The sequence below is a fragment of the Rugosimonospora africana genome (genome assembly GCF_016862975.1).
Classification (GTDB): Bacteria; Actinomycetota; Actinomycetes; order Mycobacteriales; family Micromonosporaceae; genus Rugosimonospora; species Rugosimonospora africana.
Genome location: NZ_BONZ01000057.1, coordinates 1 through 115,343, shown reverse-complemented (window position 1 = coordinate 115,343; position 115,343 = coordinate 1). Strand labels below are relative to the sequence as shown.

The 115,343-nt window shown below is 70.2% G+C and carries 101 protein-coding genes (1 of these 101 running past the window's edge); 31 read left to right on the top strand and 70 right to left on the bottom strand.

Going from position 1 to position 115,343, the window contains the following annotated elements; translation table 11 throughout:
* The 3 genes from Raf01_RS29740 to Raf01_RS29730 form a co-directional block, all read right to left on the bottom strand.
* Window positions 1-239: the 5' portion of a VOC family protein gene (locus Raf01_RS29740; protein WP_203921362.1), read on the bottom strand. Its footprint begins 172 nt before the window's first position; only the first 239 of its 411 coding nucleotides appear in the window; the start codon lies at window positions 237-239; its stop codon lies beyond the left edge, outside the window.
* Window positions 240-248: 9 nt separating this feature from the next.
* Window positions 249-692 carry a helix-turn-helix transcriptional regulator gene (locus Raf01_RS29735; protein ID WP_203921361.1) on the bottom strand — a complete coding sequence of 148 codons (444 nt, stop codon included), beginning with the start codon at window positions 690-692 and terminating at the stop codon, window positions 249-251.
* Window positions 693-765: 73 nt separating this feature from the next.
* Window positions 766-1,332, bottom strand: a complete 567-nt coding sequence (locus Raf01_RS29730) for a TetR/AcrR family transcriptional regulator (RefSeq protein WP_203921360.1) — start codon at window positions 1,330-1,332, stop codon at window positions 766-768.
* Between the two features lie 92 nt (window positions 1,333-1,424).
* Between Raf01_RS29730 and Raf01_RS29725 the strand changes: the two genes are divergently transcribed.
* Complete coding sequence (locus tag Raf01_RS29725) at window positions 1,425-2,339, top strand: NADP-dependent oxidoreductase (RefSeq protein ID WP_203921359.1); 915 nt, start codon at window positions 1,425-1,427, stop codon at window positions 2,337-2,339.
* Window positions 2,340-2,381: 42 nt separating this feature from the next.
* On the opposite strand, the gene Raf01_RS29720 is transcribed toward Raf01_RS29725, so the two are convergent.
* The gene (locus Raf01_RS29720) at window positions 2,382-2,798 is read right to left on the bottom strand and encodes a ferritin-like domain-containing protein (RefSeq protein ID WP_203921358.1); all 417 of its coding nucleotides are present in this window, start codon (window positions 2,796-2,798) and stop codon (window positions 2,382-2,384) included.
* 71 nt (window positions 2,799-2,869) lie between these two features.
* Between Raf01_RS29720 and Raf01_RS29715 the strand changes: the two genes are divergently transcribed.
* The 3 genes from Raf01_RS29715 to Raf01_RS29705 all read left to right on the top strand — a co-directional run bounded on the left by Raf01_RS29715 (window position 2,870) and on the right by Raf01_RS29705 (window position 5,098).
* Window positions 2,870-3,448: a DUF6328 family protein gene (locus tag Raf01_RS29715; RefSeq protein WP_239134025.1), complete on the top strand. Its 579-nt coding sequence runs from the start codon at window positions 2,870-2,872 to the stop codon at window positions 3,446-3,448.
* 146 nt (window positions 3,449-3,594) lie between these two features.
* A complete protein-coding gene (locus tag Raf01_RS29710; protein WP_203921357.1) occupies window positions 3,595-4,686 on the top strand; it encodes an enolase C-terminal domain-like protein in 1,092 nt (363 codons plus the stop codon).
* On the top strand, window positions 4,679-5,098 hold the full coding sequence (locus Raf01_RS29705; protein ID WP_239134024.1) for a DJ-1/PfpI family protein: 420 nt from the start codon (window positions 4,679-4,681) through the stop codon (window positions 5,096-5,098). Before Raf01_RS29710 ends, Raf01_RS29705 begins: the two co-directional genes overlap by 8 nt.
* Here the strand turns inward: Raf01_RS29705 and Raf01_RS29700 are convergent.
* The 10 genes from Raf01_RS29700 to Raf01_RS29655 all read right to left on the bottom strand — a co-directional run bounded on the left by Raf01_RS29700 (window position 5,082) and on the right by Raf01_RS29655 (window position 17,618).
* Entirely contained in the window at window positions 5,082-6,695 is a 1,614-nt protein-coding gene (locus Raf01_RS29700; protein WP_239134023.1) for a (Fe-S)-binding protein, read from the bottom strand. The two genes, Raf01_RS29705 and Raf01_RS29700, sit on opposite strands and share 17 nt — an antisense overlap.
* Window positions 6,696-6,715: 20 nt before the next feature.
* A complete protein-coding gene (locus Raf01_RS29695) occupies window positions 6,716-7,921 on the bottom strand; it encodes an FAD-binding oxidoreductase (protein ID WP_203921356.1) in 1,206 nt (401 codons plus the stop codon).
* Entirely contained in the window at window positions 7,921-9,453 is a 1,533-nt protein-coding gene (locus tag Raf01_RS29690) for an FAD-linked oxidase C-terminal domain-containing protein (RefSeq protein WP_239134022.1), read from the bottom strand. The genes Raf01_RS29695 and Raf01_RS29690 overlap by 1 nt, the downstream gene beginning before the upstream one ends.
* Before the next feature lie 308 nt (window positions 9,454-9,761).
* Window positions 9,762-10,415 (bottom strand): RraA family protein, encoded by a 654-nt coding sequence (locus Raf01_RS29685; RefSeq protein ID WP_203921355.1) that lies wholly within the window; start codon window positions 10,413-10,415, stop codon window positions 9,762-9,764.
* A gap of 84 nt (window positions 10,416-10,499) precedes the next feature.
* Window positions 10,500-11,135 (bottom strand): GntR family transcriptional regulator, encoded by a 636-nt coding sequence (locus Raf01_RS29680; protein ID WP_203921354.1) that lies wholly within the window; start codon window positions 11,133-11,135, stop codon window positions 10,500-10,502.
* A gap of 1,310 nt (window positions 11,136-12,445) precedes the next feature.
* The gene (locus Raf01_RS29675) at window positions 12,446-13,570 is read right to left on the bottom strand and encodes a mandelate racemase/muconate lactonizing enzyme family protein (protein ID WP_203921353.1); all 1,125 of its coding nucleotides are present in this window, start codon (window positions 13,568-13,570) and stop codon (window positions 12,446-12,448) included.
* Window positions 13,571-13,681: 111 nt separating this feature from the next.
* Window positions 13,682-14,650 (bottom strand): ABC transporter substrate-binding protein, encoded by a 969-nt coding sequence (locus Raf01_RS29670; RefSeq protein ID WP_203921352.1) that lies wholly within the window; start codon window positions 14,648-14,650, stop codon window positions 13,682-13,684.
* Window positions 14,651-14,751: 101 nt separating this feature from the next.
* The gene (locus Raf01_RS29665) at window positions 14,752-15,723 is read right to left on the bottom strand and encodes an ABC transporter substrate-binding protein (RefSeq protein ID WP_203921351.1); all 972 of its coding nucleotides are present in this window, start codon (window positions 15,721-15,723) and stop codon (window positions 14,752-14,754) included.
* Between the two features lie 96 nt (window positions 15,724-15,819).
* Window positions 15,820-16,674, bottom strand: a complete 855-nt coding sequence (locus Raf01_RS29660) for an ABC transporter ATP-binding protein (protein WP_203921350.1) — start codon at window positions 16,672-16,674, stop codon at window positions 15,820-15,822.
* Between the two features lie 86 nt (window positions 16,675-16,760).
* Window positions 16,761-17,618 carry an ABC transporter permease gene (locus tag Raf01_RS29655; protein ID WP_203921349.1) on the bottom strand — a complete coding sequence of 286 codons (858 nt, stop codon included), beginning with the start codon at window positions 17,616-17,618 and terminating at the stop codon, window positions 16,761-16,763.
* A gap of 473 nt (window positions 17,619-18,091) precedes the next feature.
* Between Raf01_RS29655 and Raf01_RS29650 the strand changes: the two genes are divergently transcribed.
* Complete coding sequence (locus tag Raf01_RS29650; RefSeq protein WP_203921348.1) at window positions 18,092-19,183, top strand: RidA family protein; 1,092 nt, start codon at window positions 18,092-18,094, stop codon at window positions 19,181-19,183.
* Complete coding sequence (locus tag Raf01_RS29645) at window positions 19,180-19,581, top strand: GlcG/HbpS family heme-binding protein (protein ID WP_203921347.1); 402 nt, start codon at window positions 19,180-19,182, stop codon at window positions 19,579-19,581. The genes Raf01_RS29650 and Raf01_RS29645 overlap by 4 nt, the downstream gene beginning before the upstream one ends.
* Before the next feature lie 96 nt (window positions 19,582-19,677).
* Here Raf01_RS29645 and Raf01_RS29640 read toward each other — a convergent pair whose 3' ends face one another.
* The 4 genes from Raf01_RS29640 to Raf01_RS29625 all read right to left on the bottom strand — a co-directional run bounded on the left by Raf01_RS29640 (window position 19,678) and on the right by Raf01_RS29625 (window position 24,253).
* Window positions 19,678-20,568, bottom strand: coding sequence for an AAA family ATPase (locus Raf01_RS29640; protein WP_203921346.1), 891 nt, complete (start codon window positions 20,566-20,568; stop codon window positions 19,678-19,680).
* Between the two features lie 3 nt (window positions 20,569-20,571).
* Window positions 20,572-21,639, bottom strand: a complete 1,068-nt coding sequence (locus Raf01_RS29635; protein ID WP_203921345.1) for a cupin domain-containing protein — start codon at window positions 21,637-21,639, stop codon at window positions 20,572-20,574.
* A 144-nt stretch (window positions 21,640-21,783) separates the two neighbouring features.
* Complete coding sequence (locus Raf01_RS29630) at window positions 21,784-22,566, bottom strand: SDR family NAD(P)-dependent oxidoreductase (RefSeq protein WP_203921344.1); 783 nt, start codon at window positions 22,564-22,566, stop codon at window positions 21,784-21,786.
* Between the two features lie 412 nt (window positions 22,567-22,978).
* Window positions 22,979-24,253: a Rieske 2Fe-2S domain-containing protein gene (locus Raf01_RS29625; RefSeq protein ID WP_203921343.1), complete on the bottom strand. Its 1,275-nt coding sequence runs from the start codon at window positions 24,251-24,253 to the stop codon at window positions 22,979-22,981.
* Window positions 24,254-24,727: 474 nt separating this feature from the next.
* Here Raf01_RS29625 and Raf01_RS29620 point away from each other — a divergent pair, with 474 nt between their 5' ends.
* The 4 genes from Raf01_RS29620 to Raf01_RS29605 all read left to right on the top strand — a co-directional run bounded on the left by Raf01_RS29620 (window position 24,728) and on the right by Raf01_RS29605 (window position 29,073).
* Window positions 24,728-25,732, top strand: a complete 1,005-nt coding sequence (locus tag Raf01_RS29620) for an amidohydrolase family protein (RefSeq protein WP_203921342.1) — start codon at window positions 24,728-24,730, stop codon at window positions 25,730-25,732.
* A 101-nt stretch (window positions 25,733-25,833) separates the two neighbouring features.
* The gene (locus tag Raf01_RS29615; protein WP_203921341.1) at window positions 25,834-27,324 is read left to right on the top strand and encodes a four-carbon acid sugar kinase family protein; all 1,491 of its coding nucleotides are present in this window, start codon (window positions 25,834-25,836) and stop codon (window positions 27,322-27,324) included.
* A 103-nt stretch (window positions 27,325-27,427) separates the two neighbouring features.
* A complete protein-coding gene (denD, locus tag Raf01_RS29610; protein ID WP_203921340.1) occupies window positions 27,428-28,489 on the top strand; it encodes a D-erythronate dehydrogenase in 1,062 nt (353 codons plus the stop codon).
* Window positions 28,490-28,647: 158 nt separating this feature from the next.
* Window positions 28,648-29,073 carry a hypothetical protein gene (locus Raf01_RS29605; RefSeq protein ID WP_203921339.1) on the top strand — a complete coding sequence of 142 codons (426 nt, stop codon included), beginning with the start codon at window positions 28,648-28,650 and terminating at the stop codon, window positions 29,071-29,073.
* Window positions 29,074-29,150: 77 nt separating this feature from the next.
* Here Raf01_RS29605 and Raf01_RS29600 read toward each other — a convergent pair whose 3' ends face one another.
* From Raf01_RS29600 to Raf01_RS29540, 13 genes are all read right to left on the bottom strand, one after another.
* A complete protein-coding gene (locus Raf01_RS29600) occupies window positions 29,151-30,302 on the bottom strand; it encodes a cupin domain-containing protein (RefSeq protein WP_203921338.1) in 1,152 nt (383 codons plus the stop codon).
* A gap of 4 nt (window positions 30,303-30,306) precedes the next feature.
* Window positions 30,307-31,890 carry an ethanolamine ammonia-lyase reactivating factor EutA gene (locus Raf01_RS29595; protein WP_203921337.1) on the bottom strand — a complete coding sequence of 528 codons (1,584 nt, stop codon included), beginning with the start codon at window positions 31,888-31,890 and terminating at the stop codon, window positions 30,307-30,309.
* A gap of 11 nt (window positions 31,891-31,901) precedes the next feature.
* The gene (locus tag Raf01_RS29590) at window positions 31,902-33,350 is read right to left on the bottom strand and encodes an ethanolamine ammonia-lyase reactivating factor EutA (RefSeq protein ID WP_203921336.1); all 1,449 of its coding nucleotides are present in this window, start codon (window positions 33,348-33,350) and stop codon (window positions 31,902-31,904) included.
* Between the two features lie 49 nt (window positions 33,351-33,399).
* A complete protein-coding gene (locus tag Raf01_RS29585) occupies window positions 33,400-34,584 on the bottom strand; it encodes a cupin domain-containing protein (RefSeq protein ID WP_203921335.1) in 1,185 nt (394 codons plus the stop codon).
* Window positions 34,585-34,646: 62 nt separating this feature from the next.
* Window positions 34,647-35,825 carry a zinc-dependent alcohol dehydrogenase gene (locus tag Raf01_RS29580; protein ID WP_203921334.1) on the bottom strand — a complete coding sequence of 393 codons (1,179 nt, stop codon included), beginning with the start codon at window positions 35,823-35,825 and terminating at the stop codon, window positions 34,647-34,649.
* The gene (locus Raf01_RS29575) at window positions 35,822-37,552 is read right to left on the bottom strand and encodes a hydantoinase B/oxoprolinase family protein (protein WP_203921333.1); all 1,731 of its coding nucleotides are present in this window, start codon (window positions 37,550-37,552) and stop codon (window positions 35,822-35,824) included. The genes Raf01_RS29580 and Raf01_RS29575 overlap by 4 nt, the downstream gene beginning before the upstream one ends.
* Window positions 37,552-39,630: a hydantoinase/oxoprolinase family protein gene (locus tag Raf01_RS29570; RefSeq protein WP_203921332.1), complete on the bottom strand. Its 2,079-nt coding sequence runs from the start codon at window positions 39,628-39,630 to the stop codon at window positions 37,552-37,554. Before Raf01_RS29570 ends, Raf01_RS29575 begins: the two co-directional genes overlap by 1 nt.
* Before the next feature lie 110 nt (window positions 39,631-39,740).
* Window positions 39,741-40,736 carry a DODA-type extradiol aromatic ring-opening family dioxygenase gene (locus Raf01_RS29565; RefSeq protein ID WP_203921331.1) on the bottom strand — a complete coding sequence of 332 codons (996 nt, stop codon included), beginning with the start codon at window positions 40,734-40,736 and terminating at the stop codon, window positions 39,741-39,743.
* Window positions 40,737-40,938: 202 nt separating this feature from the next.
* A complete protein-coding gene (locus Raf01_RS29560) occupies window positions 40,939-41,325 on the bottom strand; it encodes a RidA family protein (RefSeq protein ID WP_203921330.1) in 387 nt (128 codons plus the stop codon).
* 43 nt (window positions 41,326-41,368) lie between these two features.
* Complete coding sequence (locus Raf01_RS29555; protein ID WP_203921329.1) at window positions 41,369-41,560, bottom strand: ferredoxin; 192 nt, start codon at window positions 41,558-41,560, stop codon at window positions 41,369-41,371.
* Window positions 41,561-41,636: 76 nt separating this feature from the next.
* A complete protein-coding gene (locus Raf01_RS29550; RefSeq protein ID WP_203921328.1) occupies window positions 41,637-42,290 on the bottom strand; it encodes an RraA family protein in 654 nt (217 codons plus the stop codon).
* A complete protein-coding gene (locus tag Raf01_RS29545; protein WP_203921327.1) occupies window positions 42,283-42,975 on the bottom strand; it encodes an RraA family protein in 693 nt (230 codons plus the stop codon). Before Raf01_RS29545 ends, Raf01_RS29550 begins: the two co-directional genes overlap by 8 nt.
* On the bottom strand, window positions 42,968-43,162 hold the full coding sequence (locus Raf01_RS29540) for a hypothetical protein (RefSeq protein WP_203921326.1): 195 nt from the start codon (window positions 43,160-43,162) through the stop codon (window positions 42,968-42,970). The genes Raf01_RS29545 and Raf01_RS29540 overlap by 8 nt, the downstream gene beginning before the upstream one ends.
* 440 nt (window positions 43,163-43,602) lie before the next feature.
* On the opposite strand from Raf01_RS29540, the gene Raf01_RS29535 reads away from it, so the two are divergent.
* Both Raf01_RS29535 and Raf01_RS29530 read left to right on the top strand, forming a co-directional pair.
* Entirely contained in the window at window positions 43,603-44,550 is a 948-nt protein-coding gene (locus tag Raf01_RS29535; protein ID WP_203921325.1) for an NAD-dependent epimerase/dehydratase family protein, read from the top strand.
* A gap of 27 nt (window positions 44,551-44,577) precedes the next feature.
* Window positions 44,578-45,753 carry an NAD(P)/FAD-dependent oxidoreductase gene (locus Raf01_RS29530; RefSeq protein ID WP_203921324.1) on the top strand — a complete coding sequence of 392 codons (1,176 nt, stop codon included), beginning with the start codon at window positions 44,578-44,580 and terminating at the stop codon, window positions 45,751-45,753.
* 247 nt (window positions 45,754-46,000) lie between these two features.
* On the opposite strand, the gene Raf01_RS29525 is transcribed toward Raf01_RS29530, so the two are convergent.
* Complete coding sequence (locus Raf01_RS29525; protein WP_203921323.1) at window positions 46,001-46,999, bottom strand: ABC transporter substrate-binding protein; 999 nt, start codon at window positions 46,997-46,999, stop codon at window positions 46,001-46,003.
* A 193-nt stretch (window positions 47,000-47,192) separates the two neighbouring features.
* On the opposite strand from Raf01_RS29525, the gene Raf01_RS29520 reads away from it, so the two are divergent.
* On the top strand, window positions 47,193-48,014 hold the full coding sequence (locus Raf01_RS29520; RefSeq protein WP_203921322.1) for an SDR family NAD(P)-dependent oxidoreductase: 822 nt from the start codon (window positions 47,193-47,195) through the stop codon (window positions 48,012-48,014).
* Window positions 48,015-48,059: 45 nt separating this feature from the next.
* Here the strand turns inward: Raf01_RS29520 and Raf01_RS29515 are convergent, their stop codons facing one another.
* Entirely contained in the window at window positions 48,060-49,403 is a 1,344-nt protein-coding gene (locus Raf01_RS29515) for a nickel pincer cofactor-dependent isomerase, group 22 (RefSeq protein WP_203921321.1), read from the bottom strand.
* 469 nt (window positions 49,404-49,872) lie between these two features.
* Here Raf01_RS29515 and Raf01_RS29510 point away from each other — a divergent pair, with 469 nt between their 5' ends.
* Window positions 49,873-50,493, top strand: a complete 621-nt coding sequence (locus Raf01_RS29510) for a GntR family transcriptional regulator (protein ID WP_203921320.1) — start codon at window positions 49,873-49,875, stop codon at window positions 50,491-50,493.
* 111 nt (window positions 50,494-50,604) lie between these two features.
* Here Raf01_RS29510 and Raf01_RS29505 read toward each other — a convergent pair whose 3' ends face one another.
* From Raf01_RS29505 to Raf01_RS29415, 19 genes are all read right to left on the bottom strand, one after another.
* Complete coding sequence (locus Raf01_RS29505) at window positions 50,605-51,453, bottom strand: ABC transporter permease (protein ID WP_203921319.1); 849 nt, start codon at window positions 51,451-51,453, stop codon at window positions 50,605-50,607.
* Window positions 51,454-51,632: 179 nt separating this feature from the next.
* Window positions 51,633-52,391, bottom strand: coding sequence for a maleate cis-trans isomerase family protein (locus tag Raf01_RS29500; protein ID WP_203921318.1), 759 nt, complete (start codon window positions 52,389-52,391; stop codon window positions 51,633-51,635).
* Window positions 52,392-52,437: 46 nt separating this feature from the next.
* Window positions 52,438-53,469, bottom strand: coding sequence for an ABC transporter substrate-binding protein (locus tag Raf01_RS29495; protein WP_203921317.1), 1,032 nt, complete (start codon window positions 53,467-53,469; stop codon window positions 52,438-52,440).
* A gap of 224 nt (window positions 53,470-53,693) precedes the next feature.
* Window positions 53,694-54,491, bottom strand: coding sequence for an ABC transporter ATP-binding protein (locus Raf01_RS29490; protein WP_239134021.1), 798 nt, complete (start codon window positions 54,489-54,491; stop codon window positions 53,694-53,696).
* 271 nt (window positions 54,492-54,762) lie between these two features.
* Window positions 54,763-56,013: an MFS transporter gene (locus Raf01_RS29485; protein ID WP_203921315.1), complete on the bottom strand. Its 1,251-nt coding sequence runs from the start codon at window positions 56,011-56,013 to the stop codon at window positions 54,763-54,765.
* A 59-nt stretch (window positions 56,014-56,072) separates the two neighbouring features.
* Entirely contained in the window at window positions 56,073-58,412 is a 2,340-nt protein-coding gene (locus Raf01_RS29480) for a CoA transferase (protein ID WP_203921314.1), read from the bottom strand.
* A gap of 59 nt (window positions 58,413-58,471) precedes the next feature.
* Entirely contained in the window at window positions 58,472-60,751 is a 2,280-nt protein-coding gene (locus Raf01_RS29475; RefSeq protein ID WP_203921313.1) for an acetate--CoA ligase family protein, read from the bottom strand.
* Window positions 60,748-61,167: a Zn-ribbon domain-containing OB-fold protein gene (locus Raf01_RS29470; protein ID WP_203921312.1), complete on the bottom strand. Its 420-nt coding sequence runs from the start codon at window positions 61,165-61,167 to the stop codon at window positions 60,748-60,750. The genes Raf01_RS29475 and Raf01_RS29470 overlap by 4 nt, the downstream gene beginning before the upstream one ends.
* 59 nt (window positions 61,168-61,226) lie before the next feature.
* The gene (locus tag Raf01_RS29465) at window positions 61,227-62,408 is read right to left on the bottom strand and encodes a thiolase family protein (RefSeq protein WP_203921311.1); all 1,182 of its coding nucleotides are present in this window, start codon (window positions 62,406-62,408) and stop codon (window positions 61,227-61,229) included.
* Window positions 62,409-62,430: 22 nt separating this feature from the next.
* Window positions 62,431-63,261 carry an enoyl-CoA hydratase/isomerase family protein gene (locus Raf01_RS29460; RefSeq protein WP_203921310.1) on the bottom strand — a complete coding sequence of 277 codons (831 nt, stop codon included), beginning with the start codon at window positions 63,259-63,261 and terminating at the stop codon, window positions 62,431-62,433.
* 17 nt (window positions 63,262-63,278) lie between these two features.
* A complete protein-coding gene (locus tag Raf01_RS29455; RefSeq protein WP_203921309.1) occupies window positions 63,279-65,471 on the bottom strand; it encodes a tripartite tricarboxylate transporter permease in 2,193 nt (730 codons plus the stop codon).
* Between the two features lie 103 nt (window positions 65,472-65,574).
* A complete protein-coding gene (locus Raf01_RS29450) occupies window positions 65,575-66,723 on the bottom strand; it encodes a cupin domain-containing protein (RefSeq protein ID WP_203921308.1) in 1,149 nt (382 codons plus the stop codon).
* Window positions 66,724-66,740: 17 nt separating this feature from the next.
* Window positions 66,741-67,859: a type 2 periplasmic-binding domain-containing protein gene (locus tag Raf01_RS29445; RefSeq protein WP_203921307.1), complete on the bottom strand. Its 1,119-nt coding sequence runs from the start codon at window positions 67,857-67,859 to the stop codon at window positions 66,741-66,743.
* 471 nt (window positions 67,860-68,330) lie between these two features.
* On the bottom strand, window positions 68,331-69,509 hold the full coding sequence (locus tag Raf01_RS29440; RefSeq protein ID WP_203921306.1) for a cupin domain-containing protein: 1,179 nt from the start codon (window positions 69,507-69,509) through the stop codon (window positions 68,331-68,333).
* 89 nt (window positions 69,510-69,598) lie between these two features.
* Window positions 69,599-70,738, bottom strand: coding sequence for a cupin domain-containing protein (locus tag Raf01_RS29435; protein WP_203921305.1), 1,140 nt, complete (start codon window positions 70,736-70,738; stop codon window positions 69,599-69,601).
* A 10-nt stretch (window positions 70,739-70,748) separates the two neighbouring features.
* Window positions 70,749-72,296, bottom strand: a complete 1,548-nt coding sequence (locus tag Raf01_RS29430) for an ethanolamine ammonia-lyase reactivating factor EutA (RefSeq protein ID WP_203921304.1) — start codon at window positions 72,294-72,296, stop codon at window positions 70,749-70,751.
* A gap of 61 nt (window positions 72,297-72,357) precedes the next feature.
* The gene (locus Raf01_RS29425; protein ID WP_203921303.1) at window positions 72,358-74,472 is read right to left on the bottom strand and encodes a tripartite tricarboxylate transporter permease; all 2,115 of its coding nucleotides are present in this window, start codon (window positions 74,470-74,472) and stop codon (window positions 72,358-72,360) included.
* A gap of 88 nt (window positions 74,473-74,560) precedes the next feature.
* A complete protein-coding gene (locus Raf01_RS29420) occupies window positions 74,561-75,640 on the bottom strand; it encodes a type 2 periplasmic-binding domain-containing protein (RefSeq protein ID WP_203921302.1) in 1,080 nt (359 codons plus the stop codon).
* Window positions 75,641-76,287: 647 nt separating this feature from the next.
* Window positions 76,288-77,058 carry a maleate cis-trans isomerase family protein gene (locus Raf01_RS29415; protein WP_203921301.1) on the bottom strand — a complete coding sequence of 257 codons (771 nt, stop codon included), beginning with the start codon at window positions 77,056-77,058 and terminating at the stop codon, window positions 76,288-76,290.
* 374 nt (window positions 77,059-77,432) lie between these two features.
* On the opposite strand from Raf01_RS29415, the gene katG reads away from it, so the two are divergent.
* From katG to Raf01_RS29400, 3 genes are all read left to right on the top strand, one after another.
* Complete coding sequence (gene katG, locus Raf01_RS29410) at window positions 77,433-79,649, top strand: catalase/peroxidase HPI (RefSeq protein WP_203921300.1); 2,217 nt, start codon at window positions 77,433-77,435, stop codon at window positions 79,647-79,649.
* Between the two features lie 326 nt (window positions 79,650-79,975).
* Entirely contained in the window at window positions 79,976-80,578 is a 603-nt protein-coding gene (locus Raf01_RS29405) for an RNA polymerase sigma factor (protein ID WP_239134020.1), read from the top strand.
* A complete protein-coding gene (locus Raf01_RS29400) occupies window positions 80,575-81,594 on the top strand; it encodes a CU044_5270 family protein (protein WP_203921299.1) in 1,020 nt (339 codons plus the stop codon). The genes Raf01_RS29405 and Raf01_RS29400 overlap by 4 nt, the downstream gene beginning before the upstream one ends.
* 95 nt (window positions 81,595-81,689) lie before the next feature.
* Here the strand turns inward: Raf01_RS29400 and Raf01_RS29395 are convergent, their stop codons facing one another.
* The gene (locus Raf01_RS29395) at window positions 81,690-82,772 is read right to left on the bottom strand and encodes an aldo/keto reductase (RefSeq protein ID WP_203921374.1); all 1,083 of its coding nucleotides are present in this window, start codon (window positions 82,770-82,772) and stop codon (window positions 81,690-81,692) included.
* Between the two features lie 127 nt (window positions 82,773-82,899).
* On the opposite strand from Raf01_RS29395, the gene Raf01_RS29390 reads away from it, so the two are divergent.
* Window positions 82,900-83,793: an AraC family transcriptional regulator gene (locus Raf01_RS29390; protein ID WP_203921298.1), complete on the top strand. Its 894-nt coding sequence runs from the start codon at window positions 82,900-82,902 to the stop codon at window positions 83,791-83,793.
* 153 nt (window positions 83,794-83,946) lie between these two features.
* Here Raf01_RS29390 and Raf01_RS29385 read toward each other — a convergent pair whose 3' ends face one another.
* The 5 genes from Raf01_RS29385 to Raf01_RS29365 all read right to left on the bottom strand — a co-directional run bounded on the left by Raf01_RS29385 (window position 83,947) and on the right by Raf01_RS29365 (window position 88,053).
* A complete protein-coding gene (locus tag Raf01_RS29385) occupies window positions 83,947-84,759 on the bottom strand; it encodes an SAM-dependent methyltransferase (protein WP_203921297.1) in 813 nt (270 codons plus the stop codon).
* A 340-nt stretch (window positions 84,760-85,099) separates the two neighbouring features.
* Window positions 85,100-85,624 carry a hypothetical protein gene (locus tag Raf01_RS29380; protein WP_203921296.1) on the bottom strand — a complete coding sequence of 175 codons (525 nt, stop codon included), beginning with the start codon at window positions 85,622-85,624 and terminating at the stop codon, window positions 85,100-85,102.
* Window positions 85,625-85,762: 138 nt separating this feature from the next.
* On the bottom strand, window positions 85,763-86,683 hold the full coding sequence (locus Raf01_RS29375) for a helix-turn-helix domain-containing protein (RefSeq protein WP_275413075.1): 921 nt from the start codon (window positions 86,681-86,683) through the stop codon (window positions 85,763-85,765).
* 298 nt (window positions 86,684-86,981) lie between these two features.
* Window positions 86,982-87,485, bottom strand: coding sequence for an ABC transporter C-terminal domain-containing protein (locus Raf01_RS29370; protein WP_203921294.1), 504 nt, complete (start codon window positions 87,483-87,485; stop codon window positions 86,982-86,984).
* 94 nt (window positions 87,486-87,579) lie between these two features.
* A complete protein-coding gene (locus Raf01_RS29365) occupies window positions 87,580-88,053 on the bottom strand; it encodes an SRPBCC family protein (RefSeq protein WP_203921293.1) in 474 nt (157 codons plus the stop codon).
* A gap of 307 nt (window positions 88,054-88,360) precedes the next feature.
* Between Raf01_RS29365 and Raf01_RS29360 the strand changes: the two genes are divergently transcribed.
* A complete protein-coding gene (locus Raf01_RS29360) occupies window positions 88,361-89,311 on the top strand; it encodes a hypothetical protein (protein ID WP_203921292.1) in 951 nt (316 codons plus the stop codon).
* A 66-nt stretch (window positions 89,312-89,377) separates the two neighbouring features.
* On the top strand, window positions 89,378-90,100 hold the full coding sequence (locus tag Raf01_RS29355) for a hypothetical protein (RefSeq protein ID WP_203921291.1): 723 nt from the start codon (window positions 89,378-89,380) through the stop codon (window positions 90,098-90,100).
* 138 nt (window positions 90,101-90,238) lie between these two features.
* Here the strand turns inward: Raf01_RS29355 and Raf01_RS29350 are convergent, their stop codons facing one another.
* The 3 genes from Raf01_RS29350 to Raf01_RS29340 all read right to left on the bottom strand — a co-directional run bounded on the left by Raf01_RS29350 (window position 90,239) and on the right by Raf01_RS29340 (window position 95,037).
* Complete coding sequence (locus tag Raf01_RS29350) at window positions 90,239-91,717, bottom strand: sulfite exporter TauE/SafE family protein (RefSeq protein ID WP_203921290.1); 1,479 nt, start codon at window positions 91,715-91,717, stop codon at window positions 90,239-90,241.
* The gene (locus Raf01_RS29345) at window positions 91,714-93,126 is read right to left on the bottom strand and encodes a tetratricopeptide repeat protein (RefSeq protein WP_203921289.1); all 1,413 of its coding nucleotides are present in this window, start codon (window positions 93,124-93,126) and stop codon (window positions 91,714-91,716) included. The genes Raf01_RS29350 and Raf01_RS29345 overlap by 4 nt, the downstream gene beginning before the upstream one ends.
* Window positions 93,127-93,300: 174 nt before the next feature.
* Window positions 93,301-95,037, bottom strand: coding sequence for a DUF4331 domain-containing protein (locus Raf01_RS29340; protein ID WP_203921288.1), 1,737 nt, complete (start codon window positions 95,035-95,037; stop codon window positions 93,301-93,303).
* 224 nt (window positions 95,038-95,261) lie between these two features.
* Between Raf01_RS29340 and sigK the strand changes: the two genes are divergently transcribed.
* Entirely contained in the window at window positions 95,262-95,843 is a 582-nt protein-coding gene (gene sigK, locus Raf01_RS29335) for an ECF RNA polymerase sigma factor SigK (RefSeq protein WP_203921287.1), read from the top strand.
* Between the two features lie 52 nt (window positions 95,844-95,895).
* Window positions 95,896-96,639 carry an anti-sigma factor gene (locus tag Raf01_RS29330; protein ID WP_203921286.1) on the top strand — a complete coding sequence of 248 codons (744 nt, stop codon included), beginning with the start codon at window positions 95,896-95,898 and terminating at the stop codon, window positions 96,637-96,639.
* 123 nt (window positions 96,640-96,762) lie between these two features.
* Here the strand turns inward: Raf01_RS29330 and Raf01_RS29325 are convergent, their stop codons facing one another.
* A complete protein-coding gene (locus Raf01_RS29325; protein WP_239134018.1) occupies window positions 96,763-97,593 on the bottom strand; it encodes an NAD(P)H-binding protein in 831 nt (276 codons plus the stop codon).
* Between the two features lie 81 nt (window positions 97,594-97,674).
* Between Raf01_RS29325 and Raf01_RS29320 the strand changes: the two genes are divergently transcribed.
* From Raf01_RS29320 to Raf01_RS29310, 3 genes are all read left to right on the top strand, one after another.
* Window positions 97,675-98,700 (top strand): AraC family transcriptional regulator, encoded by a 1,026-nt coding sequence (locus Raf01_RS29320; RefSeq protein WP_239134017.1) that lies wholly within the window; start codon window positions 97,675-97,677, stop codon window positions 98,698-98,700.
* A gap of 13 nt (window positions 98,701-98,713) precedes the next feature.
* Window positions 98,714-99,367: a DinB family protein gene (locus Raf01_RS29315; protein ID WP_203921285.1), complete on the top strand. Its 654-nt coding sequence runs from the start codon at window positions 98,714-98,716 to the stop codon at window positions 99,365-99,367.
* A gap of 64 nt (window positions 99,368-99,431) precedes the next feature.
* Window positions 99,432-99,572: a hypothetical protein gene (locus tag Raf01_RS29310; RefSeq protein ID WP_203921284.1), complete on the top strand. Its 141-nt coding sequence runs from the start codon at window positions 99,432-99,434 to the stop codon at window positions 99,570-99,572.
* A 25-nt stretch (window positions 99,573-99,597) separates the two neighbouring features.
* Here Raf01_RS29310 and Raf01_RS29305 read toward each other — a convergent pair whose 3' ends face one another.
* Complete coding sequence (locus Raf01_RS29305; RefSeq protein ID WP_203921283.1) at window positions 99,598-100,200, bottom strand: TetR/AcrR family transcriptional regulator; 603 nt, start codon at window positions 100,198-100,200, stop codon at window positions 99,598-99,600.
* A gap of 184 nt (window positions 100,201-100,384) precedes the next feature.
* Between Raf01_RS29305 and Raf01_RS29300 the strand changes: the two genes are divergently transcribed.
* The 4 genes from Raf01_RS29300 to Raf01_RS29285 all read left to right on the top strand — a co-directional run bounded on the left by Raf01_RS29300 (window position 100,385) and on the right by Raf01_RS29285 (window position 104,272).
* On the top strand, window positions 100,385-101,149 hold the full coding sequence (locus Raf01_RS29300) for a class I SAM-dependent methyltransferase (RefSeq protein ID WP_239134016.1): 765 nt from the start codon (window positions 100,385-100,387) through the stop codon (window positions 101,147-101,149).
* A 119-nt stretch (window positions 101,150-101,268) separates the two neighbouring features.
* Window positions 101,269-102,207 carry an alpha/beta fold hydrolase gene (locus Raf01_RS29295; RefSeq protein WP_203921281.1) on the top strand — a complete coding sequence of 313 codons (939 nt, stop codon included), beginning with the start codon at window positions 101,269-101,271 and terminating at the stop codon, window positions 102,205-102,207.
* Window positions 102,208-102,278: 71 nt separating this feature from the next.
* Window positions 102,279-102,911, top strand: a complete 633-nt coding sequence (locus Raf01_RS29290; protein WP_203921280.1) for a TetR/AcrR family transcriptional regulator C-terminal domain-containing protein — start codon at window positions 102,279-102,281, stop codon at window positions 102,909-102,911.
* Between the two features lie 110 nt (window positions 102,912-103,021).
* Window positions 103,022-104,272 carry a hypothetical protein gene (locus tag Raf01_RS29285; RefSeq protein ID WP_203921279.1) on the top strand — a complete coding sequence of 417 codons (1,251 nt, stop codon included), beginning with the start codon at window positions 103,022-103,024 and terminating at the stop codon, window positions 104,270-104,272.
* 103 nt (window positions 104,273-104,375) lie between these two features.
* Here Raf01_RS29285 and Raf01_RS29280 read toward each other — a convergent pair whose 3' ends face one another.
* From Raf01_RS29280 to Raf01_RS29255, 6 genes are all read right to left on the bottom strand, one after another.
* Complete coding sequence (locus Raf01_RS29280) at window positions 104,376-104,957, bottom strand: dihydrofolate reductase family protein (protein WP_203921278.1); 582 nt, start codon at window positions 104,955-104,957, stop codon at window positions 104,376-104,378.
* Window positions 104,958-105,022: 65 nt separating this feature from the next.
* Complete coding sequence (locus tag Raf01_RS29275) at window positions 105,023-105,862, bottom strand: helix-turn-helix domain-containing protein (protein WP_239134015.1); 840 nt, start codon at window positions 105,860-105,862, stop codon at window positions 105,023-105,025.
* 145 nt (window positions 105,863-106,007) lie between these two features.
* Window positions 106,008-106,793, bottom strand: a complete 786-nt coding sequence (locus Raf01_RS29270; protein WP_203921276.1) for an FkbM family methyltransferase — start codon at window positions 106,791-106,793, stop codon at window positions 106,008-106,010.
* A gap of 294 nt (window positions 106,794-107,087) precedes the next feature.
* A complete protein-coding gene (locus Raf01_RS29265; protein ID WP_203921275.1) occupies window positions 107,088-108,242 on the bottom strand; it encodes a cellulose binding domain-containing protein in 1,155 nt (384 codons plus the stop codon).
* Between the two features lie 142 nt (window positions 108,243-108,384).
* Complete coding sequence (locus tag Raf01_RS29260) at window positions 108,385-108,984, bottom strand: GNAT family N-acetyltransferase (RefSeq protein WP_203921274.1); 600 nt, start codon at window positions 108,982-108,984, stop codon at window positions 108,385-108,387.
* Between the two features lie 146 nt (window positions 108,985-109,130).
* Window positions 109,131-109,706: a hypothetical protein gene (locus Raf01_RS29255; RefSeq protein WP_203921273.1), complete on the bottom strand. Its 576-nt coding sequence runs from the start codon at window positions 109,704-109,706 to the stop codon at window positions 109,131-109,133.
* Window positions 109,707-109,851: 145 nt separating this feature from the next.
* Here Raf01_RS29255 and Raf01_RS29250 point away from each other — a divergent pair, with 145 nt between their 5' ends.
* Together Raf01_RS29250 and Raf01_RS29245 are read left to right on the top strand one after the other, a co-directional pair.
* Entirely contained in the window at window positions 109,852-113,034 is a 3,183-nt protein-coding gene (locus Raf01_RS29250; protein ID WP_203921272.1) for an AfsR/SARP family transcriptional regulator, read from the top strand.
* 35 nt (window positions 113,035-113,069) lie between these two features.
* A complete protein-coding gene (locus tag Raf01_RS29245; RefSeq protein WP_203921271.1) occupies window positions 113,070-113,981 on the top strand; it encodes a LysR family transcriptional regulator in 912 nt (303 codons plus the stop codon).
* A gap of 151 nt (window positions 113,982-114,132) precedes the next feature.
* Here Raf01_RS29245 and Raf01_RS29240 read toward each other — a convergent pair whose 3' ends face one another.
* On the bottom strand, window positions 114,133-114,891 hold the full coding sequence (locus tag Raf01_RS29240) for an SDR family oxidoreductase (RefSeq protein WP_203921270.1): 759 nt from the start codon (window positions 114,889-114,891) through the stop codon (window positions 114,133-114,135).
* Window positions 114,892-115,343: the final 452 nt, after the last annotated feature.

The following is a 115,343-nucleotide window of genomic DNA, read 5'->3' as shown; positions in this document are numbered from 1 at the left end:
CCCTTGGCCATCATCTCCGCGATGGTGCGGCGCTCGTCGTCGGTGAGGCCGGGGCTGGCGGTCGGCGGGTACAGGACGATGGACGTGCCGGGCTGACCGGGAGGGCCGACCGTGATCCAGTGCATCCCCTTGTACCCGACATCGTTGCGTACCTCGAAGCCGAGGGTGTCGCGGTAGAAGGCCAGGGCGGCCTCCGGATCGTCCTGCGGCAGGAAGCTCGAGTGAATCGTGATGTCCATCCAGCCAGGTTAGGTGCGGCTGGCCGCCGGTGCTTCTCGATTCCTGATCGGCCTGGTGACCTGTTTGGCCACGCACGGCGGCATGCCCGCCGTCGCCCGGCCCGCCTCGCGCCGGTAGGTGCTGGGCGGCACCCCGACCAGCTCGGCGAAACGGGTGCTGAAGGTGCCCAGCGAGGAGCAGCCGACCGCGAAACAGACGTCGGTGACGCTGAGGTCGCCACGACGCAGCAACGCCATCGCCCGCTCGATGCGTCGCGTCATGAGATAGCTGTACGGCGACTCTCCGTAGGCGCTACGAAACTGGCGGCTGAGGTGCCCGGCCGACATGTTCACGCCCCGGGCGAGCGCCTCCACGTTCAGCGGCCGCGCGTACTCCCGGTCGATCTGGTCGCGAACCCGGCGCAGCAGCGCGAGGTCGCGAAGGTCCGGCGCTCCGGCGGATCTGCTGCTCACCAGCCTGATCGTGCCACCTCACCCGAGGGTTTGCCCAGCGACGGCTCAGCCAGTCAGCTCCCCCGCACTCCCCTCACGCACCTCTTGGGTCGGCGAGCACGTGCAGGCCGGCGCGAATGCGATCGACGTCCATCTGGCGATGGTGGCGGAGGTAGTCGATGACGTCCGCCCGCAGCACGGTGAACACCGCGTACGCGAGGTAGTCGGCGTCCACCCCCGGACGGGCGGCGCCGATCCGGCGGGCGAGTTCGTCGGCCCAGAACTGGCTGGCCGGATTGTCGTAGTAGGCGTGCGGCCCGCAGACCTCGAGGGCGCGGATGAGCTTGCGGTTGTCCAGCACGAAGTCGAACAGGGCGTCGAGGTAGGCGTGCAGGTGACCGCAGCCGTCCGTGCCCCCGGGGCCCAGCGGCGCGGGGCCGGACCGGACGCGGTCCTGCAACTCGGCGACGCGTACGGCGATGACGGCCTGGATCAACCCGAGCAGGTCACCGAAGCGGCGCAACACGGTGGCCTTGCCCACCCCGGCGGCACGGGCGACCCGCTCCAGGCTGACGTGCTCCACGTCCTCGCGCTGGAACAACTCCTCGGCCGCGGCGAGCACCGCGACCCGGTTACGGGCAGCGTCAGCGCGCTCCACCATGGCTCCTCCCCTCCCTGCGCCTTGCCAAACGGACCAGTGGACCGTATCGTACCGCGAAACGGACCGCCGGACCGTCTTGTGGAGGTGGAGTTGTGAGGGCCGTGATCTTCTCGGAGTACGGCGATGTCGACGTCCTGCGACTGGTGGACCTGCCGGCGCCGGAGCCCGGTCCCGGCCAGGTCCGCATCGCGGTCCGGGCCACCGCGGTCAACCCGGTCGACTGGAAGATCCGCAGCGGCGCGCTGGCCGAGATCATGCCCGTACCGCTGCCGACGGTACCGGGGGTGGACGTGGCCGGCGTGGTCGACCGCGTCGGGCCGGCAGTGACCGGGATCGAGCCCGGTGACGAGGTGTTCGGCAAGGCGACCTCGGGCAGCTACGCCCAACTTGCTCTGGCCAGCCGCGACGCCATCGCCAGCAAGCCCGGCCCGATGTCCTGGGAGCTGGCGGCGGCTCTGCCGGTCGCCGTCACCACGGCGCACCACGCCCTCGCTCAACTCGACCCGGCCGAGGGCGACACGATCGTCATCGACGGCGCCGCGGGGGGCGTCGGGACCGCCGCGGTCCAGTTGGCCAGACACCGCGGCGCGACAGTGATCGGCACCGCGAGCCCGGCCAACCACGACTACCTGCGGTCGCTCGGCGCGATACCCGTCGGGTACGGGGACGGCCTCGCCGACCGGGTACGGCGACTCGCGCCGGACGGCGTGAGCGCCGCGTTGGACGCCTCGGGACGCGGCTCGCTACCCGCCCTGATCGAGCTGGCCGGCGACCCGGGTCGAGTCATCACCATCGCCGACGCCACGGCGGCTCAGCTCGGCGCGCTCAGCGTCTACGACGAGCCACGGGACCAGCCGGGAATCCTCGCCGAAGCGGCCGCGATGATTCTCGCCGGCAGGCTGACGATGCCCATCGCCGGCACGTACCCGATGGCGGACGTCGCCGCCGCTCACCGCGAGAGCCAGGCCGGACACGTACGCGGGAAGCTCGTTCTCTCGCCGATCTAGCGTTCCGGCGCACCACCGTCGCGGCCGCGAACCCGCCCGTGCCTACTGGCCGAGCGCCGTCTGCAGATCCATGACGTGGTCCTGAGTCTGGGTCAGCAGCGGCTTGAGCGCCTCGGCGACATCGGGCAGGCCGAGTTCGCCGGCCTGGGCGACCCGGTCGCGGTAGCGCTGCAACTGCGCGGTCTCCAGGGCGAGATCCTGGCGCAGTGCCGCGTCTTCGTCGGGCTCGTTGGGGATGTCCGGTACGGCCACGGTCGGCACCCCGCCGAGGAAGTCGACCTGCTCGGCCAGCGTCATCGCGTGAGTCAGTTCCTGGTTGACGTGGTTGCGCAGTTCCTCGATCAGCGCCTGGTACTGCGCGCCCTTGATGGTCGCGATGTGCTGCGTGTACTGCACTATCGACTGGTACTCCGTCGAGAGGTCCTGGTTGAGCAGCTCGACAAACGCCTTCTGGTCCATGAGTCCACCGATCCATCCGTCCGAGGGTTCCACGTGGACGTGCTCTACCCTCTGGCGCTGCCGGCTAATCCATGACAAACAGCGCGCGCCGCACCGCCGCCCCGTGCCGGTTTTCCGGGATACCCGGTCGGGTACCCGAGGCCATGCAGGAGGACGGGAGGCAGGATCGGGCGCCGGAAAGGAGCAACGCGCGGGACGGGCGCGACGAGACGCCCATGGAACGCTGGGACCGCAATCTCGGGGAGCTGCTCCAGGAGTTGCGGGTCGCCCAGACCGGGGTCCAGATCCTGTTCGCCTTCCTGCTCACCCTGCCGTTCACCAACCGGTTCGGTGAGATCGGCTGGCTGGACCGGGATGCCTACCTGGCCACGCTGATGGCCTCCGCGACGGCCAGCGCCCTGCTCATCACGCCGGTCAGCTACCACCGGCTGGTGTTCCGCAGCGGGCTCAAGCCTCAGCTGGTGCGCACCGCCTCGGTGGTTGCCCAGGCCGGTCTGGTCTTCCTGCTCCTCGCGTTGGCCGGCGCGGTGTTCGTGGTGGTCGACGTGGTCTCCGGCGCCCGGGTGGCGGCCGCGCTGGCCGCCGTCATGGCGGCGTTGTATATCGCGCTGTGGTACGTGGTCCCGTTGGTTCACCGGTCCAGGAGGTGAGTGTTCCCGCCGACCCGCGCGGTCGAGGCCCCGGTTTCTGCCCGGCGGGTTCGGGTAGCCGACGACAGGAGCGCGACACGTCGAAACGGTAGGGAAATCTGAGCCGCGAGTGGCAGCGCGAGCCGCGAGTGAAAGGAGCGAAGGGTGTGAGCATCAGTCTTCAGGTCTCCGCCTACCGGATTCCCACCGACGCACCCGAAGCCGACGGAACGTTCGCCTGGGACAGCACCACGCTGGTGCTCGTCGAGGCCACCGGCGCCGGCACCACCGGACTCGGCTTCACGTATGGCCCACCGGCCATCGGCAGCCTGATCCGCGACCTGCTCGCACCCGTGCTGGAAAACCAGAACCCGGACAACACTCCCGCGGCCTGGATGGCCATGCGGCGCGCGGTCCGCAACTCCGGGCGGCCCGGCATAGCGAGCATGGCCCTGTCCGCCGCGGACTGCGCGCTCTGGGACCTCAAGGCCCGCCTGCACGACCAGTCTCTGCTCGGCCTGCTGGGCGCGGCCCGCGACAGCGTGCCGGTGTACGGCAGCGGCGGCTTCACGACGTACAGCGACGAACAGCAGCACCGGCAACTGTCCACCTGGGTCCACGACGACGGCATCCCCCGGGTGAAGATCAAAATCGGTGAGTCGTGGGGCACGGACGCCGGCCGCGACCTGGCGCGCATGGCCGCCGCCCGGCACACCATCGGCGACGACGCCGAACTGTACGTCGACGCCAACGGCGGGTACACCCGCAAACAGGCGATCCGGATCGCCCGCGAGTTCGCCGACCTGGGGGTGAGCTGGTTCGAGGAGCCCGTCTCCTCCGACGACCTCACCGGGCTCGGCATCGTCCGCGACGCGGTGGACTGCGACGTCACGGCCGGCGAGTACGGGTACGACCTGCCGTACTTCGCCCGGATGGCGCCCTACGTCGACTGCCTGCAGGTCGACGTCACCCGGTGCGGCGGCATCACCGAGTTCCTCCGGGCCGCCGCCGTCGCCGCCGGGCACGGCCTGCAGGTCTCCGGACACACCGCGCCACACCAGCATCTCGCCGTCGCGGCCGCGGTGCCGAACCTGCGCCACCTGGAGTGGTTCCACGACCACGCCCGGATCGAACGGCTGCTGTTCGACGGAACCGTCCCGCCCACCGGCGGTGCGGCCACCGTGGACGCCGACCGGCCGGGCAACGGCCTGACCCTGCGCCGCGGCGATGCCCAGAAATACCAGATAGCTGGTGTCTAAGGTTCAGGCGTACAACCACCTCGACCGGGCGGACGAACTCACCGTTGACGTCACCACGGGAGACGCCCGGGCGGGTGACTTCGCCGCGCTGGTACTGCCCGGCGGCGTCGCGAACGGCGACCAGTTGCGCACGCAGCCGGCGGCGGTGGCCTTCGTCAAGGCGTTCGCAGACACCGGCAAGCCGATCGCGGTGATCTGTCACGGTGGTTGGGTGCTCATCGAGGCGGATCTGGTACGCGGCCGGCGGCTCACCTCGTGGCGGTCGCTGCAGACCGACTACCGCAACGCGGGCGCCACCTGGGTCGACGAAGAGGTCGTGGTGGACGGGACCGGCGGCTTCACGCTGATCAGCAGCCGGAAGCCGGACGACCTGCCGGCGTTCGACAAGGAACTCCTCAACGCGCTGGAGTGAACCGCGCCGGGCGGGCGGCGGTGGACATGACCGTACCGGGGCCCTCCAGCGCCCGGGCCAGCAGCCGCTGTACCGGGACCCCGCGGATCGAGGCGTCGAGCACCTGAACGGTGTGAGCCACCGGCATGCGCCGGCCCATGCGGGCGAGCGTCGTCGCGACCTGCATCCAGCATCCCGGGTTGGCGGTGACCATGACCTCCGCGCCGGTCGCCAGTATCGCCTTGGCCTTCCGCTCGCCGAGTTCCCGCGCCGGCTCGGGGTGCAGCACGTTGTAGGTGCCGGCGCTGCCGCAGCAGATCTCGGCCTCGACCGGCTCGCGCACCTGCACGCCGGGGATGCCGCGCAGGAGCCGGCGTGGCTGGTCGCGTACCCCTTGGGCGTGCCCGAGGTGGCAGGCGTCCTGGTACGCGATCGTCATCGGCAGCGGATGGCGTTCGGCGACCGGCCCCAGCTCGTCGAGCAGTTCCGTGACATCCCGTACCTTCGCCGCCAGCGCCTCGGCCCGCCCGGCCCAACCCGGCTCGTCGCGCAGCAGGTGGCCGTACTCCTTGAGATTGGAGCCGCAGCCGGCGGCGTTGACGACGACGGTCTCGACACCCGCGGCCTCGAACGTCGCGATGACGTCCTTGGCGAACCTCAACGCCTCCGGCTCGCGGCCGGCATGCGCCGACAGCGCACCGCAGCAGCCCTGGCCGCGAGGCACCACGACCTCGCAGCCCTCGGCCGCGAGCACGCGCACGGTGGCGGCGTTGACGTCGGGGAAGAAGCTGCCCTGCACGCATCCGGTGAGCAGCCCGACGGTGCGGCGCCGGGTGCCCACCGCGGGGGTGCGCACGGCAAGCCGCTCCACGTGGCCGAGCCTGGGCGCCAGGGACTCCATCGCCTGCAGCGGTCCGGGCAGCCGGTTGAGCAACCCGGTGCGGGCGAGCGCGCGTCCCAGTCCGCTGGCCTGGTAGGCGCGCAGCGGCCCGCGCAGCAGTCGCAGCCGCCGGGGGTACGGGAACAGGCTGTAGACCATCGCGCGCAGCAGCCGCTGCCCCACCGGTCGCGGGACCCGCCGCTCCAGCTGCGCGCGGGTGGCCTCGATGAGTTTGTCGTACTGCACGCCGGAAGGGCAGGCCGTCACGCACGCCATGCAACCCAGGCACTGGTCGAGGTGACGCACGCTGCTCTCGTCGAAAGCGTCGCCCGCGAGGCCGCCCTTCATGATGTCGATGCGCCCGCGCGGGCTGTCCATCTCCTCGCCCCACAGCAGGTAGGTCGGGCAGGTCGGGAGGCAGAACCCGCAGTGCACACAGTCGCCGATCAACGCGGCGTCCGGCGGATGGTGCCCGTCGAAGGCCGGACCGTTGGGCGCGCCGACGCGCGGCATGCCCAGCCCGACCGTGGCGGCCGCGGCGCTGCGCGCGATGGGGCCGCCCTGACCGATGTCCAGCGGGCGGCGCGCCCCGACGGCTTGGGCGGCCCCGACGGCTTGGGCGGCATCGCCGGCTTGGGCGGCATCAACGGCTTGGGCGGCATCAACGGCTTGGGCGGCATGGCCGGCGCTGGCGGCACCGGACGGACGTGCGTTGCCGGCGGTGGTTTCCGCGGTCATGGTGAGCCTCCGGGAGTCAGTTAGAGCCCGCCGATGAGACGACCGGGCGACAGGCGTCGGCGCGGATCGAACTGGTCCTTCACCCGGGTCATCAGGCCGAAGGAATCGGGTACCGGTCCCCAGTGGTCGAGCCCGGCCCGCGCGGCGTCGGCGGCGGCGAGCACGACCGCCGAGCCGTCGTAGGGCCGGATCGCGGCGCGCAGCGCGGCGAGGTCGGTGGTCTCGGGAACGGCGGCGTAGGCCACCCCGGTGCACGCCGTCGCGGTGCCCGAGGCACCGTCGGGCAGCGCGCGCAGCACGTGCGGCAGGGCGAAGGGCTCGAAGGCGAGCCGCAGCACGATCCCGCCGGTGGGGCGCTGACCGAACCAGGACGGCGGGCGTTGTTCGCGGGTACCGCCGCCGAGCAGCGCCAGGGCGGCCCGCGACTGGGCGTCGACGGATGCCTCGATGCTCTCGAAGAGCACCACCAGCTCGCCGGTCACCCCCGAACCGGTCACCCTCGAACCGACCGCCTGCGCATTGGCCGCCTGCGCATTGGCCACGTCGAAGCGCAACTCGACCGCGGTGGGGGTCAGCGTCGAGCGCGCCAGGAGCGCGGAGAGCCGACCGGCCTCGGCCGCGTCGCTCACCGGGACGACCACCGTGCCGACCGCGGCCGGCAACGGGTGCAACCGCCAAGTCGCCGACACGACGACGCCGAGGCCGCCGTGCGCCCCGGTGTAGAGCTTGCCGAGGTCGTACCCGGCGACGTTCTTCACCACCTTGCCGCCGGACTTCGCCGTCGTACCGTCGGCCAGCACCACCGTGACGCCGATGAGCAGATCGCGCACCGTGCCGTAGCGCAGCCGGCGCGGGCCGGAAGCGTTGGCGCCGATGATGCCGCCGATGGTGGCGCCCGGCTCGGGCGGGTCGAGAGCGAGCATCTGCCCGTGCTCGGCCAGTTGCCGCCGCAGCGACTCCAACCGCACCCCGGCCTCGGTGACCACGACGAGGTCGCCGGGCGCGTGCTCGACGACGCGATCCAGCCCGGTGGTCCGCAGCAGCAGGTCGCATGACGTTGGCGGCGCGGCCCAGCCGGTCTTCGTGCCGGCCCCGACCGGGACGACGGTTCCCCGGGTGGACCGCAGCACGTCGGCGACCTCGGCCGCCGTCGTCGGCTGCGCCACGTCGACCGGTACCACCCCGCAGACCTGGGTACCGGATGGGACGGCTGGTCGGACCGGCATCAGAACACCTCCCCGAGCGCCGGATCGGGCGTATCGGCGGCGGTGCGCACGCCCGGACGTTCGCCGCACAGCCGGGGCGTCGGGAACAGCTTGCCGGGGTTGGCCAGTCCGTCCGGATCGAAGGCGCAGCGGACGAGTTGCATCGTGTCGAGGTCTTCGCCCGCGAACTGCCGTGCCATCTTGGACTTCTTGTCCACGCCGACGCCGTGCTCCCCGGTGATCGAGCCGCCGAGATCGACGCACAGGTCGAGGATGGCGCCGCCGAGCCGCTCCGCGTCGTGCGCCGCCCCGGGTACGGCGTCGTCGAACAGGATGAGCGGATGCAGGTTGCCGTCGCCCGCGTGGAAGACGTTGGCGACCCGCATCTGTGCCTCGTCGGCCAGCCGGCCGATCTCTTCCAGCACCTCGGGCAGCCGGGTGCGCGGGATCACCCCGTCCTGCACGTAGTACGCCGGGCTGATGCGACCCACGGCGGCGAACGCCGACTTGCGCCCCTTCCACATCAGCGCCCGCTCGGCGGCGTCCCGGGCGATGCGCGTCTCGAAGGCGTGCCGTGCCTCGGCCAGCTCCCGCACCTGGCGGAACTGCTCGTCGACCTCGACCGCGGGCCCGTCCAGCTCGATGACGAGCACGGCGACCGCACCCTGCGGGTACCCGCACTGGACGGCGGCCTCGGCGGCCTCGATGGCGAGCGCGTCCATCATCTCGATCGCGGCGGGCACGATCCCGGAGGCGATGATGTCGCTGACCGTTCCGGCCGCGTCCCGGACGCTGTGGAAGCCGACGAGCATGGTCTGCACCGTCTCCGGTATCCGGATGGTGCGGACCGTCACCTGCGTGGCGACTCCGAGCGTGCCCTCGCTGCCGATGAACGCTCCGAGCAGGTCGAGGCCGGGGTGCTCCGATGCGGTACCTCCCAGCCGCACGACCTCGCCGTCGGGCAGCACCACCTCCGCGCCCATCACGTGGTTGACCGTGAATCCGTACTTGAGACAGTGTGCGCCGCCGGCGTTCTCGGCGACGTTGCCGCCGATGCTGCAGACCTGTTGCGAGGACGGGTCGGGCGCGTACGCCTGGTCGTACGGCGCGGCCTCCCGGCTGACCCAGAGGTTGATGACGCCCGGCTCCACGACGACGCGGGCGTTGTCCGGGTCTACCGACACGATCTGCCGGAGCCGGGACAGGACGATGAGCACGCCGTCCGCGACGGGTATCGCGCCGCCGGACAGCCCGGTGCCCGAGCCGCGGGCCACGAACGGTACCCCCGCCTCGGCGCACGACCGCACAGTCTGCACGACGTCGTCGCGGTGGGACGCGAGCACGACGATGCCGGGCCGCACCCGCACCGCGGCGAGCCCGTCGCACTCGTACGTGCGCAGCTGGGCCGGGTCCGTGAGCACCTTGTCGGCTCCGATGCGCTCGCGCAGCCGCTCAGCCAGCCGCACCATCCTGGCCGACGGCGCCGTGCCATCATCGGCGATCCCCGTCCGCCCGGGATCTCGGGTCCTGTCGTCAACCTGAGGCTGGGTCATCACGACTCCTCAAGCACATGATCGGTACCTCACCGTCACCCGAGCCGCGCCTGTCCGTCAAGCCTCGATTTCCCCGGGACCGCGGGACCTCGGGACCGCGCGACCGCCACCCGGGCGGCCGGCGCGGCGAGGCATCGTCCGCAGGGCCGCCGCCCGGGCCGGCTGATCGCCGCCGGCCGGCGGCTGGGGTCAGGCCGGAAACCGAGGCAGGAACGGCAACCGAGGTAAGAGCAGTAACCGAGGTAAGAGCGGCAATTGAGGCGGGAACGGCAACCGATGCGGGAAAGGCAACTGACGCGGGACAGGACTCAGCGCGTCTGCAGGCTCTGCAGCCGGTGGTAGCCGGCCTTGCTGCGCGCCTCATCCAGGCGGACGCCACCGGCGACCACGCCGCGAATGGTGTCCTCGGCCTCGGCGATCCGCAGCGCCGCCTCGACCACCTCGTTTTCCCGGGCCGCCGGCACGAAGACGACGCCGTCGTCGTCGCCGATCGCGATGTCTCCGGGCAGGACCCGGATGTCGCCGAAGGTGAGCGGCACGTTGACGGCCGACATGCGTACCCGGTCTTTGCCGGTGCGCATCCAACGACCGACGCTGAACACCGGGTACCCGAGTTCGTGGATCCGGTCGGTGTCCCGGCACACACCGTTGATCACGGTGCCCTGAATGCCCCTGGCGTGCGCCACGGAGGTGAGGATGTCGCCCCAGACGGTCACGTCTGTGCGTGCGGCGTTGTCCAGCACCAGGACGTCTTCGCTCGGTACGTCGTCGATGTAGTCGCCGACCGTGCCACCGCTGGCGTCGACCGGCTCGTACTGAATGGAGAAGACCCGCCCCGCCGTGCGCATGCCCTGCAGCACGGGATAGACCTTGGGCAGCTGCCCGATGAGGCCGAGACGGTCGAGTGCGTCGGAGATCGTCGAGGTTCCGAGGGGGCGGAGTGCGGCGACTACATCGTCCATGTGCGGGTCCTCCTGTCCGTTACGGCCGCACGAGGCCGGTGTTGCTCGGGCCTCGTGCGGCATCGTCGGGCGGCCGGCCGGCGCCTACTTCGGCTTGACCACCCGGGTGATCGTCGCCAGCGACTGCTCCAGGTGTTCGCGCATCAGCTGACCTGCCTTACGTCGCTGGCCTGACACCACCGCTTCGAGGATGGCGTCGTGCTCGGATCGCGCCGCCTCGGCGGCCGGGGTGTTACGCAGCACCACGATCCGGTAGCGATCACTAAGATCCCACAACGAGTCGAGAATGTCGATGAGGATGTCGTTGCCACAGGCCGAGTAGATCGCTTGGTGGAACGCGCGGTTCTTCTGCAGCCGGGCGAGCGGGTCGTCCTTCTGCCGCGGCAGCTTCGCGCACCGCCGCATCTCCTTGATCTGATCCTCGGTGGCGTTCGCCGCCGCGAGCTCGACCGCCATGGAATCCAACACGATCCTGATGGCGTAGGTCTGCTTCAGGCTCTCGAACGACAGCGGCGCGACCTCGGTGCTGCGGTGCGCCCTGCTGACGATGAGACGCTCAGACTCCAGTCGCCGCAGTGCCTCCCGGATCGGCGTGGTGGACAGCGACAGCATCGCCGCCAGCGCTTCCTGGTCCAGTACGTCGCCCGGGGCGAGTTCGCCGTCAAGAATCATGCGGCGCAGCGACAGGTACGCGTGATCGGTCTTGGTTGGTGCTGGCACCGTTGCCAATGACCCACCGCTCGCCCAAACGCCAGTAGTCGTCATGTGTTCACCTAATCTCATTCGACGGCACCGTGCCGTCAGACATGGACAGCTCGGTCACCGATTCTGGTGGCAAACCGAGCAGAGCGATGGTAGACCCGCTTTGCGGTAACGCGGAAATGAACCATGCGTCGCTCCGCATTCGTTCGGATCCCAGCCTCGGGACCCCGCCGATCCGGTCCGCGCGAATGGCGACCGACCCATCACCATCACGACGACTGGTCCGGGTCGTGGCGCGGCGCCGGACGCGCCGAGCGGGACTGATCGGAAACCATTAGGTCGGTGCCGAAAGAGCGATCACCCTCGCGCCGACTGGTCCGGGTCGTGGCGCCGCGCCAGACGTGCCGAGCCGGACTGGTCGGGAACGGCTGCCGGGGTCGGCGAGCGTCCCGTGCCTGGCGGCGATCTCGCCCCGGACCGGCGGGCCGGTCGTGACCTGCGCGAATGCCGTGGCCGGAGGGTGCGGTCGCGGGACCCTCACAGTCTCGAAGTAACGCAATCGTCGACATCGGCCAACCGTCCATCGGCGTGACAGCGCCTATCTTCTCGGCATTCATGGAAATCCCCTTCCATGCTACAGCCTATACCGGACGAGGACGGGACGAGCCCGGGCCGACTCTCGTGTACGGAGCGCTAATGTACTCTATACGACATATCAAAGGGGCCCCGCAGCGCGGATAGCACGCCCGGAGCGCACAAGCCTAGTGGACAAACCGAGTGGACAACTATGTCGATCTCTCAGGTGTCCCGGCCCATTCGACAGATTCGACGCCCCCGATACGATCGTGATCGGTGTGACCGGGCCGACCGCGCTTCGCCGGTCATCCGGGCGCCGGATCCAAACATGATCCGCCATCCTGTTGACGAGTTGAACTCGCCACGGTTTCGCGCGGGTTAATCCGGTGTGGGATCGACCCGCCGGGCACGACTCGGAGAGCGGTCTGACACGATGCGGCAAATCCCGCGTCATCGTGCCGATTTCACGGCTCATCGAGTCGGTTTCACGGCTCATCGCGGCGGCTGAGGGCACGCTCCGGGGATGCGCGAACGTCGGCTGAGGGGATGCTTCAGGGACGCGTCAGCGGCGGCCGAGGGCGCGCCTCAGGGACGCGCGAGCGGCGGCGCTGAGGGGACGAGGGACGCGCGAGCGGCGGCCGAGGGGACGCTTCAGGGACGCGCGAACGGCGTAGGTGGGAAGCCTGCCGTCAGCCGACGGCGTAGGCGGGTAAGCCCGCTGTCAACCGACGGCGTAGGCGGAAAGCGTGCCGTCAACCGACGGCGTAGGCGGCGACCTTGTCCCGGTCGATGTCCAGGCCGAGCCCCGGGCCGTCCGGCACCGTCACCCGGCCGTCCCTGGCCATCGGGTACCCGCCCACGAAGATCTCGCGGAGCGGGTTGTCGATGTACATGTACTCCAGCGACAACAGGTTGGGCGCCGCGGCCGCGACGTGCAGGGCCGCGAGGTGCGACAGGCCGCCGGAGAAGCCGGTGTGCGGGGCGAACGCGAGGTTGGCCCCGTAGGTCAGGGTCCACACGTGCCGGGCCGCCGTGATGCCGCCGCAGCGCGCCAGGTCGGGCTGCACCACGTCGACCAGTCGCCGCTCGATGACGTCGCGCATCGAGAAGAGCCCGAAGTCGGTCTCGCCGCGTGCCAGCGGGGTCGAGGTCATCGCGTGCACGCGCTCGTACCCGGCGAGGTCGTCGGGCGGTACCGGCTCCTCGAACCAGCGGATGCCCAGCGCCTCCATCGCCCGGCCCATCCGGATCGCACCGGCCGCGTCGTAGGCACCGTTCGCGTCCACGTACAGCGCCATGGAATCGCCGACCGCCTCGCGGATCGCGGCCAGCGCCTCCAGGTCACGGCGCTGGCCGCCCTCGTGCTCGGGGCGCCCGATCTTCACCTTCAACTCGCTGAACCCGCGCCGCTGCTGGTCGAGCGCCTCGGCCACCATGACGTCGATCTCGTTGATGTAGACCGAGGAGGCATAGCAGGGCACCTCCGTGCGCCCCGCTCCGGCCAGCAGCCGCCACACCGGCAGGCCGTACGCCTTGCCGATCAGATCCCACAGCGCCACGTCGACGCCGCTGATGGCCTCGATGACCACGCCGCCGCTGTGGCCCCAGCGGCGCAGCCGGTCCACCATGCGCACCCACAGCCCCTCGACGTTGGCCGGGTCCTCCCCCACCAGAACGTCCGCGAGCAGCGACTCGACGGCCGCGGCGGTCATCATCCCGCCGCGCCGGGCGATCGCCTCGCCGTATCCGACCAGGCCGTCGTCGGTCGTGATCTCGACCAGCACCATGCTGAAGGTGGTGAACGCACCGATCCCGAAGGTCACGCCGACCTCTGGCGTCGCCTCCAGTAGCCGGGCACGCACGTGCGCGATCTTCATGGCAACTCCTCACGCCTCGACTCCGCCCGGACTCCGCCCGGATTCCGCCTCGACTCCGGCTGGACTCCGCCTCGACTCCGCCTCGACTCGGCAAGACCCACAGGACGGTGCCTAGAAGAACTGACTGTCGATGATGTCCGACGGCTGCGCGGTGCTCGCGCCCTTGGCCGGCGGGTTCGCCGACGCCAGCTGCCGGAGAATGACGGTCATCTGGTCCGGCGGGTACGGGGCCACCGTCCAGGCCGCCTTGTAGCCTTCCCAGGTGCCGTCGAGCTGCGCCTGATCGGTCAGCTTGACGTACGTCTTGAGCACCGCGTCGCTGTCGGTCCGGCTGGCGATGGCCTGCTGGGTCGCGGCCTTGAACGCGATGATGAACTTGGTCATCGCGTCGCGGTGCGAGGAGGCGAACTTGGTGTTGACGGCGGTGAGTCCGGAGGGCGCGAGGTCGGTGATGTTGGCCAGGTTCACCAGTCCGGCCTGCTGCGCCTGCACGCTGGTCGGGGGCGACACGCCGGCAGCCGCGACCGAGCCGGACACGACCGCCGCGAGCGAGGCGGAGTTGGTCTGCAGGTAGGCGACCTTGACGTCGATGCCGGGCTTCATCCCGGCCTTCGTGATGGCACCGCGCACGGCGGTGTCGAGCGAACCGCCCGGGGTGGTCACGGCGACCGTCTTGCCGCGCAGGTCGTTGATGGACGAGAGGCCCTTCTTGCCGTAAATGAAGAACACGGTCGGGCCGGTCGTGCAGATCACCTTCGCCTGCGGGTTGCTCAGGATCCCGGACACCAGGTTCGGGCCGTCGAACGCCATCTCGATGTTCCCCGACAGCACGGCCGCCGTGACCGAGTTCGGGGTGAGCGTCTGCACGGTCACGTTCAACCCGTACTTCTGGAAGACCTTGTCGCGTATGCCCACGTACACCGGGCCGTACGCGCCGGTCGCACCGGACGTACCGATGCGGATGTTCGTCATCGACCCGGACCCGCCGGAGCCCGAGGCTCCCGATCCGCACGCCGACAGCGCCACCGCCGCCATCGCCACTCCGGCCACGGCGGACGTCAGCCTTGCTCTCGCGGACATTCGACCTCCAACGGGTTGCGTCGGTACCGCTGTGCCGCCCAGCGCATGCCGCCGGTCGCCGAGGACCGGTGGATCCGCGGCGGCCGGTGCCACGACTGCGCTCAGGTGGCGGCGTTGACGTACTGGTTGTCGATGAGGTCTGACATCTTCGCCGAGTCCGCGCCCTTGACGGGAGGGGTGGCCGTCTTGAACTGCTCCAGCATGATGTTCATCTGGTCGGTCGGGTACGGGCCCACGGTCCACACCGTCTTGTACGCCTGGAAGGTACCGTCGATCTCCGACTGCGCCGTCAGCTTGACGTACGCGCGCAGCGCCTGGTCGGACGCTTTGGCATCGGTACTCGCCTGCTGGACGGCGGCCTTGAAGGCGGTGATGAACTTCGTGACGGTCGGACCGTTCTTCTTGGCGAACGAGTCGTTGACGGCCAGGACCGAGGGCGGTGCCAGCGGCGTGATGTCGCCCAGGTTCACCATTCCCTTGTCCTGGGCCTGAATGCTGGTCGGCGGGGACACGCCGGCCGCGGCGACGGAACCGGTCTGCACGGCGGCGAGGGCCGCGGAGTTCGTCTGCAGGTACGCGATCTTCACGTCGGTGCCGGGCTTCATCCCGGCCTTCGTGATGGCGGCGCGGACCGCCCCGTCGATCGCGCCACCGGGTGTGGTGACCGCGACCGACTTGCCCCGCAGGTCATTGATCGACGACAGGCCCTTCTTGCCGTAGATGTAGAACACCGTCGGGCCGGCCGTGAAAATCACCTTGGCCGAGGGGTTGCTGATGATTCCGGAGACCAGGCCGGGTCCGTCCCAGCCGATGTTGATGTTGTTCGACAGCACCGCCGCGGTCACCGCGGTCGGGGTCAGCGTCTGCAGCTTGACGTTCAGGCCGTACTTCTTGAAGAGTCCGGTCTGGACACCGACATACAGCGGGAGATACACGCCCGTCGCTCCGGAGGTGCCGACCGTGATGGTCTTGTCTCCCGAAGCCGCGCTGCTCGATCCGCAGGCGGTGAGCGTCACCGCCAGCATCGCCAGTCCAGCGACGACGCTGGAAATCCGCTTTGCTCTCAGGGTCATCTAACCTCTCCAATGTGGCCGTGGGATTCGGCGACACCCCGATGGGGACTCGCCCGACAGGGCTTCACGCCACCGACCGCGGTCGGTGTGCCGGGATCAGTTCTGGGCCGTGGCCCCGCTGCGGATGCAGTTCCAGATCCTGTCGACCAGTGCCAGGAACTCGGGTGTGCGCTTGACCTCTTCGGAGCGGGGCCGGGGGAAGTTCACCTCGACGATGTCGGCGATGGTCGTGCCTGGACCCTTGGACAGGACGATCACCCGATCGCCCAGGAACACCGCCTCATCGATCTGGTGGGTGACGAACATGACCGACTTACGCATCTGTCCCCAGATGCGCAGTAGCTCCGCCTGCATGACCTCACGGGTCTGCGCGTCCAGCGCGGCGAACGGCTCGTCCATGAGCAGCAATTGGGGATCGGCGACCAGTGCGCGCGCGAGATTGACCCGCTGTTGCATGCCGCCGGACAACTCGTGCGGGTAGTGGCCCTCGAAGCCCTTAAGCCCGACGAGCTCGACGATCGCCCGGCTGCGCTCGCGTGCCTCGCGCCTCGGCACCTTCATCATTTCCAACCCGTAGCTGACGTTGGCGATGACGGTGCGCCAGGGCAGCAGCGACGCGGACTGGAACACCACGGCGCGGTCGCGTTCGGGCGACACGATCCTGTTGCCGTCGAAGGACATCTCGCCGTGCGAGGCCGGGACGAGCCCGGCGACGGCGAGCAGCAGGCTCGACTTCCCGCAGCCGCTGGGCCCGACGACGCAGCAGAACTCGTTCTCCCGCACCGTGAACGAGACGTCTTTGATCGCGCGGTAGCGCTTGTTGTCACGGCGGGCGGTGAACGTGATGCCGACGTGGTCGATGACCAGGGCGCCGGGACCCGCCTGCGTCGAGGCCGCTGTCGCACTCACATCGCGAACGGGCCGGTGATTGGCTTCAATGACTTCAGACATTCGCGTCTCCCTGGTTGCCGGGGCTCCCCGGGGCTTGGCGTGGAGCGATGTGACGGACGTCGAGCAACTCCCGCGCGGTGACGCGGTTACCCGCCTACCTTCGGCCGCCAGCGATCGAGTCTGTGCTCGACGACCCGGATCGACTGGGTGAGCAGTACGCCGATACCCGACACCAGGAAGACCGCGACGAACATGGTTGCCGACTGGAGGTTGTTGCCTGCCGTCTCGATGGTGTAGCCCAAGCCCGCCGTGGAAGCCAGCAACTCGCCGACGACCATACCGATCAGCCCCTGCCCGATGCCCAGCCGGATACCCGTGACGATCGACGGCACGGCGCCGGGTATCACGACCGTACGGAACAGTTGGAGCCTGCTCGCCTTGAAGGATCGGGCGACCTGCACCAGCGACGCGTCGGCGATCTTCACCCCGGACATCGTGTTGATGATGATCGGGAACACGGCCGACAGGAACACGACGGCGACCTTCGAGGGCGTACCGATGCCGAACCAGATGACCAGCAGAGGCACCAGCGCGATGCGAGGGGCGGCGTAGCCGAAGTTCACCAGCGGGTCGACCAGGAACTCACACCAGCGCCACCATCCCATCGCCATGCCCACGATCAGGCCGACCGCCAGTGAGAGGACGAAGCCGAGACCGAACTCGATGGCGCTGATCCGCAGCGCGGCCCAACCGTCGCCACCGTTGAAGTAATCCTTGGCAGCCTTGAGAATCTCCCAGGGGCTGCTGGAGAACGCGGGATTCACGACTTTCAGATCGGAGCAGATCTGCCAGGACGCGAGCACGATGACCGCGCCGAGCACGCCCAGCAGAACCCGCTGCCGCTTGCGCAGGAACTCCACGAATCCTCGGGGCGCCACGTCGTCGTCATCGGCCACGTCTGCCGGGACGGCCTCTGCTGGTTTGCTCGGCGTAACGGTTGCCATCAGCTGAACCCACCAAGCCGTGACTGGATACGCACCACCGTGCGTCCCTCCTTAATTCCGCACTCGTCGTCGCCCGTGGCGACTCGGCCGTGACGGCCCTAGCCAGTAGATCCCTCGTCGGGGTGCAGATCTTCAGGTCTTCAATGCGGTATTCTGTAGGTTATACTCTACTGGTGGCAGGAGCTGTCAAGGCTTACCAACAGTTTCCGGGCCACGCATCGAGCTCCACCAACGGCTGGAGCGAAGGCGCCAGCCGGGTGGCGCACATGCTCGCGCGGTAGGCCGCGGCGATATGTACGGGCCCCCGACACCTCCGCGGCTGACAAGTCCGCGACCGACAAGTCCACGCCGACGCACCCGCGGCGCCGCACCGTTCGCCAGACACACGGCCCGTCCGGTACCCGCGCACACCTCGAGTGACCCGTCTCTTCTCCACGGCATGACTTCCCACCGCAGACGAGCAGGGAGCGACGATGAGCATCAAGCCGACGACACCGGTCTTCGCCGAACGAGGTCGACAGTTCTCGGTCGCCGCGCTACGCGGGACCGACCCGTCGACGGGTGAGCTGCCGGCAGCGGCCGGGGACCAGTTCCGCAACGTGTTCCGGAACCTGGAGCGCACGCTCAAGGAGCACGACCTCACGCTCGACGAGGTCGGCCGGGTCACCGTACTGACACCGGACCGGTCGTTCCGCCCGCTCATCAACGAACCCTGGTTGGCGATGTACCCGGGTTCCAACCGTCCGGCCAGGCGGACCACCCACTTCACGCTCGATCCGGGCGTGTCCGTCGAGCTTCTGGTGGCCGGGGTACGCGGCGCGACCCGTACCCCGCTGGAAATCGACGGGGTACGGCACAAGGACCCGCTGCCGATGGGCGCCCGGCTCGACGAGTACCTGTTCTCCTCCGCGATCGTGCCCGACGCACCGTCCGGCGAGCAACCGGAAGGGATCCCGGCGGTACATCAGGCGTTCGCCAACCTGCGCTGCCTCGCCGAGGTCGCCGGCGGGACGGTCGACGACATCGCGCACGTCTCCGTCTACCTCGGCCGCTGGGACATCCACGACGACATGGTCGACACCTGGGTGTCCACCTTCCCGGACGCGCACAGCCGGCCGTCGCGCAAGACGTTCTACTATCCCAGCGTCTCCATCCAGCTGCACTGCGACGGCATCATCGGCGCGACCCGGACCAACGTCGAGATCGAGGGACTGGCCCACCGCGATCCGATACCGATGGGCGCGGTGACCGCGGGCACCGTCACCACGTCCGGGATCGACGGGCGCGACCCGGCGACCGGCCGGGTCCCCCGACACGTCGGGCCGCAGGCCCAGCAGGCGTTGGAGAACCTGCGCGTGCTGATGGCCACGGCAGGTACGACCGGGTCGCGGCTACTGCACGTCGACGCGCTCGTGGGCCAGCGGCGGTACGCCGACGAGGTGCTCGAGGTCTGGAACGCCGCGTTCCCCGATCCCACCGCCGCGCCGACCCTGCAGATCACCGATCTGGGACTGGTCGCCCGCGACTACCTCGTCCAGTTCATCGCCAAGGGAGTCGCGCGATGATCAACCGACTGCCGCTCCCCCGCATCCACGAGGCGCGTCGCCTGGTGTTCGAGGCCGCCGAGGCCGACGGGCGCGGGATGGCTATCGCGGTGGTCGACGAGGCGGCCGCCCTCATCTATGCCGAACGCATGGAAAACTGCGATGCCCGGGTACTCGTGCACGCGATGCGCAAGGCGTACACGGCGGCGACGATGCATCGCAGCACGCTGTACTTCCGGGACCAGAACGCCGAACTGGGCAAGTCCCTCGCGGACTGGGGCGACCCGATGCTCACCCAGATGCCGGGCGGTGTCGAGGTGAGGGTCGGCGACGAGTGGTTCGGCGCGGTCGCGGTCGGCGGGAACACCCCGGAGCGCGACGTCGAACTCGCGGAGCTGGCCCGCAAATCGCTGACCTAACCTCCCCCACGGCCTAGTTTCCCCAGCCGACTCCGGCCCCCACGGTTTCTCTTCGTGGGGGCCGAAGTCTGTCCGGCCGGGCGCGTGCCCGCCGGCTCAGCCGCGGGCCTTGGCCAGCTCGACGAGGGTCTGCATCCGCAGGCCCGACGGGTCCAGCGCGGTCGCGCGGTTCGACGCCAGGGCGTCGGCGACGAACTTGCGCGCCTGCCGGCCGTCGATGCCGCCGAGCAGCTCGGCGACCTCGCCGAGTTCGTTGTCCTCGGCCAGTTCCCGGCAGCCCGGAAAGTGGCGACCCAGCTCGTTCAGCGTGTCGGCGAGGATGTCACGGATCACCGCGGCGCCGGGCAGCGGCAACTCCATGACCAGGTCGGCACGGGACACCACCGCGTCGTCCAGTGCCCCGGCGAGGTTCGTGGTCCCGACCACCAGCACGCCGGGTGCCTCACGGGCGATCCAGTCCAGCGCCGAGAGCAGGGCGGCGGTGCCGCGGAAGACATCGGCGGGGTTGATGTCCAGCGACGCCTCCGAACGGGACACCGCCAGGACTTCCACCTCATCGAGCACGACCACGGCCGGCCCGTCCTCGGCCAGCGCGGGCAACTCCTCCTGGAACAGCTGCACGACGTTGCGCTGGGTACGGCCGAGCAGCTCACTCGGCAGCAGGTGCATGTTGACGTCGACCAGGCGCACGAGGCCATACCGGTCGCCCAGGTTCTCGGCCACCGCGTACGCCAGCCCGCGCGCCAGAGTCGTCTTGCCCACCCCGGGCAGGCCGTTGAGCAGCAGCAGGCCGTGCAGGGGCAGGCCGACGCCGCCGATCCCGGCCTTGCGCAGGCTGATCGACATCAACGCGTGGTTCAGCAGCCGGTCCTTGATGGCCGGGTCGACGACGATGCGTTCCCAGCTGTCCTTGAGCTGCCGGTCATGACGGGCGGCGGTGACCGCCATCGCCTCGCCGACCTTGCTGTGCGAGTGGTAGTCGCTCATTCCTCACCGCGCCCCGGAGCCGGAGACGTTGACGCTGCGCTCCATCACACCCTGCCGAGGGGCGAGGTACAGGTACGGGAACTCCCGCTTCGCGGCCTTCTCCCAGAAGTACCGGAAGCCGTACGCGACCCGGACCATGATGGCCTGCTCGTCGGACTCGTTGACGTGCCGGTGCGGCGTCTGCGGCCCGGGAACCTGGAAGCACGTGCCGGGCTTCCACGGCACCTTCTCGCCGTTGACGAGGGAGTAGCCGTGGCCCTGGAGGATGTACAGGTGCGCCTCCATGTGCGCGTGCATTCCGCCGAACTCGTGCGGCGGGTCGATCAGCAGGCCGCTGACCTCGACCGTGTTCAGCTTGAAGCTGTTGATGTCCTTGTTGATCCGCATGTAGTTGCGGACCTCGGACTTGTGGAACCCGGCCGGTAGCGCGTGCATGCCGTCGACGTCGCCGAGGATCAGCGGGTGCTCCGGGTCGAACTCGGGCATGTCGCTCGGCAGCACCGGTACGCCGTCGTTCTCGCCGCGCTTGATGATGGCACCGTCGCGGCGCAGCACGACGCGCCACTGGCCGTCCGGCGCCATGCCGTCGGGCGACACCTCGGCCTTCGGCTCGGTGACCGTGGGGCCCCAGTTTTCCAGCTGGATGGTCCGGTGCAGGCCGGCGTAGTGCTCCAGGTCGACGGTCAGCACCGACAGGTACCGCACCACCGTGTCGCCGGTGTTGAAGTGCTGGTGGACCGCGCCGAACGGGATCGCGATGACGCTGTAGTCGTCCCAGTCGTACCGGACGCCGTCGACGATGCTGAACCCGGTGCCCTGGATGATGAAGATGGCCTCTTCGCCGTGCTTGTGCGCGCCGCTGTGCGAGTGCGGCGGGATCTCGGAGACCATCGTCATGCCGCCCCAGGTCCGGAAGCCGGTCTCCCGCGAGACGAGCAGCGCGGCGCGCTGGTCCTGCACGGTCTCGACCCAGTCGAGTTCTTCCTCGTGAATGCTGCGGCGCGAATCCCTGCGCTCCTGCTCGGCCTTGTCCCACAGCCCGAGCCACCTGTCGTAGAACGTCTCAGCCATTCCGGCTCCTGTCTCCGTCGGGGTTGAACTCATTCGGAAAACCTGTGCTGCACCAACCGCCTGTCTCACTCACCGCCTGTCTCACTCACCGCCTGTCTCACCCACCCCCGACTCACTGACCGCTCGACTCACTGACCGCCCGACTCACTCACCGCCCATCCCTCCGGCGATCCGGATGACCTCGCCGGTCACCCAGGACGCCGCGGGCGACACCAGGTACATGACCGCCGCGGCGACGTCCTCCGGAGTCCCGTACCGCCCCATCGGCGTCTCCGCCAACTGGCGGGCACGCTTCGCGGCGTCGCGGCGGGAGTTGGTCCGCGGCGTGTCGATGTGCCCCGGCGCGACCACGTTGAGCCGGATGTCCGGCGCCAGCTCGCGGGCCATCGACCTGGTCAGGCTGTTGAGCGCGGCCTTGGTCGCGCCGTAGGAGGCCATCCCGCGGGCCGCGGAGTATGCCGCCATGGAGCCGATGTTCACCACGGACCCGCCGCCGCGGGCCAGCATCTCGGGTACGACGGCCTTCGTGCAGATGAACGTGCCGACGACGTTCAGCCGGTACCCCTCGATCAGGTCCTCGGACCGCAGCTGGAGGATCGGTCCCCGATCGAACGAGTCGTTGAAGCTGCCGCCCGCCGAGTTCACCAGGATGTCGATCCCGCCGAACCGGTCGCGTACCGCGCCGATCAGGCCGGCGACGGACGGCACGTCGCGCACGTCGGTCGCCATCCCCAGCGCGTCGATGCCCAGGTCGACCAGCTCCCGCTCGGTGGCCGCGACGGCATCCTCCCGCCGCGAGGCGACCGCCACCTGGGCGCCAGCGCGGCCGAGCACCTCGGCGATGCCCCGGCCGATTCCTTCGGTACCGCCGGTCACGATCGCGACCTTGCCGGCGAGCATGCCTTCCTTGTCAACGGAATCGGGCACGATATGTCCTCTCGGTGACTCGTCGGCGCCGCGACGGGGCCGGCGCGGTGGACCGGGCAGAGCGGGGCGGGCATAGCGGGGCGGCCAAAGCGGGGGCGGGCAGAGCGGGCGCGGCGCGGGCCCGGCGAGGTGGCGAGCGATGGACCATCGAGGGCGACGTGCGACCAGTCCGGCTCGGCGCGTCTGGCGTCGCGCGGCGTCCCCGACCTGCTGTTCCAGCGGGATCCGGCCGCAGTCGGGCATCGCGCGCGCCGTGGCACCCGGCACCGAGGCTGTTCAAGGCGAGGATGTCGGACCCGGGCCGTTCGAGGAGACCCTTGAGCATCCTCGGGACCTCTTCACCTCCGCCGACGCGTTCTCGGTCCGGCACCGGCGAAGGGAAGCGGTGTGCCACGCGGTGAGATGGTCCGGCTCACCAGTACGCCTGGACGGCTTCCTTCGACACGTCGCGCCAGTCCGAGCCGCGCGGCACGATCATGTCGGTCGCGCGTACCTTGTTGTAGGTCGCCGGGTCCGTGCCGCGCAGCGGCCGCTGGGCCTCGGCGTCTTCCATCGCCTCGATCATCAGCCGGCGCGCCGCCTGGATGGCGTGGTCGGTGCTGCCCAGCGCCTCCTTGCTGCGGTCCACGATCCGGCCCATGCCGGTCTGCAGCGCGTAGTCCTGCGTGTTGACGCCCTCGATCCCGGTGAACGTCTTGGTGCGCTGCACCTCGCGGTCGATGAAGAAGTCGTTCTCCGGGCTGGCCTTCAACCAGTACGTGCCGGGGACGAAGTCCTGCGGCCCGCGACCCATGGCGTGCTCGTGCTCGTCCCACCACTGGTCGGTCACCTTGACGGACGAGTCGGCGACGTACATCCAGTTGTAGACCCACACCGACGTGTCGTCGATCGGAACCCACATGTGGCCGTTGATCGCCGGGACCTTCGGCTTGTTGCCCTCCATGTCGAGCAGGCCGCCACGGAACTGCTGGAAAGGCATCATGAACTGGTAGACCCTCAGGTACACCGAGTCCTTGCTGACGTTGCGCAGGCTCGCGTAGGTGTATCCGTAGTCCTTGACATCGACCTCGAGCCGCGGGTGCGGGTCGAGCGTACGCAGCAGCCGGGGGTTCTCCAGGTCGTTGTTGTGCGCGAACGACGAGTGTGCGGTGTCGATCCCGCCCTCGATGGCCTGCAGGAAGTTGCAGGGTTCACCGGTCTTGTCGATGCGGAAGTAGTCCGCGCCGGCCCGCATCCACTCGTAGTCGGGCGGCGGCGGCATGAGTTCGGTGGGGCCCATGTAGGTCCAGATGATGCCGGCCGCCTCGTGCGTCGGGTATGCCTTGATGGACACCCGCAGCCGGAACTTGCTGTACGGCGGCTCCGACGGCATGTCGACGCAGTTGCCGAGGGTGTCGAACTTCCACCCGTGGTAGACGCACCGCAGGCCGCACTCCTCGTTGCGCCCGAAGAACAGTGGCGCACGGCGGTGTGCGCAGTATGCGTCCACGAGACCCACGTCGCCCGCGGAGTCGCGGAACGCCACGAGGTCCTCGCCGAGCAGGCGTATCCGGATCGGCGCGCCATCCGGTGGGCCGACCTCCTCTGCCAGGCAAGCCGGAATCCAGTACCGACGGAAGACCTCCCCCATCGGAGTCCCCGGCCCCACCTCTGTCAGCCGCTTGTTCAGCTCCGCAGAGATATGCATGTAACCACCCTTCCATCGCGTCCGTGCGGGCGTTCACAGATGTCATATCGCGTAGTTCGAGCGTGATTGGTCTTGTCGGAGGCACTGTCGTGCCGGAGGGCGCTGTCGTGTGGGAGGCGCTGCCGCTGTTCCCCCGGGAACAGTGAGCTTCCCCGGAATCGCGAGCCCAGAGGGAGCAGCCCTCGTCTATCTCCTGTTTCATATAGTCTACACAGTTGCCGGTTCGCAATCTAGGACCGTTTTCGCGCGGGGGTTTCGGCGACCGCCGGCCCGTCGCCGGGATTCCTCTATGCGGGAAGGCACCCAGGCCGCAGCTCAGCCGCTGCCGCGCCGCTCCCGGGAGCGCGTGATGGGTAACGGACGGGCCGCCGTGAACAACAGCTTGACCCGGCCATCGCCGACTGTAGGCTATATCAAAGAGCTGACGTGGGACTTCCGGACTCGGCGCACCGCGAATGCAAAGGGAGACGAAGCGTGATCATTGACAGCCATGCACACCTGGTCGCTCCGCCCGCCTTCTACGGCTACCGGGCCAACCTGCTGGCCTCGGGCGGCTACTACAAGGGCAACCCGGGCGTCACCGACGAGGCCCTCGCGAAATCCGCGGCCACCAACGTGGCCACCATGGACAGCGTCGGCACCGACGTGCAGCTGCTGTGCCCGCGCCCCTTCCACCAGATGCAGTCGGAGAAGCCCGACCGGGTGGTGCACTGGTGGATCGAGGCCAACAACGATCTGATCGCCCGTACCGTGGCCATGCACCCGAACCGGTTCGCCGGCGTCGCCGGCCTTCCCGTGTGCGCCGGCAGCCCGGTCACCGACGCCCTGCCGGAGCTGGACCGTGCGGTGAACGAACTCGGCTTCGTCGGGGTGAGCCTCAACCCCGACCCGTACGAGGGTCGCGGCAACTCCCCCACACTCGACCAGGAATACTGGCATCCGCTGTGGGAACGCATGGTCGAGCTTGACGTTCCCGCGCTCATCCACTCGTCCGGATGCAACAGCGGCAGGGAGAGCTACAGCGAACACTTCATCACCGAGGAGTCCATCGCGGTTCTCACCCTGTTGCGGGGCGAGGTCTTCACCAAGTTCCCCGGGCTGCGCATCATCGTGTCCCACGGTGGCGGTTCGGTGCCGTACCAGATCGGTCGCTGGCAGGCCGAGGTGCTGGCGCCGAACCTCGGCGGCGACCCGAACAACACCCGTTTCGAGGTACAGCTGCGCCAGCTCTACTTCGACACCGTGCTGCACAACCCCCTCTCGCTCGAGCTGCTGTTCAAGACCGTCGGCGCGGACCGATGCCTGTTCGGCACCGAGAAGCCGGGCAGCGGTTCGGCCATCAACCCGGACACCGGTGCGTCCTTCGACGACCTCAAGCCGGTCATCGAGGCGATGGACTTCCTCAGCCAGTCCGACCGCGACCTCATTTTCGAGGGCAACGCGCGGTCGGTGTTCCCGCGCCTGAAGATCGACGGCTGATCCGGCGCCCGGCGCGGACCGGGTAGCGTTGCCAGCAGGCTTTGAAGCCGAGCGGTCGGGAGTTGTCGTTTGTCAGTCGTCGTCTGTCAGCGGGAGAACGGGTGAATCCAGGACCGGAGACGGTGTGGAGCCGGGCCTGGGAGCGGCAACCCCCGCCGCGCGCCGATCGGCACGCCCGCGCCCGCATCCGCGAACTGCGGGCGCGGGCCGGGCTCCTGCTCGCCGTGCTCGACGACGACCCGACCGGCTCGCAGGCGGTCCACGGCGTACAACTGGTGACCGCATTGGAACGCGGCGTCTACGACGACGCGCTGCGCGGCGAGTCGGACACCTGCTTCGTGCTGACCAACACGCGCAGCCTGGACGCGCCGGCCGCGGTGCGGTGCGACATCGAGGTCGCCGGCGACCTGTACCGGGTCGCCGAGCACCGCGGCCGGCGGCTGCAACTGGTCAGCCGCAGCGATTCCACGCTGCGCGGACACGTGCTGGAGGAGGTCGCCGCGCTGCACGAGGTGCGGCGGTCGCGGCTGGGCGCGGGCTTCGACGGGGTGCTGTTCGCGCCGGCGTACCTCGAGGCCGGGCGGGTCACCGCCGGCGACGTCCACTGGGCGCGGGTCGGCGACCAACTGGTACCGGTCGGGGAGACCGAATTCGCGCGCGATGCCAGTTTCGGGTACCGGTCGTCCAACCTGCGCGAGTTCCTTGCCGAGCGCAGCGGCGGCGAGGTGCCGGCCGATTCGGTACACAGCCTGTCTCTGTCCGACATCCGCGAGGGTGGCCCGGATCGGGTGCGGCAGGTCCTCTCCGGGGTCGGCGGCGGCGCCTGGGTCGTGGTCAACGCGACCGAGTACTCCGACCTGGAGACCGTCGCGCTCGGCGTGCTCGCCGCGCAGGAGCGGGGGCAGTCCTTCCTGTTCCGTACCGGTCCGTCGTTCGTGCGCGCGCTGGCCGGACTGGAACCCAGCGAACCGCTGCGTACCGAGCAGATCTGGCCGGACGGGGCGCCGCCCGGCCACGGGCTGATCGTGGTCGGCTCGCACGTCGGGCAGTCGACCCGCCAGTTGGCGGCGCTGCGCGCCCGGGGAAGCACCGTCGATGTGGAGCTCGATGTCGCGGCTCTGGTGTCGGGCGGGCCGGATCGGGCCGAGGACCTGGTGCTGGAGCTGTCCCGGCGGGTGGTGCGCGCGCTGCCGAAGGCGGACGTGCTGCTCTACACCAGTCGTACCGTCATCGGTGGCGACAGCGCGACCGGCGGCGCGGCGGGCGGCGCGACCGGCGCGACCGGCAGCCTCGCGGTCGCCCGCGACGTCTCGCACGCGCTGGCCGGGATCGTGCGCCGGGCCCTCGCGGCACGGCCGGCGTGGGTCGTCGGCAAGGGCGGCATCACCTCGCACGACGTGGCCACGCACGGGCTGGGCATCCGGCGGGCCGAGGTCGTCGGCCAACTGCTGCCCGGCGTCGTCTCGGTGCTGCGCCCGCTCGACGCACCGGCCGAGACGCTGGGCGTGCCGTACGTCGTCTTCGCCGGCAATGTGGGCGACGACGGCACTCTCGGGTACGTGGTCGACGTGCTGCGCGGCGGGAAGGCGTGAGCCCGGCGTCAGGCACCGCGGAGGAACGCGTGAGCCCGGCGACGTGCCGGACGGGACAACAGGTGAGCGTGGCCGGCATCGGGTCACTGTGGGGAGAGCGGTCGTGAACGTGGTCATCACCGGCGGTGCCGGGTTTCTCGGCGCCCGTCTGGCCGGCGCGCTGCTGGCGGACGGGGCGCTGTCACTGGCGGGCGGGCCGGCCCGGCCAATCGCCCGGCTCAGCCTGCTGGACCAGGCACCGCCACGCGCCGAGCTTGCCGGAGACGCGCGCGTCCAGCCGTGGCAGGGCGACCTCGTCACCGCTTTAGGCAGTGACAATCTGCGCAGCGACGATCTGGGCAGTGACGCCACGGGCGGCGGCGGACCCAGCGGGGAATCCAGCGGCGAACCCAGCCCGTTCGACGATGCGGATCTGGTGTTTCACCTCGCGGCGGCGGTCAGCGCGGAGTGCGAGCGGGACTTCGACCTCGGCATGCGCACGAACCTGGACGGCACCCGGGCGGTCCTGGAGCGCTGCCGCGCGTCCGGCCGTACCCCGGTGGTCGTGTTCGCGAGCTCGGTGGCGGTCTTCGGCGGCACCGCCACGCACCCGCTGCCCGGCGTCGTCACCGACGACACCCTGCCGGTGCCGCGCAGCAGCTACGGCATCCAGAAGTTCATCGGCGAGCAACTGGTCGCCGACTACACCCGCAAGGGCTTCATCCGCGGCAGGACCGCGCGGCTGATGACGGTCAGCGTGCGCCCGGGTCGGCCCAACGGGGCCGCGTCCGGCTTCCTGTCAGGCATCATCCGCGAGCCGCTCGCCGGCCAGCGCGCGAGCTGCCCGGTGGTTCCGGAGACGGCGGTGGCGCTCAGCTCGCCGGGGCGGGCCATCGAGGGGTTGGTCCGCGCCGCCACCGCGTCGCCGGACCAGTGGGGCGACGCCACGGCGGTGAACCTGCCGCCGATCACCGTCACGGTGGGCGAGATGGTCTCGGTGCTGGAGCGGGTCGGCGGACGCGCGGCGAGCGCGCTGGTGGACTGGGAGCCGGACGAGTCGGTGGCGGCGATCGTGCGGGGGTGGCCGGCACGGTTCGACACCGCCCGGGCCGCCGCGCTCGGGCTGCGTCCGGACCGGGACTTCGAGGCGATCGTCCGCGCCCACCTGCGCGAGACCCGGGGCTGACCGGGCGGGGACTTTACCCCAGGTGGCGCTGCTCCCTCCCGGCCAGCGAGTTAGGCTTCGATGCTGATCCCTTTGAGGGAGGGCTGTCGATGAATCGGTACGAGGGGCCCGCTGACACTCGTGTGCGCCTCGGGCACGCCGGTGCGTTCGGGCGGCCGGTGACTCGGGCGATCATCGCATTCGTCATTGTCGCGCTCTTCGCCGCGGTCCTGCCGGGCGGCCTGGCAGTTCGTGACGCCCATGGTGGGCTCGTTGGGCTGCTTACCTGGACGCTTCTTGTCGTCGGTCTGCTCGTGGTCGTGGTGGGCGGCGTTCTCCTGGCCGTGGGTTGGTGGGGCGGCCGACCGGCCGAGCTCACCCCGGACGGTGTGCGGCTTCCGGGGCGCCGCACGGTGATCCCGTGGTCGGCTGTGGAGCGCTGCGACGTCCGGGCTGCTGGGCATCGACGGTTGTACGCGGCATGGCTGACGCCACCCGAGGCTGGAGGACCCGGCGACATGCTGTGGCTGGGCGATGTCAGGCAGGCCTCCGTCCCCGAGGAGGATCTGCTGGCGATGGTGCGGAGCTGGACGGAACGTCCTTGAGCTGGATCCACCGGGGTCGCGTCCATGCGCGGGGCCCGCACCCGGGTCGTCAGTCGCGGGACGTCAGTCGCGCGACGTCAGCCGGTCGTCATCGTCATGCCGCGCTTGGCCAGTTCGGCGATGTAGAGCTCCTTGATCGCCGGGTCCTCCTGGTCCGCGTTGATCTGGTACTTCGAGTTCTTCAGCGTCGTCGGCGTCTCCGCGAACTGCGCGCGCATCCGCGAGCTGAACGGGTACCGCCGGCTGCCGAGCTTGACCGCGAAGTACCGGGACGGGATGCCGGCCAGGTTGAAGTGCTGGTGGTACATGTTGTCCGGAGGCGAGTACGACCACCCGTGGTCCCAGTCCACCCGGATGCGCTCCTTGTCCCCCTCGTACCACAGCAGTGAATATCCGGGCCCGTTGACCGGGTAGATGTGCGTGCCGCCCACGTGCCGGTGCGCCAGCTTGTACCGGCCGACCGGGATCTCCGAACAGTGCGCGTGCAGGGCGCCGTTGGCGAGCAGGAACAGGATGGACTTGCTCTTCTTGCCCCGCCACTCCAGCGGTGTCAGCTCGCTGAACGCGCTGAGGTCCGGCACGAAGTTCGTTTCCCAGAAGTCCTTGTAGAGGTCCGAAGTCTTGTCGTGCACCATGCGGCCCTTGCCCTGGAACGACTCGTCGCTGCCGTACCGCTCGGTGAACTCGTAGTCGGTGCCGAAGATGAACGCGTCGTTCCGGAAGATGTTCATCACCAACGGGAACTGGGTCGTCATCGCCAGCCGCGCGGGCTCGTCGCCGGTGCCGTTGAAATACCGGTAGGTGGCGTTCATCGGGATCGCGAACATGCTGTGCGGACCCCACTCGAAGCTGTGCCTGCGGCCACCGGCCTCGATGACGGTGCTGCCGTGTCCGGAGATGACGTACACCACGGTCTCGAAGATGTGGTGTACCGGTGCGGTCTGGCTGGCCGGCGGCACCTCGATGAGCCACATGTCCAGGAAGTCTCCGCGCCCGGCCACGTTGACCACGGAACCGTTGGCGCCGAAGCGCTCCCACCGGGACACCGGGGTCTCCATCAGGTTGACCGCGAAGCCCTCGGCGAGCGGTACGCCCTCGCCGTCGACCCAGTCGCGGTACGGGTCGACCGCGAACCGAAGGTCGTCGTCATCGTGGTCGTGCGCGTGGTCGTGACCGTGTGCGTGGTCCTGCGCGGGGTTGCCCACCTCGTGGGCACTGGTCGTGCTCATGACATCACATCCTCGAATTGGCCGGACTCGAACTGGCCGGGCTCGCGGCGACGACGATCGACGCGCGCGGCGAGAAGAGCAGGGATTTGACCACCACGGGATAGACGCCCGCGGGAAGCAACTGCGCACCGATGTCGACGAAGTCGAGTTCCTCCAGTGCCAGGCTGTCCAGGCAGACGACCGGACGCCGCACGCCCAGCTCGCTGAACAGGATCCGGCCGATGGACTGGGCGACGTCGCGGTCGGTGAGCACCACCACGGACGTACCGGCGGGGAGCCCGAACCGGTCCAGCGCGGTCGCCACCCCCTCCGCCAGCGCGCGCAGCCGCGGGTACGCCGGCAGCTCGCCGACCCGCAGCGAGAACGCCACCGCGCCGGCCAGCTCGTGCCGGTGCAGTTCCAGCTCGCGAACGACCGCCGAGGCCACCTCGGCCGCGCTGGTCGTCTCCTCCGCACTGGTCGTTTCCTCCGCGCCGGTCGTGTCCACCGCGAGGTGCGGGTGCATCACCGGAACGTTGCGCAGCGGAAGCTCCGCCGCGCGGGAGGCCGACACGGTGTTGCCGCTGACCTGGACCGAGTACTGCGACGCGCCGGCCACCGTGGCCCGGATGCCGCCGGCCGTGGCGACCAGCCGCGCGCCGCTGGCACCGGCGGCCAGCCGGTCGCGCACCTGCCGCCCGATGGCCCGGCCCAGGTCGCCGAAGTCGCGGTCCTGCCGGGAGAAGACGTACTCGGCGACCCCGCCGGAAAACGTGATCAGCTCGGCGGTTTCCATCTCCCGGAAGTCCGAGCCGGGGATGACGGCCGCCGGGTTGAGCGCGTCGGCGTGTCCGGTCGCGGCGGCGAGGATCGCGTCCGCCGCGGCGGCCGCCAGTGCCTCCTCTGCGCCGGGCTCGATGGGCTGCCCGACGACCGGGCGCACGGCCGCCGGCCGGAACGCGTCGAGTTCGCCGGCGACCGCGAGCACCGTGCGGCTGGCGGTGTCCCACGAGACGAGCCGGGCGCCGACGGACAGGATCCCGGTGCGCACGACCCGGCCGTCGCGGCTGAGCGAGAGTTTCGTGGTACCGCCGCCGATATCGACACACAGCACGCCGCGACCCGTCTCGCGGGACAGCTCCACCGACCCGGAGCCGAACGCGGACAGTACCGCCTCGAAGTGGTCGCCCGCGGCGACGCACACGAAGTCGCCGGCGCGGGCCGACACGGCGTCCGCGATGGTCCGCGAGTTCTCCCGCTTGAGCGCCTGCCCGGTGAGGATCACGACGCCGGTGTCCACGTCGGCGCGGGCCAGCCCGGCACGTTCGTAGCAGTCGCCGACGAACGCGCCGATGGCACCGGCGTCGATGCGCGCGCCGCCGGCCGTGTACGGCGTGAGCGTGATGTCCGACGACCACAGCAGGGTGCGTTCCACCACCACGAACCGGCTCGACAGCCCCCGCAGTTCGCGCCGCAGCTTCAGCCGGGAGAAGCTCAGGTGCGACGTCGAGGAGCCGATGTCGATGCCGACCGAGACGATGGCGACGTTGTCCCGCCAGTAGTACGGCGAGTCCGCCTCATCGTCCCGGCCGGCGCCGCCGTAACGCATGGTCGGCATGCTCAGTTCGAACCCGTCGGGAAGATCAGGCTCTTGATGACGACGGGCACCGACGCCGAACCGGTGACCGGCCGGCCGATGTCGACGAACGCGAAGTCGCCGGTCTCGACGCAGTCCACCGAGACGACGGCCCGCCCGTCGAGCCGTTCGGTGGCCAGGTGGCTGCCGATCAGGCGCCCGATGTCGTCTTCGCTGACCAACACGACCGCGGAGTCCGAATCCTGGGTGCGAGCGGCCATTCCCATCGCGATCCCGTGGCAGAACGCGTCGATCCGGTCGTAGGTGGCCAGGCCGTCCCAGAGGTACGAGACGGCCACCGGCTGCTTCGCGTCGGTGAGGTCGAACTGTGTCAACGACCGGCGCAGCACCTCGGCCACGCCCTCCGCGGACAGGTTCGCCATGTCGAACGGAGGCGCCACCACCTGAATGTTGCGCACCGGCAGGCCGTCCGGGTCGGAGACGTAGATGGTGCTGCCGCTGAGCTGCACCGTGTACTGCGAGGCGCCCAGCACGGTCGCGCGGATCCCGGCGTTCACGTTCTCGACGAGTTCCAGCCCGGTGCGGTCGATCCGGTCCCGGATGGCCTCGGCGAGGAACGGGCCGAGGTCGTCGAAGGTCTGCTCCTGCCTGCGGTAGATGTACTCCGACACGCCACCGGAGAACGAGATCGCCGAGGGGGTGAACGGCGGAAGCGGCTCGCCGCGCAGCAGTGCGCCCGTTCCGTCGCCGGTGACCCGGGCCGCTCCCAGCAACTCGTCGGCCAGGTACCCGGCCACCCGGGCCTTGTCCTCGTCGGTGATCCGGGTACCGATCGCGAACGGGCGACCCAGGGTACGGCCGACCCGCGCGCCGGCCTCCTCCAGCCGGACGATCACGCCCTCGCCGTCGGTCACGATCAGGCGGGCGCCGACGTCCACCGCGAGGTGCGCCACCGGCGATCCCCGCCGGCAGAGCACGAGCTTCGCGGTGCCACCGCCGATGTCGATGTGCAGCAGGTCGCCGTCCAGGGTCTCGCTGCGCTCCAGCGCGCCCGAGCCCTTTGCCGCGAGGACACACTCCATGTTGTCGCCGGCGCTGACCGCGACCATCTTGCCGGCCTCGCGGGCGAACACCTCGCCGATGGTCCGGGAGTTGGCGCGGTCCAGCGCGACGCCGGTGAGGATCAGCGCGCCGGTGTCCACGTCGTCGCGGCTCATCCCGGCGGCGGCGAACTGGGCGTCGACGTAGGCCGACATCGCCACCGGGTCGATCAGGTCGGGGCCGTCGTACGGCGTCAGGATGATCGGCGACTCGTACAGCGCGTCCCGCCCGACCGTGACGTACCGGGTACCGACCTTCTCGACGGTGATCTTCGAGAAGACCATGTGCGAAGTCGCCGACCCGATGTCCACGCCCACGCTGAGAAGCTCGACCCGCTCCTCGGACTCGATGTTGACTTCCGGCTGGTTCACGCCCACCACTTCACGCCCACCACCTTCACGCCGATCGCCATCGCCCGCGTCACTTGTAGAGGTCGGGATTCATCGTGGACTTCCCGCCGTTGCCGGTGATCATCCGTTCGAACTCCCGGCGCACGTAGGGGTCCTCGGTGCGGTAGCTGATGCTGCGACCGCCCTCTTCGATGTCGGCGTTGGTCCAGGTGTTCGTCTTGTTGGTACGGCCGAACTCGGCGTACTGGGTGCCGGGCGGGCCGCCGTACCAGAACAGCTGGCGCAGCGGCTCGGCGGTGCCGGTGGACCCGAAGTGCTGGTGGTACCAGTTGCCGCCGCCCGGTGCCGCCGCGACGATGCCACCCTGCACGTAGTCGACCCGTTCGACCTGGTCGCCCTTGCCGTCCTTCCACGGCGTGGGGCCGATCTCGCTGGGCCAGTTGAAGGTGTACCCGGAGCCGCGCAGGCACATGATGACCGCGCCGGACTTGTGCGCGTGCGCCTTGGAGTACCGGCCGGGGACGTGCTGGCCGATGAAGCACCAGAAGTAGCCGCCGGCCATGTTGGGCTCGATGCGCCGGTAGCCGGGCGAGCGCTGGTTGTCCAGCGGAAGCTCACAGTCGACGATGTCCGGGATGATGTTCGTGCGCCACATGGCCCGGCCCAGCTCGGGGGTCGGCACCGTCTCGGTGTTCGGCTTGTAGAACTCGGCCGAACCGTCGTAACGGCCACGGAACGGGTAGTCGCACCCGAAGACGAAGTCCAGGTCGTCGAGCGAATTGATCATGTGCGGCGCCGCGTTGCCGGCCAGCAGCAACGCCGGCGTCGAGCGGGCGTTGACGAACTGGAACCGCGCGTTGAGCGGGATGGCGAACAGCGAGTTCTTGTGCCACTCGAAGCGCTGCCGGCCGGAGCCGTCGGGCAGCGACAGCTCGGTGGTGCCCTCGCCCTCGACGACCCAGTACTTCTCCTCGAACATGTGCCGCATCGGGATGGTGGCCTTGCCCGGCGGGATCTCGATGACCTGCAGGCCGATCAGATCGGTGGTGTTGTCGAGGTCGATGAACGCCGACCCGACACCCATCCGGTCCCACGGCTTGAGGTCGAGTTCGCGGACGTCGTGGATGCCGGGGCCCCGGTAGATCGGGATCCCCTCGCCCTCCATGTACCGGGTGTACGCCGACGGGAGCCGGTTCACCCTCATCGTTCCCGCCCGTACGTCGCCGGTCGGCTCCTGGAACAACTCCTCGGACACGAAAAGCTCCCTCGTCGTAGATGTGAAACCGGCGTTCTACCTGGCGCGGCGCGGGCACCGACCTAGCGCGGTTGCGGCAGCACCGCCGCGTGGATCACCGGGATGTCCAGTTCGCCGGCCGTGCCGCGCACCGCCCGGTCGGCGTCCTCCAGGCCGCACTCCAGCGAGCACATCAGGTCCAGCGGGTACCTCTGCGAGCCGATCAGCGCGATGGCCCACTCGACCGCGGCGTAGCTGTGGCCGCGGGCGCCCTTCACCGTCAGGTGCTTGCGTGTGATCTTGAAGAAGTCGACGCCGGCCAGCGGGCGTTTGGTGGCCGCCGGGAACACCAGCCGGCCACGCTTGCGGGTCAGGTCGAGCGCCTGCCCCACGGTCTGTTCGTTGCCGGCGGCCGTGTCGATCGTGACGTCGACTCCGGCCGGGCCGGCGATGGCTCGCACGCGCTCCGGCAGATCCTCGCCGGCCACCAGGGTGTGGTGGGCGCCGAGCTTCGTCGCCGCGGCCAGCCGCGCCGCGTCCCGTTCGAGCCCGACGATGATGATCTGGCCGGCGCCGGCCTCGCGGGCCGCGAGGACACAGGCCAGGCCCTGCTGGCCGGGCCCGAAGATGAGCACGCAGTCGCCCGGTCCGACGCCGCCGTCCAGATACGTCCACTGGTACCCGTTGCCGATCGGCAGCGCCAGCGTTGCCTGTACCGCCGGGATGCTCGACGGCAGCGGATGCAGCACGCTGCGCGCGTGCAGGTACAGGTACTGGCTGTACCCGCCCCAGAGCGCCGGTGCCGTGGTCAGCGGGGTGCTGCCGAAGCGCAGCGCGTCCGGGTTGGCCGAAGCGTCGGACTCCAGGCACGACCGGTACTCCCCGGAGCGGCAGAAGTCGCAGTGGCCGCACGGCAGGTACTCCTCGATCGCGACCCGGTCGCCCTCCCGCACGCCCCAGCGGTCCTGCGCGATGCGCCCGGCCGCGGCGACGATGCCGACGTTCTCGTGGCCGAGTACCCGCGGGCTCAGGTCCTGGCCGTAGAACCCGACGTCGGCTCCGCACACCCCGGCCGCCTCGACGGCGAGCAGTCCGTCCTCGGGATTGACCGGTGGCACCGGAAGCTCCCGCAACTCCATACGGCGTCTGCCGGTCATCACCGCGGCCAGTGTCGTCGCCGGCAGGGTCGTCGGCGGAGTCGTCCGCGTCGGGGTCGTCGGCGTCGGCGTCGGCGTCGGCGGGGTCGGCGTCGGCTGAGTCATCGGCGTGCCTCCTGCCGGGCCAGCCTGGTGCCCGCCTCGTCGAGTTCGATGCGCTCGTCGATGACCACGCCGTACTCCGCCGCGGCCGCCTGGACGCTCACCGCTCCGGCCCGTACGTCCGCGAGCACCACGTCGGCCGGGCGCTCCCGCGGGTCGCCGTACCCGCCGGCCCCGGAGCCCTCGATGGTGAGCAGGTCGTGCGGGTGCAGTTCGTAGCGCCCGGCCACCGGCAACCGCTCGACGGTGCCGTCCGAGCGGCGGATGCTCACCGTGGCCAGCGAGCCGTCGTGCCCACCGGCGACCCCGCGCGCCGGGAAGCGACCGCGTTCGGAGCGCCGTCTTACCGACGCGGGCGCCAGCGCCTCGTACTCCCGCCGGTAGCTGAGCCCACCGCGGTAGCGCCCGGCTCCGGCGGAGTCGGTGATCAGCTCGAACCGGTTGATGCGCACCGGGTACTGGCTTTCCAGCACCTCGACCGGGGTGATGCCGAGGTTCGTGTAGTACGCGGTGACGCCGGAGACCCCGTCACTGTCGTGCACCGCGCCCATCGCGGTACCCAGCACCTCGTACTGGAAGCTGCGGCCGCGCTGCTCCGCGGAGGCCCATTCGATGCCGACCGTGCCGCCGCTGCCGCCGCTGTGCGCGGATCCGGCGCCGGGTACCAGCATGCCCAGCGCCTCGAAGCACAGGTCGACGAGCCGGTGCTGCATCGACGTCGCGGCTCCCACCGGGGCCAGCGTGTTCGGGTCGAAGAGGCTGCCCGGGCGGCGCTTGATGGTCACCACGCGGCGGACGCTGTCGCTGAACCCGAAGTCCGGGGCGGCGCAGGAGATCACCGCGTAGAAGACCGCGGAGTCGGCGTACATCTTGGTCATGTTGACCGGGCCGAGCGTCTGGTCGTCGCTGCCGGTCAGGTCGAACTCCACGCTGTCGCCGGCGATGCGCACGGTCACCGCGATTTTCACCGGAGTGTCGAGGCGGATGCCGTCGCTGTCGAGGAAACCGGTGACCGTCGCCTCGCCGTCCGGCCAGCCGGCGATCACGTCGCGCAACGCGCGCTCGCCCTGGTCGAGCAGCATGGCGAAGCAGCCGCGCAGCACCTCGACGCCGGTACGCTCGGCGAGCGCGGACAGGCGCGCGGCGCCCACCCGGGTGACGCCCAACTGCGCGCGCATGTCCCCGAAGAACAGGTCCGGCGTGCGTACGTTGGCGGCGATGATGCCCATGACGCCCGGGTCCAGCTCCGCCTCCGCCGAGCCGCGGGCGACCCGGGTCAGCGGCAGCAGCAGCCCCTCCTGGTAGAGCTGCGTCGCGTCCATCGAGGCGCTGCCGATCACCGAGCCGCCGAAGTCGGACTTGTGCGCGATCGACGCGCTGAACCCGACGAGCGTGTCGCCGACGAACGCGGGCACGACGACCGCCAGGTCCGGCGTGTGCGGGATTCCCGCGTCGTACGGGTGGTTGGTCATGAAGACGTCGCCGGGCGCCAGGTCGTCGTAGCGCTCGAGGACGCGCTTGACCAGGTAGTTGTAGCTCGAACCGTGGAACGGGCCGGGCCGGTCGACCAGCGCTTCGCCCCGGTCGGAGAGCAGGGAGATGCTGCAGTCCCGGGACTCCCGCATGAGCGTGGAGTAGGCCGAACGGTACAGCAACTGGGTCAGCTCCCCGATGGTCGCGTTCAGCCGGCTGCGGGCCAGCTCCGCCGCGAGCACCGTAGCCGTTGTCATCACTGAGTCCCTTCGTTGCTGAGCAAAAGATTCCCGTACGCGTCGATGCGCACCGTCCAGCCGGGCGGAGCGAAGGCCGTGGTGTCCGGCTGCTCGATGAGCACCGGTCCAGGCAGCCGCGACCCGGGGGCCAGCGCGGCCCGGCGCACCACGGCGGCGTCGATCCAGCCGCCCCGGTGGTAGACCCGGCGCGGCGGTCGGGGCGCCTCGTCGGCGATCGCCTCGGGCGGCAGCGGAGTCATCGTGTACGTCGGCATCGCGACGACCGCGCGGATCCGGTAGCTGACCACCTCGACCAGTTCGGCGTGCGCGGCGTGCCCGTAGATGCGGGCGTGCTCGGTGTGGAACAGGTCCGCGAGCCCGGCCGGCAGGTCGTCGTGGTCGGCGACATCGGCCAGCTGCAGCCGCAGCTCGAATCCCTGCCCGGAATAACGGGCGTCCAGCTCGCGATGGCAGACGATCTCGGCCCGGTCGAAGCCCTGCTCGGACAGCGACGCCACCGCGCGCTGCTCCAGCGCCGCGAACTGGGTGAGGATGGCCGGCCCAGCGCCCTCGCGCAGCTTCGTGATGTCGGTCTGCACGAAGTCCTGGATGACGTCGGTGGTGAGCAGCCCGACCGCCGAGAACGCGCCGGGGAACGGCGGCACCAGCACCTGCCGTACGCCGAGTTCGGTGGCGACGCCGCAGGCGTGCAGCGAACCCGCGCCGCCGCAGGCGACCAGGGTGGCGTCGCCGAGGTCGACGCCGCGCTTGGCGGCGAACACCTTGATGGCGTCGGCCATGTGTACCTCGTTGAGTTGGAGCGTGGCCTCGGCGGCGTCCTGCGGGCTGATGCCCAGCGGTTCGGCGATGTGCCGGGTGATCGCCTCGACGGCCAGGCTCTGCCGCACGGTCATCTGGCCGCCCAGGTAGTACTCCGGATCGAGCAGGCCGAGCGCCAGATCGGCGTCGGTGGTCGTGGGGATCTGCCCGCCCCGGCCGTAGCAGGCCGGGCCGGGATCGGCGCCCGCGCTGTTCGGCCCGACCAGCAGGCGGCCGGTGGTGGTCGCCTGAGACAGGGTGCCGCCGCCCGCGCCGATCGTCATGAGGTCGAGCATCGGTACGTAGATCTGGTGGCCGACCAGTTCGCCCTCGGTCACCTCGAGCGCCTCGCCGTGGCGTACGAACGCGATGTCCGCGCTGGTCCCGCCGACGTCGACGGTGAGCAGGTCGCGGCGGCCGGCCGAGCGGGCGATGCTGATGGCGGCCTGCACGCCGGCCGCGGGGCCGGACAGCAGGGTGTGTACCGCGCGGCCGCCGGCCATCACCGCGGAGAAAGGCATCAGACCGCCGTTGGACTCCATCAGGAACAGCCGGTCGTACGCCAGGCCACGGCCGGTCAGCCCGGTCGCCAGCGAGGTGATGTAGTCGATCAGCAGCGGCTCCAGGCTGGCGCCCAGCAGCATGGTGGAGATGCGCGGCCATTCCCGGATGCGCGGCAGCACCTCGCTGGACAGGCTCACCCGCGCCCCGGGCAGCTCGGTCGCGAGGATCTCCCGCACCTGCTGCTCGTGGACCGGGTTCGCGAACGAGAAGATCAGGCAGACCGCGACCGACCGCACGTCGAGCTCGCGCAGCCGGCGCGCGATCGAGACCACGGCCCCACGGTCCAGGTCCCGCACGACCTTGGCGTCGGCGCCGATGCGTTCGGGTACCTCGAACACGTGGTCGTCGGCCACCAGGCTGTCCGGGTGCCCGGAGCGCAGGTCGTACGTGTTGCCGACGCGGCGCTGGTCCTGCACCGACACGCTGCCGCGCATGCCCTCGGTGACGAGCAGCGCGCACGGCCGGAACGTGCGCTGGATCAGCGCGTTGGTGGTGATGGTGGTGCCGTGCAGGAAGTCGGCGACGTCGGCGATGTCGAAGCCCTCGACGACCTCCTGCGCGCGGGACATCCCGTTGAGCACGCCGATGGACGGATCGGCCGGCGTCGTCGGGACCTTGAGTATCTCGACCCGACTGGTCTGCCGGTCGAGGACGGCGACGTCGGTGAACGTCCCGCCCACGTCCACGCCGACCCGCCAACGGTTTCTGCCCATCCGAACTCCTCCTTGAATCGGGCCGTTGCGGTCTGCCGCTGTGGTCTGCCGTTGCGGTCTGCTGCCGTTGCGCTCTGCCGTTTGCGCGCCGCCGTTGGGTTCGACGGTGGTCAGCGCCAGACGGCGAATGCCATGCCCACACCGGTACCGGCGATGGAGCGGTAGGCCGGGACGTAGTCGACCAGTTCCATGGACAGTCCCTCCAGCGCGCCGCCGGCGGCGATCCAGTTCAGGCTCTCCGAGGTGCCGGAACGCATGTAGCGGCGCGGGATGGTGGACAGCGACTCGAAGTCGTTGTTCTTCAACCCGTCGAGTACCCGGTGATCCAGCTCTTCGTCCACCACGAAGTGGGACAGCCCGCCGGAGGCGACGATCGCGACCCTGATGTCCTCGGGGTAGCTCTCGATGGCCCGGCGCAGCGCCCGCCCGAGCAGGTAGCAGCGGCGCGGCGACGGCTGGTTCGGCGGGTAGTAGGTGTTGACGAGGATGGGCAGCAGCGGGATGACCTTCTCCCCCATCAGCCGGCGCCGGGCGAACGTGAACGCGTGCCCGACGCTGCGCCCCTCGCGCTGGGTCACCAGCTGGGCGACGTCGAACTCATCGGTCATCAGCGACTCGATGAGGTGCAGTCCGAGCTTGCCCGGCACCGGGTAGCTCTCCCGGGTGTCGTTGTGCTGCGCCCACAGCGCGGCGCGCAGGCCGGCCGCCATGGCCTCCTGCTCCTCGTCGTCGGGCGCGAAGTCGTCGATGCTGTCGCCCCAGTAAATCGCGAAGGTCGGTGTCCCGTCGTCGCGGAACAGCTCCTCCTGGTCGTCGCCGATGACCAGCACGACGTCCGGGTCGGTTTCCTGCAGGACCTTGCCGAGCTGGTCGATCGCGTCCTGGGCGCGGCCGTGCAGGTCCGTCCAGACCTGCGGGGTCAGCCGGGACTCGTCGATGTTCCACGACTTCTCGGCCAGCAGGTCATCGAAGCTGTGCAGCTCGCCGTCGCGGCCGAGAAGCTGGGGGTTGCGCCGGTCGCGGTTGGCGTGGTCCTCCCACCAGTCGATGGTGGTGCTCAATTGCGGGCTGTGCGACGAGCCGATGCCGAGAACGATACGGGCCATGGGTCGTCTCACCGTCCTTTCCCGAAGGCATCGTCGGCATCGCCGACACGGTTGACTGAGTCGATGGGCAGCGAGTGTCTATAGGCAGCGGGCCTCGATGGGCAACGAGTGTCGATGGGCAGGGGCGGCCGGGTGCCGGGGGTCTTGCCCGGTGCCCGACCGCGGCGGGGCTCGTCCCGCCGGAGCCCGGTAGCGGTGGCCGCTACTCGGCGACGGCCTGAACCTGAAGCTGGATGAGCATCCCGTTCGGCAACGGGCGTACCGTCACGTGCCGCGCGGGGCGGTCGTGCTCGTCCGGGAACCACTCCAGCCAGTACTTGTTCACGGCCGGGCGCAGTGTGTTGTCGGCCAGGTAGACGTCCAGATAGACGATGTCGGCGGGACCGAGCCCGGCGACGTTCAGCAGCGCGGCGGCGTTGCCGAAGACCAGTTCGACCTGGCGCTGTCCGTCCTCCGGGATGCTGCCGGTGGCCGGGTCCGTCGGCGGGATCCCGGACGAGTGGAAGAAGGCACCCACCTGCGCCGCCATCGGAATCGGCGCGGCACCGTGGTCGACTCCTGGAATCTCGAATGTCTTGCGTCGGCTCATCGTTCTCCTCGGATCCGGTGGGTCTCGGGCTCAGGCACAGGACCTAGTCGGTCAGCCGGATCGCGTCGACCGGGCAGCGGGAGGCGGCGTCGCGAACGTTGGGCTCCTGGTCCGCCGGAATCGCGTCCACGAGGAGGTAGGCCAGGCCGTCGTCGCGGACTTCGAAAATCTTCGGCGCGGACTCGCCGCACTGCCCGTGGCCCTGGCACAACTCGCGATCGATGTCGACATTCACGTTGTCTCCTCACCTGTCGGTTGCTTGTTCGCCACCGGCCGTGGCGCGCTGTCCGCACCCGTTCGTGCCGGCGCGCTCAGGCCGGGAAGTTGTACAGGTCCAAGGTGCGCTTGCCGTCGCGCAGCTGCTGCATCAGATCCGCTTCCTTCTGCACCCGCAGCCGCGCCTGCGCGACGACCTCGGCCAGTTGGTGACGCGGAATGACGACGACTCCGTCCTCATCGCCCACCACCCAGTCACCCGGGTGCACGACGATCTCGCCCATCACGACGTCTTCGTTGATCGCACCGACGCCGTCGGCGTGCTTCACCGTGCCGCGGATCGAGGAGCCGCGACCGAAGACCGGCATGCCGACCTCGGCGATCCGGGCCAGGTCCCGGACGCAACCGTCAAGCACGACGGCGGCGATCTGGCGCTCGCTCGCCGCGCGGGACAGCACCTCGCCCCAGTAACCCCACTCGTAGGCACCGCTGAAGCTGCCCACCAGGACGTCGCCGGGCGCACACCGGTAGACCGCGCGGTGCAGCCAGAGATTGTCCGCGGGTGGGCCGCACACGGTGACTGCCGGGCCGGCGAACGACGGCGACGGCGTCATCGGCCGGATGGCCGCGGGCAACGCACCGATCCGCCCGCCGGCCTCGTGAAGGGTGGCCGGGCCGAGGGCGGCGATCTCCTGAACGGACACTCCGTCGACGGTCTGACGCTTCGCGTCGGACGTCACGTCAAACACGCTTCTCTCCCGTCGCCCTGACGAGCATGTCTTCGTAGCGGACGCCGAGCACGCTGGACAGCGTCGCGCCCGCCCGGATCTCCTCGACCATCGCGCTCTCCTTGGCCATGATTTCCTCGGCCCTGCCCAGCACGTCCTCGGCGCGCTCGGCCGCGATCACCACCACTCCCGTCCCGTCGGCGAGGACCAGGTCGCCCGTGCTCACCCGTACCGAGCCGACGACCACCGGCTCGCCGCACGACGTCTCGTGCACCCGGCCACGGGCGGTCCGGGCGGCGCTGCCCCGGGCGAAGACCGGGAAGCGGAGCTCGCGGGCCTCGTCGACGTCGCGGCACGCGCCATCGGTGACGACGCCGACGACACCGGCGGCGATCGCGCCGACCGACAGCAGGCCGCCCCAACTACCCATGCCGGTGCGCCCTCCGTTGGCCACCACGATCACGTCGCCAGGTCGGGCGCTGGCGATAGCCCGCACGCCGAGATGAACCTTCGGCCGATCCTCGGGCGCCGGGCCCGGCGCGAGTTGCATGGTGACGGCCCGGCCCACCGCGCGGGCGCCCTCCCAGCGTGGCGCGAGACCCTGGATCGCGCCGTCGATTCCCAGCGCGTCGAGGGCGTCGGACACCACGCAACTGTCCAGAAGGCGAAGCCGCTCGACCTGCGGGTCGGTGCGCGCCTCAGTCACCGACGGCCTCGCGCTTGAAGAACAGGATCAGGTATCCCGTGGTCGACGAGTTGTAGATGATGGGCTGCACATGCTGCAAATCCCAGCCTTCAGCCGACCGCGTCTTCAGGATCTCACCGATCTCGGCGGTCACGGTTTCGGGCGTCCGTCCGGTCGCGCGAACCTCGGCAACTTCGTGCTCCGCCATGCACATGTCCTTTCGCCGCAACGTCGACCGGGGCCCACCCGGCCCGGGGAGAACTCCGGGGCTTCATCCGACCCAGGGGCTTGGCGCTATCACCTGCGACGCGTGCCCTCCGTCTGACTCCGCGTCAGCGCCTCGTTGTAGGACCTGCAAGATGTAGCTTATAGAAAGCGATTTTAGCTGGACTGTCAAGACCCGTAAGGCTTCCGCGACCGTCGCGGACGCTCCTTCGCCATCCGGAATCGTCGATCGCACTGTGCCCGGTGGACGAGCGGCGTGTGTGGCATCCGTGGGCGGCTGCGCCACCACCGCCCGCATCGCCACCACCGGTGGCCGGTCGCCGAGATCCGGCCCAGATGTTTCGATCGAGGTGTTCCGGCTCCCCGGTCCAAACTATAGGCTGCAGGCAATGCCTGGCGAAGTTTGACGCCCGAGGAGTTCAAATGATCTTGATTACCGGCGGGATGGGCTTCATCGGTATCTCGACGGCGCGGGAGCTTGCCCGCACGGACGAGGTTGTCCTCGGCTACAACCGGACGCTGCGCAGCCCCGGCGAACTGCGGGCGCTGATCGGCGCGAAGGTCGCCACCGTCCAGCTCGACGTCGTGAACCCCTACTCGATCCCCCGCGCCCTCGCCGAGTACCGGCCGGCGAGCATCGTCCACCTCGCCGTACCGGCGCTCGGCGCGATGCCACCGGCCGAGGAGTCGTTGGCCAACGTCCAGGGCCTGATGAATGTGCTGGAGTCCGCGCACAACGCCGGGATCGAACGGGTCAGCGTGGCCAGTTCGCTGGCCGTCTACGCGGGGCTCGACGGCGGCCCGTTCGCCGAGGACCGTGCCCTGCCGGTCGAGTCGTCCAGCGCCACCAGCGCGATGAAGAAGGCGGAGGAGATCCTGGCGCTGCACTACGCCGACCGCACCGGGATGGACCTGCGGCTGCTGCGCATCGGCCTCACGTACGGTCCGCTCTACCACTCGCTCGCCAACGCCGTCGGGCGGCTCACCCATCTCGCGGTCCGCGGAGCGCTCCCGGACGGCAAGTCGGTCACCTGGACGCCCCAGCAACTGCTCGGCGGGATGGACCTGTGCCACGTCGACGACTGCGCCCGCGCCGTCGCCACCATCCACCGGGCGGAACACACCGCACATCGCATCTACAACGTCAGCGGCGGAACCTCCGTCTCCGCCGACACGCTGTTCTCCGCGGTCGCCGCCGCAGTGCCGGGCGCGGTCCTGCCGGACGAGCTGCGCCACACCGGAACCCGGGAAAACGCCGACGGCTACCTGGACATCAGCCGCGCCCGCGACGAGTTCGGCATCGTTCCGCGCTACGACATCGAGGCCGGCATCCGGCAGTACGCCGGCTGGCTGCGCGACCACGACCTGTAGGACGATCTCAAGGAGCGGAGGCAGCACATGTCCAAGGCCCACATCGTGGTCGTCGGTTCATCGCTGGCCGGAGTCCGCGGAGTCGAGGCGATCCAGCGCACCGGATTCGCCGGTACCGTCTCGCTCGTCGGTGTGGAGAAGCACTACCCGCCGATCGACCGTCCCCCGCTGTCCAAGGCGGTGCTGCGGACCGGCCGCACGCCCGACGTGGTGCGGGTCGACGGCAACCTGGAGGTCGATCTACGGCTCGGACGCGAGGCGACTGGGCTCGACCTCGACGCGCGCCGGGTGTCGCTCGACGATGGCTCGGTACTCGACTACGACGGGCTGATGGTCGCCACGGGTGCGACGGTGCGCCGGTTGCCGGGTACGCAGGGCCGGGCCAACGTACACGTGCTGCGCACCGTCGAGGACGCGGCCGCGCTGAACGCGGTGCTGACCCCGGGCGTACGGGTGGCGGTGATCGGTGCCGGGGTGCTCGGCTGCGAGATCGCGGCCACCTGCCGGCAACTGGACCTCAAGGTCACGATGATCGACGTCTTCAGCCAGCCGATGCTGCGCATCCTCGGGCCTTCGGCGGCCCCGCTGCTCGCGGATCTGCACCGGGAGCACGGCGTCCGGCTGCTGTTGCACCGGGAGGTGCTGGGCCTGCGGGGCGAACACGTCGCCGACGGTGTGCTGCTGGACCACGACGAGGTGGTGGAGGCCGATGTCGTCGTGGTGGCCATCGGTGCCGCCCCGGAGACGCGGTGGCTTGAGGGCAGCGGCCTGGAGCTGGCCGACGGTGTCGCCTGCGACAGCGAGTGCTTCGCGGTCGGCGGGGATCGGCGGGTGGTCGCCGCCGGAGACGTGGCGCGTTGGTACCACCCGCTGTTCGGCCGGATGATGCGCGTCGAGCACTGGACGAACGCCGTCACACAGGCGCAGCTCGCCGGCCGCAACCTCGTGGCGGCGCTGGGCGGCCCCGGAACGGTCACCCCGTACGAGGTGCTGCCCTACTTCTGGACCGACCAGTACGACTGGAAGCTGCAGTTCATCGGTGCGCTCGGCGAGGACATCGCGTTCGAGGAGGGCCAGCCCGGCGACCGGCAGTTCGTCATCTCGTACCGCACCGAGGGGCGGCTGGTCGGCGTGCTGTGCGCCAACCGGCCGAGCCGGATCGCCCCGTGGCGCTCGCGCATCACCGCCGAACTCCGCGCCTGAGGACGACTGGTCCGGGTCGTCGCGCGGCGTCAGACGCGCCGAGCCAGACTGGTCGGCAACGCACCGCCACCCGGCGCCGCCATCGCCACTGACGCCGAATGCCCGCCCGGTCACGAGATTCCCTCGCCACCGGGCGGGCGTCTGCTCAGGATCGCAGCCGGTTCAGAGCCGGCTCACAGGTGACTCAAAGCCGGCGCACAGCTGGCTTTCACAGCCGGCACTCACAGCCGGCACTCACAGCCGGCACTCACAGCGCCAGCGTGCTCGGCGCGAACAGGTCCTTGATGTCCACTCGCCGCTTGGCCAGTCCCTGCTCGACGAGGTACTCCGCGAGCGTCTCCAGCACCGCGCCCTGCGCCCCGATCCCGTACGGCAGCGGATCCGCGGCACGGATGTCGGCGGCGACGTCGGCGGGCAGGACGCCGAGCTGCTCCCACGGCTGCAGCACCTCCAGCGCCGGCTCGGTGGCCAGCCGCTTGGCCTCCAGGAACGCGGAGTAGACGTTCAGCGCCACCCACGGGTGCTTCTCCAGCAGGCTGGCGCGCGCGACGACGACATGGTTCACCGGCAGCAGGCCGGTCTTGCTGTAGTACCGGATCCCCTCGGCCCGCGGGTCGCGGAACAGCGTGCGGACCCCGGCGATGGCACCCGCGTCGCTGCGCGAGCGGTCGACCAGGTTGCGGTGCGCGATGTAAACGACCGCCGCGTCGAGTTCTCCGGCGCGAAGCATCTCGCCCACGTTGGTCTCGCCGGGGATGTAGCTCAGCCTCACCCCGTCGGGCGGAGTGAACGCGGTGGCACCGCCGTGACTCAGCTCCGGCGGCCTCTCCATGAACCAGGTCAACTGCTGCGGTGCGACGCCGAACTCGTGCAGCAGCGCGCCGCGCGTCCACACGGCCGCCGTCTGCTGGTACTCCGGCACGCCGACCCGCTTGCCGATCAGGTCGGCGGGGCTGTCGATGCCGGCCCCGTCGCGCACCACGACCGCGGTGTGGAAGAACCGCCGGGTGGTGAAGACCGGGATGGCGACCCAGTCCCGAGTCCCTTGCGACGCCGCGATCGTCATGGACGACAGCGACATCTCGGAGATGTCGAACTCGGCGTATTTCAGCTGCCGCCAGAACATCTCCGACGGGTGGACCGCGCTCACGGTCCAGTCGATGCCCTCCGGGTTCACCAGCCCGGAGTGGATCGGGGCCGTCATCGGATTGGCCGACAGCGCGACGCTCAGGGAAAGTGCGCCCATGACACCACTCCTACTCGGTAGGGGGAAGCACGCGGCGGACAGGGGCCGCCCAGATATTGGCCGACACTACGCTATAGGCTGCAGGACTCTCAACACTGTCGACGCGACTGGATCGCCTGTAGGGTATAGGCATCTCGTCCAGCGCCCGTCCGCACCGGCCGGGTAGCGCCCTACGAACCCCGGTGGGAGAGTCGTGACTTCTGGCATGAACGACATCGACTGGCGCACCCTGTCTCTGCCCGGCATCGACGGCTCGACCGTGGCGATCGTGCTCGGCGGGGGCGGCGCGATCGGCGGCGAGACGGTACGCGCGCTGGCCGCCATGGGCGCGAAGGTCGCGTTGGTGACGCGGGACCTCGAGCGCAGCACCGAACTGGCCAAGAAGGTCGACGCGGAGCATCCCGTGCTGCCGGGTGTCGCCGACCTGGCCAAGCCGGGCGATCTGGAGCGGATGGTGGCTCAGGTCAGCGACGGGCTCGGCACACCGACGGTGCTGGTCAACTCCGCCGCGATCGGCGCCCCGCACAACGACATCACCGCCGTGTCCCGCGACGAGGTCAGCAAGCTCTTCGACGTGAACGTCGTCGCCGCCTACGAGGCGGCCAAGGCAGTCGCGCCCGGGATGCGCACGGCCGGGTACGGCAGGATCGTGAACGTGGCGTCGATCGCCGCCCTGCGAGTGACCCGCGGCGGGGTCGCGTACGGCGTCTCCAAGGCCGCGGTCATCAGCCTGACCGAGCAGTTGGCGGCCGACCTCGCCGGCGGCGGGATCACCGTCAACTGCGTCAGTCCCGGCCAGACACCGACCAAGCTGCGCGATGTCAACGAGGCGGCGGGTTCGCCGCAGGAGCAGGTGAATGGTCCCACCAACGCCATTCCGCTGGGCCGCCGCGGACGGCTGCAGGACTACGTCGGCGCGATCCTGTTCCTCAGCTCGTCACTGGCCGGCTACATCACCGGCGTCGACATCCCGGTCGAGGGCGGGATCCGGCTGGTCCGCCCCAAGTCCTTCTGAGCCTTCCCGGGCGTCGCCTTCCCATCGCCGGCGCCCGGGACCGGGTCAGAGCCAGGTCTCCAGCCGGCCCCGCGTGTCGAACGCCATCGGTGACGGGTCACCCAGCAGTTCGAGCCGCGGGTCGCGCTCGACCTCGGCTCGCAGCGACTCCGACACCAGCAGGTGCTCCAGTTCGAGCGTGTTGCGCATCTGCACGACGCGGACGTCCGGAGCCGGCCGGCCGCAGGTGAGGATGGCGGCCGCGATCGCATCCCGGTCGGTCGGCATCGCCATCGGAATCTGGCAGCGCTGCGGACCGCCCAGGCCGGACGTCATCGCGTTGACGTACATGGTTCGCAGGTCCATCCCCTCGAGGAGCCGGAGCGGGATGAAGTCCGCCAACCCGACGCCCAGGGCGTTGCCGTGCGAGGCTTTGCTGACTTCGAGGGCCACGATGTTGGTGATCCTCGGGCGCTCGAACTCCGCGGTACCCCGGATCATCATCCGGCCCACCACGTTGGTGTCGAGTCCGGTGCCGGACTTGTCCTTGCCGATGGCCTGGACGACGGCCACGTCGATGTCGTCGAACGGCAGCGTCGCCATCATCCGTCTGGCCTCGCCCAGCAGCGCCGTCTCCGCCTCGGCACCGACGCCGTCCGGCTCGACGAACGCGATCCGCGCCGCCCGGTCATAGGCGTTCTCGACGATCGCGAGACCGCCGAGAACCGGGGCGTGGTCGATGATCCGGCGCGCGACCCTCGGGATCCACCGGCCGAGGTTGGCCGGCCCGTACGCGTGGATGCCCTCGGCGCCGCGCTGCTTACCGAGCCCGACGGCCAGAATCTTCGCCAGCCCGCTCTCGATGTCGGCGTTGAAGTCGGTGTGCGCCTTGACCCGGTTGACGAGCAGGATGGCGTCGGCATCGTGGGCGTGCCGGTCGAGGTGTGCCGTCGGCCCACCCGGAACAGGTCCGAGGTTCACCGTCTCCATCGTCGCCAGGATGGGCATCCCGAGGCTCTGCTCGGTCATGCCCAGGTCCGTCAGCACTTGGAGCTGGCCCGCCTCGGTGGCCCCGCCGTGCGAGCCCATCGCCGCTACGGCGAACGGCTCGGCGCCGGTCGACCGCAGCCACTGCCCGGCGGCCCGGACCACGGCCGGCTTGTCGGCTATCCCGCGGCTGCCGACGGTGATGGCGACCCGCATGCCGGCGGACACCCTCGACCGCACCGGCTCCAGGGCCGCCATCGTGGCGGCTGCGACATCCTTGACCGCTGGGGCCTCGAAGCGCTGGCGCACCGGCAGGAGGCTCGGGAACGGGGCGTCGTAATGCAGCTGTCTGACCGCTTCGAAGGGACCGAGAGGGTCGCTGACCGAGTCTCGCCGCGCGATGCCGTCCGAACCAGTGTCCATGCTTCCAACCCCCAGGTGCTGACGAGGCACCACGATGACGAGGCACCACACTCGCGAGGCACCACGATGAGGAGGCACGAAGCTCACGAGGCACGACGCTCCGGGCCCATTGAGCCCGTTACATAGGCTATGATCTGTGTAAAGGGTCGTCAAGGATGATGTGGCGGTCCCACGGCAGCGCAAAGGTCGAGGATCGTCGCACCCGGACGGCACACCCGATGGCGGTTGGCATCTCGGGAAATCGACGATCGAGACATTTGCCAGCCTATGGAATTCCCGGTTACTATCCCCTGCCGCGAAGGTGTCGGCGGGACCGGCTCGGCGCATGTTGGTAGGCCCGTAACGCACGGACTACATGGTGGGTCCGTTGGCTGCGCTACTGGGGACTTTCGGTAGGGGGCAACGCACTGTGACCATCAATTCGGCCCAGTTCTCCACATACGGGTCCCGTGAGCAGTCCTTTGCCGCGATGACCAAGGCCGATTTGGCCTACAGCCGGATTCGGCAGCAGATTCTGACCGGCGAGCTGGCCCCGGATGCCGACCTCGACCAGGAGGGACTGGCCGCCGATCTGGGACTGTCGACGACTCCCGTCCGCGAGGCGTTGCGCCGCTTGGAGTCCGAGGGGCTGGTCCTGATCAGGGCGCATCGCGTCGCCACCGTCGCGCCCCTGTCGTACGAGACGATGCTCAACGTGTACGAGATGAGGCTCCTGCTCGATCCCGCGGCGGTTTCCGCCGCCGCCAACCGCATCACCGTCGAAGAGAGCAAGCAGCTGCGTGCCATGGCCGCCGACCACCCGCGCAGCCAGGACCCGATCGTCCACCTCAACTGGAATCGTCACCTGCACCGCGCGGTCTACGCGGCGTGCGGCAATCCCATTCTCATCGGCACGCTGGATTCCCTGTGGGACATGAGCGACCGCTATCGGATGATCATGGTGAAGGATCAGGAGGCGTCCAAGTCGGTGCGCCAGGATCACTTCGCGATAGTTTCGGCGGTCGCGGACAAGCTCGCGGACCGGGCGGCGAGGTTGATGTACGAGCACGTGGCCGAGTCTCACGCGCGGCTGCGATCCGTTTTCGAATGAGCGACCGGTCCGCCCGAGGAGTTTCATGCCGTTCGGGGCGGTCATGCGCATCGCATGCCTGCCCCGAAACAATCGGCCCTTCGCTCGCACGTCGCTGACGCGCGAGGCGGTTCACGCCTTCGGCCGCCAACGGTCGAGGTACCTTTCGAGTCCCTTCAGCGCATTGGTCAGGATGACACCGATCATCGCCACCACGAATACCGCGGCGAACATGTCGGGGGTCTGGAAATTGTTTCCGGCGATCTCGATGGTGTATCCGAGTCCGGCGGTGGACGACACCAGCTCGGCGACGATCATTCCGACGAGTCCGTGGCCGATACCCAACCTGATGCCGGTGACCACATAGGGCACCGCGCCGGGCACGATAACCGTCCGGAACGTCTGCAACTCACCGGCGCAGAACGACCGGGCCACCCGCAACAGGTTGGCATCCGCCGCCTGTACCCCGGAAACGGTGTTCATCAGGATCGGCAGGACTGCGGACAGGAAGATGATCGCGACCTTCGACGTCATGCCGATGCCGAACCAGATGACGAACAGTGGGACGAGGGCGATGCGCGGCGTGGAGTTCGAGAAGTTGACCAACGGATCGAGCGTGTACTCGACCCGCCGCCACCGACCCATCACCACGCCGGCCAGCAGGCCGACCACGAGTGCGAGGCCAAACCCGAGCCCGAACTCGATGGCACTGGTCTTCAGCGCGGCGAGGCCGTCGCCCTGGAAGTACTCGTAGAGCGCGTGCGCCACCTCGCTCGGCTTGCTGGAGAACGTCGGGTTCACCACGCCGAGGTCCGCGCAGATCTCCCACGCCGCGAGGACGACGACGGCGCCCAGGGTGCCGAACAGGATGCGCTCGCGGCGCACAGCCGATCGGCGCAACCCGCCGGACGGCTTGCGCGCCCGTGGCCGTGGCGACGAACGCGTGCTCTTTCCGGTCTCGATGGAACGTGTACTGGCCATCCCTGTGTCCCGCCTCGAATCCCTGTTCCTCGACGAACTGACTACTCTTCCGGCCCAAACGTTGTCTTTTCCCGTCGCTCGGAGGCGCGCCTGTCACCGCGCCCTCTGGGGCGCGGGCGGGCGGCCGCCGCGGGTCGGACCCGCGTGAGGCCACCCGCATGCGGCCGACCCGCGGATGCCTAACGCCGCAGCAGTTTGCCGAATCCCTCGACCCGCACGTCCTTCACACCGGCCATCCGCATGCCCTTCCACAGCGTGCACTGCATGCTGGAGATGACCCCGACGCCCAGCTCTTGTTCCAGAGGCTCGATCAGGTCCACCACCGGGAACGGCGCGCCCGGGAAGTAGATGGCGTCCACGTTGCCCGCCTGCTGGTAGGTCTTCTTGGCCAGCTCGTACCCGAGCCGCAACGGTGCCGCCGTCAGGCGCCGGTAGTCCAGCTCGAGGTGGCACATGCTGCCGACGACGAAGCCCGACTTCTGCAGGAAGTCGACCAACTGGTCGTTGAACGGGTCCGGGAACGGTGTGGCGAGAGCGACCGAGCTGGCCCCGAGCTCGCGCAGCGCCTCGACCGCGGCCGTCTGAGCCGTCGAGGTCTGGATCCCGCTGGCCGCCTCCACCTTGGCGGCCAGTTCCTTGTCCGAACCGAATCCGCCGACCACGACGGTGGGCGAGCCGCCGACGAGGATGCAGTCGGGCTTTTCCTTCGCCAGTTCGCGTGCCGCGCCCTCGGCGCGGTCGATGGCGCTCCACATCTGGTCCGTGGTGATCTGGGTGACGCTCAGGCTGGTCCGGACCATCGTCACCCCGGGCGGTGCCATGCGGTAGAACTGCCGGCTGAGGGATTCGTCGACGATGCCCGGGCTCAGGAAGCCGATCCGGGCCCGCCAGCCGTACCCGTGCTCCAGAAGGTTCGTGTCCACTGTCGCGGCGCTCACATCAGGTCCTCTCTGCGGTCGGTGGAGTCTTCGGGTCGACGGGGCGTCAACTGGTCGGGAAGCCCGACGGCACGACCCACTTGGACTGGTCGATCTTCTGGATGTAGGAGTTGTCCATCAGGCTGGCCGGATCGACGGTGCTCGGCGGCTTGAGGCCACCCAGCAGGTCCTTCAGGTCCTCGCTGGGGAACGGCGACGCCGCCCAGCGGTCCTTGTACTCTTCCCAGGTGCCGTCGAGCTGCGCCTGATCCTTGAGGCCGAGGTACTTCTTGAAGGCGGCCTCCGACGCTGCCTTGTCGGTCTTCGCGAGCTGCGTCGCGGCCATGTAGCCCTCGATGAACTTGGTCACCAGGTCGGGATGCTTGGCCGCGAACCCACCGCTGACCGCATACACCGACGGCAACACGTAGTCCCCGATGTCGATGGTCTTGAGATGGAACTGGTTCTCCGCCTGGATCGTCGTCGGCGGCGAGACCACCGCGGCCTGTACCTTGCCGGCCTGCAGGGACGCCAGAGCCGCGGTGTTCTGGCTCACGTAGATAACCTTGACGTCCTTGTCGGGTACCAGATGGTGTGCGGTCATCGCGGTCCGCGCCGCGGTGTCGGCACCGCCACCGGGCGTCGTGGTCGCGAGAGTCTTGCCCTTCAGACCCTCGATGTCGGTGATCGACGGTGTCGTCGCGAGGTAGAAGGCGGTGATGCCGTTGGTGAAGATGACTTTCGCTCCGTTCTTCGAAGCCAGCACCGCGGCGACCATGTTCGGCCCGTCCCCGCCGATGTCGACCGTGCCGCTGGAGACCGCGGCCGAGGAGGCGGTCGGGGTCAGCACCTTCACCTCGACGTTCAACCCGTACTTCTTGAACACCCCGGCGTCGACGCCGACGAAAATCGGCGCGGTGTTCCCGGTCGCGCCGGACACGCCGACCGTGATGGTCGGCGTCGAACCGCCGTCCCCGCCGCTGGCCGACGACGAGCACGCCGCGCCGGTCAACGTCAGCGCGATCACGGCCGCCCCGGCCACAATGGACTTCTCCAGCGGCCGGGCCGCGAGTCTGCTGCGTCGCGTTGAAGGTCTCATGTCCCTGCGATGTCCTTTCCTAGCCGACAGCTCAACGTTGGTGGAGGGGATCTGCCGCGCCGCCCGGCGACCGGTCCGCGCCTTTCCGGCAACCGGTCCCGGCGAACGGCCCGCGCCACGCTTTCCCCGACGGGTGTACCGTGGCCGAGCCGCGCCTGTGCCTTGGGACGCCTGCTCTCCGCGGCCCGGCCGCGCTCGACGCGGCACGGCCAGCCGGACGCGTCTCAGCCGTTGCGGATCAGCTGCCAGATGTGGTCGACCAGTTCCATGAACGCCGGTGTGCGCTTGATGCTTTCGTCGCGCGGGCGGGCGAAGTCCACCCGCAGGATCTCCCGCACCACGGTCTCCGGTCCCTTGGAAAGGACGACGACCTGGTCGCCCAGGTACACCGCCTCCTCGATCTGATGGGTGATGAAGAGGACCGTCTTGCGCATCTCGCTCCACACCCGCAACAACTCGGTCTGCATCAGCTCGCGGGTCTGCGCGTCGAGCGCGGCGAACGGCTCGTCCATCAGCAGCAGGCGGGGATCGGCGGCGAGCGCCCGGGCCAGGTTCGCCCGCTGCTGCATCCCACCGGACAGCTCGTGGGGATACTTCGTGGCGGCACCGTCGAGCCCGACCAGCTCTATCATTTCGCGCGCCCGGGAGCGGGCATCCTTGCGGTGGCGGATTTCCAGGCCGTACGCGACGTTGCCGAGGACCGTACGCCAGGGAAGCAGCGACGCGGCCTGGAAGACGACCGCCCGGTCCACGCCCGGCGCACGCACCACGGTGTCGCCGACCAGGATCTCGCCCCCGGACACCGGAATGAGCCCGGCCGCGGCCATCAGCAGAGTCGACTTGCCGCAGCCCGATGGGCCGACGACACAGGTGAACTCGCTCGGGTCCACAGTGAACGAAGCTTCCTTGACCGCGACGAAGTCGGGGCCGGCGTCCCGCGCCGGATAGCTGATGCCGACCCGGTCGAGGACCAGCTGTTCAGACGCGGTCGCCGTGATAGTTGCACCTGAAGTCCGCTTCACACCGATCCTCATCTCACGAGTGGACAGATCTAGCGTGGTGGGTGGGTACGGCCACGCCCCGGCGCCGGAGTGCCTTGACGGCGCGGCGCCGCGGGTCTGGTGAGAATCTGCACTGGCGCGTCGTGCCGCCCCACACCCGAGGCCCCGGGCCGCGCCGCCGTGCGCTGGCGCTGTGTATTCTGCATCCTATAGCCGATGTGTTTCGAGTAACTGTAGACCAGACCCCCTGTGAGGACAAGGAATTCGCGCCGAACGATCGGCAGGACACCGCCTATACCACGTCGGCGGCGACCCGATCCTCCACGACGGGTTTCACGTACCTGGCGAAGCGGGGCATCAGAACCGTGATGATGGCAATGCCCACCACGCAACCGATGCCGCCCGAGACGACGGAGAACTGCGCGCCGCCGAGCGAGGCGGCCAGGCCGGCCTCACCGTTGCCCAACCGCGGACCGACCTGTACCACGGCGGTCTGGATGGACGCGAGCCTTCCGCGAAGCCCGTCGGTGACCTCCTGTTGCAGGATCGAGCTGCGGCCGACCGCCGACACCACATCGGCACCGCCGGCCACCGCGAGCAGGATCAGGCCCAGCCACAACACGTGAACGAACCCGAACGCGGCGATGGCGACACCCCAGATCGCGATGGCGATGATGATGGTCCGGCCCTGCCGATGGATGCGGGGAATCCAGCCGCTGAACAGCGCGCCGAGGAACGCGCCCGCACCCGGCGCGGCATAGAGGTAACCGACGGCATCCGCCCCACCGTGGAAGAACTGCACTCCGAGCGCCGGAAACAGGGAGCTGGGCATGCCGAGGATCGTCGCGTTGAGGTCCGCCACAAAGCATCCCTGGATCGCCTGGCGATTGCGCAGGAAGCGGAACCCGTCCAGCACGGACTGCAGGCCGAACCGGGTACCCCCGCCGTGCGGCGGATGCGGTTCGAGGCTCGCGACAGCGACCAGAGCCACAGCGAACGTGGCCACGTCGACCCAGAAGACCGTACCGATGCCGAAGGCCGCGAGCAGCAGACCGCCGGTCGCCGGCCCGATCACGTAGGCGATCTGCTGCAGCAGGGTACGCAACGCGTTGGCGGCGACGATGGAGTTGCGGTCGACCAGTGAGATCATCATGGCGGTACGGGTCGGATTGTCGGCGCCGGCGAATCCCGCGGCCAATGCGGCCAGCACGTACAGCGGCCAGATCGCAGGGTGCGGCAGGCTGGCGTTGACCGCGAGCGCCAGGGTGCACACCGCGCCGCCGACGTTCGTGTAGAACAGCACGGTCCTGCGGTCGATCGCGTCCGCGATCGAACCACCGAGGATCGGCCCGATGATGGCCGGGATGATCTGGGCGAGGCTGATCAGGCCGACGTCGAGGCTGGATCCGGTGAGCCGGTAGATCTGGTAGGCGACGGCCACGACGGTGAGCTGCGAACCCAGCTGATTGACCGCGTACCCGGTCCACAGGCGACGGAACTGGGGACTTTCCCGGAGCGGTGAGGTGTCGATGAGCAGGGGCATGCGGTGACGACCCTTCCTGTCGTTGTCGGGTCCCGGATCGGGCGCGTGCCGTCCACCGTTCAGGCGACCGACCACATCTCGAACAGCGGTACGGAGGCCACCGCCCCGGACTCGACCAGCCGCCGGATGTCGACGTCGTCGTACCCGTGCTCGGCGAGCAGGACGGACGTGTCCTGTCCCGGATCGTGGGCCGGATAACTGGGCGACGGCTCGAAGCCCGTGGCCCACCCCCGGGCACGGGACTGGCGCAGCGCACCCCAACGCGGGTGCTCCCACTCGACGACCAGACCCGAATCCCGCACCCATGGCCGGTCCGGCAACTCGGCCGAGCCGCGCACGACGACACAGCCGAACCCGGACGCGCGCAACCGCTCGGCCGCCTCCTCCCGCGATGCCGCCCGACCGGCGACGTCGGCCGCGTCCCGGATCAGGTCCCCGTCCAAGGCTCCCCCCTCCGAGGCCGCCCGGCCCGAAACGCTGTGCAGAACCCCGACGTAGCCGTCCGGGCACCGCAGCCAGCGCACGCTCGACGCCGCCCGGTCCGCGGCCTGCTCCTCGAACAGCGGGCTGGAGATGAATGTCGCGGTGCGCGCGAGGCTGCCCGCCACGAACTGCGCCGCACCGGTGGCGTCCCGACGCCGCAGGGCCAGCAGGATGCCGTACGCGCCGAGAAGCCCGGTACCGAAGTCGTTGAGCGGGTACGTCACCTGATCCGGCGGCCTGCCCGGCCCCCACCCGCCCAGCGCGAGCTGCATGCCGGTGGCCGCCTGGGCGTTGTGTTCCCATCCGGGGCGGGCGGCCCAGGGGCCACCGACGTCGAACGCGTTCAGCGAGGCGTACACGATGCCGGGGCACGCCCTCGCGACGTCGGCGAAGCCGAAACCCAACTGGTCGAGCTTGCCGTGCCGGTAGTTCTCCAGGAGCACGTCGGCACCGGACAGCATCCGCCAGAGGACCTCCCGGCCCTCGTCACGGCGCAGGTCGACCAGAATGCTGCGCTTGCCACGGTTGACTTCCAGCCACCCGTACGGGCTGATCGGCCGGTGGGGGTCGTCGACCTTGATGACGTCGGCGCCGAGGTCGCCGAGCGCGCGCCCACAGGTCGGTCCGGCGAGGACGATGCTCAGGTCGACGACGACCACGCCACGCAGCGGCGAACCGGAATCACCGAGCCCACCGCCGTTCCGCGCCACTGCCACGCCGTCGCCGTGCTCCGCCACGGTGTCGCCCCGCTGCGCCACGCCGTCGCCCCGCTGCGCCACGCCGTCGCCCCGCTGCGCCGCTCCGCCGTCACGCGGCGCGGGCGAGCCGCCGTCCGGCGCCGCCTCGAAGACCCGGACGGCGCGCCCGGCCCGGATCGACGTGCCGTCGTCCACGACGATGCCCGACTCGCGGGCGTGCGGCTCGGCGAGCCACTCCGCGCGCGTCCGGCACCGGGTGCACGAGCCGCCCGCGTCGTTGATGGCGCGCTCCCACTCGTCGGCGGTACGTTCCAGGAACACCGCGTCGAGCCGCCCGCGCCAGGCCGCCTCGTCCGCGGCCGTCGGCAGGCCGAGCAGTGCCTGGACCGCCTCGGGTCGCCACTCCGGACGGCCGATCACGTCCACGAACGTCTCCACGAAGCGGGAGTAGGCCCCTCCACTTTGGACGAAGCACCCGTCGGAGCACGCGTACCGGGACGCGATCGGCAGCCTCGGACCGGCGACCGGATCGACCAGAGCCGGATCCGCGGCCCGGATCAGCCGCCGGGCGACGGTGGTCAGCGTCGCCGCGGCCAGCGGGACGACGATCCGTTGCCCGGACGGGTCCCGCCGTACGCGCAGCAGGGCGGCCATGACGTATCCGGCGGCCAGGAACGCGCCGAACGAGCTGCCCACCGGGAGTTCTTCGTCGCGCGGTTCACGACCGGCGACGAAGTTCAGGCCGAGTTCCGCCGCGATCGCGATGTCGTCGTCCACCGGAACGCCGCCGGCACTCACCGTCCCGGCACTCACCGTCCCGGCACTCACCGTCCCGGCACTCACCGTCCCGGCACTCACCGTCCCGGCACTCACCGTCCCGGCACTGACCCTTCCGGCACTCGCCCCGCCCGCGCCCGGCGCGACATCCGCCGGTGCCGGCGGAAACACCGGCAGCGAGCAGTAGATCAGGCCGGGGCGTACCGGGGCCAGGTCGTCGAAGCCCAACCCCGCCGCGTCGGCGCGGCCGATGGCCCCGGCGTCGACGACAATGTCGCACCCGGCACAGGCCGCGATCGCCTTCGCTCGCGCGTCCGGGTCGTCCAGGTCCACCACCGTGGCCCGGGCGCCCTGATCGGTCAGCAGCCGGGTCAGGGTACGCCCGGCCAACCGGTCGCCGATCCGCAGCACCCGTACGTCCGCGAGGGGGTCAGTCACCATCCGGGAATCCATGGTCGGCACTCCTTTGCCATCGGGTCATCGGCTGCTCGCCACGACCGTCACGGTGTGCGCACCACGACCGCGTCGACCGCGACCGCGTCAACCGAGACCGTGCCGCCAGCGACCGAGGATCCCGAAACCGTGCCGCCAGCGACCGTGCCACCCGAACCGGAGGCGCCAGAAACCGTTGCGCCCGACACCGAGACGCCCGAAACCGTGGCGGCCGAAGCGAGGATCAGCGGGTTGATGTCGATCTGCGTGACCGTCTCCGGCAGGTCGAGCACGCGCCGGCAGAATCCGGCCAGCAGCTCGGTGAGGCCCGCCCGGTACGCCGGCTCGTCCGCCTCCGGTACGCCGGCGAGAAGCCCGGTGGCCACCAGCGCCTCGGTGGCTTCCCGTGCCTCGCGCGGCCCGAGCGGGGGAATCAGGATGAGCGGCGGCGCGCCGTACTCGACGTCGACGCCACCGCGCCCGGCCAGCACCACGCGCCCGCACACCGGATCGACACTCATCCCCAGCACCAGTTGCGGCCCGGCCGGGAGCATGCGCTGGATCTCGAACCCCTCGACGGCCGCGCCGGCCGCGAGCATGGACCGGGCGATACCGCGACAGGCCTCCCGGATCGCGTCACCGCCCCGCACGTCCAGGTACACTGCACCCGCGCGGCTCTTGTGCGCCAGCGTCGAGGACGCGCCCTTGACCGCGACCGGATAACCGATGGCCTCCGCCGCGTCGACAGCGTCGTCCTCCCCCGCGCAGGTGCGCGAGGCGACATAGTCGATGCCGAGCCCGGCCACCACGGATGTCGCGTCGGCGAGCCCGACCAACCGGCCGGGCGGAGGCGCCTCGACCGCCGTCGGCAGCGCACCGAACTCCGGCGGCTCGGCGACCAGCCGCTCGCGGCCGGCCGACCAGGCGAGGAAGTTGCGGATCGCCAGCAACGCGGGGCGGTAGGACATCAGCAGCGGTACCCGCAGCCGCGCGCAGAGTTCGAACCAGCTCGCGTCCAGCGGCTCGATCGTGCGGCTCATCAGGACAGGCAGCTTCCCGTGGCGGCGCACGATGTCGACGAGTTCGGTGTAGAGGGTGGTCGCCGCCTCGGTCGGGACCGGTGGCTGCATGCACCGGAACGCGACGATGCCCACCGCGTCGTCCCCGCAGAGCAGTTCGGTGCTGCGCACGATGGTGGTACGGGTGAATCCGCCGCAGTCGAGCGGATTGCCGACCGTGTCGGGCGCACCCAACTCCTCGGCTATCTTGGCGCGCAGCGCCTCCCCCGGTACCGGCAGGTCAAGCCCGACCTCGGCGGCGAGATCGCTCAGCAGCCCGACATCGCCACCGGAAACGGTCACCAACCCGGCGCCGCCGTGGCGGAAGTGCTCGCCGTACTCGGCGATGAACAGCGTTTCCAGGAACTCGTCGAGGTCGCCAACCAGGATGACGCCGGCCTTGCGGCACAGCGCCTCCCAGCTCCGGCCGCCCGACGCCAACCTGCCGGCGTGCGCCAGCGCGTTGCGCCGCGACCGGTCCGAGCGTCCCGAGCTGAGCATCACCACGGGTTTGCCCACGGCGGCGAGCGCGGCCAGCGCCCGCGCGACCCGGTGTGGGTCGTGGATCGCCTCGCAGTACACGCCGACCGTCCGGGTGCCCTCGTCCCGGCCGGCGAATTCGAGCGCCTCGACCAGTTCGACGCCGCCCTCGTTGCCCACCGACAGCGCCAGCCGCACGCCCAGCCGCCAGTGCGACGCGACCGACAGCACGACGTTGAGCATGCCGCTGGACTGGAACAGCAGCGACACGGCGCCGGGACGCAACGGCCGCCGGATGCCGTCGCCGGTCCACAGCGAGACCTGGAAGCCCGGCGCGGTCAGCCCGAGCGTGTTGGGGCCGAGCAGCGCAATGTCCAGCCGGCGGGCGGTCTGGCGCAGTTGCTGCTCCAGCGCCTCACCGTGTTCGCCCCGGCCGGCGAAACCCTCCGCCAGCACCACAGCCGCGCGGCAGCCGGCCGCGGCGGCCTGTTCGATGGCCGGCACGACCGAGTTCGCCGCCGACACGATGACGGCGACGCCGTCGCGGAGGTCCAGGCCCGTGGCGTCGGGATGGCAGCGCAGGCCGAGTACCGTGTCGAAGCGCGGGTTTATCAGGTGCACCGACTCGGCCGGAAACCCGACGGCGCGCGCCCCCTCGACCACCATGCGGGTGTGGTGGCGCCGCTCGTTCGCGCCGAACACCGCCACCTGCCGCGCCTCGACGAACCGGCGCAACGCCGCGCCCGACCCCCGCGAAGACGGCTGCCGGTCACCGGTCGCCGTCGCGGGGCCGCCGTCCGGCCGCGTCACGCGCCGGCCGGCGCCGGTACCGCCAGCGGCAGCTTCACCCCATCCACGTCACGGATGACGATGCGCACCGGCATGCCGACGCGCACCTCGCCGGTCGGGCAGTCGACCACGTTCGTGCCGAACATCGGACCCTCGTCAAGCTCGATGATGGCGTTCACGTACGGGATCCGGTCGGCCAGCCAGCCTTCGAGGGCGACGTGGTGCACGTTGAACGCGAAGACCGCTCCCCGGCCCGATCCCTCGACCCAGGACAGGTCGCCCATGAACGGCGCGGCCGGGTGCGCCTGCCGGCAGTACGAGATCGGCCAGTACCAGCTCCCGCAGACGCCGCACCGGGCGAGCAGGAACTTGCCCTCGTCGACGCCTTCCCAGAAGGCCCGGTTGTCGTTGTCGATGTTGGGCGTTGGAACCGTCACGCTACCTCCAGTCGATCCTCGCGTCGGCGACCGGCCAGTCGGCCGCCGGCGGTGCCGGGTCACTCGGTGGACAGGACGACCGTGCTGTGCGCCGAGCACATTCCCGGGTTGAGCACCTCACCGCCGTGGCCGGTCACCAGCGCTGTACCGCAGTTCTCCAGCTGGCGGCCGGTCGCCTGGCCGCGCAGTTGCAGCAGCGCCTCGGAGAATCCGGTGAGGTCGCCGAAGTGGTACGCCGACATCAGGCCGCCGCCGGTGTTCACCGGAAGCGTCCCGCCCGGACCGATCCGGGTCGACTCGAGGAACGCGCCACCCTCGCCCTTGCCGGCCCAGCCGTAGTCCTCCAGCTGCAACAGCACCTCGCCGGTGAAACAGTCGTAGAACTGCACGCAGTCGATGTCGTCCAGGGTGATCCCGGCCTGACCGAACGCCTGCTGTTTCGCGTTCTGTACCGCCAGGGACGTGTAGTTGCGCTTCTCCCACCACAACTGCGCCATGGCCTCGCCGAACCCGATCCCCCGTACCGACACCGGGTGCTCGCTGTCGCGGGCCCGATCGGCGCCGGTCACCACCATGGCCACGGCGCCATCGGTCATCACGCACACGTCGTCGCGGCGGTACGGGTAGACCAGGTAGTCCTCGGCCTCGTACTGCTCCAGGGTCAACGGTCGGCCGTAGTACCGGGCCTGCGGATTGAGCAGCGCCCAGTCGCGCAGCTGGGTCGCGATCAGGCCCAGGTGCCGCGAGGTCGTGCCGTACTCGTGCATGTGCCGGGAGGCGAAGAAACTGTGGTGGCTGACCGCGCGCAGGTCGCCGAACGGCCTGCCCCAGTAGCCCTCGGGCTCGATGCGCACCGTGCCCTTGGCACCCGAGGAGCTCTTGGCCCGCTTCGATTCCGAGTAGTCCAGCGATCCCCCGGCGATCACCACGTAGTTCGCGATGCCCCGGTCGATCAGCATTCCGGCGATGGCGACGGCAAACGCTCCGCCGGTGCCGCCCCGGCCGATCGGCTGGTAGAAGTCGACGGGCAGGCCGAGCAGGCGCGGAAACGCGTCCGACGAACCGGCGCGCCCGCCCCTCCCGGCGGCACTGCGCACCTCGACCGCGGCCGTCACCTGCGACCGGTCGATCCCCGCGTCCTCGATGGCCAGGCGTGACGCCTCGGCCAGGATCGATCTCATGCTCCGGCCGGCCTGCGTGCCGGTGAGCATACCCATTCCCACGATTGCCAGGTCCGTCACGACGACGTCCTCCCCATCTGCCTCACAACGTCTGGGTGCCCTTGGGCCCGGGATAGTCGTCCCTGACCCGCATGCTCAGGGCTTCGAGCGCGGCGGAGGTGTCCAGGGTCAGTTCGAGGTCCGAGCGGAGTCGCTTGTTTATCGCCAGCTTCGTCCAACCGAGCGCCCAGGCGGGGCGCGCGAGCAGTTCCTCGATGTAACCGTCGACCGTCGCCTGAAGCTCGGACGCCGGCACCGCCTTGGTGATGGCGTTCAGGTCGGCGAGTTCCCGGGCGGTCACCGGCCGGCCGGTCATCAGGTACTCCTTCGCCTTCACCAGGCTCATCTGAGCCGGCCAGAAGACCGTTCCGCCGTCACCGGGCACGATCCCGGTCGACCTGTTCGCCGACGGGACGAAGTGGTGGTTGGCGATGTGGATGTCGGTGATGTACGCCCGCTCGTCGGCCACGATGAAGTCGCAGGCGAACGCGAGCGAGGCGCCCAATCCGAGGGCGTTTCCGTTCACCATGGCGATGACCGGCTTCTCCATGCGCACGATCGAGTCCATGATCTGCTGTGTCTCTTGCAGCGCCCGGTAGATGTGCTCGGGATCGCTCATCACGCCCTTCTTGAACCGGGACGGTTCGGCGCTGTGTTCGCCGCCGACGAACGGGGCGTAGAACGTGCCGTCGACCGCGCCCTTGAGCACGAGGACGCGGATGTCGTCATCGCCCCGGACGCGCGCCAGGCAGGTGGCCAGCTCGTGGTGACCGGCCTGCTTGTCCCGGGATCTGCCATCGGGCCAGAGCAGTTCGACGGTGGCCACCTGACCCGCCACCCGGACACCGAGTTGCTGAAAGTCGTAATCGGTCATGTCATCGATGCCTTCCGTCAGGTGAGGTTGAAACCGAGGACGGCCAGGTGCAGGAAGGTGGGGGGCAGCACCACCTTGAGGACGTGTACGAAGACGTAGTAGAACAGCACGCCGATGACGACCGCGCAGGGGACGGCGATCCGCAGCTTCGCCTTCGCGGCGAAGACCAGGTAGACGATCGCGAAGGCCATGCCGGCAACCCCGATGCCGACCAGTCGGGTGGCGATGAACGTGGCCACGAGCCAACCCAGCATCCAGATCTCGGACCGCAGCTTCGGCGTGGCGACACGTTCGACCTCATCGAGTTCGACTTCCGGGCCGGCATCGACGAGTACCGCGCCGGCCGTGCGCCCGGACCCGGCCGCACGCGATCCCGCGCCACCGGTCCGCCCTCCGTCGACGAGGCCGCCATCGGTGAGACCGCCGCCGGTGAGACCGCCACCGATCGGCCTTGCGCCGTCAACAAGACCGGCACCGGCCGCGTCGGACTGCTCCGCCGCCGGCCCGGCTCCCGTCGGGGCGGCTTCCGCCGGAGCGGGGTCGCGCCGGCCCCGCGCGTACCGGATCTGGGCGCGGACGCACTCCAGAACGCACAGCAGTCCGAAGCCGGTCGTGGCGACGCCGACGATCGTCGGGTACAGCTTCGCGTCCCGCGACCATCCCTGCGCGACCAGGACGGCGACCAGCGCCACCGCGGTGAGGCAGACGGAGATGACCAGCGACGCCCAGGTGGCCGCGCCGGTACGCGTCCCGGTGCCGTTGGTGTCGGCGTCCGGCCGCAACGCGCGCTGCCGGCGACGCAGCCGGACGGACCAGATGAACGTCGCCGCCGCGATGGCGATGATGACCAGCACGATCGGCCGTTCGAGGAACGCCCAGCCGTAGGCCCGCTGTGCGATGAACAGGTTGGGTTCGGCGCTCTTGCCCAGCACGTAGCCGAGGATGACCGGGATGATCGGCCAGTGGTACCGGCCGAGGATCCAGGCGATGAGACCGGCGACCAGCATCACGACCAGATCGCCGAACTGTCCCGTGGTCGCCGCCGCGCCCACGAAGACCAGGAACATGACGAACGGGATGATCAGGCCGCCCCGCAGTTTGGTGATGGCCGCCAGCGGCCTGAGGAACGTCAGGCACAGGGCCGCGCCGAGGATGTTCGACACCACGAGGATGAGGATCATGAAGAACGTGATGTTCAGGTGGTCCTCCAGCATGCTCGGGCCCGGCGTCAGCCCGAGGATGAGGAATGCGCCCAGCAGCACGGCCATCGCGCCCGAACCCGGCACTCCAAAGGCGAGCGTCGGGATGAGCGAGCCGCCCTCCTTCGAGTTGTTGCTCGCGCCCGGGGCGATGACGCCCTCGACCGTGCCGCGACCGAAGCGCTCCGGATGCTTGGACGTCTGCATCGCCTGCCCGTACGCGACCCACTGGCCCAGCGACGATCCCAGGCCGGGGGCGATGCCGGTCAGCACGCCGATGAGGCTGCCCCGCAACACCAGCGTCCAGTGGCGCAGCGTGTCCTGAAGCCCGGTGCGCCGGCCGACATCGGCCAGGCTGGTGGTCTTGCCCAGGGTCTCCCGGCGTCTGGCGTGTATCTCGAACAGTTGCGGCACCGCGAACAGGCCGACCGCGAGCGGGATCAGCGGTACGCCGCCGATCAGGTACGTCGAGTCGAAGCCGTACCGGATGATGCCCGTCTGCACGTCCGGTCCCACGGCCGCCAGCAGCAGTCCCACGCCGCCCAGCACGGCGCCCTGCAGCGGCGAGTCACCGCTGACCGCGCCGACCATCACCACGCCCAGGATCGCGAGGGTGAACAGCTCACCGGCGTTGATGTGCAGCACGATCGGCCGCATGATGGGCACCGAGATCGCCAGCGCGATCGCGCCGATGACGGCGCCGACCACCGCCGCGTACGTGGAGGCCGCCATCGCCCGGCCGGCCTGACCCTTACGCGCCATCGGGTAGCCGTCCAGAATCATCGCGGCGCACTCGGGATGCGCGGGTATGCCGATCAGGATGGACGTCAGGTCGCCCGCGGTGGTGACGACGGCGTACAGGCTGAGCAGCAGCGCGAACGCCTCGAAGCTGGACATGTGGAAGGTGAACGGCAGCAGCAGCGACATGGCGACGATCGAGCCGATGCCGGGGAGCAGTCCGATGCCCAGCCCAGCGAGCGTGCCCACGAGCATCAGGAGCAGGACACTCATCGAGCCGAAGTGTGCGAATGCCGAGGCTATCGCGCCGAGCATCTCGGTTTCCTTTCTCTCGCGGGCGGCTTCTCGCTCGCGAGCCGTCCGGGGTCGGGTGGCATCAGGGCATCCGCGACGCGATTCCGCGCCGCTCGAGCTGGCGCACGTACTCCCGCCGGATGTGCGGGTCCTCGTCCTCGTAGTCGATGCTCCGGCCGCCCTGCTGGACGCTGACGCGGGAGGCGATCAGCTCCTCGCCCGGGGCACCCCAGCCGTAGTAGGAGCGCCCGCTGCCGTCCCAGACCAACAGCCGGACGCCGTCGGCACCGGTGGCGAAATGCTGGTGGTACCAGTCGCCGCCGCCGGGCGCCGCGGAGACCATCCCCACCGACACGTACTCCTGGCGCTTCACCAGGTGCTCCTGCCCGGTCTCCCACGGTCGCGGACCGGCCTCCCGCGGCCAGGTGTAGGTGTAACCCTCACCCTTGACGCAGATCAGCACCGCGCCGGACGGGTGCCGGTGCGCCTTGGAGTAGCGGCCAGGCTCGTGCTGGCCGATGAAGCAGAAGAAGGCGTCGGTGGCCATGTGCGGTTCGACCCGCCTGTACCCGGGTGACCGCTCGTTGTCCAACGGCAGGTCCACGTCGACCACGTCCGGTACGAGATTTGTGCGCCACATCGCGCGTCCGCGCACCGGATCGGCGAGGATGTCCTCCGGGGGCCGGTAGTAGTCCCCGTCGGCGGCCAGATCGACCAGCCGCGCCGGGTTGTCGAAGATGAAGCTCTCGCTCTTGAAGATGTTCATGATGGGCGGCGCGTTGTTCCCGGCCAGCAACAGCGCCCGATCGGCGGAGCCGTTGACGATGCGGTGGAACGCGTTCGGCGGGATCGCGAACATCGAGCCGGCACCCCATTCGAAGCGCTGGACCCGGCGGCTGCCCTCCAGCCACACCTCGGTGGTCCCGCGCCCCTCGATGACGAAGAACAACTCCTCGTAGAGGTGCCTTTCCTGGTTCGTGGTACCGCGGCCGGGCACCTCGATGACGAACATCCCCCACTGCCCGTCCGTGCCATCGGGCTGGATGAACGCGGCGTTTCCGCCGAGCCGGGCCCACGGCCGCAGTTCGAGCTCGCGGACGTCGCGTACGCCGATGCCGCGGTGCACCGGGATGTCCTGCTCCTGCATGAACCGCTCGTACGGGCGGGCCGGCCGGCGGTAGGTGGTCGTCCCGGCGTAGGTCTTCTCTTCCGTTGGCGCGACGAACGTCATGGGTACCCCCTCGACCGCTACTTGAGGCCGCTGTACTTCTTGAACAGCGTCACCTGCTCGGGCGAGCTGTTCAGGAAGGCGTTCCACGACTTGGTCGCCGTCGCGGCGTCGGTCGCCGCCAGCGGGACGGTGAGCTTCGACTGGGTGAGGGTCTTCCAGCCGTCGCTCTTCACCATGTTGTTGAACGCGGTCTGGATCGTCGACATCAGGTTGGCCGGTGTGCCCTTGCGGGCCGCGAGGACGTAGTTCGACGTGTTGAGGTTGGCCGCGATCTGGTAGGTGTCCCAGAGTTCCCCGGTCGGCATCGCACCGTTGTGCAGCTTCTGGTACTGCTCCAGGATCGTCGGGACGTCCGGGGCCAGCGCGCTGCGGACGATCTGCTGCTGGTCGTTCATCACCCCGGTCTGGAACAGCGCGTTGAACTTGCCGTCCTTGACGTAGGGCCGGAAGGTCTGGTCGTACGACGTGTCCGCGGTCTGCGCGGCGTCGGTCTCGTTGCTGAGCATCGACGTCGCCGCGTCGGCGCCGCCGCCGCTGAACCCGTAGATCTGCTTGATCGGTATGCCGAGCAGGCCGTTGCCGACCGTGGCCGCGAGCGAACCGGTGCCACCCGCCGAGGTCTCGGCGATGCGCAGCGGCTTCGCGGACTTCTGCAGCGTCGGGATGTCCGTGCCGAGGTCGGCGCGCACCGGCTGGACCAGGCCCTGCGGGAACCCGCCGATCAGCGGCTGGTCGGGCAGAGCGTCGAAGCCGGTCGTCTTCGCGATGTACCGGGTCGCCATGCCGGCGCCGAAGAACCCGAGGGTCAGGCCGTTGGCCGGTTGCAGGTTGGCCACGTAGTTCAGGCCGACCGACCCGGCCCCACCGTCCATGTTCTTCACCACGACGGTCGGCTTGCCGGGCAGGAAGTCACTCAGCTGCGCGGCGGTCAGGCGGGCCAGGACGTCGGCCGAACCGCCGGCGGCGAAGGGAGCGATGAGTGTTACCGTCTTGCCGGCGAAGCTGACCGTGTCGTCGCTCTTCGACGTCGACGAGCTGCCGCCGTTCACCCCGACGCTGCAAGCGGCCAGCACCGCGCCCGCCACGACGACGGAAGCCAGCTTGGCCGCCGCCCGCGCTCTGGAGATTCCGTTCATGACTTCGACTGATCCCCTCTGCGTATCCGGCGTTGGCTCGCCACCACCTGCCGGTGCCTGAGTCATAGGTCATGTGTCATGCGTGAACCGGGTCGCGTTCCCGGCGGAAACCGCGGTTGAGAAACCGCAGTTGAGCGCCGGGGACCGCGAACCGCGCGCCTCCCGAGGAGGCGGTGAGTTGTGCCACAGCCTATATCCTGCAGGCGATAGTGGGAAGACGTCAGGCGGATCGCGGCGGACCGCCCGCGACAGACCGTGCGCCACGACGGACGCCCACGACGGACCGCCCGCGACAGACCGCCCGCGACAGACCGCCCGCGACAGACCGCCCGCGACAGACGGACCGCGACAGACCCGCCGCGCGACAGGCCGCGCGGTTTCCGGGAACGAGTCATCCGCCGCGGCGCCCGACTCGCCGCGGCGGATGACGGCTCAATGGAGGACGGTTAGGCTGGCAGCGCCTGGGATCCGTCAGGCGTAGAGGTCGTCGGTCATGATGGACTTCCCGCCGTTGCGGGCGAGGTTGCGCTCGAACTCCTCGCGGATGTGCGGATCCTCGCTGCGGTAGCCGATGCTGTTGCCGCCGTCCTCGATGTTGGCGTTGGTCCACACCTTGGTCTTGTTGGTGCGGCCGTACTCCTGCGACCAGGTGCCGGGTACGCCGCCGGAGAACACGAGCAGCCGCAGCGGTCCGGCGCTGGTGCCGAAGTGTTGGTGGAACCAGGTGCCGCCGCCCGGCGCCGCGGCCACCATGCCGCCCTGCACGTAGTCGACTCGCTCGACCTGATCCGCCTGGCCGCTGGCCCACGGCCTGGTGCCGACGTGGTTCGGCCAGTTGTACGTGTAGCCCTCGCCCTTGACGCAGATGAGCACGGCACCGGACTTGTGGTGGTGTGCCTTCGAGTACCGGCCCGGCACGTGCTCGCCGATGAAGCACCGGAAGTAGCCGCCGGCCATGTTCGGCTCGATCCGCCGGTAACCCGGCGAGCGCTGGTTGTCCAGCGGGAACTCGGTGTTCACGATGTCCGGGATGATGTTCGTCTTCCACATCGCCCGGCCCAGCTCAGGAGTCGCGAGCGTCTCGGTGTTGGGCTTGTAGTAGTCGGCCGAGCCGTCGTACCGCTCGACGAACGGGTAGTCGTTGTTGAACACGAAGTCGACATTGTCGAACGTGTTCAGCACGGTCGGCGCGGTGTTGCCGACCAGCAGCAGCGCCGGCGTCGACCGCGCGTTGACCAGCTGGAACCGCGCGTTCATCGGGATCGCGAACAAAGAGTTCTGGTGCCACTCGAAGCGCTGCCGCCCCGAGCCGTCCGGCAGGGACAGCTCGGTGGTGCCCTCACCCTCGACGACCCAGTATTTCTCCTCGAAGCAGTGCCGCATCGGTTCGGTCGAGCCGCCCGGCGGGATCTCGATGACGTGCATGCCCATCAGGTCCGTGGTGTTGTCGAGGTCGATGAACGTGGCGTTGACGCCCATCCGCGCCCACGGCTTGAGTTCGAGTTCCCGCACGTTGTGGACGCCCGGGCCGATGAAGACCGGGATGCCCTCGTCCGCCATGTAGCGTTGGTACGGCGTGGGCTGGCGGTTGACCCGCATCGTCCCGGCGAAGGATCCGTCCAGCGGTTCTTTGAAGAGTTCCTCAGACACGGACACTCCCTTGCGATCAGCGTGATCGGTGAGCTGACGTCATGGATGGTTGTAGATTGTATCCTATAAGAGCGCCCGACTCTACGGTCTCACTCCATCCTTGACGGCACGCCCGCCCTGGCCAACTCGGCGTCGTACAGTTCGCGGATCGCCGGGTCTTCGTCCTCGTACTCGATCTGCGTCTTGCGATCCCGGATCTGCTGGCTGCTCGCGGTGAACTGGCTGTTCATCCGGGCCGTCACCGGATAGCGGTAGTTGCCCATCTTGACCGCGAAGTAGCGCGCCGGCTCGCCACTGATGTTGAAATGCTGGTGGTACATGTTGTCCGGCGGCGAATACACCACTCCGTGGCACCAGTCGACCCGCCGCCTCGTGGTCTCCCCCTCGTACCAGAGCAACGAATAACCCTGGCCGGTCACCGGGTAGATGTGCGTTCCTCCCATGTGCCGGTGCGCCTTCTTGTACCGGCCGACCGGAATCTCCGACATGTGCGCGTGCAGCACGCCGTCGGCGAGCAGGAACTGGATGCCGTTGCTGGCCTTGCCCCGGCGCTCCAGCGGCCTCAACTCGGCGAAGATGCCGAGGTCCGGGACGAAGTTGGTCTCCCAGAAGTTGTGTACGAGGTCCGCGTGCGTGTCGGACACGTGCCGCCCCTCGCCGCGGAAGTAGCCGGTCGGGGTCCGCAGCCGCTCGGGGAACTCGAAGTCGACACCGAAGAGGAAGTCGGCGTTGTGGATGAGGTTCATCATGATGGGAAACGCCGTCGTCAGGGCGATCCGGGCCGGTTCGCGGCCGCTGGCGTTGAACAGTTGGTACCGCGCGTTGAGCGGAAGCGCGAACATGCTCTTCGGCCCCCACTCGAAGCTGTGGCTGGCGTCGCCGGTCTCGATGGTCGTGCTGCCCCGTCCGGAGATCACGTAGGCGACGGCCTCGAAGAGGTGGCGCTGCGGAACGAGCGCCTGGCCGGGCGGCAGTTCCAGCAGCCACAGGTCCAGAAAATCGCCCCGGCCGGCCACGTTCACCACGGCCCCGTTGACGCCCAGCCGGGCCCAGGGGGTGACCGGCGCGGAGCGCAGGTCGACCGCGAAATCCTCGATCAGCGGCACCTTCTCGCCCTCGACCCAGTCGCGGTACGCGCTGACCAGGAACCGTTGATCCTGCCCGTCGGCCGCTGGCTGACGCGCCGCTGACTGACTCGCCGGTGCCTGACCAGCCGGTGACTGACTCATCGTGCCTCCCTCATCCGCTTGACCCGAACAGCAACGACTTGATGACGACCGGCAACACCCCGGGGGGCCAGATGGGCGGACCGATGTCGACGTAGTCCAGCGGCCGGAACTCCAGGTTGTCCAGGCAGATCAGTGGCCCGGACACGGCCAGCTCGTCCGCCAGCAGCGCGCCCAGCGACGCGCTGAGGTCCCTGTCGAGCAGGATGACGGCCGGCACCCCGGTCCCGGGTGGTCGCGCCGCGACGATGCCCTCGCCCAGCGCCCGCAGCCGCGGGTACGACGGCGGCCCGGCCCAGCGGAGGGCGAGTGCGACCGCCGCGTCCTCGGGCAGGTCGTGTGCCTTCACCGCGCGCCTGATGGCCGCCGCCACCTCGAACGGATCGATGTCTCCGGCGAGGTCGACGGCCGGGTGTACGACCGGGAGGTTGCGCAGCGGCAGGCTCGCGCCCCGAACGGCCACGGTACTTCCGGTGACCTGTACCGAACACTGCGACGCACCGATCACGGTGGCCCGGATGCCCTGGCCCGGATCGAGCACCGGGACGCCGAACACACCCCGGTCGATGGCCTCCCGCAGGTGCTCTCCGATCGCCCGGCCGAGGTCGCCGTAGTCGGCCCGGTCCCGATCGAAGACGTACTCGGACACGCCGCCGGAGAAGGTCACTCCGTCCAGGCCGACCATCTGCTCCCAGACCGGCTCGGTGAGTACGAGATCGGGCCGCAGGCCGGCGACGTTTCCGGCGGGTACCGCCAGAATCTGCGCGGCGACCACGGCGGCCAGCGACCGCTCCGCCTCCGGACCGAAGTAGTCGCCGGGCCGCAGAGCCTCGCCCGCCGGCAGCGACGCATTCGGCAGCGACGCAGCCGACACTGAGGCACACGGCAGAGGTGTATTCGGCAGCCCTGCATCCGCCATCAAGGCGTTCGCCACCGGGGCGACCCGGGTCAGCCGCCGGTCCGCGTCCCAGGCCACGATCCGGCCACCGACCTCGATCGCAGCGGTCGCCACCACCTCACCGGCACGGATCAGCGCCAACTTCGTGGTGCCGCCCCCGATGTCGACGCAGAGCAGCGACCCGCCGGTGCGCTGGGACGCCTCGACCGAACCCGAACCGTACGCGGACAGCAACGCCTCCAGGTTGTGCCCGGCGGTGACGCACACGAAGTCGCCGGACCCGGACGCCACCGCGTCGGCCAGCGCCCGGGCATTGCGGCGCTTGAGCGCTTCCCCGGTCAGGATGACCGCGCCCGTGTCGATCACGGACGGATCGATACCGGCGTCGGCGTGGCACCGCGCGGTGAACGCCGCGATGGCGCCGGAGTCGATGAGGCCGTCCGGAAGGTACGGGGTGAGCAGCACCGGCGACTGCCACAGCACGGTCCGCGACACCAGCCGGAACCGGCTGGACAGTTCCAGCGTTTCCCGCCGCAGGTGCAGGCGGGAGAAGATGAGGTGCGAAGTGGACGATCCGATGTCCACGCCGACCGACGTCAGGTGAACATTGTCCAGCAGGTAGAAGGGATCCTCGGCGCCGGGTGGCGGGTCCGCTTCGGTCATAGGTCCTCCACTGTGGACATCCAGGCGGCTTTCGGGAGTCGACCTTTCGAGAGACCACGCGCTAGATGAAGCTGGGTCCGATCAGTGGGATCGGCATGGCCACGTTGAGCACCAGCACGAACAGCACGTAGAACACCACTCCGACCACCGCCGCCATCAACACCGCGCGGAGCAGGCCGCGCCGGGTGGCCATCGCGTACCCGAAGACGAACACGACCAGCCCCATCAGGAAACCGACCGCGTAGCTGAGCACCGCGGCGAGCACGAACCAGCCGAGACCGGCAAGCGAACGCTTCACCGGCAGTTCGGCCGGCACGACGGCGACGGCCGGGATGGGGTCGAGGACTCCGGTCGCGGAGGCGGCCATGGCCGGTTGGGCCGACCCGAGCGTGCCAGCGGGTGCCGCGACACCGGCGGGCTCCGGCACGATACCCACATCGGGTCCGGCATCCTCGCCATCGACGGGTTGGTCAGTCCGCGAGCGGCGCAGGGCCCGCACCTCGACGCCCACCTCCAGCAGGCCGAGCACGACCAGCAGACTGCCGACCGCGGTCGGGAACGCCCGAGCCTCCAGCGGCCAGTGCCAGGCCAGGATGACGGCGACGGCACCCAGCGCGGTAAACGCGGCGGCGACCGCCAGCGACGCCCAGAGCCACGCCCGGTCCACCGACTCGATCGCCGGTGTGCCCTCGTCCGTGGCCTGCGCCCGCCGCCGCGACCGGGACTTGCGCCAGGCGGTACCCACGGCCAGCAGGATGGTGGCCGCGAACAGCAGGTCGACCACGGGCGACAGCAGCCAGTGCAACTTGTACGTGCCGACGCTGATCCACAGGAAGTTCTCGGCGTTGCCGCCCAGCACGAAACCGAGAATCACCGGCACGACGGACCAGCCGGCGCGGCGCATGACCCAGGCGACCATGCCGGTGGCGATGAGGGTCACCACATCGCTCCAGCGGGCCGCGGAGACCGCGCTGCCGATGATGACCAGCGCGCTGACGACCGGCATGAGCGTCATCGCCGGTACCACGCTGATCCGCGCCATCGGCTTGAGGAAGGCGAACGACAGCGCCGCGCCGATGACGTTCGCCAACACCAGCATCCAGATCATGAAGTAGGTGATGTTCAGGTGGGTACCGAGCATGGACGGCCCCGGGGTGATGCCCACCACCACGAACGCGCCGAGCATGATTGCCATCGCGGCCGATCCCGGCACCCCGACCGCGATGGTGGGCACGAGGGAGCCGGCTTCCTTCGAGTTGTTCGCGGAAGCCGGAGCGATCACGCCCTCGATGACTCCGGTGCCGAACCGCTCGGGGTGCTTGGAAATCTGCGCCGCCTGGCCGTACGCGACCCACTGCCCCACCGCGCTGCCCAGGCCGGGCAGCATCGACATCACCGCGCCGATCAGGCTGCCGCGCAGCAACAGGCTCGGCCGGGACAGGACATCCCGGACGCCGACCTCCACGCCGCTGGACAGGTCGGGGCGCTCCGAGACGCCGCGCTTGCCCCGGGCGTGCAGTTCCATGATCTCCGGCAGCGCGAACAGGCCCAGCGCGACGGCGACCAGCGACAGGCCCTCCAGCAGGCTGAGGCTGCCGAAGCCGTAGCGGACGATACCGGTCTGGGCGTTGGTGCCGATCGAGGCGAGCAGCATGCCGAGGCAGGCCGCGGCGATGCCCTTGAGTACGCTCTTGCCGCTGAGGCTGCCCACCATCGCGAGGCCCAGCAGGACGATCGCGAACAGCTCCGGTGAGCCGATGTCCACCACCAGGGGACGCAGCACCGGAATCAGCAGGAACAGCATGACCGCGCCGATGACCGCGCCGGCCGCGGCGCTGAAGATGGTGGCGCCCAATGCGCGCGCCGCCTCGCCGCGTTTGGTCATCGGGTACCCGTCGGGCACCAGCGCAGCACACTCCGGATGCGCGGGTATCCCGATCAGTATCGAGGTCATGTCGCCGGTGATGCTGAAGACCGCGTAGGTGCTCAGCAGCAGCGCGAACGCCTCGAACGGCGACATGGTGAGGGTGAACGGCAGCAACAGAACGAGCACGACCACGCCGCCCAGGCCCGGAAGCAGACCGGTGAGCAGACCGATCACGATCCCCACCATCATCAGCAGCAGGACGCTGCCGTTCGCCACATTTCCCAAGCTGTTGAGGAACGCATCGAGCATGGTGCTGACTCACCCGCTTCCATCGAGCCTGTGTCGGACCCTCCGCGGCGCGGGCGGCCGGAACGCCGCCCAGGCCACGGCACTCGCGTCACTTGCCGTTGGCGGCGTCCTCCAGCACCGACAGCACGTCGCCGGAGGTGTTCAACAGGTTCTGCAGCAGCTTGCCGGCCTCGGCGTTCCCGACGCTGACCGCTCCGCCCAGGGTGGTGTTCAGCTTCGACTTGACCGCCGGGTCGGCGGCCATCCTGTCGAATCCCTGGCGCAGCGCCGTCAACGCCTCCGGCGGCGTGTCCGGACGTGCCGAGAGGAACAGCCCCAGCTGCACCATGTCGGCCAACTTCAGCACCGCGTCCCACTCCGGTCCGGACGGCGCGTGGCCGTACTGCTTCTGGTACAGCTCCTGCAGGGTGGGGAACTCGGACAGCGCGGGCGAACGCGCCAGGGTGTTGTCCGGGCCCGGGTCGCCGACCTGGTAGAAGGGGTACGCGAGGCCACGGTCCACCAGTGTCTTGTAGGAGGCGAGGTAGGCACCGGCGGCCGGCGACGCGGTGTCCGCCTCGCCCCGCTCGACGGCCAGGGCGACCGGTCCGGCGCCGGAGTACCCGTAGACCTCCTTCACCGGGATGCCCAGCAGCTTGAAGCCCAGCGTCATGTCGATGACGCCCGTGCCACCCGGCGCGGTGCTGCCCGCGGCCAGCGGCTGCTTCCGCTTCTGCAGGTCGGCGACGGTGGCGCCGGCGGACTTGCGAACGATGACCACCAGCGGCGCGGTGACGTCCCCGATGATGGGCATCTTGTCCAGCGGATAGTCGGTGCCGTCCTGCTTGAACATCCAACGCAGCACGACCGCGGTGTCCGGCAGCGCGAGGTTCAGGCCGTCGTTCGGGAACACCTCGGCGACGTTCTTCATCATCACGCTGCCCGCACCGCCGGCGTTGTTCTTCACCACCACGTGCGGGTGACCGGGGATGTAGTTCGGCAGGTACTGCGCCAGCAGCCGTGCCGTCGTGTCGCCGTTGCCGCCGGGCGAGGACTTGGTGGTGATGGTGATGGTCTTTCCCTTGTAGAACGTCGCGGCCTTGGCGCCGGCACCACTGCCGGACGATCCGCGCCGTGAGCAGCTGGCCGACCCGGCGACCAGGACGAGTGACAAGAGGACGATGCCCAACAACCGTGATCGTCTGGGTACTCGTGTCCTCACAGTTTCCCCTTTCCGGTACGAGATCGGTGTCGAGGGCGGGTCAGAGTACGGCGCACGGCGCACCGGACCGCCGTGCCGGAGCGGCACGGGATGGCGGCTGTACCGGTGCGCTGGGGTCGGCTCGTGGAGGGTCGGCTCGCTGGGAGTCGGCTCGCGGGGAATCGGTGCGCTGGGAGTCGGCTCGCTGGTCGGCTCGGCTCGCTTTGGGGCGGCTCGCTTTGGGGCGGCTCGCTGGTGTCAGGAGCGACGGCCGGGACGAGGGCCGTGCTCCGACGCGCACGCACTGGGGCGGCGCATCCGGATGTACTCGGCCGGGAGGATCGCGAATCTCACCGGATCGCCTCCACCCGCCGACACGGTTCGCGGGGCCACCCCCCGGTGACACGACCGCCGGTGCGCCGCCGGCCGGTCATCGGTAGAGCGACCAATCAAAGATTTCCGATAGGCTATAAACAGTTGCGGAGCCTGTCAACGCCTTGAATACGTTGGGAAGCCAATCCGTTACGGCGACCGCAGATCGGGCGGAGCTCGGCGCTACCGAGCCGACCCCTCGCGTGCTAACATCGCGCCTATAAACTGCACGATAAAGGTCCAATGGTTCGAGTGACTGACGGTCAGGCGTCGAGGAAGTCGCGCAGCAGCCGCCCGTAACCGGTGATCGAGACTCCCTCGGTGGCCTTCGACATCCGCAGCCCCTTCCACAGGGTGCACTGCATGCTCGAGATGACCGTGGTGTTCAGCTCGCGCTCCAACCGGTCGATGATGTCCGCGACCGGGAACGGCGCTCCCGCGAAGTAGATGCCGTCGGCCCCGCCGGCGGCCTCGAACGTGCGCTTCGCCAGCTCGTACCCGGCGCGCAGCGGCGACATCCGCAGCTTGCGGTACTCGACGCCGAGACTGTCCAGGGCCGGCACGGACAGCCCCGACTTCTCCAGGAACTCCCTCAGCAGCTCGGGAAACGGCGGCGGGAACGGTGTCGCCACAGCGACCCGCCGCATCCCCAGCACCCGCATCGCCTCCACCGCGGCGGACTGTGCCGCGCTCGTCTGGATTCCGGAGGCGCGCTGGATCCGATCGACCAGTACGTTGTCCGAACCGTACCCGCCGAGCACGACCGTCGGAGACCCGCCGAGGATGATGCAGTCGGGCTCGGTCCGGGCCAGCCGGCGGGCGGACTCCTCCGCCCGCGTCAGCGCCTCGCCGATCTGCTCCGGCGTGATGTCGGTGACGCCGAGCGCGGTGCGCACGATCGTCACCCCCGGCGGGGCCATCCGGTAGAACTGGCGCGACGATGACTCGTCGACCGCGCCGGGGCTCAGGAACCCGATGCGGGCCCGCCAGCCATATCCGTGGGAGAACAGCTTGTCGTCGTCTGGTTGGGTCACGCTCGCGTGCCTCCTTGAGAGTACCGACCGGTCGGGCAATGGCCTCCACATGCGCGATTGACAGACGCGCGGCGCGATAGCGGCGCGGTGTGATTCCAGTGGCCGCCGGCGCGCGTCGCGGTTATAGGTTACATAGTATGAATCATGGGCGCTAGGGCCGCCTTCGGCTCGACCGCTCGGCTCGCGCGACGATGACGCGCCCGGGGCCGATGTCGCTCCCCGATCCGGGCCACCACAAGATCAGCTACGGCCACGGCCGATCGCGAACACGCGCAGCGCTCGACACCAGTGACGCGGTAACGCGTTGGATCTAGAGCAATCAACCTCGAAACCGACCAGCCAGCTGACGGAAGCAACGAGAGGAGAGGACCGACGTGTCCGCTAACAAGGATGAGACTCGAAGCGTCAGCGAAAGCGAGAATCCGTCAATTCCGTCCCCGCGTCCCACGCCGGCCCGCCGGCCAAGGACCAACCAGGACTGGTGGCCAGAACAGCCGAACCTGCAGGTACTCCACCGGCACTCGCCGCAGTCCAACCCGATGGGAGCGGACTTCTCCTACGCGGAAGAGTTCAAGACCCTCGACCTCGACGCGCTCAAGCGGGACGTCGTCGCGGTGATGACGGCGTCGCAGGACTGGTGGCCGGCCGACTACGGCCACTACGGGCCGCTGTTCATCCGGATGAGCTGGCATGCCGCCGGTACCTACCGTATCGCCGACGGCCGCGGCGGTGGCGGCAGCGGCGCCCAGCGGTTCGCTCCCCTCAACAGCTGGCCCGACAACGCGAGTCTCGACAAGGCACGCCGGTTGCTCTGGCCGATCAAGCAGAAGTACGGCCGCAAGATCTCCTGGGCCGATCTTCTCGTGTTCGCCGGCAACTGTGCCTACGAGTCGATGGGGTTCAAGACCTTCGGTTTTGGCTTCGGGCGGGAGGACATCTGGGAACCCGAAGAGATCTTCTGGGGGCCCGAGGACACCTGGCTCGGAGACGAGCGCTACAGCGGCGACCGGGAACTGGCCGGCCCGCTCGGCGCCGTACAGATGGGCCTGATCTACGTGAATCCGGAGGGCCCCAACGGCACCCCGGATCCGCTGGCCTCGGCGAGGGACATCCGGGAGACCTTCGGCCGGATGGCGATGAACGACGAGGAGACCGTCGCGCTCATCGTCGGCGGCCACACCGTCGGCAAGTGCCACGGCGCGGTCGATCCCCAGTACCTCGGTCCCGAGCCCGAGGGCGCTCCCCTGGAGCAGCAGGGCCTCGGCTGGCGGAACACCTTCGGCAGCGGTACCGGCGCCGACGCGCTGACCAGCGGGCTGGAGGGCGCCTGGACGAGCGAGCCGAACAGGTGGGACAACGGCTACCTGGACAACCTGTTCAGGTACGACTGGGAGCTGACCACCAGCCCCGCCGGCGCGCAGCAGTGGACACCCACGGACCCCTCGGCGCAGGGTACCGTGCCCGACGCGCACGATCCGGCGAAGCGGCACGCCCCCATCATGCTGACCTCGGACCTCGCCCTGAAGATGGATCCGACCTACGGGCCAATCGCCAAGCGCTTCCACGAACATCCGGATCAGCTCGCGGACGCGTTCGCGAAGGCGTGGTTCAAGCTGTTGCACCGCGACCTGGGACCCGTCTCGCGCTACCTCGGTCCGTGGGTCCCCGAACAGCAACTGTGGCAGGATCCGGTCCCCAAGGTCGACCATGAGCTGGTCACCGACGAGGACATCGCCACGCTCAAGGCGAAAATCCTTCAGTCGGGACTGTCCGTCTCCCGGCTGGCCTCCACCGCCTGGGCGTCGGCGGCCAGTTTCCGCGGCACCGACAAGCGGGGCGGGGCCAACGGCGCACGGATCCGCCTCGCCCCGCAGAAGGACTGGGCGGTCAACAGTCCCGCCGAGCTGGCCGACGCGCTGCAGACCCTGGAACAGGTGCGGCAGGACTTCAACCGCGCACAGTCCGGCGCGAAGGCGGTCTCGCTCGCGGACCTGATCGTCCTCGGCGGGTGCGCGGCCGTCGAACAGGCGGCGAAGAGCGCCGGGTACGACGTCACCGTTCCGTTCGCACCGGGGCGCACGGACGCTTCCCAGGAGCAGACCGACGTGGAGTCGTTCGCCGTCCTCGAACCGGCCGCGGACGGGTTCCGCAACTACCGGCGCACCGCGGACAAGTTGTCGCCGGAGACCCTGCTGCTGGACCGGGCCTTCATGTTGACGCTGACCGCTCCCGAGATGACGGTTCTGGTCGGCGGCATGCGGGCGCTGAACGCCAACTCCGGGCGGTCCCGGCACGGCATCCTCACCGACCGGCCCGAGACCCTCACCAACGAATTCTTCGTCAACCTGCTCGACATGGGTACCGAGTGGAAGGCGTCCGCCGCGGAGGACGTGTTCGAGGGCCGGGACCGCGCCACGGGCGAGGTGAAGTGGACGGCGACCGCCGTCGACCTCGTCTTCGGTGCGAACTCCGCGCTGCGGGCCATCTCCGAGGTCTACGCGTCGCACGACGCGAAGGAGAAGTTCGTGCGTGACTTCGTGGCCGCGTGGGTCAAAGTCATGAACCTCGACCGGTTCGACCTCGTCGCCTGACACCGCCGTGGCACTGCCCGCACCCGCGCCTCCGCGGGTGCGGGCAGTGCCGTGACCGGGCGGGTTGTTGTTACCATCGACCCGCAGTGGCCGCCCTTGCCCATTGCCCACCGGGTTCGCCGCCAGGTTCCGCTCCCGGACCGCGGCCAGCCATCTCCCACCGCCCCGGCCGGATTCCGCGGACTGCCGACACTCCGCGGACTGCCGACATTCCGCGAACTGCCGCGAACGGTGACCGGCCGATCGGCCAAAGAGAGATGAGCGCTCACCGAGCCGAGTGAGCTCTAACGCCGGAAAGGGCAGACGATGACTCTCACGATGCGGATATGACCGCGGCCATGCACGCGTACGCCGTGCCGGACAGCGATGCCGTGGCCATCGCGCGGTCCGTCCGCGAGCCCGACTACTTCGCGGCGGTGTTCGATCGCCACTACTGCCAGATCCACGGTTACGTGACGCGGCGGCTCGGCCAGAACCTGGCCGACGACGTGACGGCCGAGACGTTCCTGGTCGCGTTCACGCGGCGGGGCCGGTACGACCGGGACCACCCGGACGCCCGACCCTGGCTGTACGGGATCGCCTCGAACCTGATCTCTCAACATCGAAGGTCGGAGCGGCGACGGTACCGGGCGATGGCAAGGGCCGGCACCGACGAGGTCAGCGAGGGCCACGCCGACCGGGTCGCCACCCGGCTGGATGCTCAGGCTCGCCGGGGGCCGCTCGCAGCGGCGCTGGCCGGGATCGCCAGGAAGGACCGCGACGTGCTGCTGCTGGTCGCCTGGGCCGACCTGACCTGTGAGGAGGCGGCCAGGGCGCTCGGCATCCCGGCCGGGACAGCCCGTTCCCGGTTGCACCGGGCACGCAAGAAAATTCGCGGTGCGCTGGACCAGACTCGTCCGGCGACCATGCTGGGAAAGGACCAGTCATGAACGACCTCACGGAACTGCGCGAGGCGTGGGAGCAGCCCGAGCCGCCATCGCAGGCCGCTCACTCCGCCGCGCGAGCCGCCCTGATGCGGCAGATCTCCGGTGAAGACAAGCCGGCATCGGGATCGGCACCGGCACCGGCACCGGCACCGGCACCGGCACCCAGGCCACGGCATCGGCGCGGAGCCCGACTGGCCTGGCTCACCGGCGCCGCCACGGTGACCGCGGCACTGGCCGCCGCGGCCGTGTTCGCTCTGGCCCCGGGCACGACCCGGCCCGGGCAACCGGCCGCCGAAGCGTCCGGCCACGCACCCGGCCAGTCGTCCAGCCAGCTGTCCGGCCAGCAGATCCTGCTCGCCGCCGCCACCGTGGCGGAGACCGAGCCGGCAGCCGCCGGCACGTACTGGCATCTGAGGACCACGGACAACGGCACCACGGACAACACCTGGGCCGCACAGGACGGGACGACCTATGCCACGCTCCCGGGCGTCGCCGGCGTCGTGCTGATGAGGAGCGGGGACGGGTTCGAGGTGGGGGCTTCCCGGCTGTCCTACGCCCAACTCAAGCAGCTTCCCACGGACCCGGCCGCTCTGAAGGCGTGGATCACCGACTCCTACACCCATCCGCGGGCAGGGCAGCCGGTAGTCCCCGCCGCCGACCTGCCCGAAACAGTCAAGGGCTGGCTGGTCAAGCTGCTCTGGCAGGTACCCGCCCCGCCCACGGTCCGGGCCGCTGCCTTCCGCGCACTCGCCACGACGCCAAACGTCACCAACCTCGGCACGGTGGACGGCGGCCGGGCCATCGCCCTCCCCTCGCTCGGGGCGGACAAGTCCCGGGCCGGCAAGGGCGCCGCGGGTGCCGGCGAACTCAGGCTGGTCATCGATCCCAAGACGTCGATGCTGCTCAGTGCGACCAACTTCCAGGGAACACTGAGGATCCTCGCGGCCGGATGGACCAACGAGCTGCCGGCGGTCGTCCAGCCGCCGATATCGTCGGCCGCCCCGTCACCCCATCACTAGTACCGGCCACATCACCAGTACCGGCCAGGGGATCCGCATCGCGTGCGGCGATGCGGATCCCCACCGCGCACTCGCTCGGCGGCACCGCCGCGCGGTCAGTACCGCACCGAGCTGGCCTTCAGCAGGGGCAGCACGGACGTGCGGACGCCGTCGACGGTCGCGCCGGCGAAGGCGAGCGACGGCGCCAGCGTGTGGTTGTTCTCCGCCGGGAAGTTGAGCGCCGGCACCGACACCTCGTTCAGCGCGGCGATCTGCGCGTCGGTGAGGTGCACCTCCAAGGAGGCCAGGTTGGCCCGGAACTGCTCCAGCCGGCGGGCGCCGACCAGCGTCGAGGTGACCCCCGGCCGTTGGCGTACCCAGGCGAGCGCGACCGCGGCCGGAGTGGTCTCGGCCTCCTCCGCGACCCGCTCCAGAACGTCGATGACGTCGTAGTCCTTCTCGCCGGGTTCACCGACCAAGCCGGTGCGCAACGTGTCGACGCTTCCCGTGCGTGAGCGCGAGTACTTCCCGGACAGAAGGCCGCTCTTGAGTGGGCTCCACGGCATGACGCCGAGACCGAGTTCCTGCGCCATCGGGATCAGTTCGCCCTCGCTGGTGCGCTCCAGAAGGGAGTACTCGACCTGCAGACCGACCGCCCGCGTCCACCCCCGGAACCGCGCCGTCACCTGTGCCTGTGCGGCCTTCCAGGCGGGCACGTCGGAAAGGCCGACGTAGCGGATCTTCCCTGCGGTGGCGAGGTCATCGAGGGTACGCATGGTCTCCTCGATGGGTACCGTGCGGTCCCAGTTGTGCAGCCAGTAGACATCGACGTAGTCCGTGCGCAGCCGCCGTAGGGAGTTCTCGAGTGCGGCCACGATCGACTTGCGCCCCGCGCCACCACCGTTGGGGTCGCCTTCGAAGAGGTTGGCGAAGAATTTGGTACCGATGACGACCCGGTCACGAAGCCCCGGGCGGGCGGCGAACCAGTCGCCGATGATCTTCTCGGAGTGGCCGTTGGTGTAGATGTTCGCGGTGTCGATGAAGTTCCCACCGCGATCCAGGTACTCCGCGATGATCGCCTCGGACTCCTCGACCGACGTACCCCAGCCGTGGTCCTCACCGAAGGTCATGGCGCCCAGTGTCAACGGGCTGACTCGCAGCCCCGAGTGGCCGAGGCTGACATACGAATCCAGAGACATGCTTGGCATACCCATTCTTCTCTTGTGTTTCCGTACGTATTCAGTGAATCGCGGGACTTCGGGCGACGGTAGGCAGATACTTCCAGCGCATTGCACGATCCTGCCAACCTTGAAAGAATCGTGCGCTATGGATCAACTTGGGGAGCTCCGCGCCCTCATCGCCCGGCACGCAGCGGGCAGATACCTCCAGACTCGACTCCCCGGAGTGGTGATCATGGAGTCGCACGCCCCCACCGAGCCCCTGAGCGCGGTGGCGCGTCCGTCGTTCGCGATCGTCGCTCAGGGCGTGAAACGCACGGTCCTGGCCGAACAGATCTTCGACTACGGCCCGGGCCAGTTCGCGGTGATCTCGCTCGACCTTCCGGTCACCGGCCACGTCCTGCGCGCCGGGCCGGACCGGCCGTTCCTCGGCATGGGCCTGACCCTGTCTCCGGCCGCGATCGCCACCCTGCTGCTGGATGCTCCGACGGCCGCCCGTACCGACGCCGCCGGCATCGCGGTCAGCGATGCCACGAGCGACCTGCTGGACCCGATCATCCGGCTGCTCCACCTGCTCGACCGCCCGGAGGACATTCCCGTGCTCGCCGGGGCCATCGAACGGGAGATCCTCTGGCGCCTGATCAACGGGGAGCAGGGCGCCACGATCCGCCAGATCGGGCTCGCCGACAGCCGCCTCTCCCAGATCTCGCGGGCCATCCGCCGCATCCGCGCCGGCTACGCCGAACCGCTGCGCATTGAGGACCTGGCAAAGGTCGCCGGGATGAGCGTCACCTCGTTCCACCGCCACTTCCGCGCGGTCACCGCGATGAGCCCGCTGCAGTTCCAGAAACGGATCCGGCTCCAGGAGGCCCGGACCCGCCTGATCACCGACTCACACGACGTAGCGGCGGTGGGCTACGCGGTCGGCTACGACAGTCCGAGCCAGTTCAGCCGGGAGTACCGTCGCCTGTTCGGCGCCCCGCCCGGTCGCGACGCCTCCCGCCTCCAGGCCCTGCCACCGCCCGACCCGACCATGGTCTGACTGCCGCCCGAAGGCCGGTGACGCCTCTCCGGTACGCGCGGCCGCCGCGCCCGATATCACACCGCACCCGAATTCACGCTGCTCGCCTTGACGCCGCGCTCGCTTCACGCCCCGCTCGCTTCACGCCCCGCTCGCTTCACGCCCCGCTCGCATTCAGCGCTTGTGGCCCACTCCCGCCCACACGCCTTTCTTCAGCGGGTCGTCGTCCTTGATTTCGGGGTCGCCGGGTGCCGGTCGCCATTCGTTGCCCCACACCACCCCGGGCTCGACGAGATCGATGCCGGCGAAGAATCGCTCGACGTCGGGCTTGCTGCGGGAGTCCACCGGCGTCGAGGTCTGTTGCTGATAGACCGCGGTGGCCGCGGAATACCGGTCGCTGGGGACGAAGCTTTCCGACGCGATGTGCGAGACGGCCATGTAGCTCCCCGGTGGGAGTGCGTCGAGCAGCTGCCGGACCAGGCCGTAGGCGGTGTCGTCCTCGGGTACGAAATGCAGCACCGCGGCCAGCAACAGCCCGATCGGCTGGTCAAAGTCGAGAAGTTCGCGGACGGACTTGTGCGCCAGGATGGTTTCCGGATGGCGCATGTCCGCCCGGATCGCGGTGGCTCTGCCGTTGCCTTCCAGGATCTCCAGGCTTTCCGCGACCGCGACCGGGTCAATGTCCACATAGGTCACTCGCGCCTCGGGCGCCGCCGCCTGCGCGATCTCGTGTACGTTGCCCGCCGTCGGAATTCCCGACCCGACATCCAGGAACTGACGGATCCCGCAGTCCACCATGTAGCGCACGGCCCGGCCGAGGAACGCCCGGTTGACTCTCGCCACCGAGGTGAGGTGCGGGAATTGGTCGAGAACCCGCTCGGCGGCCTCCTGATCGGCGCGGAAATTGTGGAAGCCACCCAGGTAGTAGTCGTACATCCGCGCGGCGGTTGCCGGCTTTTGCGCGCTGGCCTGCTCCGAGCCGTTCATTGTGATGATGTCTCCGCCCGTCGATAGCCGAAGTTACGGACAGCTGAGCGCTGATCCACCGATCCGCTGGAGATCTTCGATGCCTTCTCGGTGCCCTTCAAGATAGGGCGTCGTCGCGCCTCGTTCCATACCGTGGCCTCGTCGATTCCGGGGCGTGCCGGAATCGTGATGACCGGCGCAGGACAGCGCCGCCCACGACGGCGAGAGCCGTCGAGCGGCCGAGCGGGACGGTAGCCGTGCCGGATCATCGCCGGGCCGGAACAACGCCCTACCAGACCAGCGCTGGGCCGGATCAGCGCCGCGCCAGATCAACGCCGGGCCGGAACAACACCGGGTCGGATCAGTGCTGCGTCCGTTCGAGCAACAGGCGCGGGCCATTGGGTTGCAGCGAGCCGAACACTCCCTCCCAGAGGATCATCTGCAGGGCACGGGCGGTGACCACGTCGAGAGTGGTCCGCGTCTTGTCGGGCAGCTCGTAGGTGATCGTCTTCGCATCGCGGTCCACTGTGGCCTGCACCCGCAGTTCGGCGCTGCGCTCCGGCTTGCTGGCCGGGGCGGGGAAGCGCACCACGAGTTCGTCGGCACGATCCGGGGCGCTCACCGCGGCACGCCCGTCGGTGCCGCTGCGGCTGCGCGCCGCCGGTCGCCGCGGCCGCCACCTTCGCGAGAGGCGGCGCGGGCCGTAGCTATCGACGTAGGGCAATACATAACTGTCCCCCCTCTGGCCGCAACGCATCGCGGTTGCGCAAAGGTTGTTGATGTCACCGCGAGCCGGAACCATTAACCAGATATCGCTCAGCATGACAGCGCCGTAACGCATCGTGCAAGATTTCGCCGAGAAATTTGGCGCGTCGGCGCCGTGCACGGCGATGAATTTCCGACACATTTTTCGCGGAATTCGGGACGGAAGATCGAAACCATTGCGAAGGGGGTTCGCGCCGGCTGAGCCGACGGTGGCCGGGCGGTCCCCGGTGGTGGCCCGGACGCACGGAAGACGGCCCGGTCAGGCGTATTCGTCGATCGGCACGGTGTCGCAGCTGATGAGCTTGAAGACGCGCCGGTACTCCTCGACCTCGTGGGGCTCTTCCAGGTACAGCGCTCCGACGTGGGATTCGAGGTAGACCACGTCGGGATCGTCGGGATCGTCGAGTTCGAGGATGCGGAAGGCGCCGGCCATGGCCGCATGGGCGCCGACCGACCAGGGAAGAACCCGGATGTCGACGTGTTGCTGCCGGTTGATCTCCCGGAGATGGTCGATCTGGGCGCCGAGCGCGTCCGAGCCACCCACCTCGCGGGTCAGCGCACCCTGACCGAGGATGGTGGTCAATCGCGGCCGCGGAGTGCGGGCGAACAGCATCTTCTGCCGGTCGAGCCGTAGCGCCACCTGCCGCCGCGCGGCGTTGTCGTCTCCGGGGTTCTCGGCGGTGAACACGGCCCGCGCGTACTCCTCGGTCTGGAGTTCGCCGGGGATGACCTCGCCGTCGTAGCTGAAAATCCGGGTGGCGCTGGCCTCGAGGCCCACGTAGAGCTTGAACCACTCCGGGATGACCGGGTTGGTGTCCCACCACTCCTGCTGGTTGGTGCCCAGCGCGAGTTCGGCCAGCGCGTCGGTGGCGCTCTTGTCCACGCCGTACAACCAACACAGGACGCGCACGTTGGCGACGGTGACCGGCACCTTCCCGTTTTCGATGCGATGCAGGGTGGCTTCGGAGATGCCGAGCTTCTCCTCGGCCACCTCACGCCTGAGCTTGCCGGCCGCGACACGCAACCGGGTCAGTCTGCGGCCAAGGGCCCGGCGAACAACGCGCTGACCGGTGACCGGCACACTACCCACCCCCCTGTGCCGTTGAGCGAACGAGCGGTCCCCATCGATAGGAGAATTTCTACCGTACCCGCCAATCGATGCGGCCCACAGTGACCACATGGCTCGGATCCGTACATGTATCCGCACATGCCCGAAGTCAATCTGCGCCGGCCTATCGGGGGATATGCGTATCGACCCGGAATTATCCGGAAGTACCCCCGGTCATGGGCTCATCGGAGCCGCAATCCCGGCCGACGGTCCCGATCGGTAGGACGACCTGCCTCGGTGGCTACGACGACAGGCCACCGGGGCACGGGCCGGCCGGCCGGAACAGTGCCGTTCAGGACAGCGTCGTTCGGAACAGCGCCGCTCAGAACAGGGCCCGTTCAGCAAAAGAGCCCGCTCAGAACAGTGCCGTTCAGAACAGTGGGGTGAAGACGCAGACGAAGCCCGATCCGTTGCCCCTCGCGTTCCAGCCGCCCCGGAACCGGGCGCCCCAGAACTCGCCGGCGCGAACCACCGCACCCGCGGACGAACTGATATCGCTCATCGTGTTCACCTCGCCGACCACCTCGTCCGGTGGGTCGGTCGTGCCGGCCACGATCTGGATGCACCCGGTGCGGCCGCCGACGAAGTAGAGCGACACGAAGCCGAGCGAGGTCGCCCGGTACACCTTGTTGATTTCGGCACGGAACCGCGGCGCACCACCGACGGCGGCCCGGGTGGCGAGGCCCGTCAGCTCGTCGATCGCGACCGTGGTGTCCCGGCTGAGCCGCTCGGCCCGTTCGGCCAACTCCTCCAGCCGCCGACTGTCGTCCAGCAGCGGCCCGGCGGCGGCGGTCCGGGCGGACAACCGCTGGACCTCGCGCTCAAGTGCCTCGATGCGAGCGGTCATCGCCTCGATCTCGCTTCGCCGGCCCACCGTGAGCCTCCCCTGTCGCAGCCCGCACACCCTCTCACCACGATCGCTGACGGAGTCAAGCGGCACCGCGGGGCGAGGCCGGCGATCGCGCGGGCTACGGTGCCGTCGGCTCCCGTCTCGCGGGGTCGCGCCCTTCCAGAACGGCAGTGATCCCCCGGGCCAGACCCCGATGCGCGTACTGCGCCTGCCGGAACCCATACGGGAACAGCAGGTACGGCGACTCGAAGGCGATCTCGACCCGGATGTGCACGACACCGTCGCCGTCCTGATGCAACCGGGTGTGGTTGCGCAGAACGGTGGCGGGACGCTGCCGCGCCACGGTGATGACCTCGTCCTCGGTTACGGACAGCACATCGGCCCGGTAGGTGATGCGGAATCGCAGCGGTCCCAGCGCGAGCCGGGAGGTGATCGCCGTGCTGCGCAGGATGCCGGGCGAGGGCTCGAGTTCGCGTGCCTCGACGGCCAGCGGATGAATCGCCGCGAGCCGGGGCACGTCGGCCATGAGCGCCACCGCCTCGGCCAGCCCGCACCGCGCGTCGATGTCGTAGCGGAAGCTGCCATGTCTCACGCGAGCCACCCTACGACGTCGACGCCGCCGTGCACGATCCGCGGCGCGACGACTTCCCGACCGGCGCCCACACGCGGCTGAGGCGGACACGCGGCTGAGGCGGACCCTTGACTGAGGCGGCGACTTGGCCGAGACGGACACGTGGCCGAAGCGGAGACTTGGCGGAGGCGGAGACTTGGCCGAGACGGCGACTTGGCCGAGACGGCGACTTGGCCGAAGCGGCGACTTGGCCGAGACGGCGACTTGGCCGAGACGGCGACTTGGTTGAGGCGACCCGTGGTCGACCGGCCGTGCTTCCATGGGCGACGTGACCGACGAGATCGAGCATCGGCTTGCCGGTGCGGCACGGGCGCTGCGCGAATACCAGATGGTCACCGCATGGGTGGCGGAACTGGGTCGCCGGCAGGAGGCGTCGGCCGCCGAACTCGGCTCGCTGAGCGAGGCCAGCGACGCCGAGCAGCGCGACGTCAAGCGACTGGAAGGTGTCTCATTCACCCGGATCCTCGTCTCGCTGCGCGGCGCCCGGGACGATGCGCTCGCCCGCGAGCGCGCCGAGGCCGATGCCGCCGGCTACCGGGTGACGCAGGCACAGGCCCGGCTCGCCGTGCTGCGGCAGGAGTATGACGCGGCACGCGCGCGGTTGGCCCGACTGTCCGGGGCGCCGCAGGACTACGCCGCCGCGCTGGACTTCAAGGAGGCGCACCTGCGCGGCTCGACCGATCCGCGCGGCGCGCGGCTGCTGCGGCTTGCCGAGGAGCGCGGGTGGCTCGGCGCCGAACTGCGCGAGGTGGGCGAAGCCCTGACCGCCGCACAGGCCGCGTGGCAGGCGCTGTCGCACGTGTGGGACCTGCTCGGCAGCGCGTCCGGGTGGTCGACGTACGACACGTTCTTCGGCGGCGGCGCGCTGTCCAGCGCTGTCAAGCATTCGCGGCTGGATGACGCCGCGCGGGCCGCGGCGCACGCCGACGCGTGTCTCGCGGTACTGCGCGCAGAACTGTCCGATGTGGGCGAAGCGGCGCCGATCGCACCCGGAGTGGCGGTGACCGGCCCGACCCGGTTCGTCGACGTGTGGTTCGACAACATCTTCACCGATCTGGCGGTACGTCAGCGGATCAGGCAGGCGCAGCGCAACGTGGCCGGTTCGATGCGACTGGTCTGGCAGCTGACGGAGCGGCTCACTTGGCGCCAGGCCCAGGCACGGCAGCGTCTGACCGCGATCGACGTCGAGCGCCACGCCCTGCTGACCCGCCCCGCTTGACCACATGGGCGGGATGCGCGCGTTCGCCGCCGGCTGTCCATTGAAGTGTGCCGCTACCGTGAAGCGGTGTTGTGGCTCGTACGCATCGGAAAGATCATGCTGTTCCTCGCCGGCCTGGTCGCCGTGCTCGACGTGGTGGGTCAGAAGACAGTCGGCCGCTGGGCGGACAACGCCGCGGGCCGGAGTGAGAACGCCGGGACACTGCTCAAGTCGCTGAGACTCGCGCGGCCGCACCTCCGCACCGCGGCCCGGCTCGCCCAGCAGCCCGCGGACGTGCGCGACCCGGACGTCGCCACGGTTCGCAGGCGGACGCTCGCCGAGCTGAAGTCCCTGGGAACAGCCACCATCCTTATGGAGGACGACCGGTACACCTACGCGGTACGTGAGCGCCACGCCCAGCGCCTGATCGCCTCGCGCCTGCCGCAACGGGAGGCCGAGAGTCTCATCGCGTACCTCGCGAGGTTCAGAGAATCCGCGAAGCGCATCCGCACCGCCGTCGACCTGGCGATACTCGCAGCCGTTCCGCTCGCGGTGTGGGTTTACTGGGGCAACCCCGTGGCGATAGTGATCGGCTGGCTGGAGTTCGGTGGGGCCGCTTTCATGGTCGGCGGCCTCCTGCTGAGTCCCCGGGTGATGCTCTGGTTCCGGTGGGCCGGCGCCACCGCGTCCCATCGCGTCGCCGCCGTGGCGGGGCAGCTGCTCGACCGCGAAGGCCGGCCGTTGCGCGGGGCCGCGCTCGCCCTGTTCATCCTCGGCTCGCTCATCGACCTCGTCGCCGGCTGGAACTGACGACCGGCTTCTCCGGCCCGGGGCGGGCCGGGCAGGTCGACGCAGGCCGAGACGGGCTGCGCAGGCCGGGGCAGGCCGAGGCGGGCCGGGGCAGGCCGCGACCGGGTGAGCGCGGCCGTCCGGGCGCCCGCCGCGCGGCTACGCGACGCCGGCCAGCGCCCGGCCGGCAAGCCCGACGCCCACCAGCAGGACCAGGGCTGCGGTACCGGCCGGTGCGAGGTTGGTCAGCCGGGCCCAGCGGGTACCGGAGCGGTCCAGCACACCGGCCCACCGGCGGCGCAGGAACACCAGGGCGAATCCGGCCGCCGTCAACGTCGCCGCCATACCGAGCCCGTAGCCCGCGACCAGCAGGACGCCGAATCCGGTCCGGCCCAGTCCGATCGCGCCGAGCAGGACGACCAGCGCGGACGGGCTGGGCACCAGGCCGCCGGCAACACCCATGCCGATGATGCTGAACCGGCTCGGACCACGCCCATGCCCATGCCCGTGATGGTTCCCGTGGCCGTGACCGTGGTCGTGGTCGTGGTCGGCGTGCCGATGGCGGTGAGCGTGCCGGCGGGTGTGCCGGACACTTCGCAGCATGCCCACGCCGACCGCCGCGACCGTCACCCCGCTGACCACGCCCAGCCAGCCCAGCACCCTCTCCCCAGCCAGGCCCGTGGCGCTCGTCAGCAACAGCCCGAGAACCAGCACACCACCGGTATGCGTGGCAGTCACCGTGGCGGCGACTCCCAGCGCGTCCCGCAGCCGACCGGCCCGACCGGTCAGGTACACCGCCATCACCGTCTTGCCGTGCCCCGGCAGCGCGGCGTGACCCGCGCCCAGCGCGATGGCGAGCAGTACGGCCAGCGCGCCGACCAGCGGCGTCAGGTGCCGGCCGCCGACCAGTCCCTGTAACACGCCCTCGGCCCGCAGCGAAGCGCCGGCAAGCCCGCCGGGCTGCGCCACCCGCACGGACGGCGACGCCGCCCCGGCCGGCGAACCATCCCTACCCGGCTCGGTCACCAGGTGCGCCGACCGGATGTTCAACGGCGAGCTGAGCAGGTCCCGCGGGTACGCCCGGAGGTTGTCGCTGATGCTCCGCGCCGGCAGCGGCGAGTCCACCAACCGGATCCCATGGCCCACGGCGGTCATTTCCCGCCAGCCGATCCGGTCGGACCGGAACCGGTTGTCGACGTCCACTGTGGACTTGGAATCCAGCGCGGCCGGCGCGGACAGCCGGCAACTCAGCCTGCTGGTCGACAGGCCCGCCGCCCCGGCCAGTTCATCGAAGGTCGCCCCGCCAGCGACTGTCCACACCAGACGATGCCCGCCGGCCGTGACGGTCAGGTCGCCGGCCAGACCGGCGCAGGTGGCCTTGGCGTAGGCTGCCCGTTCGGCGGCGCTGATGGTGCCGTCGCCGTCACTGTCCACAGTGGCACGATCCTGGAGCGTCGGCAGTTCGGCGATGTCCACAGTGGCGGTCACCTCGATCCGGTCCGGATAGAAGTCCAGCGCGTCGAGTTGGTTGACCGAGAAGTTGCCCAGCGGGTGGGCGCTCGCCGCCGTGGAGGGCAACAGCACCGCCGCCAGTACGCCGAGGCACCCCGCGATGAGCCAGCCGGCCCGCGCCCTCATGACACACCCTCCTGCCCGGCGGCGGTGCGCAGCACCGGGCCGTCCAGCGGGGAGAAGTTCGGGTTGAGACTCATCGCTCGGGCGAGATCGGTACGGGCGGCCGACGCGTCGCCGAGCGCCCGCTCGATCATCCCCAGGTGGAACGAGTACTTCGCGTTCCGCGCCCCCAGCGCGCCGGCCTGCCGCGCATAGCTCAACGCCGTCGCGTCCTGCCCGTTCCCGTGCAGCGCCCAGGCGAGCGCGTCGGCGACGTCCGCGAAGTGCCGGCGCTGCCATTCCCGCGTCGCCAGCCGGACCGCGTCCGCCGTCCGTCCCTGGGCGAGAGCGAGCGCACTGCCGGTCAGGTCGTCGATTCCGCCGTTGGCGGTGAACAGTTGCTGCGCCGCGGCGGCCAACGCCACCTGGGCGTCTGCCTGGGTCGGCTGCCCAGCGGCGCGCAGCAGGTCGGCGTACTCGAGGAAGTACGCGGGGGACGGGTAGACCCGGGTCAGTTCGGCGTACCCGGTCAGTGCCGCACCGGTCTGCCCGCGCGCGGCGGCCACCTTGGCCCGGCCCTCGCGCAGCGGCAGGTATCCGGGGTCGGCGGCCAGCCCGGCCGTGTACTGGGCGTCGGCCCCGCCGAGCCGGCCGTTCTGCCAGTCCAGCTCGCCCAGCTGGTACCGGCAGAACGCGATGTCGGCCGGGTCGACGGCGTTGTGCAGCGCCTGGGTCATGAGATCCTGCGCCTCGGTGAGGCGGCCGTGCTGTTCGAGGTCGTACGAGGCGCGGGTCAGCGAGGACAGCCCCGGCCGCAGGTCGAGCATCCGCTGTACCGCGTCGCTGGCCCCTGCCGCGTCGCCGAGCTGGGTCAGCGCATCGGTCAGCACTCCGTAGGCGTCGGCCTGGTAGGGGTCGACGGCCAGCGCCTGACGCGCCCGGGCAGCCGCGGCGGCGAAGTCATGCCGGGCGTTGGCCAGCGCGCCCAGGCCGGTCAGCGCGGCCGGGTTGTCGGTGCCGCGCAGTTGGAGGGACTTGGTGAGGGCGCCCTCCGCCTTGGGGTAGTAGCTGGGATCGGCGGTGATCCGGGCCTGCTCCAGGTACGCCGAGCCGAGCGCAGCCCAGGTGGTGTAGTCACCCGGTACCAGCCGCAGCCGTTGCTGCGCCCGGTCGATCGCGGCGCCGGCCTGCGCGGCGCCCGACTGCACCGCGCCGGACTGAGCCACGCCGGACTGAGCCGCGCCCGACTGGGCTGCCGGCGAGGCGGGCCCGCGGTCGACGTGACCGCCCGCCTTCAGACCGACGATTCCCCCGCCGAGCAGCACGGCGAACGTGACCGTGCCGACAACGGCGACGCGGCGGAACAACGACGACCGGCGCGGTCGTGGTGTGCGCGAGAGCATGACGTCCTCCAGGGACAGAGCCAGGGTCACGGGGCAAAAGCCAGGACCAGAGAGCCAGGGTGAGGGGGCCAGGGTTAGGGGGCCAGAGCCGGGGTCAGGGCCGGGGTCAGGGCCGGGGCAAAGGGGGTAGGGCCAGAGGCCAGGGAGTAGGGGTCAGAGGTTAGGGCCGGAGCGGGGCGTGCCCCGCCCCGGCCGTTACGACCGTCAGAACGGAAGGGTCGAGTCCGGGTCCGGTCCGTGCGGGTGCACGTGGCCGGGGTCGCCGGAAGCCGCCCCTGCCGGCCCGGCGGTCGCCACGGCAGCCGGCCGCGAACGCCGCCGGCGCCACCACCAGGCGCCGCCGACCAGCAGGGCCGCCGCGCCGGCCGCACCGGACGCCGCCGCCATGGTGGGGACCGGGCTCTCCCCCGGTCCGGTCTGCCCGGCCGCGGCCATCGCGGTCGGCGAAGCCGACTCCCCCGGGTGCCCGTCACCGGGCACGGCGCCACCCGCGCCAGTACCCCCACCGTTCACCGCGCCGCCGTTCACCGCGCCCACGTTCGGGAGCGCCAGGTACGGGAACGAGCGCTCGAACGCGTTGTCGTTCGCGTTCACCTTGTCGCCGGCCGCCAGCGCGTCGACCAGCTTGCCGGTCTGCGCCGCGCCCTCCAGCGCCTGCAGTTCGATGTCGACCACGTCATCGGTCAACCGCCGGCCGTTCGGGAAGCCCTGCAGGTCGCCGTCGAGTACGCCGAGCCGCTTCGGATTCGTGGTCACCGGGGTGGACAGGTTGAGCCGGAGCATTTCCGACGGCCGGAACCGGTTGGCCCGCACGTCCCGGTTCATGAGCTGGGAGTTGAGGTCCACCTTGATCGGCCCGTTCGCCTTGGTGGTCAGGCCGGTCAGGAAGATCTCCGCCAGGTCGTTGCGGGGCGTCGGCGGCGCCGGTACCCCGTAGATGCCCTCGATCAGGTGTGGCACCTCGGGGTCGGTGACCCGGTCGACCACCTTCTGCACCGACGCGTCCTTGTCCGGGCTCAGCGCGTTGAACGCGTCCTTCAGCGCGGCCGGCACGACGACCTCGTTCACCAGCGGGTTGCCGAGCCGGGACACCTGCACCCGGTCGCCCTGGCCGCGCAGCGCCGACGTGTCGCCGGTCATCCGCACCTTGGCCCGGTCGGTCGTGGTCCAGACACCGATCACCGGGTTGCGCCCCACGTCACCGCCCAGCGCCACGTCCTTGAACGGCACCTGCAGCGCGATGGAGTTCACGTTGTACCCGGACAGCGTGTCCTGGCCGACCTCGCTGAGGTTCCCCCCGTACAACAGGTCGAACACCCGCAGGTCGAGGAAGAACGGGTCGTCCGCCTGGCCGGCGAAGGTCTTCCAACCGCCCGGCAGGGTCAGCGTCGCCTGCTGGCGCAGCTTCGCGTAGTCCGGCATGGACGCCGGTCCGGTGCGCGACGGCGCCACCGGCGCGTCCGCGATCCGGGTCTTGAACGGCGCGCCGTTGAACGACGACTCCAGCGTGTAGGTCTGCCGGAACAGCAGGTTCTCGTCGTCGAGCGAGGTGACCGGTCCGTTGTTGTACAGGAAGGTGTTGTTGCCCCGCTTGTCCACGTTGTGGAACGTGAACCGGAACGTGGCGTCGGGCAGTGCGTCGCCGTCGTTGTCGACGTAGAGGTTGTACGCCGCGTCGGTGGCGAACGGGTAGAAGTTGGGGCCGCCGTTGGGCTCCTCGAAGGGGATCCAGTTCGCCACGATGGTGAGGTAGCCCGGCCGGTCCGGGCTGGCGAACGCGTACAGGTCGGTGTTGTCGATCGCGGGGTCGGCCGCGACCAGCGGCGCCTCCCGGTGGCTGGACGCCACCGCCGAGTCCGGCCCCAGCGCGGCCAGCCCGGCCGCGATCAGCAGTGCGGTCGCGGCGGAGAGCCCCGCCACGGCCCGTCGTCTCGTCGTCATCTCGATCCTCTCCGGTACCTGACTCGATCGCGGCGCGACACCGCGCCGCTGTCCCGCCGGCGGGTCCCGCGTGCGGTCGCGCCGGCGACGGTTCAGGCGCCGCCGCTTCCTGCCTCGGTCGCCTGCGAGCGGGATTCGGCGACGGTCCCCGGGGGTGATTGCCCGTTGTGAATTTCCCGTCAGCGGGCCATCCGGCCGGGCACGGATACCGAATACTGGTCGTGATGACCTCAACCAGTCCGCCGGTCGAATCCGGGTCCCTCGACCCCGATCTCGACGACCTGATCCGTCGTGTCGCGCGCGGCGACGAGGCGGCCTTCGCCGCGCTCTACGATCAGCTCGCCCCGCGGGCCTACGGCCTGGCCCGACGGATCGTGCGCGATCCGGCCCAGGCCGAGGAGGTGGTGCAGGAGGCGCTGGTCGACGTGTGGCGCTCGGCCGGCCGCTACGAGCCGGCGCGCGGCTCGGTGATCAGCTGGGTCCTCACCATCACGCACCGCCGCGCGGTCGACCGGGTGCGTGCGGAGCAGGCGAGCACCGACCGGGCACGGCGGACCGCGGTCGCGGACGTGGCCTTCGACGAGGTGGTCGAGGAGGCCACGGCGCGGTTCGAGCGGCAGCAGGTGCGCCGCTGCCTGGGCAGGCTCACCGATTTGCAGCGCGAGGCGGTCAACCTGGCCTACTACCGCGGGTACACCTATCGCGAGGTGGCCGAACTGCTGGGCATCGCGCTGCCGACCGTGAAGACCCGGATGCGTGACGCCCTGATCCGGCTGCGCGACTGCCTGGGGGTGAGTCTGGGATGAGCGAGCGTCAGCGAGGTCATGCCGGTCCGGCAGCGCTCGGAGAGGATCCGGCATGAGTGAGCGGGTGGAAGCGAGCGATATCCACACCTTGTCCGGGCCGTACGCGCTCGACGCGGTCACCGACATCGAGCGGGCCGCCTTCGCCCGGCACCTGCGGGAGTGCCCGGCCTGCGCGCAGGAGGTCGCCGAACTGACCGAGACCGCCGGCCGGTTGAGCGTCGACGCGGTGGCCGAGCCGCCCGCCCGGCTGCGCGCCCGGGTACTCGACGAGATCGGCCGGACCAGACAACTGGGGCCGGGAGCGGGACCGGGACCGGGGCGCACGCAACCGGCCACCAGCACCCGGCGGTGGCGCCGGTGGGGCGTCGCGGCGGTGGCCGCGGCCGCGGTGCTGCTCGCCGGAGGTGGCGGCGCGCTGGTGGAACATCAGCGGGTACGGCAGTCGACACAGGCCGCCAGGATCTGGGCGGTGGTCGAGGCGCCCGACGCCGTGCTGCGCACCGTCCCAGGTCCGGACGGGACCGGGCGGGTCACGCTGGTCGTGTCCGACTCGCGCGATCAGGCGGTGGCGGTGTTCGGTGGGCTACCCTCGCCGGGCGCCGACCGCACGTACCAGTTGTGGCTGGTCGACGACGGACGCGCCATCGGCAAGGGCACGCTCGGCACCGGCGTGACCGGCGGCAGCGTGCTGATGGACGGGGTACGCGGCGAGCAGTCGTTCGCGATCACCAACGAGCCGGCCGGCGGTTCGCGCGCTCCCACCCCACCGCAACTGGCCACGATCGAGTTGACCTGATCGCGCTGAGCCGGCCGACCGACCTGATCACGCTGACCTGATCGGACCGACCTGGCCGGTCCGGCCCGGTCCCGCCGGTTATCCGGCGTCGACCGGGCCTGACCGGCGGGACCCGGTGCTCGGTCAGTCCCAGTCCCCCGCCGCAGCGGCCCGCGAGACGTAGTCCTCGAACCGCCCGGGCGGCCGGCCAAGCGCCCGCTCCACACCGTCGGCGACCCCGGCGTCCCGGCCGTCGCGGATCGCCGTGAGGACGCCGGTGAGCAGCCGCGCGACGTCGCCTGGGACGCCGGCGGCGACCTGGCGTTCGATGTGTACCTCGGGATCGACGTCGAGGTGGCGAACGTCGCGTCCGGTGGCCTTCGCGATGAGGTCGGCCGCCTCACCGAAGCTGATCGCCCGGGGACCGGTGAGCATGTACACCTGGCTGTTGTGCCGGTCTTCGGTCAGCGCCGAGGCGGCGACCTCGGCGATGTCCTCGGCGTCGACGAACGCGGTGCGGCCGTCGCCGGTGGGCAGGGCCAGAGCGCCGCTGAGAACGCCGGGTCGCCAGGGACCCTCGCTGAAGTTCTGCGCGAACCAGGTCGGCCGCAGGACGGTCCACTCGACACCCGAACCGCGCACCGCCTGTTCGGCCAGCTTGAGCGGATTGCTGTCGTGGTCGGCGCCGCCGGCCGACAGGAGCACCAGCCGCCGTACGCCGGCGGCCACCGCCTCGGTCACGAACCGGGGAATGCGTGCCTCGCGGGCCGTGCTCGCCGCCTGGAGATCGGGCTCGATGAGATAGGCGGCGGTCACGCCGCCGAGGGCGGGTGCCCAGGTGTCCGGGTCGCCCAGGTCGACGGCGATGTCGCCGCTGGTCCGCGCGGCCGTGCGGACAGGTCGGCCGGCGGCTCGCAGGCGCGCGGCGATGCGGCGGCCGGTCTTGCCGGTACCGAGAATCAGGATGTCGTTCACGACGTCCAGGCAACTACAGGTGTCGGAGACGATCCATGGGCGGGCGTCGAGGAAGCATTTGTGATCGTCTACCGTGATGACGTGGACGTCCTCAGCGATCTGTTGCACCGGGCCCGCGCCGGCAACACGCTGGTCAGGCAGTTGATTCAACGACCGCCGTGGTCGATGACGTTCGCTGACGCCCCGCCGCTCACGGTCGTGGCCGCGCTGGGTGGAGAGGCGTCGATCCGGCTCGACGAGGCCGGTTCCGGTCCGGTCCGGCTCCACGGGACCGGTCTCACGCCGGTCCGGCTCGCCGCCGGCGACATCGCTCTGATCAGCAAGACCCGCCGGTACACGATCGCCGACAGCCCGACCACCCCACCTCAGGTCGTGATCCGGCAGGGCGGGAAGTACTACGCAGGCACGGGGGAACAGGTGCCGGCCGGGCACAACCTGGCTCCCCGCACCTACGGCGACGGCCTGCCCGGCGCCACGACCATGCTCCGCGGCGTCTACCTGCTCCGTGGCGGCGTCGGCGACCGGCTGCTGGCCATGCTCCCGCCGTTGGCCGTCGTTCCCGCCGGACCCCGGACCCGGGTGGCGCTGGACCTGCTCACCACCGAGGCCGCCTGTGACGAGCCGGGACAGGACGCGGTTCTCGGGCGGCTGCTGGATCTCGTACTCGTGATGGCATTGCGGGCCTGGTGTGCCGGACCGGACGCGACGCCGCCCGCCTGGTACAGGGCGCTGGCCGATCCCGCTGTCGGCGACGCGCTGCGCCTACTGCACAACGATCCCGCCCGCCGGTGGAGCGTCGCCGAACTCGCCACCGAGACGGGAATGTCCCGGGCGGCATTCGCCGCACGCTTCACCGGCCGGGTCGGCGAGCCGCCACTGACGTACCTCACCGCCTGGCGGATGACCCTCGCGGCCGACCTGCTCGACGACACGGATCACACCGTCGCCGCCGTTGCCCGCGAGGTCGGGTACCGCGACCCCTTCGCGTTCAGCGTCGCCTTCAAGCGCGCACACGGCCTCAGCCCCTCGACCTGGCGCCGCCGGGTCTTCTTCGACGGAACCGAGCCGCCGCGGTCAAAACCGGGCGCTGGCCACGGCGATCGGTAGCATGCTTGCCCGCATGACTGGATCGGATCCGAAAGCCGAACTGCGTTTCTACCTGACCCGGGCCCGCGACGCTCTGCTGTGGAAGCTGGACGGGCTGTCCGAGTACGACATCCGGCGCCCGCTGGTACCGACCGGCACCAATCTGCTCGGGCTCGTCAAGCACGTCGCCAGCGTCGCCTCCTACTACTTCGGCGAGTGTTTCGACCGACCGTTCACCGAGCCGATGCCCTGGCTGGACGACGATGCCGACCCGAACGCCGGAATGTGGGCCACCGCGGAGGAGTCGCGGGACCAGATCGCCGGCCTGTACCGCCGGGTCTGGGTGCACGCCGACACCACGATCGACGCGCTTGCCCTCGACGCCACCGGCGAGGTCCCATGGTGGTCGCCGGAGCGGCGCTACCCGACGCTGCACCGGGTTCTCATCCACATGATCGCCGAGGCCGAGCGGCACGCCGGCCACGCCGACATCGTGCGCGAACTCATCGACGGATCGGTCGGGATCCGGGCCGAGCACTCCAACCTGCCCGACCTCGACGCGGCCCGGTGGTTGGAATACCGCGACCGGGTCGAGCGGGCGGCCCGCTCGCACCTGCCCGACGCTTCTGTGCCCGATCCTTCTGTGCCCGATCCTTCTGTGCCCGACGCTTCCCGGACTGGGGACTAGCCTGGACGCCGCGGTCGGGCGAGGGAGGGTTTCGGATGGCCAAGCTGATCTGTACGGCACAGACGTGCTCGACGGCTACATCGCCGACGAGCACGGCGATTTCGACTGGTCCGCGCCCGACCGGCTCCGCCTGAGCCTTCACTTGCTGGACGAGCGCAGGTTCGGCAACGGCGTCGCATACCTGCGGTACCGGGTCTCGCACTGACCGCTCAACTTCCGCGGGGCGCCGGTCAGAGCAGCCGCCGTTGCAGGACGTCGGCGAGCACCGTTCTCACGAACCGGTTGACGGTTGCCGTGGTCGGTGGGTCGGGATCTCGGTCGGCGAACAGGAGATGCCCGCCACCGACCAGGGACAGCGTGAGTGAGTCGAGGTCCGCGTCGGCCGCGATGCGGCCCAGTTCACGCTCGTCGGCCAGGTATCCCGAGACCGCGGTCGTGGCCTGAGCGAGGATCGCGATCCCTCCCCCGGGCGTGACCTGCCGCAGCCGTGCGCGCAGCTCGTCCCGGAAGGTGATGAGCGGGATGATCGCCACCGGTACCGGTCCGAACAAGGTGGTCAGCGCGCCGGTGAGGTTGTCGGCGACCGCGCCGGTGCCGGCCGACTCGCGCAGCGCACTCGCCTGTGCCTCCAGCTGCCCGGCCCGGTCGAGCACGAGCTCGGTGAGGAAGGCGTCGAAGTCGGTGAAGTGCCGGTGCATGACGCCCTTGGCGCAGCCCGCCTCGTCGGTGACGGCCCGGCTCGTCAGCCCGCCCGGCCCATCGCGCAGCAGCACGCGCTCGGCAGCGTCGAACAGCTGCTGCCGCGCATCGCGCAAATGCACCCCGGTCGGCACTCGCAGATCCTATCGACATGCCAACCGGCCGGCACCGATTGCCTAGTGGGCATACGCCCACTAGGGTGGGCGCATGCCCACTCTGCCACCGGAACAACCGACACGGTCCCCCGCGGCCTCCCCCGCGACCTCCCCTGCGGTGCCCCCCGCGGCCACCCCCGCGGCACTGCACCATGCCCGGCGGATGGCAGAGTCGTTCGGTACCGACGCGCAGCGCTACGACCAGGCCCGGCCCGGCTACCCCGATGCCCTGGTGGCGCGGATCGTCGCCGGAAGCCCGGGGCCGGACGTGCTCGACGTGGGGTGCGGCACCGGCATCGCGGCCCGCCAGTTCCAGGCCGGCGGCTGCGCGGTGCTCGGCGTCGAGCCGGATGCGCGAATGGCCGACTTCGCGCGAGCCCGCGGCCTGCGGGTCGAGGTGGGGACGTTCGAAGCCTGGGAGCCGGCCGGCCGGATGTTCGACGCGGTGACCGCCGCGCAGTCGTGGCACTGGGTCGATCCGGTCGGCGGCGCGGCCAAGGCGGCCCAGGTGCTGCGCCCGGCCGGGCGGCTGGCGATCTTCGGGCACGTGTTCGAGCCGCCCGCCGAGGTGGCCGAGCCGTTCGCCGCCGCCTTCCGGAAGGCGGTGCCGGACTCACCGTTCAGCAAGCTGCCGGCACGGCGCCCCCTGGAGACGTACCAGGCGGGGTACGCGAAGGTCGCCGACACGATCCGGGAGACGAACCAGTTCACCGAACCCGAACAGTGGCGATTCGACTGGGAGCGGTCCTACACCCGCGATGAGTGGCTGGCTCTGCTCCCCACCACCGGCGGCCTCACCCAGCTGCCGGCCGACAAGACGGCCGCCATCCTCGATGCGGTCGGCACCGCCATCGACGCGCTGGGCGGGCACTTCACGATGCGGTACACCACCCTCGCGACCACCGCCGTACGCATCCGCGCCGCCTGACCCCTCTATCGCCGCCCCTTCCGTCCCCGCTTCCCGCGCGTTGTCTACGGTGTAGATATCCGCTACGGTGTAGACGGAAGCTACACCGTAGACAGACCTTGATCTGAGGGGTTGGCGGAATGGCCTCGGAGTATGTGACGGTCCCGGGCGCGCGGCTCTACACCGAGCGGACCGGCGACGGCCCGTCGCTGCTGCTCATTTCCGGCGGCGGTGGCGACGCGGGCATGTACGAAGAAGTCGTTCCGTTGCTCGCCGAGCGCTACACGGTGCTCATCTACGACCGGCGCGGCAACTCGCGCAGCCGGTTCACCGACCCCGACGCCGCGATCGACATCGCCACGCAGGCCGGTGACGCCATCGCCGTCCTCGACCACTACGGAGTGGACAGGGCATACCTGTTCGGCGGAAGCGGCGGCGCGGTCATCGCGCTCGAGGTGTTGGCCCGTCACGCCGATCGACTCATCGGCATGGTGGCGCACGAACCGCCGTTGGTCTCGATCCTGCCGCCCGACAGCCCGGAGCGGCGCGACCTTGCCGAGATCGGCCGGCTCGCGCGGGAGAAGAGCCCGATGCGGGCGTACGCGGCATTTGGCGCGATGATTCTCAAGGATCCGCCGTGGCTGTTCCGGTCCCCCGTCGGGCAGACCCTGGTCGCCGCCGCCTCCCGGATCGCCCTGCCGGTCGGCGCGGCCGTGCGCCGGGTCACCGGCGGCGAGCCGAGTTCGATGACGCGGCAGCTGGGCAACGCCGACCTGCTGCTGCGGCGCGAACTGCCACTCATCGGCCTGGCCTACCGGCCCGATCTGCGCGCGCTGCGCGACGTCGACGTCCCGTGGCTGCTGGCGACCGGCCGGGACAGCGTCGGCAAGCCGTACCACCGGCCGGCACACGTGCTCGCCGAGCAACTCGGCGTACGGTGCGAAGAGTTCCCGGGCGGACACACCGTCTACATTGAACAGCCGCGCGAGTTCACCGAAATCCTGGTGACGATTCTCGAAGGGTTCCCCGGTCCGGCTCCGCACGTCTCGCGCCCCGGCGCGACCCGGACCAGCCAGTGAGCGATCCCCCGATGCCATCGCCTCCCGTGCCATCGCCTCCCGTGCCACCGCCTCCCGTGCCACCGCCTCCCGTGCCACCGCTCCCCCTGCCGTCGCCCCCGACGCGCCGGACGCTCAACCGCGAATACCTGGCCACCGCCGCACTCGCGCTGATCGACGCCGAAGGTCTGCGCAAGTTCTCGATGCGCCGCCTCGGCGCCGTTCTGGGCGTCGACCCGATGGCCGCCTACCGCCACTTCGAGGACCAGGAGGCGCTGTTCGACGGGATCGCCGAGGCGCTGTTCGACGAACTGGACGTGGACTCGCTGCCGTGGGAGGCGCCGTGGCGCGAACTGGCCACGCAGTACTGCCGCCGGCTGCGCGAGGTGTTGCTGCGGCACCCGCACGCGGTCTCGGTGTTCGCCACCCGGCCGGTGCGGTCGCCGGCGTCGATCGAGATGGGCGTGCACGCGGTGGCCAAACTGCGGGACGCCGGAATACCACCGGCCACCGCGCTGCGTGTGCTGCGCTGCGTGCGGGAGTTCACCGTCGGGCACGCGCTCAGCGTGTCGACCCTTGCCTTGGGGGTGCAGCGGCGCAGCAAGAAACCCGAGAAGGGCAGCCCGCGATACAACCTGTTGGCGCAGGCCGCGGACGAGACCGCACCGGATGACCACTTCGAGACGGGCCTGCAGGCCATGCTGCGCGGTTTCGAGCAGCCCTGACGCGAAACGCCGGCCTCCGGCGCTCTTTCCGGTCGGCCCGGGGCGGCCACGCCGCGAGGCGCTACCCTCCACATCGGACTGTCCGATCGGCGGATGCGGGGAAAGCGGTGATGGCTGGCGAGCGCGGCGATGTGGCGGCCCGCGCGGCGGAACTGGTCGACGGGCTCGGCAGCCCGGACGCGGGAGTCCGTCGTGATGCGGCCCGGCGCAGCCGCGAACTGGTCCGGTGCTGGCGAGGCCCCTACGGGCCGCTGATCGCGACGCTCGGCGACCGCCTCGACGACCGGGACGCGGCGGTGCGGTCCGAGGCGGCCTGCGCGTTCGAGCGGATGTACTCCGTCGCCGGGCCGGCGGCGGATGCCCTCGCCGAGCGGGTCGCCTCCGAGGTGGACCTCTGGGACGGCGCCGGCCCGGCTCACCGCGACACCGACCGGCGCCGGATGGCGGCGGCGCTGGCTCGCCTGGGCGACCGGCGGGCGGTACCGATGCTGGCGGCGAACATCGACCGCCACCCGCGGCTCGCGGTGACCGTGGTGCTGTCGCTCGGCTGGTTCCGCGATCACGTCGACGACTTCGTACCGCGACTCCGCGGACGGTTGGCGCACGCGACACCGGCGCTGTCCATGCACCGGGGCGAGGCTCTCCTGGCTGTCGTCGGGCTTCGCCGGATCGGCGGCGTCGAGGCGTTACCCGAGTTGCTGGACCTGCTGCCGGCCGCCGTGGCCCGGCAGGACCGGACGCTGGCTCGGGAGGTACTGCGCACACTGGCGACGTTCGGTCCGGTGGCCGGGATCGCGGAGGTCCACCCGTACCTGTCGTCGCCCGACCCTCTGATCGCCGTTCACGCGGCACAGGTCCTGTCCGCCTTACCGGCAACCGTGGACACCGTGCTGCCGGTCCTCCTCCCGCTCCTGAGTGTGGATTTCGTGGACGGACAGGACCTGGCGTTCGCCGCGCTGCGGCGCCTGGGCCCGGCGGCCGTGGATGCCTCCGATCGCCTGCGCACGCTGCTCCATGACGGACGCGAACTCCTCGACTGGACGACCGGCGGGCACGCGATCGCGCTGTGGCGGCTCGCCGTCGACAGTGCCGTCGCGCTCTGGCACGTCACCGGGGACACCGACGCGGTGCTGCCCACCCTCGTCGAGGCATGGCCGGGCAATCCGCACCGGCGCACCGACATCGTCGACTGTCTGGCAGACCTCGGTCCAGCCGCGGCGCCGGCCCTGCCGCTTGTGGAGACCGAGGTCGCCGCCGCGCAACGGTACTGGACCGGGGAGGTTCCCGTTCCCACCGACCTCGTCGAGCGCGACGAGACCCTTGTGCGCAAGTGCCGCGCGGTCCTCGCCGCCTGCTGTTAAGGATGCGCGGCAGCCGCGGCGAGGGTCGAGTTCGACACCGAGTCCGTGGTGCTCGCCCGGATGCAGATACCCGTGAGCCCTGACACGTACCCGCTCAGATCGGTCAACGGCGCACCCGATAGCGCAGGTGAAGCACCCGGTTGCCCTGAATCACCACGTCAGGATCCTCCAACAGGTGCTGCGCGTGGACCGACCCGAAGTAGCGCTTGCCGGACCCGAACACGACGGGTACGACGTCCATGCGCACCTCGTCGATCAGGCCCGCGGCAAGCACCTGGCCACCGACGTCGCCAGCGGCGACCTCGACGATGCGGTCACCCGCAAGCTCCTGCGCCTTGGCCACGGCTGCCTCGACGCCGTCGACGAAGTGAAACGGCGCCTCGGGGTCCCAGCCCTCGGGCGCCGGCCGGTGCGTCACGACGACCACGTGGTCGACCCCGCCCGGAGGCTTCCCGTCCCAGCCGTCCGTCATGTCGAAGACGTGGCGGCCGACGATTGTCGCCCCGATCTGGTCCCAGTACGGCCGGGTGTAGTCGTAGGACGTCTGCGACACCTTCAACACGCCGCTCTCGTCCAACGGGACGTCACCGCTGGACAACCAGTCGAACAGCGGTCCGGGCTGGTCCGTCTCGTCCGCGACGAAGCCGTCCACCGACACCGAGCTGTACATGACCACCTTGCCCACGGGGCTCTCCTCTGCTTTGGGTTCCCCCAAGTTAGCGTGTCGTGAGCTGCCGCTCTTGTAAGAAATCAATCGGCCGGCAGCGGCCAGCCGTCCATCACGTGGCCGGGATGTTCGCGCAGGAACCGCCGCCGGACTTCGACATACCGGGTCGGCGTGAGCCCGGTGAACGCTCGGAACTCGTGGCCGAAGTGGGCCTGGTCGAAGTAGCCTGCGCCACCGGCGAGGTCGCCCCAGTCGATCGGCCCGGCGGGGTCGATCGCGAACACGGTGGCGGCGAAGCGGTAGGTGCGGGCCAGCCGCTTCGGCGTGACGCCGATGAGCTCCTTGAACCGCTGCGCCAGATGAGTGCTGCTGACACCGGCCGCCACGCTCAGGTCGCCGATCGCCACCGCCCCGCTGGACGCCGCGATGACGCTGCTCGTATGGCCGACCAGCCCCAGGCCGGCGGTCTCGCACAGCCGTCGCATGAGCTCCTCCTCGAGCAGCGTCAGCATCTCGTGCGGTCCGTCCGCCGTGGCCAGCCGGTCTCGCAGCTCAGCAATGGCGGCCCGGCCCCAAACCTGCTCTACCGTTACCGGCCGGTCACACAGCTCGGCCGCGGGCATCGGCAGGAACGGCGCCAGCCCCCACGGCTTGACGTGCACGCCGACGGACCGGGTCCGGAGTGGATAGCCGAACTCCAACGCGCGGGTGGGCGTGGTGACCACGCAGCCGTCGGCGTACTCGGCCGTCTCGATGTCGGTGCCGCCGCGGATGCGGAACGGCGCCCCGAGGTTGACGATGAGCAACGCCGCCGGCATCGGCGGCAGCGTCAGCCGGGCGTACGGCGGCGCACCCTCCAGGTAGTAGAGGTCGTCGATCAGCCCGTCCAGCGGCGGTCGCGGCACTCTGGACACGTACTCCACGCCCACAGCATCGCCGACGCCCCGCCGGCATCGCGCGCCGGGATGGTCCAGCCGCGCTGCCGGCAGCATCGAGCCGGCGCCGATCCCGGACGCCTCGCCTGCGCGGCTGTCAGCGGCGCAACAGCCGTCAGTGGCACAACAGCCGTCAGTGGCGCAGCGGTTGGGAGAGGCAGTAGACGTCGCCGGAGTTGGTTTCGTGCGGCAGCGCGCGCAGGTGGGCCGCCATGTCGTCGGCGCGGAGCCAGCCCGGCAGCGCCAGCGACATCTCATCGCGCAGCGCCAGGTTGAATTCGGAGAACCCGAGCGCGCCGAGGCGGTCGAGGCACCGTTGCGGAAGCAGGCGCTCGATCGTGGTGAACTCGAAGGACAGCGCGGGCAGTGCGTGGTGCAGCCCGGCCAGCACGGCGTCTTCGTAGCCCTCGACATCGATCTTCGCGAAGGCGGGCACGCCATGGATGTCGATCAGCGCGTTGAGGGTGGTGGACGCCACCGTCGCGGTCGTGTCCCAGATCTCGCCCTCCCAGCCCGGCGCCCCGTGTGCCGAGTCCGGAAACCGGGAGGAGGCGGTGGAGACGGTGGGGTTGGCGGAATTGATGTGCAGCCGGACCGTCCCGGTGTCGGCCCCGCAGGCCGCCTCGACCAGCGTGACCCGGTCGTCCTCCAAGAAGATCGACCGGAGGGCCCGTACGCACAGCGGCTGCGGCTCGACGGCCACCACCCGGGCCCCGAGGCGGCAGAAGCTGGCGACCCGGTCGCCGATGTGCGCCCCGATGTCGAAGACGAGATCTCCGGGCCGGATGAACTGCGCGTAGAACTCGTCCATCGCCGCGTCCCGCTCGGGGTGGCCGTAGTAGGAGTCCAGGGAGCGGCGGAGGGCAGCCATCGCCGGATCGTCCCTTAATGCGTCAATTACGGCGATATGCGGGCCCATGCGCAGACCCTAGCCCCGGCGATCTCACGCGGTCGCCGCCTCCGGCGAACCGTCCCCGGAAGAACGACTCCCGCGGAGACCCTTCCGGGCGTTAGCTGACCGAGTTCGGCAGCGGCGGCAGCCGGTTGCTGGACACTGAAACTGACTGCCCGCCGCCCGTGGGGGTGACCCATTTCCGCCCGCTCGGCGACCAGCCGTCGCGGGCCCGCCGTCCGCCAGCCGTGCCGCCGGCATCAGCGGGCCGGCGCGATCAGCGAGCCGGCGCGATCAGCGAGCCCCGACCCGGCTGGCGGATCAGCGGGTGGTGCAGAGGTTGCCGCCGAGCCGGAAGATCGTGGGCGCGGCGTTGCTGCTGTGCCAGGTGCCGGTGAGCCGTACCGTCACGCTGCTGTTCGGTGGGAAGATGCCGTTCTGACTGGTGTTGCGCAGCGTCGCGTCCGCGCCGGACTGGAAGAACGTGGCGTTGTGCGCGAAGGTGATCCGCTGGTCGCCAGCGAACGTGAAGTCGAGCGTCCAGGCGCTGAGTGCCGCGGTCCCGGTGTACCTGATGGTCACGTCCGCGATGAACCCGTGCGGCCACTGCGACACGTTCGCGTACGTCACGGCGCAGAAGCTGCCGGGCGTCGGTCGGGCCGATGGGCTGGGGCTGTACCCGCCGCCGGACAACGGCACCAGGTTGGACGCCACCGACACATTGCCGGCCGAGTCGATCGCCCGTACGTAGAACTTCCAACCGGTACCCGAGGGCGGGAACGTCGCCGTCGGCGGCACCGTGTACGAGGTACCCGTGACGGTGGCCATCAGTCCCCCGCTGTAAAAGCCGTCGTACCGGTACACCTGGTAGCCGGTCACGCCCACGTTGTCGGTCGACGGCTGCCAGCTCAACGTGTTGGCGACGAGGGTCAGGTTCGTCGGTGCGCTCGGCGGGACGTTGTCACCCTCATCCGAGACCGGGGTCGTCAGGGTGACGACGTTCGACGGCGCCGAGTTGTGCCCGAGGCTGTCGGTCGCGTCGACGGTGATCGAATACTGCGCACCGGGTTGGAGACCGTCCAGGACGCCGGTGGTGACGTTCCCGACCGCCGCGCCCGGGCCGGCGGGGACGTCGGTGAACGGCCGCGTGCTGGTGATCCCGTACCCGGTGATCGCGCAGCAGCCGGCGGTCGAGGCGGTCCAGGTCAGGGTGGCCGAGTGCGTGGTGACTTCGGTGGCGACCAGGTTGGTCGGCGCCGACGGCGGGAACGGCGACGTGCCCGGGGTGGTGGGCGGGACGGTTCCCGTGGCCGAACCGGGAGGCGTCACGGCGACGCCGGCCATGGGTACGGTTCCGGCACTCGCACTTCCGACAGCGATCAGGGCCGCCCCGACCACGGCGGCGGCGAGGACGATCGCGGCGACGAGCCTCGGCCGGTCGCGGCGGGGCGTGGTGGCGGAATCAGTGGTCGGCATGCCACAACGATGCGGGAGACATCGATGTTCGTCAAGATGCTGCCGGGAGATCGTCCTGCTCAGCGTCCGTGTTCAGCGTCCGTGCCCGGCGTCCCCGCGCTCAACGTCCCGCGCTCAACGTCCCGCGCTCAACGTCCCGTGCTCAGCGCCCCTGCTCGGCGTCGCGGTGCGCCGGCCACTCCTCCGCGAGCATGGCGAAGTCGATCTCAGTGCTCCACTCGCCCTTGAACATCTCGTTGTGGACCAGGCGAGCCTCCTGCCGCATGCCGAGCCGGCGGGCCAGCTTCGCCGAAGCATCGTTGCGCTCATCTATCCGGGCGACGATGCGGTGCAGACCCAGGCCGTCGAAGCCCAGTCGCAGCATCTCGCGCGCCGCCTCGGTGGCGTACCCGTGCCCGGCGAAGTCGGGATTCAGCACGTACCCGATCTCTCCGCCGCGGTGCTCGCGGCTGCGCCAGAACAGCACCACGTCGCCGACGAGCTCACCGGTCCGGGCAAGCTCGGCGCCGAGGGTCAACGCCTGCCCTTCGTCGGTGAGCGTGGTGGTGGCCCACCCCGCCGCGAGCCGATCGTCGATCACCCGGCGGTCCATCGGCTCGAACGGAACGTAGCGGCAGACGTCGGGTCGGCCCCGGTATGTCAGCAGCGCGTCGACGTCGCCGATGGCCAACGGGCGCAGCAGCAGACGCTCGGTCCGGATCGGGTACTCGGGACGCAATTCGGTCGGCACGTGATTCGGCATCCGACCATGCTGCCAGGCTCGGGCGTCGCGGTGCCCAGGATTTTCGTGGAGCTGCCGCCGGCTCGCCCTCCTGACAGTGAGCCCGGCGGAGCGGCACCGGGGCGGCGCGGGATGCGCGCCGCCCCGGTACGTCGCGAGCTGACCGTTTACGACCAGGCGATGGAGCTGACCTCGTCGTTGAGGAAGTACAGGTCTCCCCAACTGGCCCACCAGCCGAGCGACGAGCCCTGCCGGTAGATGTCGAGGTAGTGCATCGCGTCGCAGTTCGCGTACGTGCGGAACGACTCGATCTCGTCGTTCCATCCGCTGGGCAGGACGTCCACCCAGTAGTCGACGTCGTTCAGTGTGGTCGTGCAGCCGGCCGGCGCCGAGTAGATCAGTGAGCTGCCCTCGTAGTCGTCGTCCGCGTACTCGATGCCGATGACGATGGAGGCCGCGGGCGCCACAGCGCCCGTCCGCGCGCTGAGAGCGTTGAGCCGGGCCTCGAAGGCCGGGTTCTTGACGGCCGCCCTCGCGTCCCCGGGAGCGTCGGCGATCCGGCCACCGGTGGCCTTGGCGATGGCCGTCGTGAAGCTGCCGTAGCAGACCGGTGCGGCGTGGGTGGACACGTCGGCGACGCAGTGCCGAGGTGCCGCGGGTGCCGCCTGCGCCTGCGCCGGTACGGCGGCGAGCGCCAGCCCGGCGGCCACGACGGTGGCGGCGGCCAGAGTGTGGAGTCGCATTCCTGTCTCCGATCGATATTCGGCTGAACCGGTTGGTCCAGCACCTCTACCGTGGATCCGCGACCTTTCCGTGACCGTGTGGCCGCCTTGTGGCCGGCCGCAAGCCGATACGTCCGCTACAGACGAACCATTCCGGAAGCAGGGCATGGAGCTGCGACTGTTCGGCGAGGTGCAACTGCGGGCCGCGGGCCGGCCGTTGGAGGTGGGCACGCCGCGGCAGCGGGCGGTGCTGGCCGCCCTGGCCGTGGACGCGCCGCGCCCGGTGTCGGTGGACGCGTTGGTTCACCGGCTGTGGGGCGAGGCGGCGCCGGCCGAGGCTCGCAACGTCGTGTACTCACATCTCAGCCGCGTCCGGCGGCTGCTCGCCACAGTGGTGCACTCGGACGGCGCGGTGCACTCGGACGGCACGGTGCCCGCGAGGATCACCCGCCGGCCGGCCGGGTACGTGCTCGACATCGAGCCGGACCGGGTCGACCTGTGCCGGTTCCGGCGGCTGGCCGGGCACGGGCAGGCCGCGACGCTGACCGATGACGAGCGGGCCGGCGTCCTGCGCGAGGCGCTGGGGCTGTGGCGGGGTGCGCCGCTGGAGGGGCTGTCCGGCGAGTGGGTCGAGCAGGTCCGCGCCAGCCTGAGCCAGCAGCGGCTGGAGCTGACGATCCGGTGGGCGGCCACCGAGCTGCGGTTGGGGCGCTTCGGCGCGGTGACGGCCGCGCTGCCGGAGCTGATCGACGAGTACCCGCTGGTCGAACCGCTGGAATCGCTGCTGATGCGGGCGCTGCACGCGGACGGCCGGCAGGCGGAGGCCATCGACCGGTACGCCGCGGTGCGGCGGCGACTGGCGGACGAGCTGGGTACCGACCCCGGTGAGGACCTTCGCGAGCTGCACCAGGCGTTGCTCCGGGGCCAGCTGCCCCGGCCACGCCCTGCCGAACCGGCCCCCGCCGCGCCGGTGGCGGCCCCGCGCGCACCGTCACGGCCAACGACGATCAAGCCGGCGACGATCAAGCCGGCGACGATCAAGCCGGCGGCGATCGAGCCGACAGCGGGCGAGCCAGCGACGATCGAGCCGACAGCAGACGAGGCGACAGCGATCGAGTTGGCAGCGATCGAGTTGGCAGCGGGCGAGCCGGTCCGGTCAACGACGGGCGAGGCGGCGCCGATCCACCAGGCACCGACCCACCAGGCACCGGCCCAGCAGGCACCGACCCACCAGACGCCGAACAACCAGACGCGAAACCACGACGCGCCGACCCACCGGGCGCCCACCCACCCGGCGCCGACCCACCCGATGCCGACCCACGACGCGCCGACCCACCCGATGCCGGCCCAGTTGCCGCCGGAACTGGCTGGTTTCACCGGGCGCGGCGCCGAGTTGCGGCGGCTCGACGACCTGCTCGCCGACGCCTCGACCGGCGGAGCCGCGATCCTGGCCATCGACGGCACCACCGGCATCGGCAAGACCGTCCTGGCCGTGCACTGGGCGCACCGGATCGCCGCCCGTTTTCCCGACGGCCAGTTGTACGTCAACCTGCGTGGCTTCGACCCCACCGCGACGCCGGTCGCGCCGTCCGAGGCGGTGCGCGGCTTCCTCGATGCTCTGGGAGTACCACCGCAGCGGATGCCGTTGGACCTGGAGACGCAGGCCGGCAGGTACCGCAGCCTGCTCTCCGGCCGCAGGGTCCTGGTACTGCTCGACAACGCCCGGGACGCCGAGCAGGTCCGCCCGCTGCTGCCCGGGGCACCCGGTTGCCTGGTCGTGGTGACCACCCGCCAGCAACCCACCGGTCTGGTCATCGCCGAGGGCGCGCGCCCGCTCACCCTGGGCCTGATGTCCCCCGCCGAGGCCCGCGAGCTGCTCGCGCGACGGATCGGCGCGGACCGGGTGGCCGCCGAGCCGGTGAGCGTCGACGAGATCGTCGCGTCCTGTGCCGGGTTGCCGCTCGCCCTGGCCATCGTGGCCGCACGCGCCGCCGTACACCCGCAGTTCAGCCTCGCCGCGCTCGCCGGGGAACTGCGCCAGGCCCGGGGCGGGTTGGACGCGTTCGCAGGCGAGGGCGATCGGGCGACCGACGCGCGGGCGGCGTTCTCCTGGTCCTACCGGCAACTGCGGCCCGGTACCGCGCGGCTGTTCCGGCTGATGGGGCTCCACCCGGGGCCGGACATCGCGGCGCGGGCGGCGGCCAGCCTCGCCGGCACCTCGCCCGGCCAGGCACGCCGCGACCTCGCCGAGCTGGCGGCGGCCCACCTGGTCGCTGAGCACGTACCGGGCCGGTACGCGCGGCACGACCTGCTCCGGGCGTACGCGTCGGAGCTGGCCGCCACGCACGACCCGCAGCCCGACCGGCAGGCGGCGCTGCGCCGGATTTTGGACTGCTACCTGCACACCGCACACCGCGCCGCCGCGCTGCTGAACCAGCACCGTCACCCGATCGCGTTGACCGCCGCCGCGCCCTCGGTGAGCCTGGACGAGCTGACCAGCGCGCGACAGGCGTCAGCGTGGCTGGAGACGGAGTACGCGAACCTCCTGGCCGGAATCCGGCTGGCAGCCACGGCCGGGCTCAGCACCCACGCGTGGCAGCTGGCCTGGACCCTCACCACATTCTTCGACCGGCGTGGGCGGTGGCACGACTGGGTCGCCGCGCAGCGGACTGCCCTGGACGCGGTACGGGGCCACTGCGATGTTCTGGGACAGGCGCATGCCCACCGTGGCTTGGCCCTGGCGTACTTCCGCCTGGGTAGGCACGACGACGCCCGCGACCATGACGAACAGGCCCTGGCCCTGTTCGGCGACCTCGACGACCAGGTCGGCCGGGCGCACACGCACCTGCATCTGGCCTGGGTGCACGAGCGGTACGGCGACCACCAGCGGGCGCTGGAGCACGCCCGGCAGTCCCTCGCGCTGCACCGCACGACCGGTGATCGGCCCGGCCAGGCCAACGCGCTCAACGCGCTCGGCTGGTTCCACACCCGGCGGGGCGACCACCAATCGGCGCTCGCCTACTGCCAGCAGGCCCTGGAGCTGTTCCGGTCGCTCGACAACCGCATCGGGCAGGCCGCCACCTGGGACAGCCTCGGCCTCGCCCGCCACCACCTCGGGCAACATGCCCAGTCGGACACCTGCTACCAACGGGCACTGGAGCTGTTCCGCGAGGCGGCCGACCGCTACAACGAGGCGAGAACGCTGATCAACCTGGGCGAGTCATACCAGGCGGCGAACTCACCCGAGGCCGCCGACCAGACCTGGCGCCAGGCACTGGACATCCTGGAGCAGTTGGGCCACCCGGACGCCGCCGAGCTGCGCGACAGGCTCCACGCCCCGGCGCCGTAGCACACCGCGTTGACCTCCTCCAGTAGCTTGTGGCCATGATCGACCTAGAGATCCGGCATCTGCGCTCATTCCTCGCGGTGGCCGAAGAGCGGAGCATCACCCGCGCGGCCGTCCGGTTGAACCTCACGCAGCAGGCGGTCTCCGGCCATCTGCAACACCTGGAACGGACGCTTGGGACGACGCTGATGGTGCGTACCTCCCGGGGTGTGTCGCTCAACCAGGCCGGCCACGAACTGGCGACCGGCGCGAAGGCGGCGGTGGATGACCTCGACGCGCTCACCCGGCGGGTGGCGGCCGTCGCGGCCGGCCGGACCGGCCGGCTGCGGCTGGTGTGCAAGCCGCACGCGACGGCCGAGTTCGCCGTGGAGGTCGCCGAGGCGATGGAGAGCGCCGTCCCGGATGTGGAGATCGAGCTGGTCACCGTCTCGACCCTGCCGGAAGAGTTGCGATTGCTGTCCGAGGGCGAGGCCGACGCCGCGTTCCTCTGGCTGCCGACGGGTGATGACGGACTGCGGTACGCGGAGGTACGCACCGACCCGCGGATGGTCGCGCTCCCCGAGGGACACCCGCTGGCGGACCGACCCTGGGTGACGCTCGCCGACCTGGCCGACGAGCCGGTGATCGTGCCGCAGGTCGTCGCGTCCGAGGCGGTGCTGCGCCACTGGCTGTGCGAACCCCGCCCGGACGGGCGTCCCGCGCTGCGCGGTCCGGCAACCCAGCGGATCGAGGACAGGCTGATGCTCGTCGCCCGGGGCCGCGGCGTGTGGCTGGCACCGGAGCCGCTGAGCCGGTACTTCCCCACGCGACGCATCCGGTGGCTGCCGGTACGGGATGCCGCCCCCTCGGAACTGGCCCTGGTCTGGACCAGCCGGGCGCCCGAGGCGATCGTCGCCCGGCTGGTCACCGAGGTGCGGCGACTCACCGGGTGGACGCGGCCCGGCCGGTGAGCCCCCGTTCCGCTCAGAGCACCGGACCAGGTCAGAACCTGGCGCCGCCCAAAGCGCCGCCCGGCCCAAACGCCAGTCGGGTCAGAGCACCGAGCCGGGTCAGAACCTGGCGCCGCTCAAAACACCGAGCCGGGTCAGAACCTGGCGCCGGTCAGAACATGGCGCCGTTCGCGCGCACGGTCTGACCGGAGACCCAACCCGCCGCGTCGCTGATCAGGAAGCCGACGACCGGGACAACGTCGTCCGGCACTCCGAGCCGACCCCGCGGGCTGTGATGGGTGGCTGCCTGGATGGATTCCGGGGTCTCGGCGGCCCGGTAGAACGAGTCGTCGACCGGGCCGGGGGCGACCGCGTTCACCGTGATCCCGCGCGCCCCCAGTTCCTTCGCGGCCGCCAGTACCATCCGCTCCACGGCCGCCTTCGAGCCGGAGTACAGCCCGTACGGGCCGGTCATGACGGCGGTGAGGGTGGTGGACAGCACAACGTACCGGCCGTTGTCGGCCAGGTGCCGAGCGGCGGCCCGGAGCGTGTTGAACGCACTGCGGGTGTTGAGGTCGATCACGTGGTCGAAGTCGTCGTCCGTCATGTCGACGAGCGGCTTCTTCACGACCGCGCCGGGGGTGTGCACCACGATGTCCAACCGCCCGTACTCGGCGACCACCTGCTCGAACAGGGCGTCGATCTCGGCGGATCGGCGGGCGTCGGAACGCACCGCCGCCGCGGCGACGCCGTGCTCCTCGATCGCCACCAGGGTCTGCTTGGCCGCCGCGCTGTCGTTCGCATAGCTGATCACCGTGGTGGCGCCGCGTGCGGCGATGTCCCTGGCAAACGCCGCACCCTGATTGCGGCTGCCCCCCACCACCAGGGCGACCTTACCCACCAGATCACGTGGCTGGACCGCAGCAGTCATCCGATTTCCTTCCACCCGTACGAGAAGATCAAGGTGATTCTGTACGGATCCGGCGGCGCGCGGAAACAACGAATCGCTGGGCCTGCCACAAGCCCACGTTGTGCCCCGGGCCAGGCTCTCAGCTCGGTTCCCCGTAGCACTCCGGCTCCGGCGGCACGTCTTTCCCGTGGCACGGGCCTTTCAGGTGGCACGGGCCTGTCCCGTGGCGCGGGCCTTGTCCCGTGGCGCGGGCCCCTCCTGTGGCACGGCCCTATCGCGTGGCACGCCCCTGTCCCGTGGCCACGATTGCCGGGTCACTGTGACGGTCCGGTGGTTGCTATTCGCGTCGGTGGTAGTTGTTCCGGCGGGGTTGCTGCTCCGCGTCGATATACGGGGGCGGGACGAACTCGGGTAGGCCGTCGGCGGCGATCCTGACCTGCCAGTGGCCCTGATGAATCACGCGGTGATGGTAT

Coding starts and splice junctions, on each gene's coding strand:
- Raf01_RS29405 (WP_239134020.1), top strand. CDS start 79,976: ATGACCGCGGCCATGCACGCGTACGCCGTGCCGGACAGCGATGCCGTG.
- Raf01_RS29515 (WP_203921321.1), bottom strand. CDS start 49,403: ATGGACACTGGTTCGGACGGCATCGCGCGGCGAGACTCGGTCAGCGAC.
- Raf01_RS29675 (WP_203921353.1), bottom strand. CDS start 13,570: ATGAAGATCGCGCACGTGCGTGCCCGGCTACTGGAGGCGACGCCAGAG.
- Raf01_RS29285 (WP_203921279.1), top strand. CDS start 103,022: ATGGCTGGCGAGCGCGGCGATGTGGCGGCCCGCGCGGCGGAACTGGTC.
- Raf01_RS29425 (WP_203921303.1), bottom strand. CDS start 74,472: ATGCTCGATGCGTTCCTCAACAGCTTGGGAAATGTGGCGAACGGCAGC.
- Raf01_RS29350 (WP_203921290.1), bottom strand. CDS start 91,717: ATGAGGGCGCGGGCCGGCTGGCTCATCGCGGGGTGCCTCGGCGTACTG.
- Raf01_RS29450 (WP_203921308.1), bottom strand. CDS start 66,723: ATGACGTTCGTCGCGCCAACGGAAGAGAAGACCTACGCCGGGACGACC.
- Raf01_RS29250 (WP_203921272.1), top strand. CDS start 109,852: ATGGAGCTGCGACTGTTCGGCGAGGTGCAACTGCGGGCCGCGGGCCGG.
- Raf01_RS29255 (WP_203921273.1), bottom strand. CDS start 109,706: ATGCGACTCCACACTCTGGCCGCCGCCACCGTCGTGGCCGCCGGGCTG.
- Raf01_RS29575 (WP_203921333.1), bottom strand. CDS start 37,552: ATGACAACGGCTACGGTGCTCGCGGCGGAGCTGGCCCGCAGCCGGCTG.
- Raf01_RS29685 (WP_203921355.1), bottom strand. CDS start 10,415: ATGGACGATGTAGTCGCCGCACTCCGCCCCCTCGGAACCTCGACGATC.
- Raf01_RS29385 (WP_203921297.1), bottom strand. CDS start 84,759: ATGAACGGCTCGGAGCAGGCCAGCGCGCAAAAGCCGGCAACCGCCGCG.
- Raf01_RS29245 (WP_203921271.1), top strand. CDS start 113,070: ATGATCGACCTAGAGATCCGGCATCTGCGCTCATTCCTCGCGGTGGCC.
- Raf01_RS29260 (WP_203921274.1), bottom strand. CDS start 108,984: ATGCCGAATCACGTGCCGACCGAATTGCGTCCCGAGTACCCGATCCGG.
- Raf01_RS29660 (WP_203921350.1), bottom strand. CDS start 16,674: ATGTCTGAAGTCATTGAAGCCAATCACCGGCCCGTTCGCGATGTGAGT.
- Raf01_RS29625 (WP_203921343.1), bottom strand. CDS start 24,253: ATGCATATCTCTGCGGAGCTGAACAAGCGGCTGACAGAGGTGGGGCCG.
- Raf01_RS29540 (WP_203921326.1), bottom strand. CDS start 43,162: ATGGCGGAGCACGAAGTTGCCGAGGTTCGCGCGACCGGACGGACGCCC.
- Raf01_RS29495 (WP_203921317.1), bottom strand. CDS start 53,469: ATGAGACCTTCAACGCGACGCAGCAGACTCGCGGCCCGGCCGCTGGAG.
- Raf01_RS29565 (WP_203921331.1), bottom strand. CDS start 40,736: ATGGCCCGTATCGTTCTCGGCATCGGCTCGTCGCACAGCCCGCAATTG.
- Raf01_RS29400 (WP_203921299.1), top strand. CDS start 80,575: ATGAACGACCTCACGGAACTGCGCGAGGCGTGGGAGCAGCCCGAGCCG.
- Raf01_RS29595 (WP_203921337.1), bottom strand. CDS start 31,890: ATGCGTTACGGCGGCGCCGGCCGGGACGATGAGGCGGACTCGCCGTAC.
- Raf01_RS29715 (WP_239134025.1), top strand. CDS start 2,870: ATGACAAACAGCGCGCGCCGCACCGCCGCCCCGTGCCGGTTTTCCGGG.
- Raf01_RS29600 (WP_203921338.1), bottom strand. CDS start 30,302: ATGAGCACGACCAGTGCCCACGAGGTGGGCAACCCCGCGCAGGACCAC.
- Raf01_RS29445 (WP_203921307.1), bottom strand. CDS start 67,859: ATGAACGGAATCTCCAGAGCGCGGGCGGCGGCCAAGCTGGCTTCCGTC.
- Raf01_RS29720 (WP_203921358.1), bottom strand. CDS start 2,798: ATGGACCAGAAGGCGTTTGTCGAGCTGCTCAACCAGGACCTCTCGACG.
- Raf01_RS29535 (WP_203921325.1), top strand. CDS start 43,603: ATGATCTTGATTACCGGCGGGATGGGCTTCATCGGTATCTCGACGGCG.
- Raf01_RS29530 (WP_203921324.1), top strand. CDS start 44,578: ATGTCCAAGGCCCACATCGTGGTCGTCGGTTCATCGCTGGCCGGAGTC.
- Raf01_RS29525 (WP_203921323.1), bottom strand. CDS start 46,999: ATGGGCGCACTTTCCCTGAGCGTCGCGCTGTCGGCCAATCCGATGACG.
- Raf01_RS29295 (WP_203921281.1), top strand. CDS start 101,269: ATGGCCTCGGAGTATGTGACGGTCCCGGGCGCGCGGCTCTACACCGAG.
- Raf01_RS29650 (WP_203921348.1), top strand. CDS start 18,092: ATGAGCATCAAGCCGACGACACCGGTCTTCGCCGAACGAGGTCGACAG.
- Raf01_RS29300 (WP_239134016.1), top strand. CDS start 100,385: ATGGCAGAGTCGTTCGGTACCGACGCGCAGCGCTACGACCAGGCCCGG.
- Raf01_RS29460 (WP_203921310.1), bottom strand. CDS start 63,261: ATGACCGATTACGACTTTCAGCAACTCGGTGTCCGGGTGGCGGGTCAG.
- Raf01_RS29635 (WP_203921345.1), bottom strand. CDS start 21,639: ATGGCTGAGACGTTCTACGACAGGTGGCTCGGGCTGTGGGACAAGGCC.
- Raf01_RS29240 (WP_203921270.1), bottom strand. CDS start 114,891: ATGACTGCTGCGGTCCAGCCACGTGATCTGGTGGGTAAGGTCGCCCTG.
- Raf01_RS29510 (WP_203921320.1), top strand. CDS start 49,873: ATGACCAAGGCCGATTTGGCCTACAGCCGGATTCGGCAGCAGATTCTG.
- Raf01_RS29505 (WP_203921319.1), bottom strand. CDS start 51,453: ATGGCCAGTACACGTTCCATCGAGACCGGAAAGAGCACGCGTTCGTCG.
- Raf01_RS29430 (WP_203921304.1), bottom strand. CDS start 72,296: ATGACCGAAGCGGACCCGCCACCCGGCGCCGAGGATCCCTTCTACCTG.
- Raf01_RS29640 (WP_203921346.1), bottom strand. CDS start 20,568: ATGAGCGACTACCACTCGCACAGCAAGGTCGGCGAGGCGATGGCGGTC.
- Raf01_RS29455 (WP_203921309.1), bottom strand. CDS start 65,471: ATGAGTGTCCTGCTCCTGATGCTCGTGGGCACGCTCGCTGGGCTGGGC.
- Raf01_RS29375 (WP_275413075.1), bottom strand. CDS start 86,683: ATGTGGTCACTGTGGGCCGCATCGATTGGCGGGTACGGTAGAAATTCT.
- Raf01_RS29435 (WP_203921305.1), bottom strand. CDS start 70,738: ATGAGTCAGTCACCGGCTGGTCAGGCACCGGCGAGTCAGTCAGCGGCG.
- Raf01_RS29690 (WP_239134022.1), bottom strand. CDS start 9,453: ATGACCCAGCCTCAGGTTGACGACAGGACCCGAGATCCCGGGCGGACG.
- Raf01_RS29670 (WP_203921352.1), bottom strand. CDS start 14,650: ATGTCCGCGAGAGCAAGGCTGACGTCCGCCGTGGCCGGAGTGGCGATG.
- Raf01_RS29265 (WP_203921275.1), bottom strand. CDS start 108,242: ATGCCGACCACTGATTCCGCCACCACGCCCCGCCGCGACCGGCCGAGG.
- Raf01_RS29390 (WP_203921298.1), top strand. CDS start 82,900: ATGGATCAACTTGGGGAGCTCCGCGCCCTCATCGCCCGGCACGCAGCG.
- Raf01_RS29700 (WP_239134023.1), bottom strand. CDS start 6,695: ATGACCGCGGAAACCACCGCCGGCAACGCACGTCCGTCCGGTGCCGCC.
- sigK (WP_203921287.1), top strand. CDS start 95,262: ATGACCTCAACCAGTCCGCCGGTCGAATCCGGGTCCCTCGACCCCGAT.
- Raf01_RS29480 (WP_203921314.1), bottom strand. CDS start 58,412: ATGGTGACTGACCCCCTCGCGGACGTACGGGTGCTGCGGATCGGCGAC.
- Raf01_RS29695 (WP_203921356.1), bottom strand. CDS start 7,921: ATGCCGGTCCGACCAGCCGTCCCATCCGGTACCCAGGTCTGCGGGGTG.
- Raf01_RS29560 (WP_203921330.1), bottom strand. CDS start 41,325: ATGAGCCGACGCAAGACATTCGAGATTCCAGGAGTCGACCACGGTGCC.
- Raf01_RS29645 (WP_203921347.1), top strand. CDS start 19,180: ATGATCAACCGACTGCCGCTCCCCCGCATCCACGAGGCGCGTCGCCTG.
- Raf01_RS29580 (WP_203921334.1), bottom strand. CDS start 35,825: ATGACTCAGCCGACGCCGACCCCGCCGACGCCGACGCCGACGCCGACG.
- Raf01_RS29395 (WP_203921374.1), bottom strand. CDS start 82,772: ATGTCTCTGGATTCGTATGTCAGCCTCGGCCACTCGGGGCTGCGAGTC.
- Raf01_RS29270 (WP_203921276.1), bottom strand. CDS start 106,793: ATGGGCCCGCATATCGCCGTAATTGACGCATTAAGGGACGATCCGGCG.
- Raf01_RS29655 (WP_203921349.1), bottom strand. CDS start 17,618: ATGGCAACCGTTACGCCGAGCAAACCAGCAGAGGCCGTCCCGGCAGAC.
- Raf01_RS29340 (WP_203921288.1), bottom strand. CDS start 95,037: ATGACGACGAGACGACGGGCCGTGGCGGGGCTCTCCGCCGCGACCGCA.
- Raf01_RS29315 (WP_203921285.1), top strand. CDS start 98,714: ATGACTGGATCGGATCCGAAAGCCGAACTGCGTTTCTACCTGACCCGG.
- Raf01_RS29570 (WP_203921332.1), bottom strand. CDS start 39,630: ATGGGCAGAAACCGTTGGCGGGTCGGCGTGGACGTGGGCGGGACGTTC.
- Raf01_RS29485 (WP_203921315.1), bottom strand. CDS start 56,013: ATGCCCCTGCTCATCGACACCTCACCGCTCCGGGAAAGTCCCCAGTTC.
- Raf01_RS29665 (WP_203921351.1), bottom strand. CDS start 15,723: ATGACCCTGAGAGCAAAGCGGATTTCCAGCGTCGTCGCTGGACTGGCG.
- Raf01_RS29730 (WP_203921360.1), bottom strand. CDS start 1,332: ATGGTGGAGCGCGCTGACGCTGCCCGTAACCGGGTCGCGGTGCTCGCC.
- Raf01_RS29330 (WP_203921286.1), top strand. CDS start 95,896: ATGAGTGAGCGGGTGGAAGCGAGCGATATCCACACCTTGTCCGGGCCG.